The 111804-nt window shown below is 70.0% G+C and carries 116 protein-coding genes (1 of these 116 cut by a window edge); 59 read left to right on the plus strand and 57 right to left on the minus strand.

Annotated features, from left to right (window positions below; all coding sequences use genetic code 11):
- Nucleotides 1-490: 490 nt before the first annotated feature.
- Genes ACFWV3_RS05265 through ACFWV3_RS05275 form a run of 3 tightly spaced genes read right to left on the minus strand, consistent with a single transcriptional unit; the run spans nt 491 to nt 3233 of the window.
- Nucleotides 491-1315, minus strand: coding sequence for an alpha/beta fold hydrolase (locus ACFWV3_RS05265; protein WP_382408493.1), 825 nt, complete (start codon nt 1313-1315; stop codon nt 491-493).
- Between the two features lie 11 nt (nt 1316-1326).
- Entirely contained in the window at nt 1327-2658 is a 1332-nt protein-coding gene (locus ACFWV3_RS05270) for an FAD-binding oxidoreductase (protein WP_382408495.1), read from the minus strand.
- The gene (locus tag ACFWV3_RS05275; protein WP_382408497.1) at nt 2655-3233 is read right to left on the minus strand and encodes a TetR/AcrR family transcriptional regulator; all 579 of its coding nucleotides are present in this window, start codon (nt 3231-3233) and stop codon (nt 2655-2657) included. Before ACFWV3_RS05275 ends, ACFWV3_RS05270 begins: the two co-directional genes overlap by 4 nt.
- A 92-nt stretch (nt 3234-3325) precedes the next feature.
- Here ACFWV3_RS05275 and ACFWV3_RS05280 point away from each other — a divergent pair, with 92 nt between their 5' ends.
- Nucleotides 3326-4153: a glycosyltransferase family 2 protein gene (locus ACFWV3_RS05280; protein WP_382408499.1), complete on the plus strand. Its 828-nt coding sequence runs from the start codon at nt 3326-3328 to the stop codon at nt 4151-4153.
- Here ACFWV3_RS05280 and ACFWV3_RS05285 read toward each other — a convergent pair.
- From ACFWV3_RS05285 to ACFWV3_RS05310, 6 genes are all read right to left on the minus strand, one after another.
- On the minus strand, nt 4116-5195 hold the full coding sequence (locus ACFWV3_RS05285) for a PLP-dependent aminotransferase family protein (protein ID WP_382408500.1): 1080 nt from the start codon (nt 5193-5195) through the stop codon (nt 4116-4118). The genes ACFWV3_RS05280 and ACFWV3_RS05285 overlap by 38 nt on opposite strands.
- 30 nt (nt 5196-5225) lie before the next feature.
- A complete protein-coding gene (locus tag ACFWV3_RS05290; RefSeq protein WP_382408502.1) occupies nt 5226-6428 on the minus strand; it encodes a PI-PLC domain-containing protein in 1203 nt (400 codons plus the stop codon).
- A 305-nt stretch (nt 6429-6733) separates the two neighbouring features.
- Entirely contained in the window at nt 6734-6892 is a 159-nt protein-coding gene (locus ACFWV3_RS05295; RefSeq protein ID WP_382408504.1) for a hypothetical protein, read from the minus strand.
- Nucleotides 6893-6995: 103 nt separating this feature from the next.
- The gene (locus ACFWV3_RS05300) at nt 6996-7268 is read right to left on the minus strand and encodes a hypothetical protein (RefSeq protein ID WP_382408506.1); all 273 of its coding nucleotides are present in this window, start codon (nt 7266-7268) and stop codon (nt 6996-6998) included.
- Entirely contained in the window at nt 7246-7401 is a 156-nt protein-coding gene (locus tag ACFWV3_RS05305; protein ID WP_382408508.1) for a hypothetical protein, read from the minus strand. Before ACFWV3_RS05305 ends, ACFWV3_RS05300 begins: the two co-directional genes overlap by 23 nt.
- A 235-nt stretch (nt 7402-7636) precedes the next feature.
- Nucleotides 7637-7840 carry a cold-shock protein gene (locus ACFWV3_RS05310; RefSeq protein ID WP_330855385.1) on the minus strand — a complete coding sequence of 68 codons (204 nt, stop codon included), beginning with the start codon at nt 7838-7840 and terminating at the stop codon, nt 7637-7639.
- A 141-nt stretch (nt 7841-7981) separates the two neighbouring features.
- Between ACFWV3_RS05310 and ACFWV3_RS05315 the strand changes: the two genes are divergently transcribed.
- From ACFWV3_RS05315 to ACFWV3_RS05360, 10 genes are all read left to right on the plus strand, one after another.
- Nucleotides 7982-9082, plus strand: coding sequence for an acyl-CoA dehydrogenase family protein (locus ACFWV3_RS05315; RefSeq protein ID WP_382408511.1), 1101 nt, complete (start codon nt 7982-7984; stop codon nt 9080-9082).
- On the plus strand, nt 9082-10083 hold the full coding sequence (locus tag ACFWV3_RS05320; protein WP_382408513.1) for a s-methyl-5-thioribose-1-phosphate isomerase: 1002 nt from the start codon (nt 9082-9084) through the stop codon (nt 10081-10083). The genes ACFWV3_RS05315 and ACFWV3_RS05320 overlap by 1 nt, the downstream gene beginning before the upstream one ends.
- Nucleotides 10080-10736, plus strand: a complete 657-nt coding sequence (mtnC, locus tag ACFWV3_RS05325; protein ID WP_382408515.1) for an acireductone synthase — start codon at nt 10080-10082, stop codon at nt 10734-10736. Before ACFWV3_RS05320 ends, mtnC begins: the two co-directional genes overlap by 4 nt.
- Nucleotides 10733-11329 (plus strand): methylthioribulose 1-phosphate dehydratase, encoded by a 597-nt coding sequence (gene mtnB, locus ACFWV3_RS05330; protein WP_382408517.1) that lies wholly within the window; start codon nt 10733-10735, stop codon nt 11327-11329. Before mtnC ends, mtnB begins: the two co-directional genes overlap by 4 nt.
- Nucleotides 11326-11889 (plus strand): acireductone dioxygenase, encoded by a 564-nt coding sequence (locus tag ACFWV3_RS05335; RefSeq protein ID WP_382408519.1) that lies wholly within the window; start codon nt 11326-11328, stop codon nt 11887-11889. The genes mtnB and ACFWV3_RS05335 overlap by 4 nt, the downstream gene beginning before the upstream one ends.
- 64 nt (nt 11890-11953) lie before the next feature.
- The gene (locus ACFWV3_RS05340) at nt 11954-12517 is read left to right on the plus strand and encodes a dihydrofolate reductase family protein (RefSeq protein WP_382408521.1); all 564 of its coding nucleotides are present in this window, start codon (nt 11954-11956) and stop codon (nt 12515-12517) included.
- A gap of 139 nt (nt 12518-12656) precedes the next feature.
- Complete coding sequence (locus ACFWV3_RS05345) at nt 12657-13334, plus strand: polysaccharide lyase family 7 protein (protein ID WP_382408523.1); 678 nt, start codon at nt 12657-12659, stop codon at nt 13332-13334.
- 15 nt (nt 13335-13349) lie between these two features.
- Nucleotides 13350-14285, plus strand: coding sequence for an asparaginase (locus ACFWV3_RS05350; protein ID WP_382408525.1), 936 nt, complete (start codon nt 13350-13352; stop codon nt 14283-14285).
- 60 nt (nt 14286-14345) lie between these two features.
- The gene (locus tag ACFWV3_RS05355; protein ID WP_382408527.1) at nt 14346-15230 is read left to right on the plus strand and encodes a helix-turn-helix domain-containing protein; all 885 of its coding nucleotides are present in this window, start codon (nt 14346-14348) and stop codon (nt 15228-15230) included.
- A complete protein-coding gene (locus tag ACFWV3_RS05360) occupies nt 15172-15345 on the plus strand; it encodes a DUF397 domain-containing protein (protein ID WP_382408529.1) in 174 nt (57 codons plus the stop codon). The genes ACFWV3_RS05355 and ACFWV3_RS05360 overlap by 59 nt, the downstream gene beginning before the upstream one ends.
- Here the strand turns inward: ACFWV3_RS05360 and ACFWV3_RS05365 are convergent.
- The 16 genes from ACFWV3_RS05365 to ACFWV3_RS05440 form a co-directional block, all read right to left on the minus strand.
- Nucleotides 15332-15877 carry a hypothetical protein gene (locus ACFWV3_RS05365; protein WP_382408531.1) on the minus strand — a complete coding sequence of 182 codons (546 nt, stop codon included), beginning with the start codon at nt 15875-15877 and terminating at the stop codon, nt 15332-15334. The two genes, ACFWV3_RS05360 and ACFWV3_RS05365, sit on opposite strands and share 14 nt — an antisense overlap.
- Nucleotides 15878-15950: 73 nt before the next feature.
- Nucleotides 15951-16607, minus strand: a complete 657-nt coding sequence (locus ACFWV3_RS05370; protein ID WP_382408533.1) for a response regulator — start codon at nt 16605-16607, stop codon at nt 15951-15953.
- Nucleotides 16607-18481: a sensor histidine kinase gene (locus ACFWV3_RS05375; RefSeq protein ID WP_382408535.1), complete on the minus strand. Its 1875-nt coding sequence runs from the start codon at nt 18479-18481 to the stop codon at nt 16607-16609. Before ACFWV3_RS05375 ends, ACFWV3_RS05370 begins: the two co-directional genes overlap by 1 nt.
- Nucleotides 18460-18684, minus strand: a complete 225-nt coding sequence (locus tag ACFWV3_RS05380; protein ID WP_382408537.1) for a hypothetical protein — start codon at nt 18682-18684, stop codon at nt 18460-18462. Before ACFWV3_RS05380 ends, ACFWV3_RS05375 begins: the two co-directional genes overlap by 22 nt.
- A gap of 119 nt (nt 18685-18803) precedes the next feature.
- Nucleotides 18804-19793 carry a zinc-dependent alcohol dehydrogenase family protein gene (locus tag ACFWV3_RS05385; protein ID WP_382408539.1) on the minus strand — a complete coding sequence of 330 codons (990 nt, stop codon included), beginning with the start codon at nt 19791-19793 and terminating at the stop codon, nt 18804-18806.
- Nucleotides 19790-20605 carry a carbohydrate ABC transporter permease gene (locus tag ACFWV3_RS05390; protein ID WP_382408541.1) on the minus strand — a complete coding sequence of 272 codons (816 nt, stop codon included), beginning with the start codon at nt 20603-20605 and terminating at the stop codon, nt 19790-19792. The genes ACFWV3_RS05385 and ACFWV3_RS05390 overlap by 4 nt, the downstream gene beginning before the upstream one ends.
- Entirely contained in the window at nt 20602-21531 is a 930-nt protein-coding gene (locus ACFWV3_RS05395; protein WP_382408543.1) for a carbohydrate ABC transporter permease, read from the minus strand. Before ACFWV3_RS05395 ends, ACFWV3_RS05390 begins: the two co-directional genes overlap by 4 nt.
- A gap of 13 nt (nt 21532-21544) precedes the next feature.
- Entirely contained in the window at nt 21545-22783 is a 1239-nt protein-coding gene (locus tag ACFWV3_RS05400) for an ABC transporter substrate-binding protein (protein WP_382408545.1), read from the minus strand.
- 174 nt (nt 22784-22957) lie between these two features.
- Nucleotides 22958-23719, minus strand: coding sequence for a DeoR/GlpR family DNA-binding transcription regulator (locus ACFWV3_RS05405; RefSeq protein ID WP_382408547.1), 762 nt, complete (start codon nt 23717-23719; stop codon nt 22958-22960).
- Nucleotides 23720-24036: 317 nt separating this feature from the next.
- Nucleotides 24037-25515: a glycoside hydrolase family 13 protein gene (locus ACFWV3_RS05410; RefSeq protein WP_382408549.1), complete on the minus strand. Its 1479-nt coding sequence runs from the start codon at nt 25513-25515 to the stop codon at nt 24037-24039.
- Nucleotides 25516-25526: 11 nt separating this feature from the next.
- The gene (locus tag ACFWV3_RS05415) at nt 25527-26360 is read right to left on the minus strand and encodes a carbohydrate ABC transporter permease (protein WP_382408551.1); all 834 of its coding nucleotides are present in this window, start codon (nt 26358-26360) and stop codon (nt 25527-25529) included.
- The gene (locus ACFWV3_RS05420) at nt 26357-27214 is read right to left on the minus strand and encodes a carbohydrate ABC transporter permease (protein WP_382408554.1); all 858 of its coding nucleotides are present in this window, start codon (nt 27212-27214) and stop codon (nt 26357-26359) included. Before ACFWV3_RS05420 ends, ACFWV3_RS05415 begins: the two co-directional genes overlap by 4 nt.
- The gene (locus ACFWV3_RS05425; protein WP_382408556.1) at nt 27215-28552 is read right to left on the minus strand and encodes an ABC transporter substrate-binding protein; all 1338 of its coding nucleotides are present in this window, start codon (nt 28550-28552) and stop codon (nt 27215-27217) included.
- Nucleotides 28553-28660: 108 nt separating this feature from the next.
- Nucleotides 28661-29644 carry a LacI family DNA-binding transcriptional regulator gene (locus ACFWV3_RS05430; RefSeq protein WP_382408558.1) on the minus strand — a complete coding sequence of 328 codons (984 nt, stop codon included), beginning with the start codon at nt 29642-29644 and terminating at the stop codon, nt 28661-28663.
- Between the two features lie 222 nt (nt 29645-29866).
- On the minus strand, nt 29867-31000 hold the full coding sequence (locus tag ACFWV3_RS05435) for a hypothetical protein (protein WP_382408560.1): 1134 nt from the start codon (nt 30998-31000) through the stop codon (nt 29867-29869).
- A gap of 102 nt (nt 31001-31102) precedes the next feature.
- Nucleotides 31103-31900 carry a FadR/GntR family transcriptional regulator gene (locus tag ACFWV3_RS05440; protein ID WP_382408562.1) on the minus strand — a complete coding sequence of 266 codons (798 nt, stop codon included), beginning with the start codon at nt 31898-31900 and terminating at the stop codon, nt 31103-31105.
- Between the two features lie 158 nt (nt 31901-32058).
- Between ACFWV3_RS05440 and ACFWV3_RS05445 the strand changes: the two genes are divergently transcribed.
- The 4 genes from ACFWV3_RS05445 to ACFWV3_RS05460 all read left to right on the plus strand — a co-directional run bounded on the left by ACFWV3_RS05445 (nt 32059) and on the right by ACFWV3_RS05460 (nt 35160).
- Nucleotides 32059-32211: a hypothetical protein gene (locus tag ACFWV3_RS05445; protein WP_382408564.1), complete on the plus strand. Its 153-nt coding sequence runs from the start codon at nt 32059-32061 to the stop codon at nt 32209-32211.
- A gap of 154 nt (nt 32212-32365) precedes the next feature.
- A complete protein-coding gene (locus tag ACFWV3_RS05450) occupies nt 32366-33580 on the plus strand; it encodes an aKG-HExxH-type peptide beta-hydroxylase (RefSeq protein ID WP_382408566.1) in 1215 nt (404 codons plus the stop codon).
- A gap of 466 nt (nt 33581-34046) precedes the next feature.
- Nucleotides 34047-34238, plus strand: coding sequence for a hypothetical protein (locus tag ACFWV3_RS05455; protein ID WP_382408568.1), 192 nt, complete (start codon nt 34047-34049; stop codon nt 34236-34238).
- Nucleotides 34239-34437: 199 nt separating this feature from the next.
- Entirely contained in the window at nt 34438-35160 is a 723-nt protein-coding gene (locus ACFWV3_RS05460) for an LPXTG cell wall anchor domain-containing protein (protein WP_382408570.1), read from the plus strand.
- Here ACFWV3_RS05460 and ACFWV3_RS05465 read toward each other — a convergent pair.
- Nucleotides 35157-35948, minus strand: coding sequence for a phosphotransferase family protein (locus tag ACFWV3_RS05465; protein ID WP_382408572.1), 792 nt, complete (start codon nt 35946-35948; stop codon nt 35157-35159). The two genes, ACFWV3_RS05460 and ACFWV3_RS05465, sit on opposite strands and share 4 nt — an antisense overlap.
- A 16-nt stretch (nt 35949-35964) precedes the next feature.
- Nucleotides 35965-36480 (minus strand): DUF305 domain-containing protein, encoded by a 516-nt coding sequence (locus ACFWV3_RS05470; protein WP_382408574.1) that lies wholly within the window; start codon nt 36478-36480, stop codon nt 35965-35967.
- A gap of 134 nt (nt 36481-36614) precedes the next feature.
- Between ACFWV3_RS05470 and ctaD the strand changes: the two genes are divergently transcribed.
- The 8 genes from ctaD (at nt 36615) to ACFWV3_RS05510 (ending at nt 43650) form a co-directional block, all read left to right on the plus strand.
- Entirely contained in the window at nt 36615-38405 is a 1791-nt protein-coding gene (gene ctaD, locus ACFWV3_RS05475; RefSeq protein WP_382408576.1) for a cytochrome c oxidase subunit I, read from the plus strand.
- A 79-nt stretch (nt 38406-38484) separates the two neighbouring features.
- A complete protein-coding gene (gene serB, locus ACFWV3_RS05480) occupies nt 38485-39699 on the plus strand; it encodes a phosphoserine phosphatase SerB (RefSeq protein ID WP_382408578.1) in 1215 nt (404 codons plus the stop codon).
- Nucleotides 39699-40376 (plus strand): peptidyl-tRNA hydrolase, encoded by a 678-nt coding sequence (locus tag ACFWV3_RS05485; protein WP_382408580.1) that lies wholly within the window; start codon nt 39699-39701, stop codon nt 40374-40376. Before serB ends, ACFWV3_RS05485 begins: the two co-directional genes overlap by 1 nt.
- 30 nt (nt 40377-40406) lie before the next feature.
- Nucleotides 40407-41795 (plus strand): phosphatidylserine/phosphatidylglycerophosphate/cardiolipin synthase family protein, encoded by a 1389-nt coding sequence (locus tag ACFWV3_RS05490; RefSeq protein WP_382408582.1) that lies wholly within the window; start codon nt 40407-40409, stop codon nt 41793-41795.
- Between the two features lie 22 nt (nt 41796-41817).
- A complete protein-coding gene (locus tag ACFWV3_RS05495) occupies nt 41818-42390 on the plus strand; it encodes a hypothetical protein (protein ID WP_382408584.1) in 573 nt (190 codons plus the stop codon).
- 10 nt (nt 42391-42400) lie between these two features.
- The gene (locus ACFWV3_RS05500; RefSeq protein ID WP_382408586.1) at nt 42401-42709 is read left to right on the plus strand and encodes a PadR family transcriptional regulator; all 309 of its coding nucleotides are present in this window, start codon (nt 42401-42403) and stop codon (nt 42707-42709) included.
- Nucleotides 42706-43005: a hypothetical protein gene (locus ACFWV3_RS05505; RefSeq protein ID WP_382408588.1), complete on the plus strand. Its 300-nt coding sequence runs from the start codon at nt 42706-42708 to the stop codon at nt 43003-43005. Before ACFWV3_RS05500 ends, ACFWV3_RS05505 begins: the two co-directional genes overlap by 4 nt.
- Before the next feature lie 48 nt (nt 43006-43053).
- Nucleotides 43054-43650, plus strand: coding sequence for a hypothetical protein (locus ACFWV3_RS05510; RefSeq protein ID WP_382408590.1), 597 nt, complete (start codon nt 43054-43056; stop codon nt 43648-43650).
- Here ACFWV3_RS05510 and ACFWV3_RS05515 read toward each other — a convergent pair.
- From ACFWV3_RS05515 to xrtP, 6 genes are all read right to left on the minus strand, one after another.
- Nucleotides 43619-45538 carry an ATP-dependent DNA helicase gene (locus tag ACFWV3_RS05515; RefSeq protein WP_382409363.1) on the minus strand — a complete coding sequence of 640 codons (1920 nt, stop codon included), beginning with the start codon at nt 45536-45538 and terminating at the stop codon, nt 43619-43621. The two genes, ACFWV3_RS05510 and ACFWV3_RS05515, sit on opposite strands and share 32 nt — an antisense overlap.
- A 168-nt stretch (nt 45539-45706) precedes the next feature.
- A complete protein-coding gene (locus ACFWV3_RS05520; RefSeq protein WP_382408592.1) occupies nt 45707-46495 on the minus strand; it encodes a TIGR04222 domain-containing membrane protein in 789 nt (262 codons plus the stop codon).
- 23 nt (nt 46496-46518) lie between these two features.
- On the minus strand, nt 46519-47181 hold the full coding sequence (locus ACFWV3_RS05525; RefSeq protein ID WP_382408594.1) for a hypothetical protein: 663 nt from the start codon (nt 47179-47181) through the stop codon (nt 46519-46521).
- Nucleotides 47182-47191: 10 nt separating this feature from the next.
- Entirely contained in the window at nt 47192-47764 is a 573-nt protein-coding gene (locus ACFWV3_RS05530; protein WP_382408596.1) for a biotin transporter BioY, read from the minus strand.
- Between the two features lie 100 nt (nt 47765-47864).
- Nucleotides 47865-49187, minus strand: coding sequence for a glycosyltransferase (locus ACFWV3_RS05535; RefSeq protein WP_382409365.1), 1323 nt, complete (start codon nt 49185-49187; stop codon nt 47865-47867).
- A 44-nt stretch (nt 49188-49231) separates the two neighbouring features.
- Complete coding sequence (gene xrtP, locus ACFWV3_RS05540; protein WP_382408598.1) at nt 49232-49750, minus strand: exosortase P; 519 nt, start codon at nt 49748-49750, stop codon at nt 49232-49234.
- A 294-nt stretch (nt 49751-50044) separates the two neighbouring features.
- Between xrtP and ACFWV3_RS05545 the strand changes: the two genes are divergently transcribed.
- The 4 genes from ACFWV3_RS05545 (at nt 50045) to ACFWV3_RS05560 (ending at nt 53034) form a co-directional block, all read left to right on the plus strand.
- Nucleotides 50045-50809, plus strand: a complete 765-nt coding sequence (locus tag ACFWV3_RS05545; protein ID WP_382408600.1) for a choice-of-anchor P family protein — start codon at nt 50045-50047, stop codon at nt 50807-50809.
- 16 nt (nt 50810-50825) lie between these two features.
- Nucleotides 50826-51017 carry an LPXTG cell wall anchor domain-containing protein gene (locus ACFWV3_RS05550; protein ID WP_382408602.1) on the plus strand — a complete coding sequence of 64 codons (192 nt, stop codon included), beginning with the start codon at nt 50826-50828 and terminating at the stop codon, nt 51015-51017.
- Between the two features lie 68 nt (nt 51018-51085).
- Nucleotides 51086-52258, plus strand: a complete 1173-nt coding sequence (gene wecB / locus ACFWV3_RS05555) for a non-hydrolyzing UDP-N-acetylglucosamine 2-epimerase (RefSeq protein WP_382408604.1) — start codon at nt 51086-51088, stop codon at nt 52256-52258.
- A 119-nt stretch (nt 52259-52377) separates the two neighbouring features.
- A complete protein-coding gene (locus ACFWV3_RS05560; protein WP_382408606.1) occupies nt 52378-53034 on the plus strand; it encodes a hypothetical protein in 657 nt (218 codons plus the stop codon).
- Nucleotides 53035-53477: 443 nt separating this feature from the next.
- Here the strand turns inward: ACFWV3_RS05560 and ACFWV3_RS05565 are convergent, their stop codons facing one another.
- Both ACFWV3_RS05565 and ACFWV3_RS05570 read right to left on the minus strand, forming a co-directional pair.
- The gene (locus ACFWV3_RS05565) at nt 53478-54953 is read right to left on the minus strand and encodes a DUF1996 domain-containing protein (protein WP_382408608.1); all 1476 of its coding nucleotides are present in this window, start codon (nt 54951-54953) and stop codon (nt 53478-53480) included.
- A gap of 92 nt (nt 54954-55045) precedes the next feature.
- The gene (locus tag ACFWV3_RS05570) at nt 55046-55948 is read right to left on the minus strand and encodes a DUF4142 domain-containing protein (protein ID WP_382408610.1); all 903 of its coding nucleotides are present in this window, start codon (nt 55946-55948) and stop codon (nt 55046-55048) included.
- Nucleotides 55949-56063: 115 nt separating this feature from the next.
- On the opposite strand from ACFWV3_RS05570, the gene ACFWV3_RS05575 reads away from it, so the two are divergent.
- The 9 genes from ACFWV3_RS05575 (at nt 56064) to ACFWV3_RS05615 (ending at nt 65955) form a co-directional block, all read left to right on the plus strand.
- A complete protein-coding gene (locus ACFWV3_RS05575; RefSeq protein WP_382408612.1) occupies nt 56064-56822 on the plus strand; it encodes an SGNH/GDSL hydrolase family protein in 759 nt (252 codons plus the stop codon).
- Nucleotides 56823-56997: 175 nt separating this feature from the next.
- Nucleotides 56998-58401: an ABC transporter substrate-binding protein gene (locus ACFWV3_RS05580; RefSeq protein ID WP_382408614.1), complete on the plus strand. Its 1404-nt coding sequence runs from the start codon at nt 56998-57000 to the stop codon at nt 58399-58401.
- Nucleotides 58398-60215 (plus strand): ABC transporter permease, encoded by a 1818-nt coding sequence (locus tag ACFWV3_RS05585; RefSeq protein WP_382408616.1) that lies wholly within the window; start codon nt 58398-58400, stop codon nt 60213-60215. The genes ACFWV3_RS05580 and ACFWV3_RS05585 overlap by 4 nt, the downstream gene beginning before the upstream one ends.
- On the plus strand, nt 60212-60904 hold the full coding sequence (locus ACFWV3_RS05590; protein WP_382408618.1) for an ABC transporter ATP-binding protein: 693 nt from the start codon (nt 60212-60214) through the stop codon (nt 60902-60904). The genes ACFWV3_RS05585 and ACFWV3_RS05590 overlap by 4 nt, the downstream gene beginning before the upstream one ends.
- Entirely contained in the window at nt 60901-61554 is a 654-nt protein-coding gene (locus tag ACFWV3_RS05595) for an ABC transporter ATP-binding protein (protein WP_382408620.1), read from the plus strand. Before ACFWV3_RS05590 ends, ACFWV3_RS05595 begins: the two co-directional genes overlap by 4 nt.
- Nucleotides 61551-62810, plus strand: coding sequence for a choice-of-anchor P family protein (locus tag ACFWV3_RS05600; protein WP_382408622.1), 1260 nt, complete (start codon nt 61551-61553; stop codon nt 62808-62810). The genes ACFWV3_RS05595 and ACFWV3_RS05600 overlap by 4 nt, the downstream gene beginning before the upstream one ends.
- The gene (locus ACFWV3_RS05605; RefSeq protein WP_382408624.1) at nt 62807-63148 is read left to right on the plus strand and encodes a hypothetical protein; all 342 of its coding nucleotides are present in this window, start codon (nt 62807-62809) and stop codon (nt 63146-63148) included. Before ACFWV3_RS05600 ends, ACFWV3_RS05605 begins: the two co-directional genes overlap by 4 nt.
- Nucleotides 63149-63427: 279 nt before the next feature.
- Nucleotides 63428-64768: a cellulose binding domain-containing protein gene (locus ACFWV3_RS05610; protein WP_382408626.1), complete on the plus strand. Its 1341-nt coding sequence runs from the start codon at nt 63428-63430 to the stop codon at nt 64766-64768.
- A gap of 143 nt (nt 64769-64911) precedes the next feature.
- On the plus strand, nt 64912-65955 hold the full coding sequence (locus tag ACFWV3_RS05615) for an MFS transporter (RefSeq protein ID WP_382408628.1): 1044 nt from the start codon (nt 64912-64914) through the stop codon (nt 65953-65955).
- Here ACFWV3_RS05615 and ACFWV3_RS05620 read toward each other — a convergent pair.
- Nucleotides 65949-66731 carry an NmrA family NAD(P)-binding protein gene (locus tag ACFWV3_RS05620; protein WP_382408630.1) on the minus strand — a complete coding sequence of 261 codons (783 nt, stop codon included), beginning with the start codon at nt 66729-66731 and terminating at the stop codon, nt 65949-65951. The two genes, ACFWV3_RS05615 and ACFWV3_RS05620, sit on opposite strands and share 7 nt — an antisense overlap.
- A 158-nt stretch (nt 66732-66889) precedes the next feature.
- On the opposite strand from ACFWV3_RS05620, the gene ACFWV3_RS05625 reads away from it, so the two are divergent.
- Together ACFWV3_RS05625 and ACFWV3_RS05630 are read left to right on the plus strand one after the other, a co-directional pair.
- Complete coding sequence (locus ACFWV3_RS05625) at nt 66890-67744, plus strand: bile acid:sodium symporter family protein (protein ID WP_382408632.1); 855 nt, start codon at nt 66890-66892, stop codon at nt 67742-67744.
- Nucleotides 67745-67827: 83 nt separating this feature from the next.
- Nucleotides 67828-68568 carry a lipopolysaccharide kinase InaA family protein gene (locus tag ACFWV3_RS05630; RefSeq protein WP_382408634.1) on the plus strand — a complete coding sequence of 247 codons (741 nt, stop codon included), beginning with the start codon at nt 67828-67830 and terminating at the stop codon, nt 68566-68568.
- On the opposite strand, the gene ACFWV3_RS05635 is transcribed toward ACFWV3_RS05630, so the two are convergent.
- The gene (locus ACFWV3_RS05635) at nt 68485-69264 is read right to left on the minus strand and encodes an ABC transporter permease (RefSeq protein ID WP_382408636.1); all 780 of its coding nucleotides are present in this window, start codon (nt 69262-69264) and stop codon (nt 68485-68487) included. The genes ACFWV3_RS05630 and ACFWV3_RS05635 overlap by 84 nt on opposite strands.
- Nucleotides 69261-70199 carry an ATP-binding cassette domain-containing protein gene (locus ACFWV3_RS05640; protein WP_382408638.1) on the minus strand — a complete coding sequence of 313 codons (939 nt, stop codon included), beginning with the start codon at nt 70197-70199 and terminating at the stop codon, nt 69261-69263. Before ACFWV3_RS05640 ends, ACFWV3_RS05635 begins: the two co-directional genes overlap by 4 nt.
- Nucleotides 70200-70296: 97 nt before the next feature.
- On the opposite strand from ACFWV3_RS05640, the gene ACFWV3_RS05645 reads away from it, so the two are divergent.
- Together ACFWV3_RS05645 and ACFWV3_RS05650 are read left to right on the plus strand one after the other, a co-directional pair.
- Entirely contained in the window at nt 70297-71046 is a 750-nt protein-coding gene (locus tag ACFWV3_RS05645; RefSeq protein ID WP_382408640.1) for a TetR/AcrR family transcriptional regulator, read from the plus strand.
- A gap of 205 nt (nt 71047-71251) precedes the next feature.
- Complete coding sequence (locus ACFWV3_RS05650) at nt 71252-72010, plus strand: anti-sigma factor family protein (protein WP_382408642.1); 759 nt, start codon at nt 71252-71254, stop codon at nt 72008-72010.
- A gap of 70 nt (nt 72011-72080) precedes the next feature.
- On the opposite strand, the gene ACFWV3_RS05655 is transcribed toward ACFWV3_RS05650, so the two are convergent.
- From ACFWV3_RS05655 to ACFWV3_RS05670, 4 genes are read right to left on the minus strand one after another with little or no spacing between them, the layout of a single operon-like run.
- A complete protein-coding gene (locus ACFWV3_RS05655; protein ID WP_382408644.1) occupies nt 72081-73478 on the minus strand; it encodes a nickel/cobalt transporter in 1398 nt (465 codons plus the stop codon).
- Nucleotides 73475-74737, minus strand: a complete 1263-nt coding sequence (locus ACFWV3_RS05660) for a tetratricopeptide repeat protein (RefSeq protein ID WP_382408646.1) — start codon at nt 74735-74737, stop codon at nt 73475-73477. The genes ACFWV3_RS05655 and ACFWV3_RS05660 overlap by 4 nt, the downstream gene beginning before the upstream one ends.
- Nucleotides 74738-74763: 26 nt before the next feature.
- Nucleotides 74764-76368: a DUF4331 domain-containing protein gene (locus ACFWV3_RS05665; RefSeq protein ID WP_382408648.1), complete on the minus strand. Its 1605-nt coding sequence runs from the start codon at nt 76366-76368 to the stop codon at nt 74764-74766.
- 23 nt (nt 76369-76391) lie between these two features.
- Nucleotides 76392-77567, minus strand: a complete 1176-nt coding sequence (locus ACFWV3_RS05670; RefSeq protein WP_382408650.1) for a pyridoxal phosphate-dependent aminotransferase — start codon at nt 77565-77567, stop codon at nt 76392-76394.
- A 465-nt stretch (nt 77568-78032) separates the two neighbouring features.
- Here ACFWV3_RS05670 and ACFWV3_RS05675 point away from each other — a divergent pair, with 465 nt between their 5' ends.
- The 6 genes from ACFWV3_RS05675 to ACFWV3_RS05700 all read left to right on the plus strand — a co-directional run bounded on the left by ACFWV3_RS05675 (nt 78033) and on the right by ACFWV3_RS05700 (nt 86673).
- Nucleotides 78033-80084 carry a type IIA DNA topoisomerase subunit B gene (locus ACFWV3_RS05675; protein WP_382408652.1) on the plus strand — a complete coding sequence of 684 codons (2052 nt, stop codon included), beginning with the start codon at nt 78033-78035 and terminating at the stop codon, nt 80082-80084.
- Between the two features lie 30 nt (nt 80085-80114).
- A complete protein-coding gene (locus tag ACFWV3_RS05680) occupies nt 80115-82595 on the plus strand; it encodes a DNA topoisomerase (ATP-hydrolyzing) subunit A (protein WP_382408654.1) in 2481 nt (826 codons plus the stop codon).
- Nucleotides 82596-82599: 4 nt separating this feature from the next.
- Entirely contained in the window at nt 82600-83001 is a 402-nt protein-coding gene (locus tag ACFWV3_RS05685) for an MmcQ/YjbR family DNA-binding protein (RefSeq protein WP_382408656.1), read from the plus strand.
- A gap of 112 nt (nt 83002-83113) precedes the next feature.
- On the plus strand, nt 83114-83449 hold the full coding sequence (locus tag ACFWV3_RS05690; protein ID WP_382408658.1) for a hypothetical protein: 336 nt from the start codon (nt 83114-83116) through the stop codon (nt 83447-83449).
- A gap of 10 nt (nt 83450-83459) precedes the next feature.
- On the plus strand, nt 83460-83792 hold the full coding sequence (locus ACFWV3_RS05695; RefSeq protein ID WP_382408660.1) for a hypothetical protein: 333 nt from the start codon (nt 83460-83462) through the stop codon (nt 83790-83792).
- A gap of 118 nt (nt 83793-83910) precedes the next feature.
- Complete coding sequence (locus tag ACFWV3_RS05700; RefSeq protein ID WP_382408662.1) at nt 83911-86673, plus strand: BTAD domain-containing putative transcriptional regulator; 2763 nt, start codon at nt 83911-83913, stop codon at nt 86671-86673.
- Here the strand turns inward: ACFWV3_RS05700 and ACFWV3_RS05705 are convergent.
- Together ACFWV3_RS05705 and ACFWV3_RS05710 are read right to left on the minus strand one after the other, a co-directional pair.
- Nucleotides 86663-87499: an alpha/beta fold hydrolase gene (locus ACFWV3_RS05705; RefSeq protein WP_382408664.1), complete on the minus strand. Its 837-nt coding sequence runs from the start codon at nt 87497-87499 to the stop codon at nt 86663-86665. The genes ACFWV3_RS05700 and ACFWV3_RS05705 overlap by 11 nt on opposite strands.
- A 63-nt stretch (nt 87500-87562) precedes the next feature.
- On the minus strand, nt 87563-88582 hold the full coding sequence (locus ACFWV3_RS05710; RefSeq protein WP_382409367.1) for an NAD(P)-dependent alcohol dehydrogenase: 1020 nt from the start codon (nt 88580-88582) through the stop codon (nt 87563-87565).
- Between the two features lie 100 nt (nt 88583-88682).
- Here ACFWV3_RS05710 and ACFWV3_RS05715 point away from each other — a divergent pair, with 100 nt between their 5' ends.
- Nucleotides 88683-89249: a TetR family transcriptional regulator gene (locus tag ACFWV3_RS05715; RefSeq protein WP_382408666.1), complete on the plus strand. Its 567-nt coding sequence runs from the start codon at nt 88683-88685 to the stop codon at nt 89247-89249.
- Between the two features lie 14 nt (nt 89250-89263).
- Here ACFWV3_RS05715 and ACFWV3_RS05720 read toward each other — a convergent pair whose 3' ends face one another.
- On the minus strand, nt 89264-89674 hold the full coding sequence (locus ACFWV3_RS05720) for a MarR family winged helix-turn-helix transcriptional regulator (protein WP_382408668.1): 411 nt from the start codon (nt 89672-89674) through the stop codon (nt 89264-89266).
- A gap of 84 nt (nt 89675-89758) precedes the next feature.
- Here ACFWV3_RS05720 and ACFWV3_RS05725 point away from each other — a divergent pair, with 84 nt between their 5' ends.
- Together ACFWV3_RS05725 and ACFWV3_RS05730 are read left to right on the plus strand one after the other, a co-directional pair.
- Nucleotides 89759-90589 (plus strand): SDR family NAD(P)-dependent oxidoreductase, encoded by an 831-nt coding sequence (locus ACFWV3_RS05725; RefSeq protein ID WP_382408670.1) that lies wholly within the window; start codon nt 89759-89761, stop codon nt 90587-90589.
- Between the two features lie 132 nt (nt 90590-90721).
- Nucleotides 90722-91783 carry an FAD-dependent oxidoreductase gene (locus ACFWV3_RS05730; RefSeq protein WP_382408672.1) on the plus strand — a complete coding sequence of 354 codons (1062 nt, stop codon included), beginning with the start codon at nt 90722-90724 and terminating at the stop codon, nt 91781-91783.
- Between the two features lie 32 nt (nt 91784-91815).
- Here the strand turns inward: ACFWV3_RS05730 and ACFWV3_RS05735 are convergent, their stop codons facing one another.
- On the minus strand, nt 91816-92112 hold the full coding sequence (locus ACFWV3_RS05735; protein WP_382408674.1) for an ArsR/SmtB family transcription factor: 297 nt from the start codon (nt 92110-92112) through the stop codon (nt 91816-91818).
- 68 nt (nt 92113-92180) lie between these two features.
- Between ACFWV3_RS05735 and ACFWV3_RS05740 the strand changes: the two genes are divergently transcribed.
- The gene (locus tag ACFWV3_RS05740; RefSeq protein ID WP_382408676.1) at nt 92181-92570 is read left to right on the plus strand and encodes a nuclear transport factor 2 family protein; all 390 of its coding nucleotides are present in this window, start codon (nt 92181-92183) and stop codon (nt 92568-92570) included.
- Nucleotides 92571-92606: 36 nt separating this feature from the next.
- Here ACFWV3_RS05740 and ACFWV3_RS05745 read toward each other — a convergent pair whose 3' ends face one another.
- The gene (locus ACFWV3_RS05745) at nt 92607-93158 is read right to left on the minus strand and encodes a DivIVA domain-containing protein (protein WP_382408678.1); all 552 of its coding nucleotides are present in this window, start codon (nt 93156-93158) and stop codon (nt 92607-92609) included.
- Between the two features lie 95 nt (nt 93159-93253).
- Here ACFWV3_RS05745 and ACFWV3_RS05750 point away from each other — a divergent pair, with 95 nt between their 5' ends.
- From ACFWV3_RS05750 to ACFWV3_RS05760, 3 genes are all read left to right on the plus strand, one after another.
- Entirely contained in the window at nt 93254-93622 is a 369-nt protein-coding gene (locus tag ACFWV3_RS05750) for a YchJ family protein (RefSeq protein WP_382408680.1), read from the plus strand.
- Nucleotides 93619-94305 (plus strand): hypothetical protein, encoded by a 687-nt coding sequence (locus tag ACFWV3_RS05755; protein WP_382408682.1) that lies wholly within the window; start codon nt 93619-93621, stop codon nt 94303-94305. The genes ACFWV3_RS05750 and ACFWV3_RS05755 overlap by 4 nt, the downstream gene beginning before the upstream one ends.
- A 119-nt stretch (nt 94306-94424) precedes the next feature.
- Nucleotides 94425-96830, plus strand: a complete 2406-nt coding sequence (locus ACFWV3_RS05760; protein WP_382408684.1) for a hypothetical protein — start codon at nt 94425-94427, stop codon at nt 96828-96830.
- Between the two features lie 49 nt (nt 96831-96879).
- Here the strand turns inward: ACFWV3_RS05760 and ACFWV3_RS05765 are convergent, their stop codons facing one another.
- Complete coding sequence (locus tag ACFWV3_RS05765) at nt 96880-97854, minus strand: aldo/keto reductase (protein WP_382408686.1); 975 nt, start codon at nt 97852-97854, stop codon at nt 96880-96882.
- A gap of 127 nt (nt 97855-97981) precedes the next feature.
- Here ACFWV3_RS05765 and ACFWV3_RS05770 point away from each other — a divergent pair, with 127 nt between their 5' ends.
- Complete coding sequence (locus tag ACFWV3_RS05770) at nt 97982-98926, plus strand: AraC family transcriptional regulator (RefSeq protein WP_382408688.1); 945 nt, start codon at nt 97982-97984, stop codon at nt 98924-98926.
- A 4-nt stretch (nt 98927-98930) separates the two neighbouring features.
- On the opposite strand, the gene ACFWV3_RS05775 is transcribed toward ACFWV3_RS05770, so the two are convergent.
- Nucleotides 98931-99935: a GDSL-type esterase/lipase family protein gene (locus ACFWV3_RS05775; protein WP_382408690.1), complete on the minus strand. Its 1005-nt coding sequence runs from the start codon at nt 99933-99935 to the stop codon at nt 98931-98933.
- 105 nt (nt 99936-100040) lie between these two features.
- Here ACFWV3_RS05775 and ACFWV3_RS05780 point away from each other — a divergent pair, with 105 nt between their 5' ends.
- Together ACFWV3_RS05780 and ACFWV3_RS05785 are read left to right on the plus strand one after the other, a co-directional pair.
- Nucleotides 100041-100979 (plus strand): GlxA family transcriptional regulator, encoded by a 939-nt coding sequence (locus ACFWV3_RS05780; RefSeq protein ID WP_382408692.1) that lies wholly within the window; start codon nt 100041-100043, stop codon nt 100977-100979.
- The gene (locus tag ACFWV3_RS05785; protein WP_382408694.1) at nt 100979-101599 is read left to right on the plus strand and encodes a DJ-1/PfpI family protein; all 621 of its coding nucleotides are present in this window, start codon (nt 100979-100981) and stop codon (nt 101597-101599) included. The genes ACFWV3_RS05780 and ACFWV3_RS05785 overlap by 1 nt, the downstream gene beginning before the upstream one ends.
- A 2-nt stretch (nt 101600-101601) precedes the next feature.
- Here ACFWV3_RS05785 and ACFWV3_RS05790 read toward each other — a convergent pair whose 3' ends face one another.
- Together ACFWV3_RS05790 and ACFWV3_RS05795 are read right to left on the minus strand one after the other, a co-directional pair.
- A complete protein-coding gene (locus tag ACFWV3_RS05790) occupies nt 101602-102246 on the minus strand; it encodes a response regulator (protein WP_382408696.1) in 645 nt (214 codons plus the stop codon).
- Nucleotides 102243-103292, minus strand: a complete 1050-nt coding sequence (locus ACFWV3_RS05795) for a sensor histidine kinase (RefSeq protein WP_382408698.1) — start codon at nt 103290-103292, stop codon at nt 102243-102245. Before ACFWV3_RS05795 ends, ACFWV3_RS05790 begins: the two co-directional genes overlap by 4 nt.
- A gap of 98 nt (nt 103293-103390) precedes the next feature.
- Between ACFWV3_RS05795 and ACFWV3_RS05800 the strand changes: the two genes are divergently transcribed.
- Both ACFWV3_RS05800 and ACFWV3_RS05805 read left to right on the plus strand, forming a co-directional pair.
- Nucleotides 103391-104251, plus strand: a complete 861-nt coding sequence (locus ACFWV3_RS05800) for an ABC transporter ATP-binding protein (protein ID WP_382408700.1) — start codon at nt 103391-103393, stop codon at nt 104249-104251.
- Nucleotides 104251-105078, plus strand: coding sequence for an ABC transporter permease (locus tag ACFWV3_RS05805; RefSeq protein WP_382408702.1), 828 nt, complete (start codon nt 104251-104253; stop codon nt 105076-105078). Before ACFWV3_RS05800 ends, ACFWV3_RS05805 begins: the two co-directional genes overlap by 1 nt.
- A 344-nt stretch (nt 105079-105422) precedes the next feature.
- Here the strand turns inward: ACFWV3_RS05805 and ACFWV3_RS05810 are convergent, their stop codons facing one another.
- Genes ACFWV3_RS05810 through ACFWV3_RS05825 form a run of 4 tightly spaced genes read right to left on the minus strand, consistent with a single transcriptional unit; the run spans nt 105423 to nt 108356 of the window.
- Nucleotides 105423-106493: a molybdopterin-dependent oxidoreductase gene (locus ACFWV3_RS05810; protein WP_382408704.1), complete on the minus strand. Its 1071-nt coding sequence runs from the start codon at nt 106491-106493 to the stop codon at nt 105423-105425.
- Complete coding sequence (locus ACFWV3_RS05815; RefSeq protein WP_382408706.1) at nt 106490-107089, minus strand: methyltransferase domain-containing protein; 600 nt, start codon at nt 107087-107089, stop codon at nt 106490-106492. Before ACFWV3_RS05815 ends, ACFWV3_RS05810 begins: the two co-directional genes overlap by 4 nt.
- Nucleotides 107086-107721: a DUF2064 domain-containing protein gene (locus ACFWV3_RS05820; RefSeq protein WP_382408708.1), complete on the minus strand. Its 636-nt coding sequence runs from the start codon at nt 107719-107721 to the stop codon at nt 107086-107088. Before ACFWV3_RS05820 ends, ACFWV3_RS05815 begins: the two co-directional genes overlap by 4 nt.
- Nucleotides 107718-108356 (minus strand): glycosyltransferase family 2 protein, encoded by a 639-nt coding sequence (locus ACFWV3_RS05825; RefSeq protein WP_382408710.1) that lies wholly within the window; start codon nt 108354-108356, stop codon nt 107718-107720. Before ACFWV3_RS05825 ends, ACFWV3_RS05820 begins: the two co-directional genes overlap by 4 nt.
- A gap of 121 nt (nt 108357-108477) precedes the next feature.
- On the opposite strand from ACFWV3_RS05825, the gene ACFWV3_RS05830 reads away from it, so the two are divergent.
- Nucleotides 108478-109665, plus strand: a complete 1188-nt coding sequence (locus tag ACFWV3_RS05830) for a hypothetical protein (protein WP_382408712.1) — start codon at nt 108478-108480, stop codon at nt 109663-109665.
- Here the strand turns inward: ACFWV3_RS05830 and ACFWV3_RS05835 are convergent.
- Together ACFWV3_RS05835 and ACFWV3_RS05840 are read right to left on the minus strand one after the other, a co-directional pair.
- Nucleotides 109652-110692: an NAD-dependent epimerase/dehydratase family protein gene (locus ACFWV3_RS05835; protein WP_382408715.1), complete on the minus strand. Its 1041-nt coding sequence runs from the start codon at nt 110690-110692 to the stop codon at nt 109652-109654. The two genes, ACFWV3_RS05830 and ACFWV3_RS05835, sit on opposite strands and share 14 nt — an antisense overlap.
- A 45-nt stretch (nt 110693-110737) precedes the next feature.
- Nucleotides 110738-111804: the 3' portion of an ATP-binding protein gene (locus ACFWV3_RS05840; protein ID WP_382408717.1), read on the minus strand. Its footprint extends 250 nt past the window's final position; the window shows 1067 of its 1317 coding nt (coding positions 251-1317); its start codon lies beyond the right edge, outside the window — the gene reads right to left on this strand; its stop codon occupies nt 110738-110740.

Consider the following 111804-nt stretch of genomic DNA (forward strand, 5'->3'; position numbering starts at 1 on the left):
TCGATCGGGTGGTGAATGATCTGTGCCGGCGGGCTGTCAGGAACCTGCGCCGGCCGGGTTGTCAAGGATCCGTGCCGGCTGCCTGTGGACAGGTCGTGCTCCGGCCGTTGTTGTCCACAGATCGTTCGCGGGGCCCTTGACACGTCGGCGACGCCGCTAAGTTGAAGTGCGAATGGGTGGCGGCGGCCTGCCCCCTGGGTGGGCGGGGCCTCTCGTTCGCGGCGCCTCCCGCTCTCAGCGGCATCCCTCGTTCTCAGCCGCACCTTTCGCTCTCGGCTGAGCTTTTCGCTCTCAGCGGCATCCCTCTGTCTCGGCGGTGCCTCTCGTTCTCAGCGGCGCTTCCCGCTCTCGGTCGCGCTTTCCGCTCCCAGCCGCGCTTTCCGCTCCCAGCCGCGCTTTCCGCTCCCAGCCGCGCCTCTCGCTCCCAGCCGCGCCTCTCGCTCTCAGCCGCGCCTCTTGTTCGTGGCGGCGCCGGCCGGTGGGCGGTTGGTCACTTCAGGGCTTCGGCCAGCACCTCCGCCGTCACCGCTGCGCCTGCCGTGGTCATCACGGTGCCGCCGTGGTCGACCTCGTTGATCAGCACCGGCTCGTGCAGTGCGTCCAGCTCGGCGGCGAAGGCGGCGGCCTGTTCCACTGTGTAGGCCGGTGCCGAGTCCGGGCCGGTGCTCCACTCGGCGTGCACGAACCACGTCGGCACGGTCAGCTCCTGCCAGCGCGACTGGCCGAAGACGACGTCGCGGGTGTCGGCGGCCAGGGTTTCCGCGGACAGCCTGAGGTGGCCGTCGGGCGTCAGGTCGTGGGCGTAGTACTCGCGGGTCCGCGGGTCGGTGACGTCGGTCAACGGGTTCAGCGTCGCGTGCACGGCGAGGTACTCGTCGACGGTCCACGTGCGTTGGCGCGCTGCCAGTTGTGGGGCCAGTACGGCCGTGAGCATTTCCTCGGTCAGTTGGGCGTGTGCTGCCATCGGGAGGCCGCCGTCCACCAGCACGAGCGCGCGCACTCGGTCCGGATAGCGCACGGCCAGGTCTACGCCCACGTAGCCGCCCATGGACATGCCGGTGACGGTGGCCTTGTCCAGCTGCAACGCGTCGAGGACGCGGACCATGTCGTCGGCGTGCTGCTTGATGGTGGCGCCGGTGAGTTCGTGGCTGTCGCCGCGGCCGCGCAGGTCTGGGGTGACCAGGGTGAAGTTGTGGGCCGCGACCCAGTTCCACAGCTTGCGGCTGCCGCTGACGCCGTGGATGGCGAGCACGGGTGCGGTGTCGCCTTCGTGGACTTCGACGGCCAGGTCGCCGCCGTCTACTGGTACTCGCATGTGCGTGCTCCTCAGGCCTTACCGGGGTTGAACAGGTTGAGGGGGTCCAGGGTCTGCTTGATCGACTGCTGGACGGCGTGCGCGGCGGGGCCGAGCTCGCGGACCATGCCGTCGCGTTTGAGCAGGCCCACGCCGTGTTCGCCGGTGACGGTGCCGCCCAGTTCCAGAGCCTGGTCGATGATGTCGTCGAACGCCGATTGCGCCGCGACGCGCGCGGCGTCGTCGCCGGGTGGGGTGATCAGCAACGGGTGCAAGTTGCCGTCTCCTGCGTGGGCGATGGTGGCAATTTGCACGCCGTGACGTGCACTTATCTCCTCGATGCGGGTGAGCATCGCCGGGACCGCGGAGCGCGGGACGCACACGTCCTCGGTCAGCAGCGGGCCGAGGCGTTCGAGGGCGGGATAGGTGAGGCGGCGGGCCGCGAAGAGGGCTTCGGCCTCGGTCGAGTCGGTGGAGCGTTCGGTCCAGACGGCACCCGCGTCGGTGAAGGCGGCGGCGAGGCCGTCGGCGTCCTCCGGTGTCTCGGCGCGGGCCAGCAGCATGGCCTCGGTGTCCGGCTCGATGCCCAGGTGCTTCCAGTCCTCGACGGCCTGCAGGCACGCCCGGTCGATCAGCTCCAGCGCGGCGGGCTGCAGGGCGCGGCTGGTGCTCAGCGCGACCGCCTGACCCGCGGTGACGAGGCTCGGGAAGGCGCCGACGACGGTGATGGACGGCGGCGGGGCCGGCCGCAGGCGCAGGGTGATCTCGGTGACGACGCCGAGCGTGCCCTCGGAGCCGACGACCAGGCTGGTCAGGTCGTAGCCCGCGACGCCCTTCGTCGTGCGCCTGCCCAGCCTGACCGCGGTCCCGTACGCGACGGGGCCGCCCATCACGACCTCCAGGCCGAGCACGTAGTCGCGCGTCACGCCGTACTTCAGGCAGCAGAGCCCGCCCGCGTTGGTCGAGACGTTGCCGCCGATCGTCGACCACGGCGAGCTCGCGGGGTCCGGCGGGTACCAGAGTCCGAGCTCGGCGACGGCCTTCTTCAGGTCGTCGTTCACGACACCCGGCTGCACGACCGCGAGCAGGTTCTCCTGGTCGATCTCGAGGATGCGGTCCATCCTGCCGAGGTCGAGGACCAGACAGCCGTCGACGGCGTTGGCGCCGCCCGACAACCCGGTGCCCGCGCCACGCGGCACGATCGGGATGTCGTTCTCGGCGCAGGCTTTCACGGCCCGCTGAACGTCCTCAGTGGACTGTGGGCGCAGGGCGGCGAATGGGGTGCCCGCCGGTGCCCACTCCGCCTCGTCGTGGCTGAGGCCGGCCAGCGTGTTCGGGTCCGTGATGAGACCGGGGAGCTTCATGGCCGCTCCAATGCGCCGTGGGCGGCCTTGTGCGCCACCCGTTCCAGTTGGGCGCCCCACTCGGCGGGCGTGGTGTCCGTGTGGATCGGCACGACACCGAAGCCCGCGACCGCGAACCGCGCGAAGAGCACCAGGTCGAAGGCCTGCGCGGGGGAGGCGAGGGGCGGCGTGAGGATCGTGGCGATCTGCAACGCGCCGGTGTTCAGCTCCTGGGTGCCGGTGGCGATGAGGTCCGGCTCCTTGATGATCACCGCACGACGTCCCAGCTCCAATGCCCACTGCTCCGGCGTGATCGTGTCGATCGCCGTGCGCACGGCTTTCACCAGTGCCGCAACGGGATCCGGGCCGGGCACGAGTGCGCGGACGATCCGGCTGAGGAACGCGTCGTACCAGAAGATCGCGGCCTTGGTGCCGAACGTGCGGAACAGCGTGCGTTCGGAGACCCCCGCGCGGTCGGCGATCGCCTTGGTCGAGGTGGCGGCGAAGCCCTGGCCGAGGCACAGTGCGATGGCCGCCTCCTGGATCGCGAGGCGGGTGCGCAGGTCCTTCGCGGCACGTGTGGTGAGCGTTTCCACGCGGCCACGCTAGCGCAATCTGTCAGTTACTGCCAGATTTAGTGTCAGCAAGTGTCAGGTGTCGGCGGCGCCTGGTGGGGTAGACGACTGGCATGGCCCGGACCACGGTCGTCATCGCCACTCGCAACCGCGCCGACAGCCTGATGCGCACTCTCACGCGCCTCAGCGAGCTCGCGGTGCCGATGATCGTGGTCGACAACGCGTCCACCGACGACACGGTTTCCCGTGCGCGCAAGGAGTTTCCTCGCGTCTTGCTGCTGGGGTCGGCGGTGAACCGGGGTGCGACCGCGCGCAACCTCGGCGTGCAGGCGGCGCGGACACCGTTCGTGGCCTTCGCCGACGACGACTCGTGGTGGGCCTCCGACGCGTTCGAGCGGTCGGAGCCGATCTTCGACGCGCACCCGGACCTGGCGTTGATCGCCGCACGGACGCTGGTGGGACTCTCGGAGCAACCCGACCCGATCACGCCGCTGCTGCGCCACAGCCCGTTGGGCGAAGGCGTCGCCGGGCCGGCGGTCCTCGGGTTCATGGCCTGCTCGGCGATCGTGCGGCGGCAGGCTTTTCTCGACGTAGGTGGCTTCAGCCCGGTGTTGTTCTTCCGCGGCGAGGAGACGTTGCTGTCGTGGGACCTCGCGGCGGCGGGGTGGGCGCTCTGCTACGTCGAGGACATCGTGGCGCACCACCACCCGGCGGCCGAGCGGGCGCCGGACGGGGAGATCGTCGAGCGGCGCAACGCCGTGCTCGCGTCGTGGATGCGACGGCCGGTGGGCAGCGCTCTCGCGGCGTCGCTGAAGGACCCGCGGGCGTTCCGCGCGGCACTACCCCTGCTGCGCGAGGCGCTCCGGCAGCGTCGTGAGCTGCCGGAACACCTGGAAGCGCAGATCAGGAAAGTGAGCGCACGGCAGCCGCGAGGCGGGTGATGCCCTCGTCGATCTGCTCCGGCGTGACACCCGAGAACGCGAGGCGGATCTCGTTGTCGCCGCCCTCCAGCAGGAAGTCGGAGCCCTTCACGAACTCGACGCCGTGCTCCTTGGCGACCGGCGCGAGCTTCTCGATCGACACGCCGGGCAGCTCGACCCACATGAAGTAACCGCCCTGCGGCGCCGTGAAGACGGCCTCCGGCAGCTCACGCTGCAGCGCCGCGACGAGAGCGTCCCTGCGCGCGCGCAGCGCGGTGCGGACGTTCACGACCGACTCGTCGAGACGGCCCGAGCGGCAGTACGAGTTCACGATCGACTGCGCGACCATGTTCGGCGAGATGTACGTGGTGGTGGCGATGTCCTGGACCGCCTTGATGACGGCCTTCGGGCCCACCAGGTACCCGCAGCGGATGCCGGGCGCCATGGTCTTCGAGAACGACGACGCGTAGACGACCTTGTCGTTCTTGTCCTGCGACAGCATCGTCGGCAGCGGCTCGCCCTCGAACCGCACCTTCACGTACGGGTCGTCCTCGAACAGCACGAAGTCGTACTCGGCCGAGAGCTCCAGCAGCCGCGCGCGCTTCGCCTCCGACAGCGTGTAGCCGGCCGGGTTGTGGAAGTTGGGGATGATGTGCGCGAGCTTCGGCCGCACACCGCTCTCCAGCAGCTTCGCGAGCGCGTCGACGTCGATGCCGTCGGTCTCCAGCTCGATGGCGTGGATCTTCGCGCCGCGCTGGCGCAGGTTCAGCAGCGTGCGGTCGTAGGTCGGCGCCTCGACCACCACGTCGTCGCCCTCCTGCACGAGCAGCTCGAACAGGAACGCGTCGGCCTGCATCGACCCGTTGGTGACGAGCACCTGCTCCGGCTCGACGTCGTGCTGCTCCGCGAGCCACGTGCGCAGGGGCACGTAACCGACGCTCGTGCCGTACGCGAACGTGCCGCCGGGGTCGTCCGTGAAGGCTTTCTGCGCCGCTTCGCGCAGACCCTCCTGGTCGATGATGTCGAGAGAGGGCGCTCCGCGCGTGAACAGGATCGAGGCCATGCGCGGAGCGTACAACTCCCACGATTTGGGCTACGGCCTATATACGTATGAGTTCAGCGCACTGACCGCCCCGGCCGCGTTCCCGAGGTGGTAGAGATCGACGGCCAGGAAGTTCGGCTTCTTCCGCGCCGCCGGCTGGCAGAACTGCTGGGCCCTGTTCGCGAGCTTGCCGTTGTCGGTCGTCGCCGTGCCCGAGATCGGAACGTCCCGGAAGTGGTTCATCACGAACAACGGCTGGAAGCTCCCCGTCGCCGTGAGCGGTTTTTCATCCCATCGGCTGTAACAGGACCAGTCGGAGCTGCCCAGGCCGGACCCCATCGACCAGTAGTTCTCGACGGTCCAGTCGCGCTGGTAGAGGACTCCCGAGTCCTCGCGCCCGTCCTTTCCGTGATCGGTGAAGATGATGAGCCGCTTGCCGCTGTTCTGCAGCTGGCTGCGCGTCGGCCACCCGTTCTGCTGCACTCCTTCGGCGCGGTACAGCACGTCGTTCAGGCCCTGCACCTTGCGCAGTTCCGCACGCAACGTGGTCGCGTCGACGTAGTCCTCCAAGAACACCGTGACGATCTCGCCGCGGTTGTTCTTCAGGAAGTCGACCATTCGCTGGAGATCGACGTTGAGCGCCACCGGCTTGCTCACCAGCGTGCAGCTGTTGTGGCAGAGAATCGCGCCGTCCGCGGTCTGGTGGATGTCCAGCATGAACCCGCGCACGCCATCGCTCAGCTGCTGCACGATGCCGCGCGTCTGGTTCTTGGCGAGGTCGACGAACGGCGGCGCGAACCCGCCGTCCACCCCGTTCGCGTAGGCGTTGTGGGCGGTCAGGAACGTCATCTGGTCGAGCCGCGGATCGGCCGGCATCGACTCGGTCTGGCCGGTGACCGGCGTCAGGTACCAGCGCGACTGCCCGCCGAGCGTGAAGAACTCCCATTGATCACCGAACTGAACCGGGCTGTGAACCGTATCCCCTTGTGAACACGAACCCATGGTGAGCTGGCGGGTGATGCACTGACCCGGCGAGTCGGTGTTCTCGAACCTCCCGTCGCTCACCCGCCACTGCTGGTGGTCCTCGTTGCCTTTGGGCCAGTGCAGCTCGACTCCACCGCCGTTCTGGGCGACGTTGAGTCCGGTGCCGACACTGGTGACGTAGTACGTGCCCGACGGAGCCGCGTTCGCGGTGGCGGGCACCTGGAGCAGGGGAAGGAGCAGCAGGGCTGCGATGGCAGGGAAGCGTCGCATGACCTCCAGCGTCATCCATCAGGGTGAAACATGAAACCGCTTCAGGCGTGTGGACGTTTAACACTTCGGGTATCCCACGCACAAGGGGCTGCTCTACCTACCCAGAACAACTCCACGGCAGCCGTCGCCCAACCGAAGGGTTAGGGCCGGTACCTCGGGCGCCGCCTTCACAAGCCGCGCAGGGTTCGACTCCCTCGGTTGCCACTTCTCTCCGGGCCTCGTGCGCCCGTGAGTCTCGCTCCGTCGATCCCGCGGCGGGAAGCGGAGGCGTCGTGGCCGATGGGCCGCGACGCCCGCTTCGTCTCCTACAGCCGCTGGTTCGGTGGACGCAGGCGAACCTCGGTGCTTCCCGCGCCCGGCCGGTCGTTGCCGGCGAACGGGCTGCGCGCCCCGCCGAACGAGCTCCGCACCGCGCTGACGGAGCGGGTGGAGCGTTCGCCGTGGAACGAGGCGACGACGCGCATGTCAGTCCCTGCCTTTCGAGCACCGTGGTCCGATCAAGATCACCATGGCAGACGGGTCTGACAATTTCCGGAAAGCCCAGTTCAGGGCACGAGCAAGGCCGCGTCAGAACGGCGGATCACCTCCCGAGGAGAAGTCGGCGTCCTGACCGGCCTCCCGCGACGACCTCCGTGCCCCGCCCAGCGCCCGCAACCGCTCGCCCACGTACCGCAGCGCCTCCCGCAGCTGCTCCTTGGACGCCTCGGCCCGGCGGTCGATCCCCATCACCCCGTTCAGCTCCCGGTTCACCGAACCGGGATGCCTGCTCGTCGCGCGGGCCAGCACGAACGCCGCCTTGTTGAGCGAGCTCCGCAGCTCACGCGGGCTCGCCGGCGTCACCACCGCGTCCCCTGGCAGCGGACACGGCTGCGACCAGCCTCTCCTGCGCGAACTGCAGCGCGGCCAGCAGCAGGGCCTCGGACGCGGTCCGGCGGGTGCGGACGCCGACCTGGCGGTTCACCTCGAGACTCACGACCCGCTCCGACCGCCACGTCCATCGGGCGAGTTGCGCGACGCGAGCGTTCACCGCGGAGCGAAGAGAGAGGGTGCACGGCAGTCCCAGCCTTTCGATCATGGCTCTCCGAACGAACGTGTGAGACCACGATGACAGACGGGTCTGACAATTCCGGAAGCCCAGGTCAGCGCCTGTTCAGGGCACAAAAGAAGCCCGCCCGGCACGAACACCGGACGGGCTCCGCGAAGCGGACTCAGACGGCGCGGACGGCCTGCGCCTGCGGTCCCTTCTGACCCTGGCCGATCTCGAACTCCACGCGCTGCTTCTCTTCGAGCGACTTGAAGCCGTTGCCCTGGATCTGCGAGTAGTGCACGAACACGTCCGGACCACCGCCGTCCTGCTCGATGAATCCGAAGCCCTTCTCGCCGTTGAACCACTTCACGGTGCCCTGCGCCATACGAATTGCTCCCTAGATGTCGGTCCCCCGCCACAGCGGGGTGCGCGGCGCAGTCTGCCAGCGGACGACCTCTCTCACATCGTGGTTAGCCCGGTGGTGTGAAGAAGTAAGTTGAACCGGGTACCACCGAGAGGAGCAGGCATGACGAACTGGCTGGACGTCGCGCACGACGTGGCGGCGACGCTCAGGTCCGACGCGGCCGACAGGGACCGGGCGAACCAGCCACCCGCCAAAGAGGTGGAACTGCTCCGCCAGAGCGGCCTGCTCGACGTCGACGACTGGGCGGTCCAGCAACGGGTCGGGCGCGTCATCGGTGCCGCCGACGCCAACATCGGCCACCTCCTCGGGTACCACTACCTGCAGATCTGGCGCAGCGGCCTGTTCGACGTCCCGTTCGGCAAGGCCCCAGGCCAGTTCTGGGCCGGCGTCAGCAACCCGCTCGACGCGGCACTCGAACTGACCCCCGCCGAGACCGGCTTCACGCTCAACGGCCGCAAGACCTTCGCCACCGGTGCCGCCGTGGCTGACCGGCTCGTCGTCAGCGCCACCCGCACCGACAACGGCGAGAAGCTCACGTTCCTGCTCGACGGCAAGGCCGGCGGAATCACCTACCTGGACGACTGGGACAACATCGGCCAGCGCCTCACCGCGTCCGGTGGCGTCAGCTTCGAGAACGTCGCGGTCACCGAGATCCTCGGCGTCCAGCCGGCCAACGAGGACCCGCGCCTCAGCCTCGCCGCCATCGGCTTCCAGCTCGTGCTCTCCCAGCTCTACGTCGCTCTTGCCGAGGGGGCCCTCGCGGAAGCGGCCGACTACACGCGCACGAAGACCCGTCCGTGGTTCGTGAGCGGTGTCGAGGCGGCCACCGAAGACCCGTACATCGTCGCCGCGTACGGCGAGATGGTGTCCCAGACCAGGGCCGCCGGGCTGCTCGCGGACGAGGCGGCACGGCAGCTGCACGAGGCCTCCGAGCTCGGCCGCCACCTCACCCCCGCCAAGCGCGGCGAGGTCGCGGTGACGATCTCCGAGGCCAAGGTCGTGAGCACCAAGCTCGTCAACGACGTCACCAGCCGCATCTTCGAGCAGGTCGGCGCACGCGGCACGGCCGCCAAGTACGGCGTGGACCGCTTCTGGCGCAACGCCCGCACGCTCACGCTGCACGACCCGGTCGTCTACAAGGCACGCGAGGTCGGCGAGAACTTCCTGACCGGCGCCCGCCCCGCCCACACCGGGTACAGCTGATGCAGCCGGTCCTCGCCGACTCGGTGCGGCTCACCGACGACGGTGTGCTGATCCTCGACCGCCGCCGGTTCCCGTTCGAACGCGAGTGGGTGCTCTGCCGGACGGCCGAGGACGTCGCGCGGGCCATCGAGGACATGGTCACCCAGTCCTCGGGCCCGTACTTCGCGGTCCTCTACGGCATGGTTCTGAAGGCCCGCACCCTCGAAGCGACATCGTTCGAGACGGCACGCGCGCAGCTCGCGGACACCGCGCGGATGCTGGAGAACACCAGGCGCACCAACAACGCCCTGCGCAAGGCCACCAAGGTCGTCCTCGACCACGTCGACGCGGCGCAGGACGTCTCGCAGGCACTCGAAGGCGCGCTGGAAGGCGACCGCCGGTACCGGGCGAAGAGCCAGGCGCTGGGCGAGCACACGGCGAACCTGTTGCCCGACAACGCGACCGTCATGACCCACTGCTGGGCCGACCTGTACCTGACCGAAACGGTCCGAGCGGCCCAGAAGCAGAACAAGACGCTGCGGTTCTTCTGCACGGAGACCCGTCCTTACCTGCAAGGAGCCCGGCTCACCGCCGAGACGTTGATCGAGATGGGCGTCGACACCACGCTCATCACGGACGGCATGGGCGCGGCCGTTCTGCAGAGCGGGGCGGTCGACGCTTTGGTCACGGCGGCCGATCGCGTCACCATGGACGGGCACGTCGTCAACAAGGTCGGCACACTGGGACTGGCCGTGGCAGCGCACGCGTTCGGCGTGCCGTTCCACGCCCAGGTCCAGGCACCCGACCACGCGGCACCCACGACCGAGCACGTCGAGATCGAGTACCGCGACGGCGCCGAGGTGCTGCAGGTCCTCGGCCGGCCCAGTGCCACGCCGAGGGTGAAAGGGCTGTACCCCGCGTTCGACGTGACGCCGCCGCGGTTCGTGACGGACGTCGTCACCGACCGAGGGGTGTTCCACGCCGCGGAGCTGGACAAGTACTACGAGGGAGAACAGCGGTGAGCAAGTGGGTCGTGCTCGACATCGAGGGCACGCTGAGCGCGACGGACCAGGTGCTGGTCGTGCTCTACGACTACGCGCGCCCGCGGCTCGGGCCGTGGATCGAGCAGCACGGTGACGACCCGGTGGTCGCCGACGCCGTGGCGCAGATCAAGGAGCTGTCCGGCCACGGCGACGTCGTCAAGGCGCTGCACGACTGGATGGACGCCGACCAGAAGGTCACGCCGCTCAAGACGTTGCAGGGCCTCATCTGGCAGCAGGGCTACGCGCAGGGCGACCTGGTGGCGGAGTTCTTCCCGGACGTCGTCCCCGCGATCCGCAAGTGGCACGACGACGGTGTGAAGCTCGCGATCTTCTCGTCCGGCTCCGTCGCCGGCCAGGTCGCGTTCTTCCAGCACACCACGGACGGCGACCTGACCCCGTTGCTGGAGCACCACTTCGACACGGTCAACGCCGGTCCGAAGCGTGAAGCCGCGTCGTACCACAAGATCGCGGAGACGCTCCAGTCCGACGACATCACCTTCTACAGCGACGTCCCCGCCGAGCTGCACGCGGCGCAGGAAGCCGGCTGGAAGACGGTCGGCGTCGCGCGCGCCGGTGAGCCGTACGGCAACGCCGACTTCACGCCCCACCCGACGGTCTGGGAGCTCTCGTGACGGCGGAGCTCGCCCGCGAGTGCGTCCGCTACGCCGGGATGGGCTGGATGCGCGGCACGTCGGGCAACCTTTCGGTGGTCCTGCAACGCGATCCGCTCCGGCTCGCGGTCACGGTCAGCGGCGTCGACAAGGGCGAGATCACCGCCGAGGACAGCGTGGTGATCGACGAGAACGGGCTCGCGGTCGACAGCGACAAGGTCCCGTCCGCCGAGGCAGGTCTGCACGCCAGGATCGCGCGCGTCGCCGGAGCCGGTGCCGTCGTGCACGTCCACGCGCTGGCGCCGGTCGTCGCGGCCGAGCATTGGCCAAGCGGCGTGGTGTTGCAGGACCTGGAGATGCTCAAGGGGTTCGGCCGGTACGACCACGAAGAGGTCGTGATCCCGGTCGTCCGCAACTCGCAGGACATGGCCGAGCTGGGCGACGCCTTCGAGAAGGGCTTCGACCCCGGCGTTCCGGCGTTGATCGTCGCACGGCACGGCGTGTACGTGTGGGGCGACGACCTGATGCAGGCCAGGCACCGGCTGGAATGCCTGGAGTGGTTGCTGCGCTTCAAGGTGGAGACGCGAGACATCTTTACGGGGAGGCACGCATGACGCTGCTGACGGTGTGGCCGGACTCCGGCCCCGACGAGGTCCTCGTCCGCACGACGGACCCGGACGAGATCGCCACCGAGCTCAAGGAGCACGGCGTGCGCTTCCACCGGTGGTCCGTTGTGGACGGTGTGACCGCCGAGAACGCCCTGCAGGCCTACGAGTCCGACATCGCCCGCGTCAGCGAGACGGAGGGTTACTCCTACGTCGACGCGATGGAGATGACCCCGGCCGACACCGACGAGTACCGCGCGAAGGCCGTCGAGTTCCGCAACAAGTTCCTCGCCGAGCACACGCACGACGACGACGAGGACCGCTACTTCGCCCGTGGCGCAGGGGTTTTCTACCTGCACATCGGCGACAAGGTGTACGCGGTGTACTGCACGGCCGGCGACCTGCTGAGCGTGCCGGCGAACACGACCCACTGGTTCGACATGGGCACCGAACCCGACTACGTGTCGGTCCGGTTCTTCCACGACGACGACGGCTGGATCGGCAACTTCACCGGCAGCGACATCGCCACGAAGTTCCCGACCTTCGACGAGCTGCGCGCGGGCATCTGACCGATGATTCTCCCGTGTCGCGCGGGTCTGCACGCCGACACCGACGACACGGGAGAATGACGCGATGCGGACACTGTCCTACGCCATGAACACGAGCCTGGACGGCTACGTCGCCGCGCCGGGCGACGACCTCGGCTGGAGCGTGCCGAGCGACGAGCTGTTCCAGTGGTGGTCCGACCGGGTCGGGGCGACGAGCCTCGCGCTGTACGGGAGCGGCGTGTGGGAGGGGATGAGCTCCCACTGGCCGACCGCCGACCAGCAGCCCGGCGTCACCCCGGCGCACGCCGAGTACGCCCGGCGCTGGCGGGCCATGCCGAAGGTGCTGTTCTCGTCGAAGGACAGGCCGGTCGACTGGAACACCCGCCTGGTCACCGGTGACGCCGTCGCCGAGATCGCCCGGCTCAAGGCCGAGGACGGCGGCCCCATGGACGTCGTCGGCGCCACGCTCGCCGCGTCGGCCATGCGGGCAGGCCTGATCGACGAGTACGTGCTGCTCACCGCTCCCGTCCTGGTGGGCGGCGGCAAGCCGTTCTTCACGGCCCTGGACAACTGGGTGAACCTGACCCTCGTGGAGACCAGGACGTTTTCCGGCGGAATCGTCCTGAGCAGGTACGAGACCAGGCGCTGAGTCGTTGTCGCGCGGGTTCAGAAATGTGAAAAGTTCGCCCTTCTGAACATCGTCCCGGAATTTCCCGCAGCTGTTGATCCCTCCGCCTTCCAGCCCTCAAAGTGGTACAGACCACTTACGGAAGTCGGAGGGATTCACCGTGGAAACCCCTGCACTCCACACGCGACGCTCCGTGCTCGCCCTCGCGTTGACCGCACCACTCGTCGTGGCCCCGGTAGCTCAGGCCCTCGCTCAGCCGCCGTCCGCGCAGTGGGCCCCGGAGTCGTACACCTACACCGTCCAGAAGCCCTACAACCTCGCCCTGAGCAGCCGCTACAAGTTCGAAGGCGGCGTGCACACGATGTGGGTCTACGACTACGACCAGCCCCACACCCAAGGCAGCCCAACGGATCCACGCACCGAGATGCGCTTCAACCAGGAGTACTCCAGCGGCCAGCGCGCCTGGGAGGGCGAGATCTACATCCCCTCCGGCGTGAGCGGCCCGACCGTCGTGCAGATCCTGCGCGGCAGCCGTCCCGACGGCACGCGCGCCACCGACGTCATGCTCAACGTCGCCAACATCAACGGCGGCTCGTTGCGCAAGGACAGCAACCAGGTCATCGCCACCGGCATTTACAACAAATGGTTCAAGGTCCGCGTCGAACATACGGCGGTCGCGGGCGGAACGGGCACCGTGAAGGTCTACTACAACGGCGCCCTGAAACTCACCCACCCCGACGAAGGCCCCGCGACGCGCTATTTCAAGAACGGCGTCTACCACCACGGCAGCGGCCGCGCAGAAGCCCGCTTCCGGAACATCACGTACTGGCGCCAGTAGCTCTAGGGTGAGTCCATGGACTCTCGGGTGGCGGTGGCATCGCTCGGCGGCACGATCACGATGACGGGTTCCGGCGCGGTGTCACCGACCCTGGGCGCGCAAGACCTCGTCCAGGGCCTGGACGTCGGCGAGATCGCCACCCTCGCCACGATCCCCGGCGCCTCCCTGACGTTCACCACCCTGCTGGAGACCTTCGACTGGGCCTCCGAACAGGTCTCGCTCGGCGCAGCCGGTGTCGTGATCATCCAGGGCACCGACACCCTCGAAGAGACCGCCTACTTCTTCGACTGCCTGTGGCCGCACGAGGAACCTCTCGTCGTCACCGGCGCCATGCGCCACCCCGGCCTGGCCGGCCCCGACGGCCCCGCCAACCTCGCCGCCGCCGTCTCCGTGGCCGGCGCCCCGAACTCCCGCGGCCGCGGCGCGCTGCTGGTGCTCAACGACTCCATCCACGCCGCCCGCTGGGTCCGCAAGACGCACAGCAGCCTCCCGAACGCCTTCGAGTCGTTCCCCGGCCCGCTCGGTCTGGTGGTGGAGGGGACACCGCGGTACTTCCACCCGGCCCACCAGCTCCCCGCTCTGCCACGACCCCTCGACGCACCGGCGGTTCCGCTCGTAGAGGCCACTGTGGACGATGACGGCTCACTGCTCGACTGGCTCGACGTCCGCGGGGTGGTGGTCGCCGCGTCCGGGGTCGGGCACGTGTCCGTCGGGATGGCCGAGGCGATCTCGCGGGCCCGCTTCCCGGTGGTGATCGCCAACCGGACCGGCGCCGGGACCACCTTCCGCAACACCTACGGGTTCGTCGGGTCCGAGTCCGACCTGATCGGTCGTGGGGTGGTGATGGCCGGGTGGTTGTGCCCGCGGAAGGCCCGTGTGCTGCTGCGGCTGGCTCTCGGCTCCATGCAACCTATCGGAGACGTTTTCGCAGCTAGGGGCTCTGTTTTTTAGCGGCGTTTTCACCCGAACGAGCCGGTGCATGGGGCGTCCCCAAGGCTTAGCTTCGCAGGAATGACCACGATCGCATCCACCGCGTACAGCCGGGACCTCGGCGACGAGCTGCGCCGGTTGAGGGAGACGTCGACGTCGTTCACCGGCCGGGCGATGGCGGCCCATCTCGGCTGGGACCCGAGCAAGGTGTCGAACATCGAGCACGGCAAGGTGCGGGCCACCGAGGTCGACCTCGTGCAGTGGGTGGCGACGTGTGGCAAGAACCTCGAGTACCTGGAGGAGTTCCGCGATCGCTACCAGCACGCCTTCGACGCGTACTGCGTGCAGCTCCCCGACAACCTGCGCACGCTCGCGATGACCGAGGCGATGGCGCACACGATCACCTCGTACGAGGTCATGGTGCTGCCGGGCCTGCTCCAGACGCCGGAGTACGCCCGAGCCCTGCTCCGGGAGGGCGGGATCGAGGCACCGGAGGACGTCGACGCCTTCGTCGAGGCCCGCGTCGGACGGCAGTCGGTCCTGCAACGGGTGTACCGGCCGGAGTGCCTGTTCTACGTGCACGAGCTCGCGCTGCAGACGCTGGTGGGGGATACGCGGGTGATGAAGGAGCAATACCTGCGGCTGCTCTTCAGGACACACACCCTTCGCATCGTGCCCTCGAAGGTCAGAAGTTCCGTCCCGCAGTCGAAGCTCACGCTGTACGAGTTCGACAAGGCGCGGCCGGTGGTGTTCAGCGAGACCGACATGGCGCAGGTGTTCGCGCAGGACGACCTCGCCGTCAAGCGGGCCAGGAGGATGTTCGAGCGGTTGGATGCGGTGGCCTTGGATCCTGAACAATCTCGGAGCAAGCTGGCGGAGTACGTCAGCGGACTGCGAGAGGACTTCCATGGCCGCCCAACGGATCTGGCGCAAGAGCAGCTACAGCACGGCCAACGGCTCCGGTGACTGCGTCGAGGTGTCGCTCGCCCACAACGCCCTCGTCCGCGACACGAAGAACGCGAGCGGCGACGCACTCGCGTTCTCCACCTCTGCCTGGCGCGCCCTGCTCAACTGGCTCTGACCACCGAGGTGTTCGCGGTCTCCACCGTCACCCGCACCGACTGCGGCGCGAGCGACTGCAGGTACTGAGCGTGGTCCGAGCCGATCGACTCGCTGAACGCGATGAACGCCAGCCGCGGCAGCTCGAAGGCCGTGGTGGCGCAGAACTCCTCCAGGCGGTCGAAGCCGCGCCGGATGCCGGTGGCGTCCAGGCCGAAGACGGCGTGGGAGTCGAGCTTCGACGCGCCGATGTCGAGCAGGTGCAGGGCGTGCATGGCGTGGGTGAACGCCATCGCGCACACCTCGATGCGGGCGCACGTCCGCAGCAGCGTGCGCACCATGGACGGGTGCATCGACTTGCCGGACGTGCGCAGGACGACGTCGATGCCCGCCAGGCGGAACAGGTCGATGATCTCGAACAGGCCGGGCACGTCGAGCGGGTCCCCGCCGCCGAGCGTGACGGTCTCGGGTCGCATGGAGATGAGTGCTCGGGCGATGTGCAGCATTCGGTCGTGGCTGAGCCGCGCGTGTGCGACGTCCCAGGTGATGTCCATCGGGCCCCCTTCGGCGGATACCGCCGATCCAACTCGGGGACCTGTCCCGCCGTCAGGTGACCGCTGTCCCGAACTAGCGGGGACTTCCCAGACCGGCTTCGCGGGCGCGCACTATCGCCTGGGCGCGGTCGGCCACCTGGAGCTTGGCGAAGATCGCGGACACGCGGTTGCGCACGGTCTTGCCCGACAGGCTCAGCCGCAGGGCGATCGACGCGTTGTCGAGGCCGGACGCCATCAGCTCCAGCACGTCGCGTTCGCGGTCGGTGAGCTGCGGGAACACCACGGCCTTGGACGACGAGATCGCGGTGAAGTAGCCCATCATGCGCTGGGCGATGGTGGCGCTGAAGATCGCCTCGCCGGCTCCTATGGCCTGCACGGCGCGCACGATCTCGTCGTCGTCGGTCGTCTTGACCAGGTAGCCGCGGGCGCCGGCCTTCATCGCGGCGAAGACCAGCTCGTCGTCCTCGTGCATGGTCAGCACGAGGACCCCGACCCGCGGCAGCACCTCGAGGATCCGCTTCGCCGCGTCGACACCGCCGAGACCGGGCATGTGCAGGTCCATCACGACGACGTCGGGTTCCGAGTCCAAAGCCACCGACACGGCCGACAGTCCGTCGGCCGCCTCGCCCACGACGGAGAGGCCGTCCTCGCCGTCCAGCAACGCCTTCAGCCCGCGCCGGAACACCGGGTGGTCGTCCGCGATCACGACCCGCGTCACTGTGCCGTCCACTACTGGGCCTCCAACGGGATGCGCGCCACCACCCGAGTGCCGTGTGGTTCCGCGGGTCCCACTGTGCACGATCCACCCAGTTCCGCGCAGCGTTCTCGCATCGAGTCCAACCCGACACCCGGCTTGGAATCGACGGCCACGCCACACCCGTCGTCCACGATCTCGACGACCAGGTCACCGTCGGTGCGCACGGTGATCGCGCACGTCGTGGCGCCGGAATGCCGTGCGGTGTTGGTCAACGCCTCCGCGACGATCCGGTAGGCCGCGACCTCGACGGCGGCGGAGAGCCCGTCGATCTGTTCGGCGTTCACCTCGACCCGTAGCTCGCCGTTGAACCGTGCGGCTTCATCGCGCACGGCCAAAGCCAAGCCCTGGTCGAGGATCGGTGGCCGTAGACCGTCAACGAGCCGACGCACTTCCACGGCCGTGGTGTCGACGTCGCCCAGTACGGGGTCGAGCACGTCACCCAACGATCGGCGCAAAGCCCTGAGCTGCAAGCGAATGCCGACCAACGCCGGTCCGACGCCGTCGTGCAGGTCGCGTCGCAACCGCAGGCGTTCTTCTTCGCGCGCACGCACGAGCCGTTCGCGCGCAAGTTGGAGGTCAGCCGTGAGCTTGATGGACTGCGCGGCCGGAGCAGTAGAACGTGCGAGGTCCACGAGCAGACTCAGCTCACGGTCGCTCAACCGCTCATCAGGCGCCCGAGGCTCGACGACGAGGTCACCGACCGAAGAACCCCTGTACGTCATGGGAAAACGCAGCTGCGGCCATCCACGACTGCGCCCGTGCTCGGCGAGCACCGACCCACCGCGGATCGCCACGTACGGCAGCTTCAACGACTCGGCGACGGTCTGGGCGACCGTCGGCAGCACGTCCTGGGAGCGTTCGAGCTTCTCGCTCAGTGTCGACAAAGCGCTATAGGGATCGGCGCGCTCGCCGTACAACCACCGGTCGAGCCGGCGCTGCACCCACGTGCGGATCGGCGCGAACGCCAACCCCGCCGCCACAACACCGATGACCTCGGCGTCGTTGGTGAACAGCTCACCCGCACCGACCATCACGCCCAAGTACACGAGCAGCAGTACGACCGTGAGCGAGCCGTAGAGCAACGACCGGTGGATGAGCAGGCTGATGTCGTACAGCCCGTACCGCACGATGGCGATCACAGCAGCAGTGGGAAACGCCAGCACACCGATGATCCACGCAACGTGCCCGTCCGTCGTCTCCACGACAGTCGCCACGACGGCCAACGCCAGCAACGCGAACGCCCACACGAGCAGACGGCGTTCGTCGCCCTCAGCGCGTCGCCACCGCAGGAACAACGACACGACAGCCGCGATCACGGCGACCCCGGCCGACAGCACGGCGATCAACGTCAGCGTCTTGGCGAGCCCGCCACCACTGGACTGCCAGTAGTCGGCCGGATCAGCCCACGACGCCCATGCGATCCCCACGGCTCCGAGGACAGCGCTGAACAACGACGCACCGATAGCGACCCACCAGCGGCTGCTCAACGGCTTGCCGTTGGGGAAGACGAGTGCCACGGCGGGCAACAAAGCGTAGGTGGGCCACCAGACCCACGCCTCGATCCACCGGGCGGGGTTGTCCTCCGGCTGGCCGGCGACCGCGACGGCGATGCCGCCGAACAGGCCCATGACCAGCAGCAGCCACCCGACGGCCGACCTGCGGACGTGACCGATCACCCGCACCCCGAGCAGGGTGCAGGCGAACGCGACCAGCCAGTTCCGCGGATGCGAGACCACGCCGGTGGCCGCGGTGTGCACGACGGCGAAGAGCACACACGCGGCCACCAGCGCACCCACGACACGGGCGAGGACGACCTCGGGCCGCGTCAGTCGCTGAGCCAGTGCCACAGGTTGTGGAACGGCGAACCGTCGTCGAGGGTGGAGATGCCGCCCGGCCAGCCCTGGAACGTCATGATGCGCTGACGCAGCTGGTCGACGGACACCGGTTCGGCTGCCTTGTGGACGTGGTCGAAATCGACGTCCCCAGGCTGCGGGTTCATCGCCCGCGCCTGAAGCTCCGCGTACCAGGCGAGGAGCTCTTCGTCGGACATGTGCGAAAAGTACGGCGGTACCACTTTCTGCCCGGACTTCGACATGCCCGAAAAGAGTCGTGGGCACTCGTCTGGATACACGAGTGCCCACGAACGTCCGAGAACTTTCTCGGATCAGGTCACGGCAGGACCTGGATCTTGCGACCCTTACCGGCCTTGAACTGGTCCAACGCCCCTGCGTAGTCGTCCAGGGGCACCCTGTCGCTGATGAAGATCTCGGGGTCCAGCACTCCGGTCGCGAAGAGGTCCGCCGCCCGTTCGAACGAGTGCAGCACCGCCATCGAGCCGGTGATGGTGATCTCCTGGTTGTAGATCTTGTACGGCTCGATGGTCACGCGAGCCGAGTAGTCCGAGACGCCGAACTGGAGGAACGTGCCGCCCTTCGCGACCCGGTTCAGCCCGTCCTGGATGGCCTTCTCGTTGCCGGTGGCGTCGATGACGACGTCCCAGCCCTGCGGCCGGTCGAGCTCGTCCGGCGTCGCCGCCACGGCCGTGACGCCGAGCTGCTTCGCCGTCTCCAGCCGCTCCGGGTTCAGGTCGACGACCTCGATCGACGACGCGCCGGTGAGCTTGCCGAGCTGCAGCATCATCAGGCCCATCGTGCCCGAGCCGTAGATCAGCACTCGCGACGCCATCTGCGACCGCAGCACGTCGTAGCCGCGCACCGCGCACGACAGCGGCTCGATGAGCGCCGCGTCCTCGGTCCGCACGTGGTCCGGCAGCTTCACGCAGTTGGCCACGGGGGCCTTCGCGAACTCCGCCGCGCCGCCGGACGTCGTGACGCCGATGGCGGCCCAGCGCTCGCACAGGTTGTTCTTGCCGGACCGGCACATCCGGCACTCGTAGCAGTAGAGCGACGGGTCGACGGCCACGCGGTCGCCGACCGCGACCTCGTTCACCTGCGAGCCGATCTCGACGACCGTGCCGGCGAACTCGTGACCGGGAACGACCGGCAGGGTGGGCGCGAACTCGCCCTGCAGGATGTGGAGGTCCGTGCCGCACAGACCGCAGGCCGCCACCTTCACGACCACTTCGCGGGGACCGCACGTGGGGTCGTCCACAGTGGTCACTTCGACGGAACCGACGCCGGTGATCACTGCTGCTTTCACTTGACTGCTCCCAACGAGAGGCCCTGGACGAGCTTGTCCTGGGCGGCGAACCCGGCGATCAGCACCGGCAGAGACACCACGACCGCCGCGGCGCAGACCTTGGCCAGGAAGAGGCCCTGCGACGTGACGAACCCGGTCAGGTACACGGGCGCGGTGCCGGCGACGACACCGGTGAGCACCCGTGCGAAGAGCAGCTCGTTCCAGCTGAAGATGAAGCAGATCAACGCCGTCGCCGCGATGCCGGGCATCGCGATCGGCGCCACCACCCTGCGCAGGATCGTGAGCAGACCCGCGCCGTCGATCGACGCCGCCTCGAGGATCTCCTTGGGGACCTCGGACAGGAACGACCGCATGAGCCACACCGCGATCGGCAGGTTCATCGAGCAGTACAGCAGCGTGAGGAACGAGATGTTGTCGAGCATCCCGGCGAACTGCGCGATCAGGTAGATCGGCAGCAGCGCCGCGACGACCGGCATCATCTTGGTGGAGAGGAAGAAGAACAGGACGTCCGTCCACTTCTCCACCGGCTTGATCGACAACGCGTACGCGGCCGGGATCGCCAGCAGCAGCACGATGATCGTCGACCCGATCGAGGCGCTGAACGAGTTGATCAGCGGAGGCCACGCGCCCGCGTCGAAGAACTCCGCGTAGCCGTCGAGCGTCAGCGGCGCGGTGAGCGACGGCGGGTTCGTCGCCGCGTCCGACTCGCTGTGCAGCGACGTCAGGACCATCCACGCCACCGGCGCGAAGAACACGAGACCGGCGAGCCAGGCGAGCACACCCCAGGCGTGCTTGACCCATTGGGTGCTCATCGCTTCTCCTCCTTGAACAGCGAGGACACCGTGCGCAACGCGAACGTGGCGATGACCATCGAGCCCGCCACCACGATCACGCCGGCCGCGGACGCCTCGCCGTACTCGTGCGCCTGGTAGAAGGTCTGGTAGATCATGTACGGCAGGTTCGCCGTGCCCAGGCCACCGGACGTGATCGTGAAGACCGCGTCGAAGTTCTGCACGATGTAGATCGAGCCGAGCAGGCCGCCGAGCTCCAGGTACTGGCGCAGGTGCGGGAACGTCAGGTACCGGAAGATCTGGAACGGCGACGCGCCGTCGATCGTCGCCGCCTCGACGGGTTCGATCGGCTTCGACTGCAACCCCGCCAGCAGGATCAGCATCATGAACGGCGTCCACTGCCACACCAGCGACAGCACCACGGCGCTCATCGGCATGTTGCTGATCCAGTCCGGCTGGGCGTCGAAGCCCAGCCAGTTCAGGATGCCGTTGAACAGGCCGTACTCCGGGTTGTAGAGCACGTGCTTCCAGATCAGCGCCGCCGCGACCGGGACCACGAGGAACGGCGCGATCAGCAGCGTGCGCACGAACCCGCGCCCCGCGAACTTCTTGTCGAGCAGCAACGCGAGCCCCAGCCCGAGCACCAGGCTGATGATCACGACCGAGGCCGTGAGCACGATCGTGTTGACGACCGAGGAGCGCAGGTCGGGGTCGGTGAACACGTTCACGTAGTTGTCGATCCCGGCGAACCCGCGGTTGGTCGGGTCCAGCGAGTTCCACTTCATGAACGAGATGACGAGCGTCGCGACGAACGGCAGCTGCGTCACGATGATCAGGAAGATCAACGCGGGCAGGAGCGGCGCCCGCGTCGACCACTTCTTGTACTGCTTGCGGGGGACGGGGGGCGGGCGGTCCACTGCCGCCCGCTCCCGCTCTATGACAGCCATGTCCAGGCTCCCGTCACTGGCCCTTGTACTTCGCGGCGACCTTCTCTGCGAGTCCCTGGCCGTTGTTCAGCGCGTCGTCGACCGTCACAGCGCCGGCGATGGCGGAGCTGATCTGCTGCGACACCTGGGTGCCCAGGTCGGTGAACTCGGGGATGCCGACGAACTGGATGCCGGGGGCCGGACGCTCCTGCACACCGGGGTTGAGCGGCTTCGCGCCCTTGATCGCGGCCTCGGCCATCGCGGAGAACGAGCCGGACGACTGCTTGTACTCGGCGCGCTGGTAGGTCGACGAACGCTTGCCGTCCGGCACCTTCGACCAGCCGAGGTTCTTGCCGACGAGCTCCTCGTAGCCCTTGCCCGACGCCCACGAGACGAACTTCCAGGCGTTCTCCTGCTTCTTGGAGGCCTTCTGGATGCCGAACGCCCACGTGTAGAGCCAGCCGGAGCTGTCGGTCTTCACGACCGGCGCCTGGGTGAAGCCGAGCTTGCCCTTGACCGGGGAGTCGCTGGCCTCGAGCAGGCCGGCGGCGACAGTCGCGTCGTACCACATCGCGACCTTGCCCTGCGTCATGTTGTTCAGGCACTCGGCGAACCCGGCCTGCGGAGCGCCCGCCTCGCCGTAGTTGCGGACGAGGTCGACGTAGAACTTGGTGGCCTCCTTGAACTCCGGCGCGTTGACCTGCGCCTGCCAGTCCTTGGTGAACCACGTGCCGCCGAAGGTGTTGACGACCGTCGTGAGCGGCGCCATGACCTGGCCCCAGCCCGGCTGGCCGCGCAGGCAGATGCCGCGGACCTCGGGCGTCGCGACCTTCTGAGCGGCCTCGGCGACCTGCTGCCAGGTCGGCTTCTCGGGCAGCGTGACGCCCTTGGCCTCGAAGATGTCCTTGCGGTACATGAGGAACGACGACTCGCCGTAGAACGGCTGCGCGTACACCTTGCCGTCGGCGGCGGTCAGCGACTGCTTGATCGGCTCCAGGATGTCGGCCTGGTCGAACCCGCTGTCCTTGGACACGAAGTCGTCCATCGGCGCGAGCCAGCCGTTCTTGGCGTACATGGGCGTCTCGTAGTTGGAGATCGTCGCCACGTCGTACTGCCCGGCCTGGCTGGAGAAGTCCTGGCTGATCTTGTCGCGGACGTCGTTCTCCGGCAGCACGGTGAAGTTCACCTTGATGCCCGTGTCCTTGGTGAAGTTGTCCGCGGTGAGCTTCTGCAGGTCCTGCATCTGCGGGTTGTTCACCATCAGCACGTTCACCGAGTTCTCACCACCACCCCCGCCGCCGGCGCCCGAACAAGCGGATGCGAGCAGCAACACGGCGGTGGCGGCCCCGAATGCGCGGAGAGGTGTGCGAATCGACGACATCGTCGGTTCCTTTCAAGGGTTTTCGGGCGCGGTGAAGTGGGGGATCGTGCCCGAAGGGGAGGGATCTCAGGCTCTGATGACCTTGGGGCCCAGAAGGGTGTAGCGGTGAGCCTCATGGGCAGTGAGGCCGCTGTCGGTGACTACCGCCTCCAGATCGGAGACCTCGGCGAACCGGTGGAAGCTGGACACGCCGAACTTCGTGTGCGTGCCGACGAAGATCTTTCGCCGGGACGCGCTGAGCGCCCTGGACTTCACCGCGCCGACCGCCGGGTCGGGTGTGGTGAGCCCGTGCTCGCGGGAGATGCCGTTGGCACCGATGTAGGCGAGGTCGATCACCATCTCGCCCAGCATCCTCGTGGTCCAGTGGTCCACCGTGGCCAGCGTGTGTCCGCGGACCCGGCCGCCCAGCAGCAGGACGGTGCACGACGGGTGCTCGGACATCGCCGCCGCGGTCGGCAGCGACGCGGTGATGATCGTGAGCGGGTTGGTCGTGGGCAACGCCTCCGCGACGAGCTGCGGGGTGTAGCCCTCGTCGATGAACACGGTCTCGGCGTCGTCGAGCCGTTCGGCGGCGGCCTTGGCGATCCGCCGCTTCTCCGGCACGTGCGACCCGGCCCGGAACCTCAGACCGGTCTCGAAGCCGGCGCTCTCGACCGGGATCGCGCCGCCGTGCGTGCGGCGGACCAGGCCGTGCTCGTCGAGGACGCGCAGGTCGCGCCTGACCGTTTCGGGCGCGACGCGCAGTTCCTGCGCCATCTCCACCACGTCGACGCGGCCGTCGGCGCGGGCCCTGGCCAGGATGCGGCGTTTGCGTTCTTCGGCTCGCATGTCACCTGCCCACTCGGCTCTCGGGTTGCCCGTTCGGGCCGTGCATAGATGAAACACCTTGGAAACAATGTGGTCGGCACCACAACCAGCTGGAATCCTGCCCGATTTTCGCCCGCTTCGCAGTGCGTGACGGGTCGTTCACGCAGGTCGCCCGGACCGGGCATGCCCGATTTGCGCCGTCCCGGTGCCCGGATGGCCGCCAGACCGGTGCTGAATTCGGTGGAACGGGCGAATTGAGACGTACACCCGCGGGAACAGGCGGGCACGAAAAAGCTCTTGGGGGCGGCTGCGGCCACCCCCGAGAGCTTTTCCGACACCTACAGCCAGGCCGCGGCGTCCGGCGGCAGCTTGCCGTCGGTCAGCGGGATGCTTGACAACGTTGGCGTGGCGGGCAGGTCGATCGCCTCCTCCGACAGGTTGACGACGCACGTGCGGTCGTTCCGCTTGAACGCCAGCACGTCCTCGCCGAGGTCGAGCCACTCCAGGTCACCGCTGATCCCGCGCCGCTGGGCGAACACCTCGCGGTACAGGGCGAGCATCGACGCGGGGTCGTCGGTCTGGGCGGCGACCGAGAACCGCTGCCAGCTCTCCGGCTGCGGCAGCCAGCTCGGGCCGTCCTCCGCGGACCAGGGGAGCGGCACGCGGCAGCCGTCGCGGCCCCGGTCGGTGAAGCCCGAGCGGTGCCACACCGGGTCCTCGCGCAGCTCGTCCGGCAGGTCCTCGACCTCCCAGAGGCCCAGCTCCTCGCCCTGGTAGACGTAGACGCCACCGGGCAGCGCGGCCGTGAGCATGATCGCGGCGCGGGCCCGGCGCGTGCCCAGCTCGAAGTCGGTCGGGGCGCCGTGCTGCCGGTCCGCGAACGAGAACCCGGTCTTCTCGCGGCCGTAGCGGGTCACGTGCCTCGTGACGTCGTGGTTGGACAGCACCCAGGTGGGCGGCGCGCCGACCGGTTCGTGCGCGGCCAGCGTGCTGTCGACGACCTTCCTGAGCTCCCCGGCGTTCCAGGGGCAGCAGAGGAAGTCGAAGTTGAACGCGCTGTGCATCTCGTCCTGGCGCAGGTACCGGGCGAACCGCTCCGGGTCCGGCAGCCACATCTCGCCGACGAGGATGCGGTCGCCGTCGTACTCGTCGACGATCTGGCGCCACCGCCGGTAGATGTCGTGCACGCCGTCCTGGTCGGAGTAGGGGAGGTCGGCGTCGGGCTTGGCGAAGTCCTTGACCAGCCCGTCCGCGACGTCGATGCGGAACCCGTCCACCCCGCGGTCGAGCCAGAACCGCAGGATGTCCTCGAACTCGTCGTGGACGACCGGGTTCTCCCAGTTGAAGTCCGGCTGCTCGGCGGCGTAGAGGTGCAGGTACCAGCGGCCGTCGTCGAGCTTGCTCCACGCGGGGCCGCCGAAGCGCGACTGCCAGTCGTTGGGGATCTCCTCGGTGTCGCGGATGTGGAAGCGGTCCCAGAGACCGTCCTTGAACCACGGGTGCTGGTCGCTGCAGTGGTTCGGGACGAGGTCGATGATGATCCGGATGCCCAGGCCGTGCGCGTCCGCGATGAGCTTCTCGGCGTCGGCGAGCGACCCGAACACCGGCTCGATGTCGCGGTAGTCCGCCACGTCGTAGCCGCCGTCGGCGAGCGGGCTCGGGTACCACGGGTTCAGCCAGATCGCGTCGAAGCCGAGGCTCGCGATGTGCTGGAGCCTGGCGCGCAGGCCGGCGATGTCGCCGATGCCGTCGCCGTTGCCGTCCGCGAAGCTGCGCAGGTAGACCTGGTAGATGGATGCGTTGCGCCACCAACTCATCGGGTGTCCTTTCAGCCTTTCACGCCGCCCGCGGTGAGCCCCGCGAGGATGTGCCGCTGGAACGCCAGGAACAGCGCCACCATCGGCAGGCTCGCCAGCACGAGGCCCGCGAGCAGGAGGTTGATCGGGGTGTCGGGGGCGAAGCGTTGCAGCGCGACGCTGAGCGTCTGCTTCGCCGGGTCGGGGAACACGAGCAACGGCCAGATGAAGTCCTTCCACGCCGCCACGACCGCGAAGATCGACACGACGGCGAGGATGGGCCGGGAGATCGGCAGGACCACTCTGACCAGGGTCGTCCACGTGCTCGCGCCGTCGATCCTGGCCGCCTCCAGCAGTTCCTCGGGGATCTGGTCGAAGAACCGCTTGAGCAGGTAGACGTTGAGCGCGTTCGCCGCGGCGGGCAGCCAGATGCCCGCCGGGTTGTTGAGCAGGCCGAGGTCGGTGAGCGTGAGGTACACCGGCACCAGCACCGCCGTCGACGGCAGCATCAGCGTGGCCAGCATCAGGCCCATGACGACGTTGCCGCCCCACGGCCGCAGCTTGGACAACGCGTAGGCCGCCGGGACGATCACCGCCATCTGCACGGCCCACGCGCCGATCGCGACGACGAACGTGTTGAGGAAGAACCGGCCGAGGTCCATGTAGTTCCAGGCGTCGGCGTACGCGCCCGGTTCCCACGTCTCCGGCAGGATCGTCGGCGGCTGCTGGGCCAGTTCCGCCGGCGGTTTGAACGCGCCGAGCAGCACCCAGACCAGCGGGAGCAGGAACGCCGCCGTGAACGCGACGAGCGTGACCGTCAGGACGACCCAGTAGAGCGGGCCGGTGCCCTTCGTCAGCGTCCTCATGCATCGGCCTTCCTGGTGAGCTTGAGGTAGAGGAAGGAGAAGACGCCGAGCACCGCGAAGAGGATCAGGCTCAGCGCGCTCGCGGTGCCGAAGTCGTTGTAGTAGAAGGCGTACCGGTAGAGCAGGAGCAGCACGGTGACCGTGGACTCCTCCGGTCCGCCGCCGGTCATGATGAACGGCTCGGTGAAGATCTGCATGGTCGCGACGACCTGCAGCAGCAACAGCATCAGGATCACGAACTTGGTCTGCGGGATCGTGACGTGCCAGACCTTCCTGACGATCCCGGCGCCGTCCAGGTCCGCCGCCTCGTAGAGCTCACCGGGGATGGTCTGCAGCGCCGCCAGGTAGATCAGCGTCGCCGCGCCCATGTTCGCCCAGGTGATCACGAGCACGAGGCTGATCATGCTGGTGCCGCTGGAGTCGAGCCACTGGGACGTCGGCAGCCCGAGTCCTCGCAGGACGGAGTTGAACAGACCGGGTCCCGGGTCGTAGAACCACTTCCACAGCAACGCGGTCACCACCGGCGGCAGCATCACCGGCAGGTAGACCAGCAGGCGGAAGTAGCCCTTCGCGTGCCGCAGCTCGTTGAGCACCACGGCGGTGAGGAACGGGACGCCGAACCCGATCAGCATCGCCAGGACCGTGAAGTAGAACGTGTTGCGCCACGCCACCCCGAACAGCGGGTCCGCGAAGAGCCGCTCGAAGTTCTCCCAGCCCACCCAGTCGGGGCTCGTGACGAAGTTGACCTGCTGGAAGCTCAGGACCACCCCGCGCACGATCGGGTACCAGGAGAACACCGCGAAGACGACCAGCGCGGCACTCAGGAAGCCGTACGCGGTGACGTGGCGCCGCACTCACTTCACCTGCGCCAGGACGGCGTTGACCTTGGTCTCCGCGTCCTTGAGCAGGGTCGCGTGGTCCGCGTCCTTGTTCGTCAGCGTCGCCTGCACCACGCTGTCGAGGATCGCGTAGACCTGCTGGGCCTGCGGCGGTTCGAGCGAGCCCTTGGTCTTCTCGGAACCGTCCACGTAGGCCTGGAAGTTCTGCACCGGCATGGTGGCGTACTTGCCCTTGAGCTCTTCCTGCTTCTGGCGCGGCTCACCGGTCCAGACGTCGGCGATCGGCGGGATCGGCAGGCCGACGGGCTGGCCGCGGTCCTTGTAGGTCTGCAGGTTCTTCTCGAGGCGGTCCGGGTTCAGGTACTTCCACTGGATCCACTTGAGGCCGGCCTTGATCTTGTCGGGCGAGGCCTTGGGGTTGACCATGTAACCCTCGCCGCCGAGCAGGGTGCCCTTCTGCTCCGGGATCGCGGCCAGTCCGTAGTCGTCGTACTTGCCCTTGAACTGGTTGACGATCGCGGCGACGTTGTCGGGCGCGGCGAGGTACATGCCGAGCTGGCCCGCGCCCATCATGTTCTGCACGTCGCCGATCTCCAGGAGCTGCTTCTCGCCCATGGAGCCGTCGTCCCAGCGCATCTCCTTGAGCCTGCGGAGGACTTCCCTGCCCTTGTCGTTGTTGAAGTCGGCGACGAACTTGTCGCCGTCCTTCCTCGCGATGTCCCCGCCGACGGACTTCATCCACGTGGTGAAGTGCCAGCCGCCCTGGTTGCTCTTGCTGTACTCGGCGAACCCGGTGACGCCGGCGTCCTTGAGCTTCTTGGCGGCTGCGCGCACCTCGTCCCACGTCTTCGGCGGCGAGTTCGGGTCGAGGCCGGCCTTGGTGAAGTTGGTGCGGCTGTAGAGCAGGCCCATCGTGTAGTTGGCGGTGGGCAGGCCGTAGACCTTGCCGTCGACCGTGAAGACGTCCTTGAGCTCCTGCTTGATGTCCCCGTAGTGCGGGACGTCCTTCACGTAGTCGGTGAGGTCGGCGGCCTGCTTGCGGGCGATGAGGGCCGCGGGGTCGGTGAAGTAGACGTAGAAGACGTCCTCCAGCTGGCCACCGGCGAGCTTGGCGCTGAACGTCTTCGGGTCCATGAACCCCTCGTGGGGCACGAGGTCGATGTCCGGGTTCGCCGCCTCGAACTCGGCGACGTCCTCGTCGAACACCTTGCGGTCGAACGCCTGGGTCTGCGGCGGCTGGCCGTTGACGTTGATCTGGACCTTGCCGCCCGGCTCGGTCGTGGAACCGCTCCCACAGCCGACGGTGCTTAGCGCCAGGACACCGCCAATCAGCACGGCAGCGGACTTCTTCATGGTGGGGCCGCCCTTCTCGCGAGCGCGTCGATGTGACGGCGACCATAAGTCCCCGTTACATCTGAGCGCAATATCCAGACGAAAACTCGCAAGAAAGCGACTATGTGGCTACCTCACCGGCGCGCTGGAGGCCCTCACCACCAGTTCGGGCTCGAACAGCAGCTCGTCGGGCGCCACGGCGTTGCCCGAGATCTGGTTGGCCAGCAGCTCGACGGCCGCCCGGCCCATGGCCTCGATCGGCTGCCGCACCGTCGTGAGAGGCGGATCGGTGCAGGTCATGAACGCGGAATCGTCGTACCCGATGATCGACACGTCCTTGGGCACGTCCAGTCCGGCCCTGCGCACGGCCCTTATCGCACCGAGCGCCAACGGGTCGCTGGCGCAGATGATCGCCGTGACGCCGCGCTGCACGAGCTTGGTCGCCGCCGCCTGCCCGCCTTCGAGGCTGAACATGGCGTGCTCGACGTCCGCCCCGCCGCACCGGTTGATCGCCTCCAGCTTGCGCTGGCTGGGCACGTGGTCCGGTGGCCCGAGCACGGCCCCGATCCGCTTGTGCCCCAGCGACGTGAGGTGGCCGTACGCCTGCTCGACCGCCACCGCGTCGTCACACGACACCCGCGGGAACGCGAGATCGTCTATGGCGGCGTTGACCAGCACCGCAGGCAGTTTGCGGGCCATCATCTGCTGGTAGTGCCCGTGGCTCGCGTCCTTCTGGGCGTACAGCCCGCCGGCGAACACGATGCCGCTGACGTGCTGTTCGAGCAGCAGCTCCAGGTACTCCGCCTCCGTCACGCCGCCGGCCGTCCTGGTGCACAGCACGGGCGTGAAACCGCGTTGCGCCAGCGCGTTGCCCACGACGTCGGCGAACGCGGGGAAGATCGGGTTCTGCAGCTCGGGCAGCACCAGGCCCACGAGCCTCGCGCGTTCGCCCCGCAGCTGCGTCGGCCGTTCGTATCCCAGCACGTCAAGTGCGGTGAGCACGGCACTTCTCGTGGCGTCCGAGACGCCTGGCTTCCCGTTCAGCACCCGGCTGACGGTGGCCTCGCTGACCCCGACCTTGGCCGCGACCTCGGCCAGCCTCCGTTGCGTCATGGCGCAAGTGTACGCAATTTCTTGCGTCCGTTTGCAAGCAGCGCTCACCCTGTCGGCAGGCGCCCCGCGGAGGGGGTCGTGGTTACGCTCGTACGCCACTCGTCGAAGAGGGAGGCGCGATGGAGACCGAAGCCGGGCCGTCCGTTCCCGCACCGCCGCGCTCGCCGGCGACTCCGGTGACCGGGGTCGACTGGTTCCGGCGGGCCCCGACCGGCGGGACCGTCAGAGTTGGGCCTCCCGCCACATCAGAGCCACCCCGTGACCGGGGAGCAGCCACGACCGGACCGTGAGGTCGTCGAGGTCCTCCGCCTTCTGCCACTGCGCCGTGATCGTGTTGGAGCGGAACAGGAACGGCATGATCGAGAACTCGTGCTCCGGCGACTCGTCCACGCCGAGACCGCGGGCGTCGAAGATGATCTGTTCGACGTAGGACGGGTACGGCGGCTGCCAGTAGCAGAAGCCCTCGTTGGTGCGCTGGAGCGTCCGCGACCGCACGCTCAGCCCGCGGATCGCGCTGACGAGGTGGTCGTCCGCGATGGCGCTCAGGTCGCACTCGAAGATCCGCAGGTCGCTCAGGTGGTCGTGGGGGCTGAGCTTCGGCAACGGCCACATCGGCTCGCGGAAGAACGTCAGGTAGTTCGACCACTGGTCGAACCGCACCTCCACCGGCGGGATCTGGCTGGGCGCGGCGGACCGGCGGTTGCCGTCGTGGTCCACGTAGTCGACCGCGATCTGCGTCGAGCCGAGCAGGTCGTCCACGGACTCGAGGAACAGCGACGGGTCGGTGATGTAGTAGAGCTCGAACAGGGGATAGCGGCAGGCGGCCGCGATCGTGTCGCGCAGCAGCACGTTGCTCGTGGCGAGGATGACGAACCGGTCCACCGGGACGTTGTGCCGGAACTGGTAGGTCTGCGTGATCACCAGGTGGTAGGTCTTGGTGTCGATGCCCTGCAGCTGCATCCGCACCGACGTGCTGGTGCTGATCGTGAGGTCCTTGCCGTGCGGGCGCAGGCCCGTGCCGCCCAGGACGCCGGAGATCACGTCCTGGTTGGCGTCGTTGGTGCCGTAGATCGCGGTCAGGAACGCCTTCAGCACGTCACCGGGCGGCAGGTGCTCGACGATGCCGGGGCCCGAGATGCGGCCGAACTCGGCGACGAGCCGGCGGTGCAGGAAGAGCTCGTAGGCGCCGACCAGGATGCCGACGAGGGCCGGCAACGGCCAGAGCACCACCAGCACGTCGTGCAGCACGCTTCGCGACGTCGGCTGCCAGAGCAGCACCACGGTCAGGTCCGCTGCCGCGACCAGGACCAACGACAACGCGACGGCCAGCGCCAGGTTGTGCTTGCGCGCCGCCACCACTCGTCGCCCGCCCCCTCACTCCACCAGCCGTCCCTACATGGTGGGAGTGACGGCGCAGCAGCGCCAGACCCTTTCGGCTCCTGCCGTACCAGCGGCCGGTCAGCGCGGGCGGTTCCAGATGGGGGTGTCCGACACGCCGACGTACGTGCTGAGAGTCGCCCGCGGCTGCGTGTCGTCCGCGGCCACGTCGTTGTACAGCCCGAGCAGGTGCGTGGTCATCGCGCTCTTCGCGCCGACCTCGTCGTGCCTGCGCAGGAACCAGATGACCTGCTCGTGCTCGTTCGCCGACCGGTTGTGGACGCCGGGCGTCGGGTGCGCGTGCCGTTTGCAGTCCTGCAGGCCGGGCACGAGCGTCTGGTACATCTGCTCCAGCAGCTCGTTGTGCGACGCGCGGATCAGCGCCGAGTGGAACTCCTCGTCCGACTCGATCACCTCCTGCACGTCGTCGAGCGCCGCTCGCTGGTAGCGCTGGTTCAGCTTGGCCAGCTCGTCCAGCTCGCCGTCGCCCGCGCGGACCGCCGCCAGGCTCGCCGCGGTGGTCTCCAGCGCGATCCGCACCTCGAGCAGGTCGGTCTGGGAGAACTGCCGGGAGGCGAGCCTGCCCTCCAGGTTCTCCTCGACGGCGGCCAGGTCGGTGCGCCGCACGTACCAGCCGAGGCCGCGCCGCACCTCGACGATGCCCTGCAGCTGCAGCCGCTGGAGTGCGGTGCGCAGCGAGGACCGGGCGACGTCCAGCTTGCGCGCCAGCTCGGGCTCGGTGGGGAGGCGGTCGCCCGCCTTGAGGGTGCCGCCGATGATCTGCTCCCGGAGCTTCTGCTCGATCAGCTCCGGCAGAGGGCGTCGCGAATCCGGCGAGAGCGACCAGCTCTCGCCGAGATGGGACTCGTCGGCGGGCATTGGTCCAGCTTAGGCCTCACGCGGTCTGGTTGCAACTTGTCTGGCAACCCGTCGACCGTTGACAGACAACCTACAACAGGTGATCCTGGTGGCAGGGCGAGACGCCCGGGACCGCCCACACCCGGGAGATCGAGCTCGCCCAGTCGGGAGGAAACGAGATGTCCGCAGGGAGTTCGCTCGGAATAGCAGCCGCCGTCGCAGTCGCCGTCACCGCCATCGGATGGCGCACCGTGCTCACGATGGTCGCCGTCTCGGTCGTCGCGCTCGCCGTGGTCGGCTTCGTGAACGTCACCAGCATCCTGTTCGGCTGACCACCGAAACCGCTGATGAACACGAACACCGGTGCCCCGGCAACGAAATCGTGGCCGGGGCACCGGCCTGTCCGGCCCCGCGGCGGCCGTCACGTCAGTAGAGTTCTCGGGCATCAGAGCGTCGGGGGACGTCAACACGAGGTCAATTTCGGTGATGAGTTCACCCACGGCGAGCGCGCACGTGCTGCATGCCGCGATCGCGCCCGCGTCAGTGCTGGTCGACGAGCGGCGGGCGTTGTACCGCCTCGCGGCCGGCCTGCTCGCGCCCGGCACTGAGTTGTCGGACAACCTGCTCGACCACCCCATCACCCGCTACGAGATCGGCAGAGCCCTCGCCGGCGGGGGAGAGCTCGACCTGGAGCGGGTGCACCGCGCCGCGGCCGTGCGCGTGCGGGACGCCGGACTGCCGGTCGTCGCGGACCCGCAGGCGGCCGGCCTGATCGAAGCACCGCTGCGGATCGTCGCGCCGCCGGGAGCGTCTCCGGAACCGTTGACCGAGGCGGACGGCGAACGGTTCGAGGCCGCGTTGCGCATCGTGGCCGACGGCGTCCGGTTGCTGCGGCGGCTGGCGCCGGAGACGGCGGACGACCTGCTCGCGCACGTGTCGATGCTCGCCGTGCTCAGCAAGGAGACCTCCGGAGGCGTCGTCTCGGCGTCGTCGAGGTACGTGCCGGGCATCGTGCTGATCGACGAGCCCTCCACACCTCTGGAGGTCGCCGAGGCGCTGGTCCACGAGGGCGCGCACGAGAAGTTCTTCGACCTGGCCATCACCAAGGAGTTCCTCGACGCCCGCGCCGAGGACGTCGAGGAGTTCGAGAACTCCTGGTCGCACGCGCGCTGGCCGCTGGAGCAGACGTTCGCCGCCTGGCACGCGTACAGCCTCCTCGCCCAGTTCGCGCGGTCGTGCGGTGATGAGCGGCCCGGCCCGTTCTCGTTGCTGCCCAAGGCACGGGAACGCGCCGACGAGATCGGCCGGTGGCTGACCGACCACGAGGACGACCTGCGGCCGGACGCGCGCTGGCTGCTGGGCGCCCTCACCGGCCGCGAGACCGCCGCCGAGCCCACCGGGTTCGACCGGGGCACGCCGATCGGCCACCACGTGAGCTTCCGCGTGCTGCCCGACGTGCGGTCCGAGCGGTCGGTCACGGGCCGCACGGTCGTGGGCAGGCCGGTGTCGCCGCCGGAGATCTTCTGGCTCGACGCGGACGCGAGCCGGGTCCTGGACCTGCTCGCCGACGGTCAGTCGCTCTGCTTCCGCGACCTGCTGGGCGCCGCGGGGTGGAACGAGGGGCCCGGCTCCGCCGCGCACCGCCTCACCGTCGCCCTCCGCCTGCTGATGGCGGCCTCGATCATCGAGCCGGTGTCGTGAGAACGGCTCCGCGCCGGGCGGCGGCCGTCCCACCATCGGGTGGACCGCTGCCCCGGCCGGAGCACTGCCGGTACGGCCGAACCGCTGTTTCGTCCACATGCGACATTCCGGAACGCGAAAGTTCTGGTGGTCACTGCCGTGCGGGGTTGAAAATCCGCGCGCAAATGCCTTTTCCGCGGTGGCGTTTCCAGAACGCTTGTACTGCGCGACAAGGTCTTTTGCTCGGCGTCGTCCGATGTAGACTGCCGCATCCCGGCCTGCTGGGATGCGGCGTCGCACCGGTTGGTCGAGGGTGGGGAGTCACCACCCGCGCTCGAGGCCTCTCCGAGCCGCATCTCGTGAGCTGGGCTGAGTTGAAATCAGTCCAAGTCGTATCCGCACGAAACCGGGAAGCGTGGCCGGCCAGCCACGGTCCCGGCTCTTCTGCGTTCTCCAGCCGCGTCTCGAGAAGGAACCCACAGAGCTGATGACCACCCCCAACCAGCCTCTCCACCGGCCCGCGCCGACCCAGGTCCCCGGCGTCAGCCTTCCCCACCTCCCGGCGGGGGCCGGTCCGGTGGTGGGCCAGCCGGTGACCTCCGTCGACTGGTTCCGGCGCATGCCCAACGGTGGCGGCACTGTGTTCCTGCGACCCGCCGAGGTCGAGAAGAACGACTGAGCGTCGCTCTTCCAGGGTGTGAGCTTCGAAGGGGTCGGCCCGCTGTGGCCGGCCCCTTCGGCGTTCGGTCGTTTGGGCATGCCACTTCACGGTGGAATAACAACTCGGCCACAAGGGCGAAGTTGATCGTCATGTAGCCCGTTCGGGGGACGTCGATCGTCTTGAATCGCGGCATCCGCCGACCCCCGGAGTGCCCCCGATGCGTGTGACGCCCCTGAGAAGACCCGGCCTGCTCGCCGCCGCCGCACTGGCGGCCGTGGCCTCGCTCGTGATGGTGACCAGCGCGGTCGCCGACGCGCCGACCACGGACGACACGCGCGCGCAGCCGTTCCTCCAGTTCGTCGACTTCAACCACCCCGACGCCTGCAAGGTCGGCGGGTTGACCGGGACGCCGATCCACCCGAGCAAGTTCACGTACACCGGTGGTGACAACGAGCAGTACCTCGACATCACCGCGCTGCCGCAGGACGTGGCCGTCACGGGGATGCTCGTGCGGGCCGGGGACGTCTTCAACGTCTACCTGGCCGACAAGCTCGGCGACGAGCTGCCGTGGAAGGGGCTGCGTGCTCCGGTCGTCGGTGACGGGGACCTGCCGCAGATCGGCGAGTGGTTCGGGTGCGGCACCGCCGTCGAGCAGCCGCCCACCACGACGACGACCACGACGACCACCACGACGACGACCACCACCACGGAGTCGACCGTGACCGAGTCGTCGACGCCGACGTCGAGCACCACGTCGTCGTCTTCCGAGGTCGCGCCGCCGGTCGCCACGACCACCACCACTGCCGCGCCGGTGCCCGTCGCCGAGGTGGACCAGCTCGCGTCGACCGGGTTCGGCGGCACGTGGCTGCTCGGCCTCGGTGCCGCGCTCGTGGCCGCCGGTGCCGCCCTGGTGCTCGTGATGCGCAGGCGCCGCGCCTAACCGTTCTCCATCAGCACGCCCCACAGCGTGCCGAAGAGGATGCGCACCTCCAGCCAGTACTCGACGTCCGAAGAAGCCGTCCCGCCGCCGTAGAGCTCCACGGCGCGCCGGGCGGCTTCTTCGCCGCGCGCACCCGCCAGGCAGGCCAGGTCCCAGCCGATCGGGCCGCGCCAGGTGTCCTCGAAGTCGTTCCACACCGGGCCGGACGACGTCATCAGCACGTTTCCGTAGTGCGAGTCGCCGTGCAGCGGCTGCACCTCGTTGTAGTGCGCGTCCCAACGCTCGACGAGCTCGGCCCGTCGCGCCCGGAAGGGCTCCAGGTCGGGCACGCCCACGCCCTCCAGATAGGACAACGTGTTGTCGACGTCGTCCAGAGGGCCGCGAGAAGGCAGCGGGCCGTCGTAGAGCCGCAGCTCCGCGTGCAGGTCGGGCAGCAACTTCAGCACGTCGGGACGGGACAGCTCGACGTCCGGGAAGTGCGGGACGTACGTGCTGAACGAGAACACGAACCCGTCGACCGCGTGAGGGCCGGCGGGCAGCTCGGCAGAAGGCGTCACGACCGGCACCCCGCGGGAGGCCAGGAACGCCGACACCGCCAGGTCACGGCCGAGGTGGTCGGCTACCGAGGGCCTGACCAGGGCTGTGCGGGCGGCCACCCGTGCCACGACCGGGGCCGGGCGCAGGTGCACGATCACGTTGCTGCCGTCCTGCAGCACGTCCGGGTCGTCGCACACCACGCCGTGACCGGCGGCGAAGGACACGACGGTGCGCACAGCGGCAGGAGTCATGCGGACGAGGCTGACATCAGCCCTGGGGGAGGAGCGACTCCATTTCCGCGATCTCCTTCTCCTGGTGCGCGACGACGTCCTGGGCCAGCTTGCGGGCCTCCGGGTCGGTGCCGGCGGAGAGGTGCGTGCGCGCCATGTCCACGGCGCCGCGGTGGTGCTGGATCATCAGCGACAGCCACTGGCGGTCGAACTCGGTGTCGTCGAGGTTCGCGAGGTCGCCCAGGTCGACCATGCCGTGCGAGTCCGAATGACCGTGCGAGGTGTGCGACGACGCCTCGACCGGCGCGTTCCACGTCCGCAGCCACCCGTTCATGCGGTCGATCTCCGGCCTCTGCACGTCCGCGATGCGCTTGGCGATCTCGATCACGCGGGGGTTCTCCGTGCGGGCCGTGACGAGGCCGCTCATGTCCAGCGCCTGCTCGTGGTGGGGGACCATCCCCCGCACGAACGCGACGTCCGCCGAGTTGTGCGTGGCGGGACCACCACAGGCGGCCAGCAACAGGACAAAGGCGACGGCGAACGATCGGAGCACGGCGGCAGGATACGTGTGACCTGCGCTACGCCGCTGGCCACCGGCCGTGGCCCACCCGAATGGAGCTGATCGGCTCCGTCTAATATCCCGGGGAGTTTCCCGAACGACTGGTCCCACCAAGGCCTGGAGGCACCGTGACGGCCGTAGCCCCGCAGCCGATCGCAACGCGTCCTTATCCGACGCGCACTGCGGTCAAGGGGTCCTTCCTGCTGCGGATGTTCCGCACCACGGACCACAAGCAAATCGGCATCATGTACCTGGTCACCTCGTTCGCCTTCTTCATGGTCGGCGGCGCGATGGCCATGCTGATGCGGACCGAGCTGGCCCGGCCCGGCATGCAGTTCCTGAGCCAGGAGCAGTTCAACCAGCTGTTCACGATGCACGGCACCGTGATGCTGCTGCTGTACGCGACGCCGATCGTCTTCGGCTTCGCGAACTTCGTGCTCCCGCTGCAGATCGGCTCGCCCGACGTGGCGTTCCCGCGGCTCAACGCCTTCTCGTACTGGCTGTACCTCTTCGGCGGCCTGATCGTGATGGCGGGCTTCGTCACCCCCGGTGGCGCCGCCGACTTCGGCTGGTTCGCCTACACGCCGCTGTCGAGCGCCATCCACTCGCCCGGCGCGGGTGCCGACCTGTGGATCTCCGGCCTGGTGGTCGGTGGTCTCGGCACCATCCTCGGCGCGGTCAACATGATCACCACCGTGGTCTGCCTGCGCGCGCCCGGCATGACGATGTTCCGCATGCCGATCTTCACCTGGAACATCCTGGTGACGTCGGTGCTCGTGCTGCTCGCGTTCCCGATCCTGACCGCGGCCCTGCTGGGCCTGCTGGCGGACCGGCACCTCGGAGCGCACGTGTTCGACCCCGCCAACGGCGGCGTGATCCTGTGGCAGCACCTCTTCTGGTTCTTCGGGCACCCGGAGGTCTACATCGTCGCCTTGCCGTTCTTCGGCATCGTGTCGGAGATCTTCCCGGTGTTCAGCCGCAAGCCGATCTTCGGTTACAACGGCCTGGTCTACGCGACGCTCGGCATCGCGGCCCTGTCCGTCGCCGTGTGGGCGCACCACATGTACGCGACCGGCGCCGTGCTGCTGCCGTTCTTCGCCTTCATGACGTTCCTCATCGCGGTCCCGACCGGTGTGAAGTTCTTCAACTGGATCGGCACGATGTGGAAGGGCCAGCTGACGTTCGAGACGCCGATGCTCTTCTCGATCGGCTTCATCGTCACGTTCCTCTTCGGTGGCCTCTCCGGCATCCTGCTGGCCGCGCCCGCGATCGACTTCCACGTGTCGGACACGTACTTCGTCGTCGCGCACTTCCACTACGTGCTCTACGGCACGATCGTGTTCGCGACCTTCGCCGGCATCTACTTCTGGTTCCCGAAGATCACCGGCCGGTTCCTCAACGAGCCGCTCGGCAAGCTGCACTTCTGGACGACGTTCCTCGGCTTCCACGCGACCTTCCTCGTCCAGCACTGGCTGGGCAACGAGGGCATGCCGCGCCGGTACGCCGACTACCTCGCGTCCGACGGCTTCACGACGCTGAACATGATCTCGACGATCGGCGCCTACATCCTGGGCGCGTCGACGCTGCCGTTCATCTGGAACGTCTTCCGCTCGTACCGCTTCGGCGAGGTCGTCACGGTCGACGACCCGTGGGGCTACGGCAACTCGCTCGAGTGGGCGACGTCGTCCCCGCCGCCGCGGCACAACTTCACCGAGCTGCCCCGGATCCGTTCGGAGCGCCCGGCGTTCGAGCTGCACTACCCGCACATGATCGAGCGGATCCGCAACGAGGGTCACGTGTCGTTCACCGGCAAGACGATCGCCCACAAGGACGCGAAGCCCGCTCCGTCGGAGCTCGCTGCAGCGGCGATCAAGTCCGGCACCGCCTCCGAGAAGGAAGATGCGGAGCACGACAAGTAACCTGCGAGTAACAGGTTCAACGATGAGCCCCGGTCGCTTGTGCGGTCGGGGCTCATTGCGTATTCGAGGAGACGACGACGTGAAAACGCCCGTGCTCATCACCGTGACCGGCCCCGACAAGCCCGGCGTCTCCTCGGTGCTGTTCGCCGTGCTGACACGCCACGGCGTCGAGGTGCTCGACGTGGAGCAGGTCGTGATCCGCGGACGGCTGGTGCTCGGCGCGCTGGTCTCGACCGAGCAGGACCCCGAGGGCCTGCAGGAGTCGGTCGAGCAGGCCATGGCCACCGTCTCGATGCAGGTGGAGATCGAGATCGGCGCCGACTCGAAGCGCACCGCGCGCCTGGAGTCGTCGCACGTGCTGATCGTGCTGGGCCGCCCGGTGACGGCGAAGGCGTTCACCGAGGTGGCGCGCAGGCTCGCGTCGCTGGGCGTGAACATCGACGCGATCCGCGGCGTCGCCGACTACCCCGTCACCGGCCTCGAGCTGCGCGTCTCGGTCGCGGACGACACGATGGAGAGCGATGCGGCGCTGCGGTCCGCGCTCGCCGAGGTGTCGGTGCGGGTGGGCCTCGACGTCGCGGTGGAGCGGGCCGGCCTGACCCGCCGGGCCAAGCGCCTGGTCGTGTTCGACGTCGACTCCACGCTGATCCAGGGCGAGGTGATCGAGATGCTGGCCGCGCACGTCGGGTGCGAGGAGCAGGTGCGCGAGATCACCGAGGCCGCGATGCGCGGCGAGCTCGACTTCGCCGAGTCGCTGCGGCGCCGGGTGGCGTTGCTGGAGGGCCTCGACGAGAAGGTGCTGGACGAGGTCGGTTCCTCGCTGGAACTGACGGCCGGTGCGCGCACGACGATCCGCACGCTGAAGCGTCTCGGGTTCTACTGCGGCGTCGTGTCCGGCGGGTTCACGTCGGTGATCGAGGGCCTGGCCGACGAGCTGCACCTCGACTTCTGCGCGGCCAACACGCTGGAGGTCGTCGACGGCAAGCTGACCGGCAAGGTCGTGGGCGAGATCGTCGACCGACCGGGCAAGGCCGTGGCGCTGCGCCGGTTCGCCGAGGAGGTCGGCGTGTCGCTCGCGCAGTGCGTGGCGGTCGGCGACGGCGCGAACGACATCGACATGCTCAACGCGGCCGGGCTGGGCATCGCGTTCAACGCCAAGCCGGCGTTGCGCGAGGTCGCGGACACCGCGCTGTCGCACCCGTTCCTCGACGCGGTGCTGTTCATCCTGGGCGTCACGCGCGCCGAGGTGGAGGCCGCGGACGCCGCTGACGGCCTGGAGCTGACCCGCCTGTGATGATTCTCGACCTGATCGCTTCGCGGAACTACGCGGAGGAGTCCGAAGTCCGCGCGATGCCGATGGTGTTGCGCATCGAACGCGTCGACCCGCCGTCCCGCACGGCGTTGCTGGAGGCCGCGGCCGCTTCGGCGGTCGCGGTGTGCCTCGACCCGCGTGCCGACGTGGGCGGGGAGTGGCACGAGTCCGTGCGGGCGTGGGTGGCCGGGCGGATCCGCAAGGTGGCGCGACGGGCTCGTGGCGCGCAGTGGGAGGCCGTGCAGGGCCTGCCGGGCGTGACGATCACCGTGGCCGGCGCGTCCGTGCGGTCGCTGCTGCCCGTGCTGGTGACCGAGACGCCCCGCGAGGTCGCGAAGCTGCAGATCTCCGGGTCCGACCTGCCGGTGGACGAACCGGGACCGGTGCCAGAGGGCGCGCGGCTGCTGTACGTGAACCCGCGCGTCGAGATGTCCGCGGGCAAGCTCGCGGCGCAGGTCGGGCACGCGTCGATGTTGCTGGCGCCGCGGCTGTCGGAGACGGAGCTCAAGGCGTGGGCGGCGCTGGACTACCGGTGTGCCGTGCGGATGCCGTCGGTCGAGGAGTGGGACTCGCTGATGGGCGCCCCCGATGTCGTGGCGGTGCGGGACGCCGGGTTCACGGAGGTCGAACCCGGGACGACGACGGTGCTCGCCGTTTAGAACCTCGCCAAACGGGTAAATCCGCGTCTCGTGGGCTTACTCGACCTTCTCGACGCACGGCTCGGCGACGGGCTGGAGAACCTGCTCTGCTCCCACCACACGCGAAGGCTGCGGCGGTTGGGCTGGGGCGAGGTCCTCGAAGGTGACGGCACGGGGTGGTTCACCCCGCGCCGGCCGGTGCAACACGGCAACAGCATCGAGATCCTGGTCGACGGAGCCAACGCGTTCCCTCTCGTGGCGAAGGCGATCGAGGGTGCGCAGAAGTACGTGCACATCGCCAACTGGCACGCGTCGCCCGACTTCCGGCTGACCCGTGAGCCGGGCGCGCCCCAGTTGCGCGAGCTGCTGTCCGCGGCGGCGGAACGGGTTCCGGTGCGCGTGCTGTTGTGGGCGGGTCCGCCCGTGCCGTTCTTCGAACCCACGCGGAAACGGGCCACCGCCGCGCAGAAGGCCTTCCAGGAGGCCGGCGCGATCCGGTGCGAGCTCGACGCGCGCGAGCGGACCCTGCACTGCCACCACGAGAAGGTGGTGATCGTCGACGACGTGGCGTTCGTCGGCGGCCTCGACATGACCGCGGTGGAGGGCGACCGGCACGACTCGCCGGAGCACCCGCCGCGCGACCTGGGCTGGCACGACCACATCGCGCGGCTGGAGGGCCCGGTCGTCGCGGAGGTCGCCGCCCACTTCGCCGCGCGCTGGCTGGAGATCGCGGGGGAGACCCTGCCGCCGCCGGAGGTGCCGCCCGAGGCCGGGTCGTCGTCCGTGCAGCTGGTGCGCACGGTCCCGGAGAAGACCTACGACTTCGCGCCGCACGGCGACTTCAGCCTGCTCGACTCGTACCTGCGGGCGCTGCGGGCCGCCGAGTCGTTCGTGTACGTGGAGAACCAGTTCCTGTGGTCGCCGGAGATCACCGAGGTGCTGCTGGAGAAGGTGAGCAACCCGCCGTCGCCGGAGTTCCGGCTGGTGCTGGTGCTGCCGCAGAAGCCCAGCAACGGCGCCGACACCACGCGCGGCCAGCTCGGCAGGCTTCTCGACGCCGACCAGGGCGGTCGCGTGCTGGCGGCGACGCTCATCAACCACGGTGACGCCCCCGTCTACGTGCACGCGAAGCTGTCCATTGTGGACGACAAGTGGCTGTCCGTCGGCTCGGCGAACCTGAACGAGCACTCGTTGTTCAACGACACCGAGGTCAACGTCGTGACCGACGACGCCGAGGTCGTGCGCGCGACGAGGCTGAAGCTGTGGGCGGAGCACCTGGAGGGCGTGGAGGGAGACGTCTCCGGGCCCGTGCACGAGGTCGTCGACAAGATGTGGCGCCCCGCCCTGGACCGTCCGGCGCGCGTGACGTCGCTGCCGGGTGTGTCGCGTCGTGCCGGAAGATTGCAAGGACCGTTACGCGGATTGCTGGTCGACGGCTGAGCTGCGGGTCTAGCGTGGCGGCGTGGCCAACGAGGTGACGATCCCGCTGCTGCCGTGCGCCTCCATCGACGAGGTGGCCGAGTTCTACGTGATGCTCGGTTTCACGGTCACGTACCGGCAGTACCGCCCGAACGCGTACCTGTCGGTGCGGCGGGAGGAGATCAACCTCCACTTCTTCGGCATACCGGGCTACGAACCGTCGGAGTCGTACAGCTCGTGCCTGATCCAGGCCGAGGACCCGCGCTCGCTGTACGAGGCGTTCGCCTCCGGCATGCGCGCGGTCTACGGTCAGGTGCTGGTCACGGGGATCCCGCGGATGACCAGGCCCCGTCGCGACGGGTTTCTCTTCGTCGACCCCGGCGGCAACTGGATCCGGGTCGTGCCGGCCGTGCGGGAACGGGAGGTCACGCGGAACGGGCTGTCGCGGGCGTTGAGCAACGCCGTGACGCTGGCCGGGTCGCACGGGGCGGAGCGGCAGGCGTTGAAGATCCTCGAAGGGGCGCTGGTGCGGGAGACGCACGCTTCGGAGGAGGAACGGGCGTCGGCGCTGGAGTTCCGCGAAGAGCTGCTTGAACGTCTTAATCTACATAGGTAGTCTTAGTGGCGTGGAGCCACTGCAGCGCATCGGCAAGGCCACGGTGGACGTTCTCCAGGTGCTGCTCGGCGCCGAGGAGCCGCGCTGGGGTCTGGAGATCATCAAGCTGACCGGCAGGCCGTCGGGCAGCGTCTACCCGTTGCTGGACCGGCTGGAACGGGCCGGCTGGGTCTCGTCGTTGTGGGAGGACGACACCGAACGTCGCGGACCTCGGCGGCGGATGTACCTGCTGACCGCGGACGGAGCTGCCGAGGCGCGTCGGGTGGTCGCTGCGCGGACGTCGGTCGAGCCTCGTTTCGTGCCGAGGACGGCGCAATGAGAGTCGCGTTGTTGTTGGTGCGGTTCGCGGCGGCTGTGGTGGGTGATGAGCGGCATCGCGAGCAGTGGGAAGCAGATGTCGTCGGTGCGCACGAGCTCGGCATGTCGCCGTTGGCGGTGGCGTTCGGGGCGTTGCGGGCTGGGTTTGTCATGCCGTCGAAAGGGGTTGCCATGGCTGGGATCGGTCCGTTGGGGATCGCGTTGAAGCACGCCGGTACGCCGCGTGGGCGGGTGATCGCGATCGCCGTGGTGTCGGCGTTGTTCTTGCTGGGCGGGGTCGTCCTGCTGTTCGCTTGAGCAAATAGCTCCGTGTCGTTTTCGCTGTGCCGGGCTTAGCTTCGGGCGGTGGTCAACGAACTGACAATCCCGCTCCTTCCCTGTGCCGACATCGACGAGATGGCGGCCTTCTACGAGATGCTCGGCTTCTCGGTCACCTATCGGCAGACGCGGCCGAACCCCTACGTCGCCTTGCAGCGTGAGGACTTCAACCTGCACTTCTACGGGCTGGAGGGTCACGTGCCCGAGAACTCGCACAGCTCGTGCGTCGTCATCGTCGAGGACACCGGGCCGCTGTACGAGGCCTTCGCGGCGGGGATGCGGGCCGTGCACGGGAAGGTGCTCATCTCGGGGATCCCGCGGATGACCCGGCCGCGGCTGCGCAACGACCGGTACACCGGGTTCGCCGTCGTCGACCCCGGCGGCAACTGGATCCGCATCAGCAAAGGCGTGCAGGAACCCGAGTCCACGACTCCGCTGGCCCGTGCCATGGAGAACGCGGCCCGGCAGGCCGACGCGCGCGGCGACGAGCGGCAGGCGTTGAAGATCCTCGAAGGCGCGTTGACGAAGGCCGACGGGACCGAGCCGGAGCTCGCCGAAGCCCAGGCCTACCGCGACGAACTGGTCGAGCGGATCACTTCGTCTGAGCCGCGTCCAGCCTCTTGAGCGCCGCGCGGACGACCTCAGGGTCGTAGGTCGTCCAGAACGGAGGGAGTGAGGCCCTGATGAAACCGCCGTAGCGCGCGGTGGCGATGCGCGGGTCGAGGACGGCCACCACGCCCTTGTCCGACATCGAACGCAGCAACCGGCCGGCGCCCTGGGCCATCAGCAGGGCGGCGTGCGTGGCGGCGACGGTCAGGAAGCCGTTGCCGCCACGGGTGTTCACGGCCTTCTGGCGCGCCGAGGCCAGCGGGTCGTCCGGCCTCGGGAACGGGATGCGGTCCATGATCACGAGCTGCAGGCTGGGGCCCGGCACGTCGACGCCCTGCCACAGCGACAGCGTGCCGAACAGGCACGTGCGCTCGTCCTCGGCGAACTTCTTGACCAGCAGGCCCGTCGCGTCGTCGCCCTGGCACAGCACGGGGTACTCGAGCTTGTTCCTGAGCGCCTCGGCCGCGGCCTTGGCGGCGCGGGTCGACGAGAACAGACCCAGTGCGCGGCCGCCCGCCGCGTTCACCAGGCCCTCGATCTCGTCGAGGTACTCCGGCGGCAGCCCGTCGCGGCCCGGCTGCGGCAGATGCCTTGCCACGTAGAGGATGCCGCTCGACGAGTGCTGGAACGGCGAGCCGACGTCGAGACCGGTCCACTTCGGACCGTCGATGTCCTTGTCGGTGGCCGCGCCCTCGATCTTGCGGACCTTCTCCGACGGCGGCAGCCCCCACTGGCGCGCCATGGCGTCGAAGGCACCGCCGAGCGTGAGCGTCGCGGACGTCAGCACCGTGGTGCGCTTGCCGAAGAGGCGTTCGCGGAGCAACCCGCCCACGCCGAGCGGCGCGACCCGCAGCGTCGGCGTCTTCTGCTGGAAGTCGCCCGACACCCACACGACGTCGTGCTCCTCGTCGAACGCCTCGAGGATCCGCACCGCGCAGTCGTGGACCTCCTCCAGCAACGCCAGCGCGAGCTTGCGCGCCGTCGCCCCGTCCGGGTCCTCCTTGCGCTCGGGGCCCATCGCCGACACGCAGTTGTGCGCGGCGTCGCGGGTGGCGGCGAGCGCGCCCGCCAGCGCGCGGGGCAGTGCGTCCAGCCGGCCGGCCGGCATGTCCTCGAGGATCATCGCGAGCCCGTCGCTCGCCTCGGCCAGCCGGTCCGCGACGTCCTGGTCGATGAGCCGGCCGCACCTGCGCGCGGCCATCGAGACGGACGCGCCGCTCAGCTCCTCCGTGGCCACCGACGTCACGCGGTCGACCAGGTCGTGCGCCTCGTCGATCACCACCACGTCGTGGTCGGGCAGAACCTGGTAGCCCTCCAGCGCGTCGATGGCGAGCATCGCGTGGTTGGTGACCACGACGTCGGCCTTGCCCGCCTCGGCCCGCGCCCGCTCCGCGAAGCAGTCGGCCCCGATCGGGCACTTGCTGACGCCCAGGCACTCCCGCGCCGTGACGCTGACCTGCCGCCACGCCTGCTCGCTGACGCCGGGCACCAGCTCGTCGCGGTCGCCGGTCTCGGTGTCCGACGACCACTCGTGCAACCGCTTGACCTCACGCCCCAGCTTCGAGACGGCGAACGGGTCGAACAGCGCCGCGTCGTCCGGCTCCTCGGGCGCGCCGTTGTGGACCCGGTGCATGCACAGGTAGTTGCGCCGTCCCTTGAGGATGGCGAACGTGGGCTCGCGCCCGAGCTCCTTCTTGAGCGCCTTGGACAGCCGCGGCAGGTCGCGGTCGACCAGCTGGCGCTGCAGGGCGATCGTGGCCGTGGAGACGACCACCGTCTCGTCCTCGGCCACCGCGTGCCGGATCGACGGCACCAGGTACGCGAGCGACTTGCCCGTGCCCGTCCCGGCCTGGACGGCGAGGTGCTCGCCCGTGCGGATCGAGTGGTCGACGGCCTCGGCCATCTCCACCTGACCAGGACGCTCCGCACCGCCGACGGCGTGGACGGCGGTTTCGAGGAGGCTCAGGGTGGGGGGAACTTCAGGCACGGGACAGACCGTACCCGGCAGGTCCGACAGTCCCTGCCAGGAGTGGGAAACCCGGTGGGAACGCCGGGTGGGACAGCGCCGGGCTCAGTCACCTCCGCCGCCGCCACACCCTCCGCCGCAGCCGCCTCCGCCGTCCCCGCCGCCGTCGCTGCCCCCGCACGAGCTCGACGAGCACCCACCGCCGCACGAGCTGCTGGACGACGTGTCACGTCCCGGCAGCGTCGCGACCGCGGCGGCGGACAGGCCGAACATGCCGGCCACCGCGACACCGCCGACCCGGCCGCGCAGGCCGCGCACCGCCACCGCGCCCAACCGGTCCTGCGCGCTCACCCGGCGCCGTGCCCGCTTCGCCGCCAGGTAGCCCTCCCTGGTGCGCAGCCGGCCGGGGTCGCGGGCCGAGAGCACCGTGGACCACAGCAGCAGGACCACACCGGCCCCGAAGAAGACCCAGTTCGGCACGTCACCGCCGACCACCGACCTCACCGGGGCGACCAGCCCCGGCGCCACCGAGTCGAGGACGCCCACGACGACCAGGGCGAAGCCGGCCAGCCTCAGCCACGGGGACAGCCTCGGCCGGTACGAGCGGCGGTGGCGCAGCAGTCCCCGGTCCGCCAGGTGCGAGCGCAGGCCCTCCGCCTCGGCCGAAGCGGCGGCGGCGCGCAGGACGTCGGGCAGCGCGCGGCCGGTGCGCAGGCCCGCCAGGATCTGGCCCTCCAGCGGCGAGACGCGGCCCTGCGCGTGCACGGCGGTCACCACGCCCTCGCGGGAGATCCGGACCAGGCCGGCGTCGACCAGTCTCGCCAGGGCGACCTCGGCGGCGCGGGCCGGGCCGCCGACCAGGCAGCCCAGCTCTTCCGGGGTATGCGTCGTCACGGGGGAATCCTCGGTTCGGGAGGTCACGACGTTACGTCGGCGAGGATACGGTCGAACAGGTCGAGCGAGGCCTTGGCGTGGGCGACGGTCAGCGGCACGTCCGCGCCCCGCCGGGACGCCACCAGGTCGAGGATCGGCAGGTCGGGCCACCGGGCGGCGGCGAGCTCACCGGCGCGCGACTTGCTGATGATCTCGCCGGTGCGGATGGTGTGCCACAGCCGGGCGGGGCCGAGGCCGACCCACAGCAGCGACTCGCGCGGGATCGGCGCCGCGAGGTCCAGCGAGGGCAGCACCTCGCGAAAGCGGTCGAAGTCCAGCTTCCAGTAGCTGACGAGGTTGTCACGGCAGTACGCCTCGACATCGGCCGCGGTGCCAGGACATGTGGGCCGTGCACCGCGCACGGTCTGACCGACGGTCCGCAGCTGCTGCCACAGCACGGGAGTGATCTCACCGGCCAACGGAGTCACGTCGAACACCGGCTTCTCCAACGAACCGGCCGGCACGACCGCGACATCGGCGCCGTCGACGGACGGCAGCTCGGCGGCAGCGGAAAGCTCGATCACGACGTCCAGGTCCGACCCGTCGACGACGTCGTCGAGCACCCGCGACCCGTAGACGTGCGCGCCCACCACGAGACCGGGCAGGCGCGCGTCCAAGACGTCCAAGTACTCCCCAGGCGTGATCACCCGGTCCAAGCTACCGACGCCGCAGCAGCGCCCAGGCTCCCGGCAGCAGGCCCGCGGCCAGCGCGATCTTCAGCGCGTCCCCGACGAGGAACGGCAGCACGCCGACGGCCAGCGCCTTCGGGAACGACATCCCGGTCATCGCCATCAGCCAGGGCACGCCGACGGAGTAGATCGCCAGGTTGCCCAGCGCCATCGTGCCCACCACGCGCAACGGCGTGCGGTCGCCACCCCGTCCGGCCAGGTAGCCCACCAGGGCACCGGCGAACACGAACCCGACCACGTAGCCGAGCGACACGGGGACACCGGACGACCCGCCCTGGAACCACGGCACGCCCGCGACCCCGGCGATCAGGTACAGCAGCATCGACGTGGCGCCGCGCTGCCAGCCCAGCGAGGCACCGACGAGCAGCGCCGCGAACGTCTGACCGGTCAGCGGCACCGGGCTGCCCGGGATCGGCAGCGCCACCTGGGCGGCCAGCCCGGTGAGCGCGGCGCCGGCGACGACCAGGGTCAGGTCGCGGACGAGCGCGCCCGGCACGAAGTCGGCGAGCACGGTGCGACGAGGCGCGAGTGCGAGAGTCACGGTCCCTCCCAGGCGGAATCGAGTGAACCGAGGTTAACCAGGCCGACTCGAGAACGTCTTTGTCCGATGTCCACAAAGTGACCGGTCACACACGCCCGTCTCACACGTCGAGAGCGACCTTGCCCACCACGCGTTCCTCGTTGCGCCGCGTCTTCGTCCAGCCGTTGTTGCCGCGCACCAACCGGATCAGCGCACGCCACGACGTGATGTAGAAGGTGTAGATGTACAACGCGTAACCGAGCCCGTACGCGATCGACTTCCAGAAGCCGACGGGCATGCAACGCGCGCGGTACACCGGCCCCCACAGGACGAACGGGAGCAAACCGAACGCGCCGTAGACGGTGAACAGGATCCAGGCGCCGTCGAAGAACCACGCCACCACCTCGCCGGGCGACACCGCGAACCGGTACGCCATCATCGCCATCGGGATCGGGTAGATCAGCGTGCCGAGCAGCTGCATCCACGGCTGGGCGAGGTAGTACATCATCTCGGCGGCGCCGAGAGTGGTCAGGTGGTCGGAGTCCCAGATGCGCCGCAGATAACGCATGCACTGCATGGTTCCCTGACCCCACCGGGTCCGCTGCGCGAGGAACCGGCGCAACGAGTACAGCGCCTCCTGGTTCACGTGCGTGTCCAACGAGAACCCGGTGTGCCAGCCTGCTGTCAGCAGGTGCACGCCGAGCTCGAAGTCCTCCAGCAGCGAGCCGCGCCACGGCGACCCGGTCGGCCCGGCGATGGAGTCCAAAGCGGACAGCCGGGTGAACTGACCGTTGCCGCCCATGGAGATCGTGCCGGTCGCGCCGCGTGACATCTGGATCGCCGCGATGGCCGTGCGGAACTCCAGGTCCTGCATCCGCACCAGGTAGGCGCCGAACGCGCGTGCCCACCGCGAGACGCCGGGCTGCGGCGTTCCGGCGTTGATCATCCGCACGTCGACCTGCACGGCGCCGATGCGCGGGTTGCCGAAGAGATGAGTCGCCGCACAGACTTCCAGGCAGTTCGGAGCGGGGCGCCCGTCCGCGTCCACCACCACGACGATCGCACGGTCGGTGTCCGCACGTCGGCCCATCCACAGCTTCAGCATGCGGTAGGCGTCGTTCAACGCGTTGCCCTTGCCGGTGCGCGCGTACGGGCGTTGGCGTTGCACGAGGTGGAGCTGCGGGTCGCGCACGCCGCCGTTGCGCTTCAACATCCGCACCACACCGGCGGTCTTGTCGTCGGAGTCGTCGTCGATGACCCACACGTGCGCGATGGGAAACGTCCCGCGCAGGTACCGCACCGTGTCGCCGATGACCGCCTCCTCGTCGCGGCACGGCACGAAGAAGTGCCACTCCAACGACTCCGGCTCGCCGACGGGAGCGGGCTCGCGCCGCAGGTACGGCACCACGATGAAGAACACGTACGTCACGAAGGCGACGCTCATCGTCAGAGCGAGCGCCTGGGTGAACCCGAGGACGAGGTCGAGGCTCACTTGCGCGTCGCCAGCCAGACGAACGCGACCAGCGCCGCCGCGCCACCGAACACGCTCACCATCGACCCCAGCAGCGTGTGCCCCCAGTAGTACCCGGTGTCGACGCCCAGCCACTGCACCAGGCCGACGAGCGTGAGCACGCGGAACTGGTTGACGACGACGACCGCGAGCGCCGCGATCCCCAGCGCGAACAGCACGCGCGACTGGATCCGCGGGCGCAACGCGATCATCACCGCGCCCACGACGATCAGCGGCAGCACCAGGAACGCGGAGGTGCACTCCGGCGTCATCCGCAGTCCCAGCGGGGTGTCCGAGCCGAGTCCGAAGTAGACGGTCTGGCGGTCGGGCACGACGTGCACGCCGTACGAGCTGATGACGCTCAGCACCGCGCCGGACAGCGAGATCTCCGCCGTGCGGTAGAGGCGGTGCGCGAACACGAGGCCCGCGGCGAGAGCGATCAGGATGATCACCGTCACCCGGCTCGGGAATGCGGCGCGGCGCACTGTGAGCGTCACCCGAAGATCCTTTTCCGCCGTTGAGGGAGCGCCCAGACGGGCTACATACCGTTCCATCGGTTGACGGAACGTCAGGCTGCACTCCCTGATCGGGTGACTTGAGGTCTGAAATTGATCAAAAAGATCCACGATCCGTGGTTCTGATTGAGCAAGTCGAGTGGTTTATCGCTCGATACGGGGAGTGACCATCAGGTCCCTCGAAAGTGCGCCGATGTAAGTAATCACCCCCGGAAAGCGTGAACCAGATTGGTATCAACCTGCCCTGGGGGCGGAGGAAACAAAGGAGGGAGTTTCATGCGTGTCCGAATGACGGGACTGGCTGGAGTCATCGCGGTTGCCGCGCTCCTGGCCGTCGCCTCACCTGCTTCGGCCGCTCCGGGGGACGCCTCGGCATACGGCGCGAAGGTCGACGTGACGCTGCTCGGCAGACCCGCGGTCAACGTGGGGCCGTTCGCCGCCGCCGACGCGAACGGGCCGACGCAGAACACGTTCGCCGGCGTCGACCTCACCGGGATCCTGAAGACCGGTGTGATCAACACTTCCGCGACGCGGGACGAGAGCTCCGGCGCCGTGTCCTCGCGGGCGAGCACCGCGGACGCCACGGCCGACCTGCTGGCGGCGGCCACCGGCAGGATCTCCGCCGGACTGGTGGAGGCGGAGTGCACGGCGACCCAGCAGGGTGTCGTGGGGAAGTCCACGCTCGCGGACGTGAGCCTGGGCAGCATCGGCCAGGTCGGCGCCACCCCGGCGCCGAACACGAAGCTCGACGCGCGCCTCGTCGGGATCAAGATCGCCGAGGTGACCTTCAACGAGCAGATCCAGAACGGCGACGGCAGCCTCACGGTCAACGCCATCCACATCAGGCTGCTGCCGGGCGTGCTCGGTTCCGTCGGCTCGGGCGACGTGATCATCTCGTCCGCCACCTGCGGCCCCGCCGCCTTGCCCATCCCGATGGCGTCGGGCGCGGGCCTGTGGATCGGCCTCGGCCTGCTCGGTGTCGTCGCCGCTCCGGTCGCCTTCGTGGCGGTGCGCCGTCGCTCGTCGCTCAGCGCGGCCTGACCGAGGAGAGCGGCGGATGTACAAGGTCCCGGGCACCGGCGTCGGTGTCGGTACGGGCGTGGGTGCCCTCGCGGTCACCGGCGCCGACATCACCTGGTGGATCGTCGCCGGAGTCGTGCTCCTCGTCGTGGGCGCGTTCGTCGTCCACGCGACCAGGAAGCGCCGTCGGGCGGTCGTCGTGAAGAGCCGGCCGAACAGAGCCGGCTGACAAGGGTCCGCCCGGGAACTCCCCACTCCCGGGCGGACCTCCCCTGCTCGTGCAAGGAGAGGACAACGGTGAGCAAAGAGGTTCTGCTGGTGGCCGGGACCCGGCCGGAAGCAGTGAAGATCGCTCCGGTCGCCATCGCGTTGCGGGGGCACCCCGGCCTCCGCCCGACGATCGTCCACAGCGGACAGCACGCCGGCATGGTCGAGCAGGCGCTGGCCGCCTTCGACCTGGAGCCGGACCTGCGGCTGGACGTGCCCCGCGACACCGGCACGCAGGCCGAGCTGGTCTCCCGGCTGCTGCCCGAGTTCGACGCCGTGCTGGCCGACCGCGACCCCGCGGTCACGCTCGTGCAGGGCGACACCACGACGACCCTGGCCGCGGCGCTCGCCTCGTTCTGGCGCGGCATCCCCGTGGCGCACCTGGAAGCCGGTCTGCGCACGGGCGACCTGTACGGCCCGTTCCCCGAGGAGGGGAACCGGCAGATGATCTCCCGCATCACGTCGCTGCACCTCGCGCCGACCGACGACGCGGCCAATGCCCTCAACGACGAACGCCTGCCCGACAGCCACATCGTCGTCACCGGCAACACCGTCGTGGACGCCGTGCAGCGCGTCGCCTCCGCCGACGCCCCCGCCGCCAGCCAGGACGTCATCGCCCTGGAACGCAGCCTCGACGCCACCGGCGGCCGGCTCATGCTCGTCACCGTGCACCGCCGCGAGTCGTGGGGCCGCCCGCTCATGCGCGTGCTCAACGCCGTGCGCGCCATCGCCGACCGCCACCCCGACCTGCACGTCCTGATCCCCGCGCACCCGAACCCCGGTGTGCGCGAACAGGTCGTGGCCTCGCTCGGCGGCCACGAGCGCGTCGTCGTCACCGACCCGCTCGACTACCCGGACCTGGTGCGGGTGCTGCGCCGGGCCGCCCTGGTGCTGACCGACTCCGGCGGCATCCAGGAGGAGGCGCCCACGTTCGGCGTGCCCGTGCTGGTGCTGCGGGAGACCACCGAACGCATGCTCGCCGTCGACGCCGGGTGCGCCTGGCTCGTCGGCACCGACACCACCCGCATCCTCGCCGAGGCGGGCTGGGTGCTCGGCTCCCGGCTGCGGCTGCCCCTGGGGCGCAACCCGTTCGGCGACGGGCGTGCCGCGGTCCGGGTCTGCTCCGCACTGGAACGGCTGGCAGGCCTGCCGACCGCCCTGCCGCGCCGGGAGCCGTTCGCCACCCTGGTGGGAGTTCGATGATTGTCACTCGGTCAGGTAATCGCGATTTCCCGAACGGGTGACATGAGCGCTCAGTCGTCAGCGATGCCATTCCGCACAACCATTATCGGGACGTGGGAATTCGAGCAACAGGGACACCAGTGCGCAAGAGTCTGATCGCAGGCGCTGTGGCCGCGGTGGCGTTCGCGACCGCGGCCCCCGCGCTCGCCGCCAACCCGGCCGGCACCGCCTCCGCGGGATCGGCCGACTTCGCGAAGGCCGACCAGACCTTCCAGGTCGAGCCGCTCGCCGTGTGCAACGTCAACCCGGACGCCGCGGGCACCGTCACCGGCTCCAGCCCGGCGGTGACCACGACCGGTCTGAAGATCGGCGAGACGAGCTCGACCTGCACGACCCAGGTCGTGAACCCGGACGAGTTCCTGACGAAGACGAAGTCCGTGGCCAGGGGAACCGGGTTCGAGCTGTCCGCGCTCACCGCGGCGAGGGGCCCGCGCCTCAAGATCTCGGAGTGGACGATCACCTGCGACGCCGACGACAAGGGCACGCAGGCGGGCTGGGAGCTCAAGGGCATGTCGGGCTGGTCGGGTCTGCCGCAACAGATCCCGGCCGGCTACGTGCACGACGTCAAGGCCAGCAACGGAACCGTGCTCGCCAAGGTCAAGTTCACCGACACGGTGTTCCCGGAGCCGAACGACGGCAGCCTGAGCATGACCCTGCTGAGGATCACGTTCGAACCGGCGTCCGGCTACACGGGCACCATCACGGTGGGCAGCGCGGCCTGCTCGCCAACCCCGTAGCGGGCCGAAGGCGAGCACACGCGAAGCCAAAGGCGAGCAGTCTTGAAAGCTTGAAACGCCAGGTTCCGGTGGGGTGGTCCCGTCACGAGCCGTGCCCAGCACTCGCTGCAAGCAGGAAGGGGTGTCAAACCGCCACGCTTTTCGGCGGTTTGACACCCCTTCCTGCTTGTGGCTCGCTCGGACTCGGCTCGTGACGGGACCACCCCACCCGAACCGCACCACCTACGCAGCAGCAAGCCGCCCAACACAAACAGGCGTGCCATCAACCCGCCCACGGCGCTGGGGGGTCTTTGATCAGTTGGCGGGGTCCGGGGCAGAGCCCCGCGCTTGAAACAGGAACCCGCCCACCCGAAGCAACCCAACCCAAACCACAAACGAAAATCCCCCGGTGCGCGGGAGGTGCACCGGGGGACTCCGCCTACCTGACCAACAAGGTCAAACCATCACTCACGGCACTTCTTACCGGAGTTAACACAGCTGACCAGCCGGTTCATGATCTTCTGCGACATCACGTTCGCGAAGTCGTCGTGGTCGGTGAGCGGGTTGTGCTCCTCCTCCGGGAAGGAGTCGACCAGGTAGCGGCCGTCCTTCTGGACGTCCAGCGGGATCTTGTAGGTCAGCGAGATGCGCAGCTGGGGAACGGCCTTGAAGCCGTTCTGGCACTTGCCGTTGGCGTCCGGGAAGACGATGTGCTCGCGGTGCTTCTCGGAGTCGATGTTCTTGCCGTCCCAGCAGCTCGGGAAGTCGTGGATGCGCTTGACGTTCGAGCCCTGCGGGCAGATCGGGTACTTGTCGATCAGGACCTTGTCCTCGAAGCCGGTGCAGGTCCAGGAGGCCTTGGCGTTCTTCGGGCCGTTCTGGCCGGCCTTGGCGTCGCCGTAGAGGATGCGGAGGAACTTCGGCATCGCGACGACCTTGCCGGTCGGGCTGCCGCGGAACTGCAGGTCGACGACGGCCGGGCGCTGGATCTCGCCCTCGTTGCCCTCGAGCTCGTTCTCGTTGTTCTCCTCGGCGTTGTTCTGGTTCTTCTTGTTCTCGGTGCCCTCGGCCTGCGCGGCGTCGCTGTTCTCGCCGCCGTTGTCGAGGCCCTGCTGGCCCGCGGCCGCGTCCTTCACGGCGCACGCGGCGGCCGGGTTCAGGTCGGGGGCCTGCTTGCCCTGGCGGCTGAACGCCAGCATCATCCGGTTCAGGATGGCCGCGCGCTTCTCGCGCGTCGGGCCGATGATGACGTTGTCACGGTCCTGGGCCTTGGTGGTCGCGACCTTCTTCTCGGCCTCCGCGGTCACGTTCTCGATGTTCTCGAGTTCCTTGTCGATCTCCGGCTGGGCGGCGTCCGGCACGTCCTCGGGAAGCAGGGAGGCGACGTCGGGGCACTCGAGCCTGGCCGCGGCCTTGTCGGCCTTGTCCTTGTCCTGCTGCGCCTTGTCGTCCTTCTTCGGGGGCGTCTGCTCCTCCTGGCCCGCGCCGGCCTCCTCGCCCTCCTCCTCGTCGATGATGCGCACGACGGGCCAGAAGTAGGCGGACTTGTCACCGTTGCGGCACGTGGTGCCGGCGGCGGCGAGCGACTTGTTGTTGGAGTCCGCGTTCGTGGAGAGGTTGCCGACGTAGTCGTGCAGGTGCTGGGCACCGTTGCGGACGCCGGGCTGCGCGATGAAGTTGTCCGGGTTGAAGTGCCCGTTCTCGTTGCGCCCGCAGTTCACCGTGAACGTTCCGGTGGTGGCGTCGTTCTCGGGTTTTGGCTTTTTGACGTTCGGCTTCACCTTGGTGATGTCGACGAACAAGCTCTTGTCCGCTCCGTCGGCGAGCGCGGCGCCATCAGAAGAACTGATGGCCACCACCGCGGCACCGCCAGCGACCACGGCCATCGCGGCCGCGGCGGCCGTCAGCCAGATCGTGGATTTCCTCCGGTGAATAGCCATTTGCCACCTCGTAGTAGTCCGATAAAACGGCATGGTGAAGCTGACGGCCGTGAGCCGCTATTTCTCGGTTGGAGCTTGTTTTTAGGGTTTTCTCAGTACGAACGAGATTTCCGCCGCGTCTTCTGCTTCTGCCGGGAGATCAGTCTCATCCCCACGAGCGCGAGTGCGAGCACCGCGATCGCGCCGAAGAAGACACCGTTGTTGTCCCCGAACACGCCCTTTTCCGCGGTGCGGGTGAACCGGGTGCCTTCCGGCACGGTCGGGACCACGCCGTCGGTCGGGTTGGTCGACGCGTCCGCAGCCTGGTCGGCGGCCGCCGTGTCGTTCGTGGTCGTCGGCGGCGCCAGCGGCTGCGGTGACTCGAGGCTCGAGAAGTCGACCTTGCCGGTGTCCTCGAGCACCTTCATGTGGTCGAAGACGGTGATCATCGCTTGGGTGGAGAGGATGCGGATGAGCTCGTTCTTGGTGCCGGCCCTGATCTGCGAGGCGAAGGCGTAGACCTTGCCGTGGGCCGCGCGGAGCCGGTTGGCGAACACGACGTCGAACGCGTCGCCGTCCGCCGCGTCCATCTCGGCGAGCCAGCCCTTCTGCTCGTCGGACGCTTCCGTGGGCAACGTGTGGCCGAGCAGGACGCCCGCGCGGTTCACGACGTTGTCCAGCAGCGTGTGCCCCTCGATGAGGTGCTTGCACGCCTCCTGGATCTTGGGCTGGTCCGCCCGCTTGGCCTTGCCCTTCTCCCCGGCTGGTTTCTCCCACAGCCCGGCCTGCTTGACCCGGTTCATGAAGTCCCGGTCCGCGGGCCCGAGCGGACCCCACTGCGTCTGCACGACCTCGTCGCCCGTTCCGGCACTTCCGGGCGGCGGCGTCGAGACGGGGGCCGAGGGAGTGCTCGGCTGGCCGATCGCGTCCCCGGTGTTGAGCAGCACGGCCAGCGCACAGCCGGCCAGCGCGACCATCAGTCGCGTCGGCTTCGCCAAGTCCATGGGGAGTCGCACGAACGGGAGTACGGCCCGCAATGGGACCCTGCCTCAGTTCGAGACGCTGCCGTTATCGAACCGTTATCAAACCCCGCGCAACCCGCGGTCGATTGCGAGACATAGGGTCGCGGGCATGAGCAAGCGTTTTGTGGCGTTGGGGGACTCGTTCACCGAGGGAGTGGGCGACGACGACGCCGGCCGTCCGAACGGCGTGCGCGGCTGGGCGGATCGCGTGGCCGACGTGCTGGGTGCCGCCGATCCCGAGTTCGCCTACGCCAACCTCGCCGTGCGGGGCCGGTTGCTGCCGCAGGTCCTGCGCGACCAGCTGGAGCTCGGCCTGGCGATGAAGCCCGACCTCGTCTCGCTCTACGCGGGCGGGAACGACCTCATGCGGCCGAAGGTGGACATCGACGCTCTCATGCGCGCGTACCGCGCGGCCGTGGCCCTGCTGGTGAGCTCGGGCGCGCGGGTCGTCCTCTTCACGGGTGTCGACGGCGGCGACGACCCGGTGTTCCGCAAGATGCGCGGCCGGGTGGCCATCTACAACGAACACGTGCGCGCGATCGCGGCCGAGTTCTCGTGCGTGCTGGTCGACATGTGGAACATGCGGCAGCTGCGCGACCGTCGCATGTGGTCGGAGGACCGGCTGCACCTCAACTCCCTCGGGCACACCGAGGTCGCCATCTCGGTGCTGGAGGGGCTCGGCGTCGCGCACGAGCTGGCCAGGACGGTGCTCGAGGCCGCCCCGCCGGTCGACCGCCGCGTCCGCAGGGCCGAGGACTGGAAGTGGGCCCGCGAGCACGTCGTGCCGTGGGTGATGAGGCGGGTGCGGGGCGAGTCGTCCGGCGACGTGATCCGGCCGCGCCGGCCGGAGCTGCTGCCGCCCTTCTGAGTAGAACGTGTTCCTCAGGGCGGCCTCCTTCAACGAGCCAACTGCGGTTTGGTGACGGTTTTTCTCGCGATTCTTTGCAGATAGAACGTGTTCTAGAAATCGGGTCGGCCACCTGGGTGAAAACGCAGGTCGGCGGCCCGGCCTGGATTGATGCAGTGGCCTAGCGTCCGGATGCATGCGTCGCTGGACCGCGTTGATCCCGATGGTGGTGATCTGCGCGTTGCTCGCGGGCTGCGGAAGCAGGCTCACCGACGAGCAACGCGCCGCACTGGTCGTGCCCAGAGGTGGCGGAACGGGCACCGACCAGGGCGTCGTGCAGGAGGAGGACGGCGCGACGCCCGGCACGGACGGCACCGCCGACCAGGCCGGCGCGAACAACCCGCAGCAGCCGGACAAGCAGCCCAACCCGCCCGGCAGCCTCGCGGGCGCGTGCCAGGGAACCGGTGGTGCCACGGACAAGGGCGTCACCGCCGGCGAGATCACGATCGCCAACATCTCCGACATCAGCGGCCCCGTGCCCGGCATCTTCCAGTCGGCGCAGCAGGCCACCAAGGCGTTCGTCGAGTACTTCAACGCCACCCAGGGCTCGATCTGCGGGCGCAAGCTCAAGCTCGTCTCGTTCGACTCGCGCACCGACAGCGGCGGCGACCAGCAGGCCACCTCGCAGGCCTGCGAGCAGGCGTTCGCGCTCGTCGGGTCGATGTCGGCGTTCGACCAGGGCGGTGGACCCGCGGCGGCGGGGTGCGGGATCCCCGACCTGCGCGCCTCGACGGTCACCGCGCAACGGCAGCGCACCGCCAACAGCTTCGGCGTCGCGTCCAACGTCGTGAACCTGGTGTCGTCGGCCGGTCCCGACCTCGTCAAGCAGAGCTTCCCCGGTGCCGTCGGCGCGGCGGCGTACCTCTACCTCAACGCCGACGCGAGCGCCCAGAACGCCAAGAGCATGCAGAAGGCGGCGGAGGCGCGCGGGATCAAGTTCGTGTACTCGCAGGCCATCGACATCACCGACGTCAACTACGCGCCGTACGTGGCGAAGCTGAAGGAGACCGGCACCAAGATCGTCTACTGGATCGGGTCGGCCCAGTACGCGGTGCGGTTGCAGCAGGCCATGCGGCAGCAGGGGTTCACGCCGGAGGCGTTCATCACCGACCCGAGCGCCTACGACCCGCAGTACCTCAAACAGGGCGGCGCGGCGGTCGACGGCACCGTGGTCTACACGAACGGCGCGCTGTTCGAGGAGAACAACGCGCAGGTGGCGTTGTACAAGCAGTGGCTGGGCCGGGTGGCGCCGGGTGCCGCGCCCTCCTACTTCGGGATGTTCGCCTGGGCGGCGGCGCGGTTGTTCGTGCAGACCGCGGCGAAGATCGGGCCGCAGCTCACCCGCAAGGCGATGATCGACGCCGTGCGGAGCGTGCACGACTTCACCGCGGAGGGCATGGTCGCGCCGCAGGACGTCGGCGGGAAGCGGACCTCGGCCTGCATGACGCTCGTGCGGCTGAAGGGAGGTGCCTGGTCGCGGCTCGCACCCGCGTCCGGGTACTCCTGCGGGTCGTTGATCGACACGGGGGTCGGCGGATGACCGCACTCCTCGCCTACACCATCTTCGGCCTGGTCACCGGCGGCGCGTACGCGGTCGTCGCCGGTGGGCTCGTGCTGACCTACAGCACCTCCAAGGTGTTCAACGTCGGCCACGGCGCGATCGGCATGGTCATGGCGTTCCTCTACTGGGAGCTCGCCGAGAACCGCGGCCTGCCCCAGTGGCTCGCGCTGCTGCTGGTGGTCGGCGTGGCCGCGCCGCTGTTCGGGCTGCTGGTCGAGCGGTTCGTCATGCGCCGGCTCGCGGGCGCGCCCGTCGGCATCACGCTCGTCGCCGGGGTCGGCGTGCTGGTCGGCCTGATCGGGGTGGCGCAGGTGATCTGGCCGCCGCAGGCCCGTCCGGTGCGGCCGTTCCTCGACGAGCTCGGCATCCACATCGGACAGTCGTACGTCAGCGGGCACGACCTGGTCACGCTGGCCTGCGCCGTGCTGGTGGCGGCGGGCCTCTACGTGCTGCTGAACCGGACGCGCACCGGGCTCGCGATGCGGGCCTGCGTCGACGCGCCGGAACTGGCGTCGCTGTACGGGACGCGCCCGCACCGGTTGTCCGCGCTGAGCTGGGCGATCGGGTCGGCGCTGGCGGCACTGGGCGGCATCCTGCTGACGCCGGTGGTGCAGCTCGACTACGTGACGATGACGTTGCTGGTGATCACCGCGTACACGGCGGCACTGGTCGGGCAGCTGAAGAGTCTGCCGTGGACGTTCGCGGGCGCGCTCGGGCTCGGGCTGGTGCAGTCCTACGCCGTCGCGTACCTGCCGTCGTCGCCGGGCTGGATCGCGTTCCGCGCGGCGATCCCGGCGTTGCTGCTGTTCGTCGTGCTGCTCGCGATGCCGCAGTCGCCGTTGCGGATCGGCGGTGTGCGGGGCGCGCGCGGGGTGGCGGTGCCGAACGCGCTGACCACCGGGGTCGGCGCGGGGTTGTTCGCCGGCGTGGTCGTGGTGCTCGCGCTGCTGGTCGACTCGGTGGTGGCCGGACAGCTCGCGCTGGGGCTGGTGTTCGGGATCGTGCTGCTGTCGATGGTGCTGCTCACCGGGTACGGCGGGGTGGTGTCGCTCGGGCAGTTCACGTTCGTCGGCGTGGGAGCGGTGACGGTGGCACGGCTGGGGTCCGCCTCGCCGCTGACGTTGCTCGCCGGTGCGCTCGTGGCCGCGGTGATCGGCGCGCTGATCGCGTTGACCGTGCTGCGGGTCAGCGGGCTGTACCTGGCGCTGGCGACGCTCGGGTTCGCGCAGCTGATGGACAAGCTGGTGCTGCAGTCGCCCATCGCGTTCGGCGTGCGCGGCAGCCTGCAGGTGCCGAAGCTGGTCGGGTCGGCGACCGGGCAGCTGCTGCTGGTCGCCGGGGTGTTCGTGGCGGTCGGCATCGGCGTGCTGGCGATCCGCCGAGGCCGGTTGGGGCGCAGGATGATCGCGGTCAAGGACAGCTCCGCGGCGTGCGCGACCCTCGGCGTGAACGTGCGTTGGATCCGGGTCGGCGTGTTCGCGTTGTCGGCCGGGATCGCCGGGCTCGCGGGCGGTCTCTTCGCGCAGCTGCGGGAAACCGTCGCGGCGAGCGACTTCCAGCTGTTCAACAACCTGCCGCTGCTGCTGTTCGCGGTGATCGCCGGGGTGACGTCGGTGTCCGGCGCGCTGCTCGGCGGCATGCTGCTGATGCTGCTCCCCGTGCTGCAGAGCGGTTTCCCGGTGTTCGCGGGCGTGGCGGTGGTGCTGCTCGGCGTCGCCGCGGCCGGCCTGTCCCGCGACCCCAACGGCCTGGTCAGCTGGTTCTTCCGGGCCTGGTCCTGGCGGCGCGCATGAGCACGTTGCGGGTGGAGGGCGTGACGGTCCGCTTCGGCGAGGTGACCGCGGTGAACGACGTGACGCTGAAGGTCGAACCCGGCGTCACCGGGCTGATCGGGCCGAACGGCGCGGGCAAGACGACGTTGTTCGACGTGATCAGCGGGCTGCGCAAGCCGTCGGCGGGCCGGGTGCTGCTCGACGACGAGGACATCACCTCCAAGGGCCCGCACCAGCGGTCCAGGATGGGTGTGGCGCGCACGTTCCAGCGCCTGGAGGTCTTCGGGTCGCTCACGGTCTGGGAGAACGTCGTGGTGGCGCTGGAAAGCCGCCGCCGGTCTCCTCGGCTGGCCGCGGACCTGCTGGAGCGCGTCGGCATCGCGGAGTTCTCCGGCAACCAGGCCGACACCGTTCCCACCGGTGCCGCCCGGCTGCTCGAACTGGCCCGCGCGCTCGCCACCGAGCCGAGCCTGCTGCTGCTCGACGAGCCGTCGTCGGGGCTCGACCGCGCCGAGACGGACGCGTTCGGCGAGCTGTTGCGGGAGCTGAGCTCCGAGGGCCGGTCGGTCGTCCTGGTCGAGCACGACATGGACCTGGTGATGGGCTACTGCGACACCGTGCACGTGCTGAACCTCGGTCAGCTGCTGGTCTCCGGCACGCCCGACGTCGTGCGCGCGCACGAGGGAGTCCGGGAGGCGTACCTCGGATGATCGACCTGATGGACGTCCACGCCGGCTACGGCCGCATCGAGGTGCTGCGCGGCGTCTCGCTGAACGTGCCGCGCGGCACCGTCACCGCGTTGCTCGGCCCCAACGGAGCGGGCAAGTCGACGCTGGTCAAAGTCCTGAGTGGACAGTTGCGCGCGTCGAGCGGCCACGTCCACCTCGGCGGCGTGCACGTCAACGACGCGGCGCCCGACGAGCTGGCGCGCGCCGGGCTGTGCACGATCCCGGAGGGCCGCGCGATCTTCCCGAACCTGACCGTGGCGGAGAACCTGCGGCTGATGCGCGGCGACCCGTCCGTCGTCTACGAGCGGTTCCCCAAGCTCAAGGCCCGGCACCGGCAGCTCGCGGGGTCGATGTCCGGCGGCGAGCAGCAGATGCTCGCGTTCTCCCGCGCGCTGATCACCGACCCGGCCGTGCTGGTGATCGACGAGCTGTCCATGGGACTCGCGCCGGTGATCGTCGCCGAGCTGTACGAGGTGGTGGCGGAGCTGGCGACGTCCGGCGTCACGATGCTGATCGTCGAGCAGTTCGCCGAGACCGCCTCCGCCGTGGCCGACCAGGTCGTCGTGATGGCGCACGGCGAGATCTCCGCGGACTCCGACCTCGCCACCGTCTACTTCGGAGGGGCGTCATGAGGTACGCGCTCGTTCTCCTGTTGCTGCTGCTGTCGCCGGCACCGGCGCGTGCCGCCTCCGACATCGGGGGCTTCACGCTGTCGGCCCGCGCGACACCCGTCTCGGTGCTGCTGACGACCGACCTGCTGCCGGTGCCGGCCGAACCGCAGGGCGAGGTGCACCTGTCCTACACGCAGACCGAGCTGGGCTCCGGCCCGATCGGACGGTCGGTCGCGAGCTCGGTCTGGCCGGGCGCCGCCGTGGGAACGGGCCTGCCGCAGCTGCTCGGCTTCGCCTACCCGGTCCAGGTCAACGCCGCTCACCCCGGCGGCCCCGCCGACGAGTCGAAGTCGGGCATGAAGGCCTCCGCCGGCGCCTCCCGCGCCGAGTCGTTCGCGGGCGCCAGGCAGGAGGTGCCGTTCCTGCTGACCGCGGAGGGTTTGGCTTCGTCCAGCGTGAGCACGGTGTCGGCGTCGGAAGCGCGGTCCACCGCCGTGTCGTCCGCCCAGACGATCTCACTGCTGTCCGGCCTGGTCGTGCTCTCGGGCGTCAAGTTCGAGTCGGTCGCCGTGAGCGACGGCGGCAAGGGCACCGGCACGAGCACGTTCGCGGTGGCCGAGGTGGTGGTGCTGGGCCAGAAGTTCCCCGTGCCGTCTCCCGCCGCGCCGCCGGAGGGGTTGCTGAAGGCCTTGGAACCGCTGGGCGTCACGCTGACCTGGCCCTCGGCCGGCACGAAGCAGGAGGGCACCTCGGCGACCTCGTCGAGCCGCGGCCTGAAGCTGACCGTCGACGTGGCCGTGCTGCGCACCAAGCTGGGCCTCGGCACGATCCTCGACGGCGTGCTGGCACCGCTGCTGCCGAAGGAACTGGCGCCGCTGCTCAACCCGTTGCGCAAGCTCGAGGTGATCGTGGGCGACACCGAGGCCGTGGCCAACGCCTCGGTCTTCTCCGCTTTGCCGCCTGTCGATGCTCCCGCGCCGGTCGCGCCCCTCGTGCCGCCTGATGCCTCGGCGCCCGGTTCGTCGGACATCCCCGGCTCGGCACCGGTGGTGGGCAACTCGCCGCCCAAGTCCGTGACGCCGGTGGCGAACGCGCGGTCCCGCTCCGGCTCGCTGCTCGACTTCCCGGGGGTGCCGGCGTTGCTGGTGGTCGGCGGGCTCGGGGTCGCCGCGGCCTGTGCGTTCGGGATGAAGTCGTTCGGTTCCTTCCTGCTCGGCGGTGCGCCGTGTCCCTCCGGACACCCGACCGGTGTCCCCGACCTGCGGGTGAAGCCATGACCATTCAGGACCGTCGGCGGGCGCGGATGCGCAGTGGGCTCGGGCTCGTCGGGACGTTGCTCATGACGGCAGGGGTCGCGGCGATCCTGTTCGCCTGGTGGGGCGTCGCGCACACCGGGTACGTGTGGGAGCAGATGCCGTACGTCGTGTCGGGTGGGGTGCTGGGGCTCGGGCTGATCGGGATCGGGGGGTTCTTGTACTTCGGGTCCTGGTTGGTGAAGCTGGTGGAGGAGCAGCGGCAGACGACCTACGCGTTGTTGCAGTTGCTTGAGGATCGGGACGCGGAGCGCGGGGCGCGTGGTGAGGCCGAGAAGACCCAGCAGCTGACCGGTCTCTAGCCGTCTGGCCCGAACCGATACAGTTCTTCGTGCACGGCGGCGGACGCGGTGCCTTCGGACGCCGGTCGGGCGGGCCGAAACGCGTAACCGGTTCCATGCACCTCAGCGACTTTCGTCGGTTGCAACTCAGCCACCATTCCAAGTGGACCGAGCATGAGAGCGTTCTCTCGCAACGCCGTGACGAGCCACGACGATGTCCGGTTCATCCCCTTGAAACAGGTGGTTTAGACCAGTTAACGTGCACTCCGTCACGTACCCCCTGCACGTGAACGGAGTGCAATGAAGAAGTTCCGCTGGCAGTTCCTGGCCGCGGCTGTCGCGATGGCGACCGTGGTCGGAGGTGTTCTCGCCGCTCCCGCGAGCGGCGCGACCGGTGTGACGGCGGCGTTCACCAAGACGTCGGACTGGGGCAGCGGCTACGAGGCCAAGTACACCATCTCCAACAGCGGTGGGTCCGCTCTCTCGTCGTGGACCGTCGAGTTCACGCTTCCGAGCGGGCAGTCCATCGCGTCGTTGTGGGACGGCAGCTACGCCGCGAACGGGCAGAACATCACTGTCCGCAACACCTGGAACGGCAGTGTCCCCGTGGGCGGCTCGGCGAGCTTCGGCTTCACCGTGCGCGGCTCGGGTGGCAGCCCGTCCAACTGCAAGATCAACGGTGGGTCGTGCGACGGCGGCTCCGGGCCGACGACCACCACGACGACGACCACCACCACGACCACCACGACGTCCAACCCGCCGTTGCCCGGCAACGGTCGCGGCGCGCCCTACCTGTACCTGGGCTGGGGCAACCCGCAGAGCGCGACTCAGGTCATGAGCGCCACGGGCGTCAAGTGGTTCACGCTGGCGTTCGTCCTCTCCGGCGGCGGCTGCTCTCCCTCCTGGGACAGCTCGCGTCCGCTGACCGGGGGCGTCGACCAGCAGACGATCAACGCCATTCGTTCGGCCGGTGGTGACATCGTGCCGTCGTTCGGCGGCTGGAGCGGCAACAAGCTGGGCCCGAACTGCTCGACCCCCGAGGCCCTGGCCGACGCCTACCAGCAGGTCATCAACGCCTACGGGCTGAAGGCGATCGACATCGACATCGAGAACTCCGACGAGTTCGAGAACACCACGGTCCAGGACCGGATCCTGACCGCGTTGAAGATCGTCAAGCAGAAGAACCCCGGCATCCAGACGATCGTCACGTTCGGCACCGGCACCACCGGCCCGAACTTCTACGGCGCCCGTCTGATCGACCAGTCCAAGGCCCTGAACGCGAACATCGACGTGTTCACGATCATGCCGTTCGACTTCGGCAGCTCCAACGTCCGCAACGACACCATCGGTGCGGCCACGGGGCTCAAGAACAAGCTGAAGTCGACCTTCGGCTGGAGTGACGCCGACGCGTTCAAGCACGTGGGCATCTCCGGCATGAACGGCCTGTCGGACCAGCGCGAGCTGACCACCGTCGACGACTGGACCGCGATCCGCGACTGGTCGAAGTCGAACGGCCTCGGGCGACTGGCCTTCTGGTCGGTCAACCGCGACCGCGGCGGCTGTGACGGTCAGGTCTCGGCCGGGTGCTCCGGCATCGGCCAGGCCGAGCTGGCGTTCACGAAGATCACCGCCGGGTTCTGATCCGGCACACCGCACGACCCCGAGCCGTCAGCGCCATTTATTCGGTGGCGCTGACGGCTTACCCTTGTGCCATGCGCCGACGACATTGATCTTCACCTGATCTCTCCCGGACCGCGACGGCGTGGGCGTGGTGTTCGCACCTCGTGCCCATCTACGCGCTGTACGCGTTGCTCTTCGCCGACAGCGGGCTGTCGGACGCCCAGATCTCGGTGCTGCTCGCCGTCTGGTCGCTGACCGCGGTCGTCTTCGAGGTGCCCTCCGGCGCCATCGCCGACCGCTTCTCGCGGCGGAGCTCCCTGGTCGCCTCCGGTGTGCTGCAGGCGTTCGGGTACGCGGCGTGGGTCGTCTTCCCGTCGTTCTGGGGTTTCGCCGCGGGTTTCGTCCTGTGGGGACTGGGCGGCACGTTGCAGTCCGGCGCGTTCGAGGCGCTGCTCTACGACGGGCTGGCGGCCAACGGCGACGAGGAGCGGTACGGCAAGCTCAACGCCCGCGTCGACACGATCGAGCTGATCGCCCAGGTGCCGGTCGCCGTCATCGCCACGGCGCTGTTCTCGCTGGGCGGGTACCAGCTGGCCGGCTGGATCTCCGTCGCGATGTGCCTGGCGTCGTCCGTGGTCGCCCTGCGGTTCCCCGAACCGCCGCGCGGGTCCGACGAGGACGGTGAAGCCGGGTACCTGGAGACCCTCAAGACCGGCCTGCGCGAGACCGTGCCGGTCAAACGCGCCGTGCTCGCCGTGGCGCTGGTGTACGCGATCGACGCGTTCGAGGAGTACTTCACGCTGCTCGCGCAGGACTGGCACGTGCCCACGGTGTGGGTGCCGCTGGCGACGATCGGCGTTCCGCTGATGGGGGCGGCCGGTGCCTCGGCGGCCGGTCGGCTGCCGTTGCGCGGCTGGGTGCTGTTCGCGTCCGGGCTGGTGCTGATCGCGGCGGCGGCACTGGCCGTGCCGGTCGCGATCGTCCTGCTGGGACTGTTCTACGGCCTCTACCGCTTTGTGCTCGTGCACGTGGAGACCGAGCTGCAGCACCGGATCGAGTCCGACGCGCGGGCGACGGTCACGTCCGTCGCCGCGATCGGGTCGGAGTTCGTGGCGTTCGCGATCTACGGGCTGTGGGTGTTCGGGGCCGCCTTCGCGATCGGTGTGCTGGTCCTGGTGGTGGCGGTGGTGATCTGGCGCCGTCAGTGATCGGGCGAGCGGTGCTCCGCCAGGAACTCGGCGAACGAGCGCAGCCCGGGATGCAGGGTGCGCAGCGCCTCGATGTCCACCGCCGGTTCGGGGTGGGTGGAGAACACCTTGCGCAGCTCCGGGTCGTCCACCTGGACCTGTGCGTACTCGAGGCCCATCAGGCCGGCGATCTCCACCGGGGTGAGCAGGTCGCCGGCCAGCGTCAGCGACGAGCCGGCGAACCGCGCGGGGTCGGCGAGCACGGCGGCGGTGATCGCGCCGATGTCGTCCACGGCGATCAGGTGGTAGCGGACCTCCGGGTGCAGCAGGTGGGTCAGCTTCGGCAGGCCGGGCGCGTGCAGGCCGTCCATGAACGTCGTCGGGCGCAGCACGGTCGTGGGCACGCCGATGGCCGCGATGTGCTGCTCGACCTCCCACTTGCTGTCGAACGACGCTACGCCGCTCTCGTCCCGCGCGTTCACCAGCGACGCGTACACGAGGTGCCCGACGCCCGAGGCCAGGGCGGCGTCGGCGACGTTGCGGCCCCAGCGGGTCTCGACGGCGGGGGAGTAGCCCTGCGGAGCGCGCGGGTCGTGCGGGGCGGGTTGCACGCTGAACACCGCGTCGGCGCCGGAGAACGCGCTGGTCAGCGACTCCGGCGAGGCCTGGTCGGCGACGACGACGGTCGCGCCGGGCACGACCGCGCCGGCGTTGCGGCTCACCGCGCGGACGTCCCACCCCGCCGCGACGAGGTGCCGTGCCACGGCACCGCCCTGCTTGCCGGTCGCTCCGGTCACCACGGCCGTTTTCATTCCGCCCCCAGAAGGTTTTCCACAGAACTATCACACCCGGGAGGGCTCGTGCCGCCACCTGGCCGATTCCACCGGGGCGGGCGTAACGCCAGGATCTTCCGAACAGATCAAACTGCACAAGCCGGACATCCGCGGAGGCCGCCGTGCTCGTCGTCCAGATCTTCCTGCCCCTGGCACTGGGCCTGGTGATGTTCGGGCTCGGCCTGACCCTCACCGCCGCCGACTTCGCCAGGGTCGCGAAGTACCCGAAGGCGGCCGTGATCGCCCTGGTGTGCCAGGTGGTCGTGCTGCCGGCGATCTGCCTCGGGCTGGTGCTCGCGTTCGGGCTGAAGGGCGTGCTGGCGGTCGGCATGATGCTGCTCGTCGCCTCGCCGGGCGGCACGTCGGCGAACCTCTTCAGCCACCTCGCCGGCGGGGACGTGGCGCTCAACATCACGCTCACGGCGATCAACTCGGTGCTCGCGGTGTTCACGCTGCCGCTGGTGGTCGGGCTGAGCATGGCGCACTTCATGGCCGACGACGCCGAGGTCGGGCTGCAGCCGGCGAAGTTCGTGCAGGTGTTCGCGATCGTGCTCGTGCCGGTGGCGCTCGGCATGCTGGTGCGCCGCAGGTTCGAGGCGTGGGCGCTGAGGATGAACGACCCGGTGCGCGTCGCGTCGGTCGTCGTGCTGGTGCTCGTGATCCTGGCCGCGATCGCGCAGGCCTACCAGCAGCTGATCGACAACATCGCGACGCTCGGGCCGGTGGCGTTGCTGCTGAGCACCATCAGCCTGCTGATCGGCTACTACGTGCCGAAGGCGTTCAAGGTCGAGCGCGGCCAGGCGATCGCGAGCGCGATGGAGATCGGCATCCACAACGCGACGATCGCGATCACGCTGGCGTTGACGGTGCTCGACGACGAGACGATGGCGATCCCGCCGGCGGTGTACGGCGTGCTGATGTACCTGCCCGCGGCGATCGCGGCACGGCTGTTGTCCCGCACCAGGACGGCGGTCTGACGAGCGGTCTCGCGAGTGGACCGCCGGTGCGCGCCCCTGCCGTTCACCGCGGCCTGACCTGTCCGCTGCTACACAGTGGGTCCATGTTCCCGTTGTTGCGGACCGCGGTCCGCGTCGAACCGCTGGCGGGGGAGGGGCTCACCAACGTCCTGCACCTCGTCACGCTGGCCGACGGGCGCAAAGCCGTGCTGCGCCAGCCGAAGATCGCCCGCGACCTGCCGAAGTTCGTCGTGCCCGGCGCGCCGGAGGTCCTCGCCCACAACGGACGCGGCGACGTGCTGGTCGAGTACGTGGAGGGCACGACGCTCGCGGACGCGCTGCCCGTGTCCGAAGAGGTCTGGCGCGCGATCGGCCTGGCGTTCCGCAGGATCCACCGCGTCGGCCTGCTGCACAACGACGTCAACCTCCACAACATCATCGTGGGCGACGGGAAGGCGACGCTGATCGACTGGGACAACCCCGGCCAGGGCAACCCGCTCGACGAGCTCGCCGCCTTCGAGGAGCACCTCTACCTGCACGGAACCGTGCTGCCGCAAGCGTTCTGGACCGGGTACGGCCACACGCCGGACCTGACCCTGTTGCGGGTGCACCGGATCGCGGGCTGCATCGGGTGGCTCGCGAGCGAGGACTGGCAGGAGTGGGAGGACGACCGGACGTTGCGGCCGGAGCAGCTGACCAGGGTCCGGAACTGGCGGCGGCTGCTCGGGAGGTGGCTCGCCGACCAGTTCCGGACCGACTACCTAGCGGCTGAGGTCGCGGTACCGCAGCACGGACAACGGCCAGAAGACCGCCACGAACACCGCGGGCCACAGCACGGCCAGTAGCAGCGAGTGCTGCGCGGCCCACGAGTCGCCGCCCACACCGGGGTTGCCGAACAGCTCCCGCGCCGCCGCGACGGTCGACGACAGCGGGTTCCACTCCGCGACGACCCGCAGCCAGCCCGGCATCAGCTCCGGCGAGACGAACGTGTTCGCGAACATGGTCAACGGGAACAGGAACATCCACGACGCCTGCGCGGCCTCCGGCTTCACCAGCAGGCCCAGGTAGATGCCGACCCACACCAGCGCGAACCGCAGCCACAGCAACAGCGCGAACGCCACCAGCGCGTCGAGCAGCCCGTCGTGGAACGACCAGCCGATCACCAGCCCGCACAGCGCGAGCACCAGCAGCTCCAGCGACGAGTTCACCAGGTCCGCGACGCTGCGCCCGGCCACCACGCCGGTCTGCGACATCGGCGAGGCGCGGAACCGGTCCGTGACGCCCCGGTCGGCGTCCATCGACACCATCAGCAGCGTGGTGCCGACGCCGAACGCGATGGTCTGGCCGAACATGCCCGGCAGCAGGAACTCGATGTAGTCGCCGCCGCCGAAGACGTTCATGGCGCTGCCGAAGACCAGCCCGAAGATCAGCACCGAGATGACCGGGTAGGCGAGGTTCGCGAAGACCCGCACCGGTTCGCGCACCCAGTGGATCAGGTCCCTCTTCGCGACGACCCACGAGTCGACGACCGCGTACCTCATGCGCGCACCCCCGCCCGGTGTCCCGTGATCGCCAGGAAGACCTCGTCGAGGGTCGGCCGCCGCAGGGCGATGTCCTCGGCTTCGACACCGCGGGAGGCCAGTGCCGACGTGATCCGCGTCAGCGCGGCGACCCGGTCGGCCACCGCGGCGCTCACCCGGAACCCGTCCGGGTCCACCTCGGCGTCCTGCCCGAGAACGTCCCGGACGACCGGCAGCTCCTCGGCGGTGCGGACGACGACCTCGATCCGGTCGCCGCCGAGCCGGGACTTGAGCCCCTCCGGTGTGCCCTGCGCCGCCACCCGGCCGGCGTCCAGCACGACGATCTGGTCCGCCAGCTGGTCGGCCTCGTCGAGGTACTGCGTCGTCAGCAGCACCGTCGTGCCCTCCGCGACGACCCGCCGCACCTCGCGCCAGACCTCACCGCGGTTGCGCGGGTCGAGCCCGGTCGTCGGCTCGTCCAGGAACAGCACCGACGGCCGCGTGATGAAGCTCGACGCCAGGTCCAGCCGGCGCCGCATGCCGCCCGAGTACTGCTTGACGCGCTTGTCCGCCGCGTCCGCCAGCCCGAACTGCGCCAGCAGCTCGTCGGCGCGCGCGGCCGCCTCGCGCTGCGACAGGTGGTAGAGCCGGCCCCACATCACCAGGTTCTCCCGGCCGGTCAGCACGTCGTCGACCGTGGACTGCTGGCCGTTCAACGCGACCTGGCGGCGCACGGCCGGAGCCTCGCGCGCCACGTCGTGGCCCGCGACCTCCGCCCTGCCGCCGTCCAGGCGCAGCAACGTGGCCAGTATCCGGACCGCCGTCGTCTTCCCGGCGCCGTTCGGGCCGAGCAGCCCGCACACCGTTCCCGCCGGTACGGCGAGGTCGAACCCGTCGAGCGCCCAGGTGTCCCCGAACCTCTTGCGCAGGCCTTCCGCGAGCACCGCGTCTCCCACGACATCACCCCCAAGACCTAACTGCGTACGAAGTAAACAGAGTGTACGTTGTACACGGTTCTAGGATTCACAGCAAGGATGTTGTGAAGGGGGCTGGGTGAAGAGCGATCGGGACCGCAGTGTGCGCCTCTTGTGGGAGCCGCCGGCCGAGCCGACCAGGGGGCCGAAGGCCTCGCTGAGCCAGTCGCGGGTGGTCGAGGCGGCCATCAAGGTGGCCGACGCCGAGGGCGTGGACGCGCTCACCATGCGCCGGGTCGCCGAGACGCTGGGCACGACCGCCATGTCGCTCTACCGGCACGTCCCCGGCAAGTCGGAGCTGCTCGACCTGATGGTCGACGCGGTGTGGGGCGAGACCGAGCCCGCTCCGGCCGGCCCGTGGCGCGACGGCCTGGAGTTCTTCGCGCGGCAGGTGTGGGGGATGTACCGCGCGCACCCGTGGATGCTGCAGCTGACGACCTCGCGCCGGATGCCGGGCCCGCGGGCGATGACGCGGCAGGACGCCGCGTACGCCGTCGTGTCCGAGCTGGGGCTGGCGCCGGAGGAGATCGTCTCCGTCGTGACGACGGTCAGCCACTTCGTCGACGGCGTCGGCCGCACGATGGCCGACCGCGTGCAGGCCGAGCGCGACACCGGGGTCTCCGAGGAGGACTGGTGGAGCGGCCGCGAGGAGCTGTGGGAGCACTTCACCCCGGAGCGGCTGCCGATGACGACGCACATCTGGAGCTCCGGCGGCTTCCACCGGCCGCTGGACGAGTTCGAGTTCGGTCTGGCGCGGGTCCTGGACGGCCTGGAGGCGTTCCTCGAATCCGCCGAACGGCCTCCAGTTCGTCGATCTACGTGCCTGTAGCCATTCAAGACACCTTGAGTCGTCCGATCGAGTGAAAAGCGCTGCTCAGGCGAGGCCGGAACCGTAGTCGGGCGGTCACGTAATGCCATTGTTATGCGATATCAGAATGAACTCGTTCGCGGGCTGAACCAACCACTCCTATCTGCCCGTTTTCCTTGTGACACCGTTTCGCCGCGGGGGCAAATCGGGACGACGAGGAGGTCGTATGACAGCTGGCGCGCACGACGCGGTCACCCTTGGCTGCTACGCGCTCGGCGTTCTGGACGCGCACGAGAGTTTTGGTGTGGAGCAGCACCTGATGGGCTGTCCGTCCTGCCGTGCGCAGGTCGCCGACTTCCGTCTGATCCGCACAGCGCTCGACGAGGTGCCACGCGAGGCATTCCTGCACGAGCTCGAGGACGACCTGCCCAAGCCGTCGGACCTGGTGCTGCAGCGCACGCTGCGGCAGATCAGGCAGGAGTCGGCCATCCCGCAGCCGCGGGTGGCCGATCCTCCGAGCCGGAGAGCCAGTCCGCGGCCGGTGGAGGAGCTTCCCGAGCCGCAGCACGCCAAGCCCCGGCGCTGGCCGGGTTATCTCGCCGCCGCTGCAGTCGCAGCGGTGGTCGCGTTCGGGGGCGCCGCGGTGCTGATGAACAACGAGGCACCGGGCTCGAACATCGCCGCGACTCGCACGGGCGAGGCCACGGCGGGTGGGATCAAGATGGTGGCGGAGATCGCGCCTTCATCGCAGGACCGCTACCTCGTGACGGCGAACATCGACGGGCTGCCGGCCGCGCAGAAGTGCAGGCTGCTCGTCGTCGGGACGGACGGCACCAAGACCGAGGCGTTCGCCTGGACCACGACCGAGAAGCAGCGGCTCGAGGGTTCCAAGGTGCGGGGCATGGTCAGCGTGGCGCCGGACCAGGTGAAGTCGATCTCGGTCGAGACCGCGGACGGCAAGACGTTCGTGGTGGCGAACCTGTAGGGGACGGAAAAACACTCGAAGGGCCCGGATTCCGACGGAATCCGGGCCCTTCGAGTTGCATTGATGTGATTTACACGGCCTGCAAAGCGAGCCACGCGCCGACGACGATCACCATGGCGGCTGTCGCGACGGGTGCGTAATGCGTGAGAGCACGGGTGGCACGGCCGTCCAGGATTTTCTCGACGCGTTCCCGTGCCTTCACGAGCAGCAGTCCGACAGCCGTGAGCGTGCCCGCCATGCCGATTCCGTAGCCGAGCACCAGCAGCACGCCGAACCAGGTCCTGCCGAGCGCCATCGCGCCCAGGAGGACGACAAGGGCGGACGGCGAGGGGACCAGCCCGTTGGCGGCGCCCATGCCGACCAGGCTCGCGCGGCTGTACCCGTGGCCGTGCCCATGACCGTGCCCGTGGCCATGACCGTGCCCATGTCCGTGGCCGTGCCCGTGTCCGGCACCCACGAGCACGGGTTCGCGGGTCGTCGAGAGCGCCGACCGCAGCAGCATCACGCCGATCACCGTGATCAGCACACCGCTGACCAGCCCGAGCCAGCGCAGCACCTGCTCGCCGGCCAGCGCGGACGACGCGCTGATCACCAGGCCGAGCACCAGCACGCCACCGGTGTGCGTGGCCGTGACCGACGCGCCGACGATGACCGCGTCTCTCGGCGTGCCCTGACGGCCGGCGAGGTAGGCGGCGATGAGCGTCTTGCCGTGGCCGGGCAGCGCCGCGTGCGACGCGCCGAGCAGCAGGGACAGCAGCAGGGCCAGGAAGCCGAGCCAAGGCGTGAGGTCGTCGCTGCCCAGGATGTCGTTGAGCTCCGCGGCCATGACGCTGAACGACTGGACGGGGGAGCCGGACGCCTTCTTCGGCTCGGACCCGCTGCCCGGTTCGGCGTTGAACGCGACCGAGCGGACGTCCATCGGGTTGCTGAGCAGGTCCTCCGGGTAGGAGCGCAGCTCGTCGCTGATGCTCTCGGTGGGGACCTGCGAGCCCGTCAGCCTGACCCCGGTGCCGGCGGCGGTGATCTCGCGCCAGCCGACCCGGTCGGCGTTGGACTCGTCGCGGAACTCGAGGTGGGTCGGGCGGTCGAGGTCGACCCTGGCGGTGAACTCGCAGACCAGCCGGGTGGTGCTGAGCTCGGCCTGGCCCCGCGGGTGCTCCTTGGCGGAGCTGGCGAGCGTCCAGGTGATCTGCCGCCCGTCCGCGGTGGACCGGTCGGTGCGCGACACCTCCTCGCACCACTCCCGCGCGTCCCGGTTCGCCAGGTTCTCCTGCAGCGTCGGGATCTCCGCCACGTCGACCACCGACCGCAGGTCCACGCGGTCCGGGTGCAGGTGCAGCCCGTGGTAGTGGTTGACGCTGAAGTTGCCCAGCGGGTGGGCGGACGCTTCGCCGCGGATGAGGAAGATGCCGGCGAGCAGCAACGCGAGCACCAGGACGGGCCGCACCACCCAGCTGGACAGGCTCACCTGTCGCCTCGGAGCTCCGCGAGCTTGCGACCCGCCTTCAGCGCCTGCAAGGGGGAGAAGTTGGCGTTGAGCCGCAGCGCCTGCACGAGCGCCTCCTGCGCCTCGCCGACCCGGCCGAGCGCCGCGAGGATCATGCCGCGGTGGTAGGAGAACGTCGCGTTCTGCCACCCCAGCGCCATCGCGCGGTCGGAGTAGCCCAGCGCCTCGGCGTCGCGGCCGCTCGTGTGCAGCGCCCATGCCATCGCGTCGGCGACGAACACGCTCTGGCGGCGGCTCCACTCCGTCTCGGCGCGGCGCAGCGCCTGCGCGCCGTCACCGCGGTCGGCGGCGAACAGGGCCGCGGCGAGGTCGTCGAAGGCGCCCTGCGACTCCATCAGCCGCTGCTGCTCGGTGAGCACCTCGTACTGCTTCGCGGCCTCGTCGGCCTTCCCGCTCGCCTCCAGCAGCTCCGCGTACTCCTGCAGGTACTGCGGCAGGGGAGCGCGGGCGGTCAGCCTGCGGTAGTCCTCCAGGGCGGCCGGGACGTCACCCCGTGCCGCCGCGACCTTCGCCATGCCCTGGGTGAGCGTCATGTCGTCTCCTCTCGCCGCCAGTCCCTGCTCGTAGTGCTGCGCGGCTTCGTCGAGCCGGTTGTGGTCGAAAGCGAGCTCGCCCAGCCGGTAGCGGCAGAACGCGATGTCCTCCGGCGTCGAGGACGCGGTCAGCGCGCGCTTCATCGCGTCGCGGGCGCCGTCGACGTCGCCGTGCAGCTCCAGGTGGAAGGAGGCACGGGCGAAGGACGCCGTGTTGGGCTTGAGGTCAAGCATCTTCTGCACCGCGGCCTCGGCACCGGCGTCGTCGCCGAGCTGGGTCAGCGCGTCCGCCAGCACGCCGTACGCCTCCGCGGAGGACGGCAGCGCCGTGACCGCCTTCTGCCCCCAGTCGCGGGCGGCGGAGAAGTCGTGGCGGGCGTTGGCCAGCGTGCCGAACCCGACGGCGGCCAGTCCGGTGTCGCCGGCGTTCTTCAGCGCGCCCTCGGCCTTGGCGTAGTACGCGGGGTCCGCCGTGACGCGCGCCAGCTCCACGTAGGACGCGCCGAGCTGCGCCCAGGACGCGGTGTCCTGGGGCACGGTGTGCAGCCGCTGCTGGAGCTGGTGCACGACCCGGTGCATCTGGTTCTGCCGCGCCACGGCCGGAACAGGGGGCTCGCCCCCGGCCCTGCTGTCGGCAGGACCGGAGGCGGCGAGGTAGGCAAGCGCCGCGGTGACCAGGAGACCCACCGCGACGGCTTGCCGTTGTTGGTACTTCACTTCGAGTGCGACCCGTACTTGCGGATCGAGGCCTGGCGCTTGCGCCACAGGAAGAAGCCGATGCCGAACACGGCGGCCGAACCGACCGCGGTGGTCATCGCCATCGGGTCCAGGTTGCCGATCTTGCCGACCGGGTTGACCGCGACCTCGGCCGTGGTGCCCGACGCGTTCACGGCCGTGCCGTTGCGGGGCAGGCCCACGTACGGGAAGTTCGGCTCGAACGGCTGGTCGTTCGCGTCGACCTTGTCGCCGGTGGCGAGGGCGTCGACGATCTTGCCGGACGCCGCGGCACCCTCCATCGCCTGCACGGCGATGTCCACCACGTCGTCGGTGAGGCGCCGGCCGTTCGGGAAGCCCTGGGTGTCCCCCGCGAGCAGGCCGAGGCGGTTCGGGCTGGCGTTCGGGTCGATCATCATGTTCAGCCGCAGCATCTCCGCCGGGCGGAACCTGTTCTTGTCGGCGTCGGCGTTGTTGATCTGCGAGTTCAGGTCGGCGTCGATCTGCGCGCCGAGCTTCTTCGTGATGCCGGTCAGGAAGATCTCGGCCAGGTCGTCGCGCTGGCCCTGCGGCGCCGGGATCTTGTAGATCTGCTCGACGAGCTTCGGCAGCTCCGGGTTCACGACCCGGTCGACGAGCTCCTTGACGCCGGCGTCCTGGTCGGGGCGCAGGCCGTTGAACGCGTCCTTCAGACCCGCGGGCGCCACGACCTCGTTGACCAGCGGGTTGCCCAGGCGCGAGACCTGCACGAAGTCGCCGACCGCCTCGGCCTTGCCGGGCGAGAGCTTCATCGAGCGGCGCTGCGTGGTGCTCCAGATGCCGATGTTCGGGTTGCGGTGCATGTCGTTCTTCAACGCGAGCGCGTGCTTGGGCAGCTGGATCGCGATCGTGTTGACGTTGTAGCCGCGCAGCGTGTCCTGGCCGACCTCGCTCAGGTTGCCGCCGTAGAGGAGGTCGAACACCCGCAGGTCCGCGAAGAACGAGTCCTCGGACGGGCCCACGTAGACCTTGCCGCCGCCGGGGATCTGCACGGTGGCCTGGTCGCGCAGCTTCTTGAAGTCCGGCATCGACGCGGCGCCGTTCGGGGACGGCGCGACCTTGCCGGCGTACTTGTCGACGAGCTTGACCTTCTGGCCGTTCTCGTAGATGGCTTCCAGCTCGTAGCGCTGGCGGAACAACAGGTTCTCGTCGTCGAGCGAGTCCACGACGCCGTTGGTGTAGAGGAACGTGTTGTTCTTGCGCAGGTCGTCGGTGCGGAAGGTGAACCGCAGCGTGATGTCGGGCTTCGCGTCGCCGTCGTTGTCGATGTTGAAGTCGTACTGCGCGTCCTCGGCCCACGGGAAGAAGTTCGGGCCGCCGTTGGGCTCCTGGAAACCCGACCAGTTGCCGACCAGCGTGACGGTGTCCTTGTGGTCGGGGCTGACGAACGCGTACAGGTCCGTGTTGTCCACGGCCGGGTCACCCGCGACGAGGGGTGCCTCGCGGTGAGACGAGGCGGTGGCGTTGGTGCCACCGAACATCGCCGCGTTGAGCAGGGTTGCGCCCACCAGCGCGGCCGCGGCCACCTGGCCGCGCCGACCGCTGAGGACGTGCGGTGATGACATCTCTGGTCTGCCTTTCGAGGGGTTCAGGCGCTGTGCATGAGGAGCGACGGTTCGCTGGAATGACTGGAATGGCTTGCGTGGTCTGTCGTCCACCTCGCTTGGGTGAAGTCGCGGATGCCCTCGACCAGCCGGTCGACGTCGTGCTCAGGCCGCACCACCAGGCGCGCGAAGCGGCTGCTCATGCCGAGCTTGTTGCCGCACTCGCGGATGAAGACCTGGTGCCGCGACAGCAGGTGGTCGCGCAGCTCGCGGCCGTCCATGCCGTTGCCGAGCTTGACCAGCAGGAAGTTGGCCTGCGACGAGTACACGGTCAGGTCGGGGATTCGGGAGAGCTCCATGCCCATGCGGTAGCGGTCGCGGGAGAGCAGCCGCAGGCTCTCGGCGTACTCCGCCTCGTGCTCCGCCAGCATGAACACGACGGTCTCGGCCAGGGAGTTGAGGTTCCACTTCGGCAGCGTCTGGCGCATCTTCCCGGCCAGGCCGGGGTTCGCGACCAGGTAGCCGAACCGGATGCCGTGCAGGCCGAAGTTCTTGCCGAGGCTCTTCAGCACGACCACGTTGGGCCGGATGGACGCCTCCGCCGCGACCGACGGCACCCGCTCGACCTCGACGAAGTCGATGAACGACTCGTCGATCACGATCAGGTCGAGGTCGGCGAGCTCGTCCATGAACCGGATGATCTCCCTGCGCGGCAGGTACCCGCCGTCGGGGTTGTTCGGGTTGCAGATGACCGCGACCTTGCTGCCGCGGGCCCGGATGAACTTGATGTACTCGTCGACGTCGAGCTCGAAGCCGGTGCTCTCCTGGAGCAGGAACATGTCGACGCGCTTGTTGCTCTCCATCGGCTGGTCGGTCCAGCGCCCGAAGGTCGGAATCGGGACCGCGACGCTCTCGTGGATCCACATGTGGTCCATCCACGTGATGAGCTCGGTGCTGCCGTTCGACATCGCGATCGTCGCCGGGTTGAGCCCGAGGACCGCGCTGAGCTGCGCGGCGATCTTGGACGAGTCACTCGGGTAGAACTTCAGCACCGCCTCGAGGTTCTTCGAGAGCTCCTCGAACATCTGCGGGGTCGGGAAGTACGGGTTGCACGGGATGCAGAAGTCGACGAGCTCGCCGGCGCCGGTCCTCGACAGCTCGAAATAGGACGGGCTGTGCGCGGTCTGCTGGAAAAGACCCGAGTCCACACCATGGCGCACGCGATCACTCCGTCCCTCGGTCCGATTCCGACACCGGGGCATACGTGCCGATGTTCATCCCGGTTCACGGGTCAGTGTCGGCGAGGTCTCGGAACGGTCTCGGGCGCAACCTCGGCCGCCGTCGCTGCTCGGAGGGGTCCCCGCGGTGCCTTCGAGTCCACTGTGGACGGATCAAACCGCCTGATCCGGAGGTTCGGTTGGCGGCGCACGTGCTCGGGTACCCGGCTCGGAGCGCACTCGGGTGCGTGACGTTCGCCAACCGGCGCCCTCGGCGTTGTCGTTTGGGTCGGATCCGGGTTCTTCGCAGGTCAGCGGGTTGCGGGGGAGCCGGTCCCGGATGCCGGGAGGCGTGGTCGCGCGCGGCCCGGCGCGGTTTCCACTCCCGTGACGGGCGTCCTGCGAAAAATTGTCGGTCGGTGCGGATACCCTGCTGGCAGTCCGCACACAATCCAGGGAGCAGTACCCGTGACCGCAGAGACCCTGTACGGGGCCGACGACCTTACGCACCTCGAGGGTCTGGAGGCCGTCCGCAAGCGGCCCGGCATGTACATCGGGTCGACCGACAGCCGCGGCATCAACCACCTCTTCAGCGAGATCGTCGACAACTCGACCGACGAGGGCGTGGCCGGCCACGCCTCGAAGATCGTCGTCACGCTGCACGCCGACGGCAGCGTCCAGGTCGACGACGACGGCCGGGGCATCCCGACCGACGTGCACGCGAAGTCCGGTCTGTCCGGTGTGGAACTGGTCCTCACCAAGCTGCACGCCGGCGGCAAGTTCGGCGGCTCCGGCTACAAGACCTCCGGCGGCCTGCACGGCGTCGGCGCCTCCGCCGTCAACGCCCTGTCCCACCGCTTCGACGTCACGGTCCGCCGCGGCGGCAAGGTCCACGAGATGTCGTTCGCCCACGGCGTTCCCGGCGTCTTCGAGGGCCCCGGTCCCAAGGCCAAGTTCACCCGTGCCGCGGGCTTGAACGTCGTCGGCAAGATGAAGCGCAACGAGTCCACCGGCACCTCGATCCGCTACTGGTACGACGCCCGCTACTTCGAGAACAACGCCGCCCTCGACGTCGACGTCGTGCGCATGAAGCTGCGCAACACGGCGTTCCTCGTCCCCGGCGTGACGTACGTGCTGCGCTCGGCCCTGGAAGACGCGATCTCCGAGGAGGTCTTCCACTACCCCCACGGCCTCACCGACATGGTCGAGTTCCTGGCCCCGTCCGGCGACCGCGCCGTCTCCGGCACCCTGGTCATCACCGGCACCGGCACCTACTTCGAGAACGCCGCCGACGAGAACGGCGTGATGCGGTCCAAAGTGGAGCGTCAGGCCGAGGTCGAGGTGGCCCTGCGCTGGGGCACCGGCTACGAGCGCACCGTCGAGTGCTTCACCAACACCATCCGCAACATGCACGGCGGCACCCACCGCCGCGGCTTCGACCGCGCCGTGCTGAAGTCCGTGCAGGACGCCATCTCCAAGACCCGCGGGCTCCTCAAGCCCAAGGAGGAGATGCCCACGCTGGACGACGTGCTGGAGGGCATGACCGCCGTCATCCACGTCCGCATCCCCGAACCGCAGTTCACCTCGCAGACCAAGGACGAGCTGTCCACCGCGGGCATCACCAAGGTGCTGCAGGGCGTCGTCGACGCCCAGGTGCGCGCGTGGACCGAGGACCGCAAGACCAAGGTCGAGGCGAAGACCGTGCTGCAGAAGGTCGTCGACGCCTCCCGCGTCCGGCTGACCCAGAAGCAGCAGAAGGACGCGGCGCGGCGGAAGACGGCGCTGGAGGGCGCGGCGATGCCGGCCAAGCTGGTGGACTGCCGGACCACGGGTGTTTCACGCAGTGAACTTTTTCTCGTGGAGGGTGACAGCGCCCTCGGCTCGGCCAGGATGGCGCGCGTCTCCGAGTACCAGGCGCTGCTCCCGTTGCGCGGCAAGATCCTCAACGTCCAGAAGGCCTCCCTGGCCGACACCCTGCGCAACGCCGAGATCGCCTCCATCGTCCAGGTCCTCGGCGCCGGCACCGGCCGCACGTTCGACCTCCCGCAGATGCGGTACGGCCGCGTGATCCTGATGGCCGACGCGGACGTCGACGGCAGCCACATCCGGACGTTGCTGATCACGTTGTTCGCCAAGTACATGCGGCCCGTGATCGAGGACGGCCGCCTCTACGCGGCCATGCCGCCGTTGCACAAGGTCATGACGCGCGGGCGCAACGCGGAGACGCACTTCACGTTCACCCAGCGGCAGATGGAGCAGACGGTCGCGCGGCTGGAGAAGGCGGGCAAGTCGGTCGTCACGCCGGTGCCGCGGTTCAAGGGACTGGGCGAGATGGACGCGGACGAGCTGTGGGAGACCACGATGAACCCGTCCACGCGGTCGGTCCGGCGCATCACCATGGACGACGCCGAGGCCGCCGAGGAAGCCCTCGAGCTGCTGATGGGCGAGAAGGTCGAGCCGCGCCGCAACTGGCTCGTCGAGTCCGCCGCACGGGTCGACCAGTCGGCCATCGACCTCTAAGCCCTAGAGACAGACCGGAGTTACGAAGTCATGGCACGCCGCAAGGGACCCACGACCAAGGTCGACCCCGCCGCCTTCGACCGGGCCGGCGCCCGAGTGCTCGACAACTCGCTGAAGACGGAGATCGAGGACTCGTACCTGGAGTACGCGTACTCGGTCATCCACTCGCGGGCGCTGCCGGACGCGCGGGACGGCCTCAAGCCGGTCCACCGCCGCATCCTGTACTCGATGCACGACAACGGTCAGCGGCCGACGTCGCCGTACGTGAAGTCGTCCCGCGTGGTCGGCGACACGATGGGCCGCTACCACCCGCACGGCGACACGGCGATCTACGACGCGTTGGTGCGTCTCGCGCAGGACTTCAGCCTGAACGAGCCGTTGATCGACGGGCACGGGAACTTCGGTTCCCCAGACGACGGACCGGCCGCGAGCCGATACACGGAAGCGCGCATGTCGCACGCCGCCATGCAGCTGGTCGGCGAGCTCAACGAGGACACGGTCGACTTCCGGCCCAACTACGACGGCTCGCTGGAGGAGCCGAGCGTCCTGCCGGCGGCGTTCCCGAACCTGCTGGTCAACGGCACGTCCGGCATCGCGGTCGGCATGGCCACGAACATGATCCCGCACAACCTGCGGGAGGTCGTCGGCGCGGCGCGGTGGCTCATCACGCACCCGGACGCGAGCCTCGACAAGCTGATGGAGTTCGTACCGGGGCCCGACCTGCCGACCGGCGGCATCCTGCTGGGGCTCGACGAGGTCCGCAAGGCCTACGAGACCGGGCGCGGCGTCGTGCGGATGCGCGCGAAGGTCGAGATCGGTCCGCTGGAGGGCAGCCGCGGCCGGCAGGCCATCACGGTCACCGAGCTGCCGTACGGCGTGGGCGCGGAGCGGATCGTCGAGAAGATCACCGACGAGGTCAACAAGTCCAAGCGCCTCACCGGGATCGCGGACGTCAAGGACCTCACCGACCGCGAGAACGGCATCCGGCTCGTCATCGAGTGCAAGGTCGGCGTGAACCCGCAGGCGTTGCTGGCCGACCTCTACCGGCTGACGCCGATGGAGCAGTCGTTCGGCATCAACAACCTGGTGCTGGTCGACGGGCAGCCGCAGACGCTCGGCCTCAAGGAGCTGCTGGAGGTCTTCCTGCGGCACCGGTACGAGGTGGTCACGCGCCGCACGAAGTTCCGCCGCCGCAAGCGCGAGGAGCGGTTGCACCTGGTCGAGGGTCTGCTCAAGGCCCTGCTGGACATCGACAAGGTCATCAAGCTGATCCGGGGCAGCGAGAACGCGGCCGCCGCCAAGGACGGCCTGATGAAGCAGTTCAGGCTGTCGGAGATCCAGTCGTCCTACATCCTCGACACGCCGCTGCGCCGCCTCACCAAGTACGACAAGCTCGAGCTCGAGGGTGAGCAGGACAAGCTCACCCAGGAGATCGCCGAGCTGTCCGCGATCCTCGACGACGAGAACGTCCTCAAGAAGCTCGTGTCGACGGAGCTGGCCGCCGTCGCCAAGGACCTGGGTGGCGAGCGCAGGACGAGCCTGATCGACGGTGACCTCAAGGAGGTGCTGGCGGCCTCCAAGCCTGCCGGGCCGCTGGAGGTCGCGGACGACCCGTGCCAGGTGATCCTGAGCGCCACCGGGCTCGTCGCGCGCACCGCGGCGGAGTCGGAGGAGGCGTCGGAGGGCAAGCGCCGGGCGGGGCGGGTGAAGCACGACGCGGTGTCCGCGGTGGTGCACTCGACCGCGCGCGGGCAGGTCGTGATCATCACGAACCGCGGGCGGGCGTTCAAGACGGACGTGCTGCCGCTGCCGGTGCTGCCGGAGCAGACCGGGACGGTGTCGCTGCGCGGCGGCATGGCGGCGAGCGAGCTGGTGCCGTTGGAGAAGGGCGAGAAGGTCGTCGGCATCGCGCCGCTCGACCCGAAGGACTCGCCCGGCATCGCGCTCGGCACGAAGCTGGGCACGGTGAAGGTCTGCGTGCCGGAGTGGCCGGTGCGGTCGGACGAGTTCGAGGTCATCTCGCTGAAGGACGGCGACGAGGTCGTCGGCTGCACGTGGCTGACCGACGGCAGTGAGACGCTGGCGTTCGTCAGCTCCGACTCGTCGCTGCTGCGCTACGACGCGAAGCTGGTGCGGCCGCAGGGGCTCAAGGGTGGCGGCATGGCCGGCATCAACCTCAGCGGTGACGCGCACGTGGTGTTCTTCGCCGCGATCCGCACGGACGACGACGAGCACGGCGAGCCGATGGTCGTGACGTCGTCCGGGCAGAGCGTGAAGGTGACGCCGTTCAGCGAGTACCCGGCGAAGGGCCGCGCCACGGGTGGCGTGCGGTCGCAGCGGTTCCTCAAGGGCGAGACGCACCTGGTGCTGGCGTGGATCGGATCGCGCCCGGCCGGTGCGGACGACAAGGGCGCGCCGGTGGAGCTGCCGGACGTCGACCCGCGCCGCGACGGCTCCGGGCACGCGCACCCCGGCCCGGACGTGGTCGGTCACCTGGTCGAACGGGACTGACGCCGTGGGTGACCGCGCGGACGTGCCGGCCGACGTGCTCGCCGAGCTGCGCGGCATCTGCGCTCGGCTCCCGGAGAGCCGCGAGGAGGCGGCGTGGGTGGGGACGCGGTGGCGCGTCCGCGCCCGCACGTTCGTGCACGTCTTCACGGCGCACCCCGGCCAGGACGGCGCGTACAGCCGGGCGTCGGAGCTGACCGAGCCGACGGTCGTCATGACGTTCCGCGCCCAGCCGGAGGAGCTCGCCGCGCTGGTGGAAGGCGGTGAGCCGTTCTTCCGCGCGGCGTGGGGGCACGACGTCGTGGGGATGACGGTGGGGCCGGACGTGGACTGGGCGGAGGTGGGGGAGCTGCTGGCCGAGAGCTACCGCAAGCTCGCCCCGAAGAAGCTGGCCCGGCTCGTCGACTGACGGCGGGCGGGACGTCACCAGGCCCGGCTCCTCGACTGACAGCCAAGTCGGAGTTCCCTCAAGGAACCCGGAGTGCTACTGTCCTCCCCGACGACCTGGGGAGGACAGTCCGATGGCGTTCGTCCAGCGGTTCGACCGCGTCGGCACGACCGGCGCTCGCACCGAGATCGTCATGCTGCACGTGCCCGGCGGTGGCGCGACGCTGGAGCTGTCGAGCTTCACCCGGCCCGATCACCTGCCGGGATCGCCCGCCGCGCCCGCGAACGAGCTCGGGCTGCGCACCGTCGCGTTCGAGGTGCGGAACCTGCGGGCCGCCGGCGCCCGCATCGCTGCCGCCGGGTGCGGACCGGTGGGCGGGATCGGGGAGTGCGAGGGCGTCCGGCGGATGGCATGCGTTCGCGCGCCGGAGGGAATCAACGTCTCGTTGGCCGAACGCGTGGACCAGTGAGGGGTATCTCATGACCGTGACCGACGAGCAGATCCAGGCGCTGGCCGCCACCGCGAAGCCGTTCAGCCTCGTGACGCTGCGGTGGACGCCCGAGCGGGCCATGGACGGCGCGGCCGCCATCGAGCTCGAGCACCAGCGGCGCATGGTGACGTTGCGCGAGGACGGGGTGATCGCGGTCCTGTGTCCGGTGCTGTCCGACACGACGGCAGGAGTCGCGATCCTGACCGTGCCGGTCGAGGAGGCCGCGGAGGTCATGGCCGCGGACCCGTGCGTGCGGGCCGGGATGATGACCTGCGAGACGCTGCCGTGCCTCGGCTTCCCCGGAGACGCGCTGCCCGCCTGAAAAGCCCGGTTTTCGTTGCGCTGTCCGGTTTTTCGACGACGAGAACAGAATGGTTGAAAACCGGACCGATCGGGTCGGCCGCCGTATCCCGCTGGGCCGACCCACCTCCTTTCCTTGCGTGGAAACGGACTTCGCCGCACCGCAGCCGCAGTTCCAGGTGCTGGGACCGTTCGAGGTGCGCGTGCGCGACTCGGTGCTCGACCTGGGCGGGCCGCGGATCCGGACGTTGCTCGCGGTGCTGACGGCCAACGCGGGCAGGGTCACGACCGTCGGCACGATGGTGGAGGCGTTGTGGGGACCGGAGTCCCCGCCCGACGCGCACCGGACCGTGCGCAGCTACATCTCCCGGCTGCGGCGCGCGCTCGCGGTCGACCAGCTGATCGTGACGCACCCGGCGGGGTACGTGCTGCGGCTCGACCCGCACGTCGTCGACGCCCGGCGGTTCGAACGGCTCGTCGAGGCGGGGCGGGACGCGTTGTCGGCCGGCAGGGCCGCGAACGCCGCCGAGCAGCTGTCGCTCGCGCTGACGTTGTGGCGGGGTGAGGCGTACGGCGAGTTCGCCGCGACTCCGGTGCTGCGGGCGGAGGCCGCCCGGCTGGAGGGCCTGCGGCTCGGCGCCGTCGAGGACCGCGTCGACGCCGAGCTCGCGACCGGGGCCGGGGTGGCGCTGGTCGAGGAGCTCACCGCGCTGACGGACCGGCATCCTGGCAGGGAACGCCTGTGGGGCCAGCTGATGACCGCGCTGTACCGCTCCGGCAGGCAGGTCGAGGCGCTCGACGCGTTCCTGCGCGCCCGCACGGTGCTCGTCGAACGGTTCGGGCTTGACCCGTCACCGCGGCTGTCCGAGATCCACCAGCAGGTGCTCGACAACGACGCCCGGCTGTTCGGCGTGCCCGCGGGGGACGAGCCGGCGCGTGACGACCTGCCCGGTGACGTTCCGGACTTCGCGGGCCGCGACGCCGAGCTGGCGTTGCTGGCGGCCGCGCGGGACACGGGTGGGCACGCCGTGGTGATCGAGGCGATCGACGGCATGGCGGGGGTCGGCAAGACGACGCTGGTGGTCCACGCGGCGCACCGGTTCGCCGAGCACTACCGCGACCGGTTGTTCATCGACCTGCACGGCCACGCGTCGAGCCAGCGGCCCCTGTCCCCGATGGCGGCGCTGGACACGTTGCTGCGGGCGCTGGGCGTGCCGGGGGACCGGATCCCGCAGGACGCGGACGCGCGGGCGGCGCTGTGGCGGGCGGAGCTGGCCACGCGGTCGGTGCTCGTGGTGCTGGACAACGCCGCCGACGCCGCGCAGGTGCGTCCGCTGCTGCCCGGCACGTCGCGCAGCCTGACGCTGATCACGAGCCGCCGCCGGCTGGTCGACCTCGACGCCACCCAGGTCGTGTCACTGGACGTGCTGCCGCGGCAGGACGCGGTCGCCCTGTTCACGAGCGTCGCGGGCGGGGACGGCGAGGAGTGCTCGGTGCACGAGGTCGTGGCGCTGTGCGGGCACCTGCCGCTGGCGATCCGGATCGCCGCCGCCCGGTTGCGCGCGCGTCCGGCGTGGACGGTCGGCTACCTGGCGGACCGCCTGCGGCAGGCGCATTCCCCGCTCACCGAGCTGGAGGCGGGGGACCGGAGCGTGGCGGCGGCGTTCGCCCTGTCCTACGAGCACCTCGACGCACCGCGCCGGCGGGTGTTCCGCTTGCTCGGCCTGCACCCCGGCCCGGACTTCGACGCCCACGCCGCCGCGGCGCTCGCGGCCGTGGACCTGCCGGAGGCCGAACGCCTGCTGGAGAGCCTGGTCGACGACCACCTGCTCCAGGAACCCGCTCCCGGTCGCTACCGCTTCCACGACCTGGTCCGCCAGCACGCCCACGCCGTCGCGCTGACCGACGAGCCGGAACCGTTGCGGCACAACGCGTTGCGTCGCGTCGTCGAGTACTACCTGCACACCGCGCACAACGGCAGCAGGCTGCTCGACCGGCAACACCCGCCGATCGCCGTCGAGCCGGCCGACTGCGTCCCGCACCCGTTGCCCGACAGCGCCGCCGCGATGGCGTGGTTCGACGCCAACCACAGCTGCGTGCTGGCGGCGCGGACCGCGGCCGAGGACGCGGGCTGGGACACGGTGGTGTGGCAGCTCGCGTGGTCGCTGGACAACTACCACTACCGGCGCGGGCACCTGCACGACAACATCGCCTCCTGGCGGGTGGGGCTGGCCGCGGCGGAACGGCTGGGCGACCTCGCCGTGCAGGCCCGCGCCCACCGCAGGCTCGGCCTGGTCTACGCGCCGCTGGGCCGCGACGCGGAGGCGTTGCTCCACCTGCGGCAGTCGCTGGCGCTGAGCGAGCAGGTCGGCGACCGGCTGGGGCAGGCGGGCGCCCACATCGTGCTGGCGCTGGCGTTGACGTGGTGGCGCGAGGACGAGCACGACGTGCTGGCCCACCTCGCCGAGGCGATGACGCTGTACCGGCTCACCGGCACCATCCAGTGGGAGATCCGCGCGCTGAGCATGATGGGCGCGGCCTACACCCGGCTGGGCCACCACGTCCGCGCCCGCCGCTTCTGCGAGTCCGCGCTGGAGCTGTGCGTGCGGCACGACGACGTGTACGGCCAGGCGGACAGTCTCGAGAGCCTCGGCGCGATCGCGGGCAACACCGGTGACCACGGCCAGGCGCTCGCGCACCACACGCGCGCCCTGGAGCTGTGGCGCGACCTCGACAACACCTACCGGCAGGCGGGCACGCTGGCCGTGCTCGGCGACACGCACCGCGACCTGGGCGACCACGAGGCCGCCGAACGGTGCTGGCAGGAGGCGGTCGACCTGTACCGCGGGCAGGACCTGCACCAGGCGGCCGACCGCATCGCGCACCGGATGGTCAGGACCTGACCGGCGTCCTCTGCAGGAACGGCAGCGCGAGCGCGAGCACCTCGTCCGGCGTCTGGACGTGCGGGTAGTGCCCGGCGCCCTCGATCACCGCGAGCTCGCCCAGCCCGCGCGGCAGGTCGGCGACGATCTTCTCGCCCTCCGCGCGCGGGTCGGCCCAGTCGGGGTCGGCGCTGCCCTCGACGACCAGCACCGGGCACCGCACGTTCGCGAGCTGCGCGCCCGCGTCGCCGGGGCTGGACTTGCACATGGCCTGCAGGGCCTTCATCCGTCCCGGCTCGGCCATCTTGGCCTCGATCCGGCCGAGCTCGGCGGACCAGTCGGCGGGCTTCACCGGCATCGCGACGTCCAGGTACCGCTTCCAGTTCTCCACCCGTCCGCGGACGAGGACCTGGGCCAGCTGCACGTAGCCGGTGCGGAACCGCTTGACCTTCAGCATCCCGCCGAGGTCGAACGACTGCGCGCGGGTGAACGGCGCCAGCTCGACGACACCGGCGATCACGTCCGGCGCCTGGGCGGCCGCGATGGTGGCGGCACCGCCGCTGATCGACTGGCCGATGATCACGGCGGGGCCGCCGAGGTGGCGCACCAGCGCGACCAGGTCGCCCGCGATGTCGGTGCGGCTGTAGGAGTCCCAGCCGAGGCTCGAGTCACCGCAGCCGCGGATGTCGACGTTGGCCACCCGGTACCCGTTGCGCACCAGGGCCGGCGCGACGAACCGGTAGGAGTGGCGGCTGTCGCCGATGCCGTGCGCGAGCACGACGAGCGGGCCCTGCCCGGTCAGCTCGTAGGCGATCGTCTTGCCGTCGATGGTCATGTGCTCGGTCATGCGGTCCTCCGGCTAATGTCGTTAGCTAAAAGCTAATGGCATTAGCCGGAGTTGTCAAACGGCTCACTCGAACTCGACCACGGCCCGGTAGCGGGCGCTGCCCTCTCGGACGCGGCCGAGCGCCTTGTCGAAGTCCGCGACCGGGAACGTCTCGACGACGGGCCGGATGTCGTGGCGGGCGGCGAAGTCCAGCATCTGCCGGGTGTGCGCGGCGGAGCCCACGATGCCGCCCATGACCTGCTTGGCGGCGGGCAGCAGGCTCATCGGCGAGACGGCGATGGGCTGGTCCGGCACGCCCACGACGCACAGCTTCCCCTCCGGGCGCAGCAGGTTCACGTAGTCGTCCCACGGCAGGTTCGCCGAGACAGTGGACAGGATGAAGTCGAACGACCCGGCGGCCTCCCGCAGCGCGCCCTCGTCGCCCGAGGCGAGGAAGCCGGTGGCGCCGAAGCGTTCGGCGTCGGCGCGCTTGTCGTCCGTCCGCGAGACGGCGGTGACCGCGCAGCCCCAGCGGGACAGGAACTGGATCGCCAGGTGGCCCAGGCCGCCGACGCCGACCACGGCGACGCGGTGGGTGGACAGGACGCCGTTGACCAGCAGGGGGGAGAAGACCGTCGTGCCGGCGCAGAGCAGCGGGGCGGCCTGCGCGGACGGGATCGCGTCGGGGATCGGGTGCACGTGCCGCCAGTCGCTCGCGCGGACGTGGCTCGCGAACCCGCCGCGGTCGCCGCGCATGACGGTGTCGTCCCTGGCGGGGCAGAGGTTCGTCCGGCCGCTCAGGCACCACTCGCAGTGGAAGCACGAACCGGCGATGGCGCCGACGCCCACGCGTTGCCCCACCTTCAGGGCCGACTGGTCGACCTCGTCGCCGACGGCGTGCACGACCCCGACGGCCTCGTGGCCCGCGACCACGGGGTAGCGGGAGATGCCGAACTCGTCGTCGATCACGCCGATGTCGGTGTGGCAGATGCCGCCGTGGGTGACCCGCACGTCGACCTCGGTCGCGCCCAGCGGCCCGCTGTCGTACTCGTAGGGCTCCAACGGTCCGCCGGCTTCCCGTGCCGCATAGGCGTGGACCTGCATGTTCTTCACTCCTCACGGTAAAACAAACTAGTTGGTTACTCCTCCAGGTAAGCACACGACGACTCTCCGGGCAAACCAACAGGTTGGTTAGGATGAGGGCGTGAACGATGGCAAAGCGACGCGGCGCAGGCTCCTGGACGCGGCTATCGAGGAGTTCGCCACGTACGGCATCGCGGGCGCCAGGGTCGACCGGATCTCGGCGAACGCCAAGGCGAACAAGGCGCAGCTCTACGCCTACTTCGGCGACAAGGACCGCCTGTTCGACACGGTGTTCCAGGAGCAGGCCGACGAGCTCGTCAACATCGTGCCGTTCACCGCGGACGACCTGCCCGGCTACGCCCTCGGGCTCTACGACGCGTGCCTGACCAGGCCGCACCTGGTGCGGCTGGCCACCTGGGCGCGGTTGGAGCGGATCCCGGCGGGCGTGCTCGTCACCTCGATGCCCGAGCAGACCGAGGAGAAGCTCGGGGCCATCGCCGCCGTGCAGCGCTCCGGCGGCATCAACCCGGAGCTCGAACCGGGCGACGTCCTCGCGATGGTGTCCATGCTCGCGCTCACCTGGTCGCCGGCCAGCTTGTTCTTCACGGCCACGCCGGGCGATCCGGACGCCGACCACGAACGGCGGCGGCAGGCGCTGGCCGAGACGGTCCGGCGCGCCTTCGGCTGAGGCCGGGACGGGCTCTAGCGGCGCAGGGCGCGGTTCAGCAGGCCCGCCAGCTGGTGCAGCTCGTCCGGGGACAGCGTGCCCAGCGGCGTGTTCGCCAGCGCTGCCGTGACCACGGCCTCGCGGACCTCGCGGCCCTTCGTCGTCAGGACCAGCACGCGCGAGCGGCGGTCCGACGGGTCCACGACGCGTTCGACCAGGCCGCGGTCGACCAGCTGGTTCGTCATGAAGGTCAGGTTCGGCGCGTTGCAGTAGAGGCGTTCGGCGAGCGTCTTCATCGACGGCGGCTCCTCGTCGGGGGAGATCGCCCACAGCGCCTGGAACGTCGCCGTCGTCAGCCGGTGCTCGGCCAGCGCCGGCTCGACGTGGTCGAGCGTCCGCATCCACGTGTCGTAGACCGCGGCGACCGCCGCGACGAGGTCGGACATGACCCCATCCTACCGGTAGTTCGAGACTTGAAGTATCGTGGCAGGCGTCCAATACTTCGAGACTCGAACTAGTAGGAGGATCCTGTGGGGTACGAGGGGCAGACCGCGCTCGTCACCGGCGCGTCGAAGGGGATCGGACGCGCGCTCGCGGTGGAACTGGCCCGGCGGGGAGCGCGGGTCGTCCTGCTGGCCCGGTCCGAGGAGGGCTTGCGCGGGCTCGCCGCGGAGATCCGCGACCAGGGCGGCAGCGCGGAGGTGGTCGTGGGCGACCTCGCCGCCGCGGACGGGCCGGACCGGGTCGTCCGCGAGCTGCGGGAGCGCGGCCTGGCCGTCGACGTGCTGGTCAACAACGCGGGCGCGGGCAGCGCCGGGCCGTTCCTGACGCGGCCGCTGGACGCGCAGCTGAGCTCGGTGGCGCTCAACGTCGACGGCCTGCTCGCGCTGACGCACGCGCTCGGCGCCGACCTGGTCGCCCGCGGATCCGGCGGCATCATCAACGTGTCGTCGACCGCCGGCTTCCAGCCCATGCCGTACCAGGCGACCTACGCCGCCACCAAGGCGTTCGTGCTGTCGTTCACGGAGGCGCTCGCCGAGGAGCTGCGCGGCACCGGCGTCCACGTCATGGCCGCGCACCCCGGCCCGGTCGCGACGAGCTTCTTCGACGGCACGTCGGCCACGATCCACCCGATCGCCGACACCCCGGAGGCCGTGGCGGTCCGCACGCTCGACGACTTCGCGCGGCGGCGGTCCACGTCCTACCCCGGCCGGGTCGTGACGAGGACCCTGAACCGGACCTTCGCGTGGGTGCCGAGGCTGTTGCCGCGCACGGTGACCGCGCGGGCGACCGGCGCGCTGAACCGCCGGCTCGGCCTGCACGAGGTGGTCGACACCGACTTGCCGCGCGGCTCGCGCTGAGCCTAGAGTCGGTGCCGACGTGCGAAAGTCACTGCCCGGTGGGTAGTCCGGGTGACGCGTGAGCGTTCGTGCAAGCACCTGAGGATCAGGTCACCAGTGCGTCCTTTGTCGACCAACGACCAAAGGACGACCATGAAGGTTCTCGTCATCGGCGCCGGGCTCGGCGGCCTCACCCTCGCGCAGTCGTTGCGGCGCAACAGCATCGACGTCGCCGTCTTCGAACGCGACGCGAGCCCGTGGGAACGGCCCCAGGGCTACCGCCTGCACCTTGACGCCGACGCGATCGACGCCGCCCACGAGGTGCTGCCGGCCGAGCTGAGGGAGTCGTTCGCCAGGGCGGCCGTGCGCACGGAGCCGTTCACGACCATCCTCGCGACCGACCTGTCGGTGGTGAAACGGCTGCCGGAGCACGGCGAGCACGCCAACGTCGACCGGGCGGAACTGCGGCGGATCCTGTTGTCCGGCATGGAGAACGTGGTCCACTTCGGACGGAAGCTCACGCGCTACGAGAGCACTGGCGTTGGTGTCACCGCGTTCTTCGCCGACGGCGGCACCGAACGCGGTGACGTGCTCGTCGGCGCGGACGGCGTCAACTCGCCCGTGCGGCAGCAGCGGGCACCGCACTGCCGGACCGTCGACGCCGGGATCACCGCGTTCTACGGTCGTGTGCCGATGGACGTCGCCGAGCCGTTCGTGCCCGCGGAGACGCTCACGGACATCTTCACCATCGCCTCGGACGAGCGGAAGGTGTTCCTGGGGCTGGGGTCCGTGCGCTATCCGGAGAACTACGTCGTGTGCGTCGTCGGCGGCCGGCACGAGCACTTCGCCGGACTGGGCGGGGTCGGCGAGGCGGTGCGGGACTGGCCCGGCCGCGCCGCGGAACTGGTCCGGCACGCCTCCTTCTTCCCGGTCGAGATGCGCACCAGCGTTCCGGCGGAACTCGGCGCGCCGACCAACGTGACGGTGCTCGGCGACGCGATCCACGCCATGACACCGACTCTCGGGCGCGGGGCCAACGTCGCGATGCGCGATGGCGTGGTGCTCGGCCGCGCGGTGAAGGCGGTCGCGGACGGTGCGGACCTGGCGGAGCAGCTGGCGGTCTACGAACGCGACGAGCTCGTCGGCTACGGCTTCGAGGTCGTCAGGGAGTCCGCCAGGGTCGGCGTGCACCGCATGGCGCAGAACCCCCTGTAGCCAGAACCCCTGGTGGCCGGAACCCTGGTGGCTCAGCCGAGCACCACCGCGTCCACCACTCCGGGGAACCGGCTGTCCAGGTCGTCGCGCCGCAGTCGCAGGTACAGGTACCGCCCCTCGCGCCGCTGCTCGACGACCCCGGCCTCCCGCAACACCTTCCAGTGGTGGCTCGCGGTGCTCTTGGTGATCTCGGGGAGGATCTCCTGGCAGGTCATCTCCGCCGTCGCGGCCAGCGCCCTGACCACCCGCAACCGCAGCGGGTGGTCGAGTGCCGCGAGCACCGCCTCGATGGTGATCTCGGACCTGGCCGGACCCTCTTCGCTCTCCACGGGTTCGATTGTACGACTTGGATCGAACTGTTACGGTTCGAATCAAGTCGAACAGTGAGGAGTGCGTGATGACGGCCGAAGAGGTCAAGCGGGACGTGGCCGCGACGTTCGTGAAAGCCCTGGGCAGCAAGGACTGGGCGCTGTTGCGCGGCATCCTGACCGACGACGTGACCTGGACGCTGCCGGGGGACAACCGGATCTCCGGCACGGTCGCCGGGCCGGACGGCGTGGCCGAGCGGGTCGAGCTGATCTCGTCGTACGGCGTGGACTTCGCGCTGCTGCACGTGCTGGTCAGCCGCGACAACGTGGCGCTGAACCTGCACAACACCGCCACCAGGGGCGACCTGGTGCTGGACGAGCACCTGGCGACCGTGTTCACGTTGCGCGGCGGCCAGGTGGCGCGGATCGAGACGTTCCTGTCCGATGTGGACGGCATGGACCGGTTCTTCGCCGCGTAGCAGCGCGAGAACCGGTCCGCTCAGCCCGTCGGGGCACTAGTCGATGTGCAGGCTCTGCACCCTGGCCTCGGCGATGATGCGTTCGGCCTCGTCACGGGCCACGTTGCGCAGCTCGGCCAGCGCGCGCATCGCCTCGGCGCGGCGGGCCGACATCGCCAGGCGGAAGTCCTCGCGGACGTCCTCGCGCTTCGCGGCGGCCTCCTCGTCGAGCTGCCGGGCGCGCTGCTCGGCCTCGCCCACGATCATCAGGGCCTTGAGCTGGGCGTCCCTGATGACGTCGCGGCGTTCCTCCTCGGCCAGGGCGACCATGCGGGCGAGCCGTTCCGGCAGGCCCCTGGGGTCGATCGGGGTCAGGCAGATGCGGTGCAGGCCGTCCTGCAGGGCGGTGTTCTCCTCCTGGACCGCCATCAACCGGCTGGCCAGGGCGTCCGCGCGGGCCTCCGACGCGTCGCGGTCGGCTGTGACCAGGCGAAGCTCGGCCTCCAGCTCGGCGACGTAGTCGTCCACCTCGTCGCGGTCGTAGCCGCGCCACCGCAGCCCGAACCACGTGCGCAGGGGTACGAGCTCAGTCCTGCTGTCGACGCTCACGCCGGCCTCCTCTGCCACCCACGAGTCAGTCTTGACAAGGGGTACGTATGAGGTGCGTCATCGGTTCTAACGGGTTCACCAGGCATGATGTCCACGTGAACACGAAACTGTGCCCCTGCGGGACCGGTCAGTCCTATGTGGACTGCTGTGGAGCGCTGCACTCGGGTGCCCGCACCGCGGCCACCGCGGAGCAGCTGATGCGCTCGCGTTACAGCGCTTTCGCCGTGTCCGACGAGGACTACCTGCTGCGCACGTGGGCCGCGCGGAACCGCCCCGCGAGCGCCGGGATCGAGTCGACCGACCGCTGGCTGAAGCTCGAGATCGTGTCGACCGAGAACGGCGGTCTGCTGCAGAGCGAGGGCGTCGTGGAGTTCCGGGCGCACTACGTCGGAGGGATCGTGCACGAGCGGAGCCGGTTCGTCCGCGAGAACGGCCAGTGGGTGTACGCGGAGGCGCTGTCATGACTGTCGTGAGCACCGTGCGGGTCGCGGCCCGGTTCAACGGACCGCCCGGGATGGGCAACGGCGGCTACTCGGCGGGCCTGTTCGCCGCGCGGGTCGACGCGGGCACGGTCAGCGTCCGCCTGCGCAGACCCGTGCCGCTGGATCGCGACCTGGAGGTGCGCGACGGTGGCCTGTACGACGGCGACGACCTGATCGCGTCGGCCGAGCCGGCGACGCTGGACCTGGAGGTTCCCCCGGCGCCGACGCTGGAGGAGGCGCGGAAGGCGAACGGCAAGCTGCCGTGGCGCGACCGGCACCCGTTCCCGACCTGCTTCGGGTGCGGCCCCGGCCGGGAGGACGGGATCGCGGCGCTGCTCGGCCCGCTCGACGGGCGCCAGGAGTGGGCGGGGGTCTGGCGGCCCTCCGGCGTGCTGCCGAACGACGGCGCGCACGTCCTGCCCGAGATCGTCTGGGCCGCTCTCGACTGCCCGTCGGCGCAGCCCGTCGCCCCGGACGGGGGTCCCGCGTTCGTGCTGGGCACTTTCGTCGCGCAGGTGGAGCAACCGGTCGAGCTGGGTGTGGACCACGTGCTCCTGGCGTGGGAGCTTGGCCGGGAGGGGCGCAAGGCCTACTCGGCGTCAGCCATCATCGGACCTCACGGAGTGTGTGGACGAGCACGCGCGGTGTGGGTATCGATCGGATGAGGTCAAACCACCCGACTGGGTGACAAGAGTGCTTCGCGTCTTGATAGCGTGCACCACCGTTGCCCGGTTAAGCCGAAAGGGCGAGTGAACGGGATGGCACGGAGGTGATCAGGCGCTTGATGGGCCGACGTGCCGCCGCCCATGGCGACCAGCAAACACAGACCCCGACTTCGAGCGAGCTCACGAACTCGGATCTGTACCCCGTCGAGCCGGCCCCCGCGGTGGTGACACCGCCGGAACCGGTGGCGCCCCGCAGGGAGCCGTACGCGGCGAACTTCGTCGGGGCCACGCTCGTGGTGTCCGCGACCGAAGGTCCGGGTCAGGCCGCCAGCGGCCTCGCGCGGACCCTGCCCGTCGACCGCGGCAGGACCGTGGTCGTCGTCGACTTCCCGAGCGGTGACCAGAGCACCTTCTGGCCGCACGTCGTGACCGCGCTGAACGGTCGCGGGCCCATCCGGCTCGCGGTCTCGCACGCGGGCTCGATGCGGCCGACCGCGCCGGCGCAGTGGCTGTCCGAGCAGCTGCAGACCGAGGTCGTGGCGCCCGACGGCGTCCTGACCACGGTGCCGGGCGCCGCGTTCGTCGTCGGCACCCAGGGCTACGGCAGCTGGGTGCGGTTCCAGCCGAACGCGTCGCCGATGCCGTTCGGCCGCCGCTTCCCGGTGCCGCAGTGGGAGGCGATGGACCCGAACTCCCCGTGGCCCACGGGCGAGATCGGCATCTCCGAGCCCATCCCGTCCGGGCTGTGGCTGCGCGCGCAGCAGCCGCCGTTCGACCCGTCCGCGCAGGACTCGCGGCCGGTCGTGGCGCTGCCGTGCCGGGAGAACGTGCTGACGGTCGTCGTCGGCGGTCCCGGCCAGTCCGCGATCCCGACCGACGAGGTGTGCCGCCTGCTGACGGCGCTGCCCCAGGCGGCGCGCTCGCGGGTGCGGCTCGTCCCGTACGGCGTCGACGCCGCGCTGGGCCGCCTGGTGGCCGACGAGCTCGGCGAGCCGATCGCGATGTTCACCGGCCTGCCGGTCGGCAACCTGCGCACCGGCGGTCCCGCGGTGATCGCCGTCGACCCGCGCGGGCAGCAGACGTGGCGGCCGTTCGTCACCGAGGTGACGTTCCTGCCGAACGAGACCTTCCCGACCGTGTCCGGCTACCGCGCGCCGGTGCCGGGCCTCGCCGAGGTCTCGCCCGGGGTGTTCTCCCTGGGTGACGGCGTGGTGCTGGAGGTCGTGCCGTCGGGCCTGTGGGTCCGCGAGCACGACGAGCCGTACAACGCGGCCGAGGTGCGCTCTCAGCCCGTCGACCCGGAGTGGGCACGTCTGACCGTGGGCACGCCTGGGCGCACGACGCCTGGTGCGGTCGCGGTGCACGGCGCCGCGCTCGTGGAACGCCTCGAACCCGAGGTGCGCAAGCTGCTGCGTCTCGTGTTCTGCGACTCCAAGGTGTCGGCACCGCCGCCACCACCTCCTCCGCCACCGCCGCCCGCTCCCGCGCCGACGAGCAGCCCCGGCCAGCTCGCGTCCGCGTTGAGCGCGGCGAAGCAGGCGTTGTCGGCCCGCGAGTCGGACAACGGCACCGGCCTGTTCGCCGCCGTCACCCCGGCCGAACCCGAACCGGACCGCCCCGCCTACGCGTCGATGGAGGCCGGTCCCGCGATGGCGGCCGTGACCTCGCACGCGCTGGACGACCCGGACGAGGCCGCGTTCCCGTCCGACGACCCCGACTCCGCCCCCATCCGGTTCCGCGTGGACGGCCCGCTGCCGATCCAGCCGCTGGCCATGTGGGAGCTCCCGTCGGACGGCAGCGGCGAACGCGAGACCGTCCTGCCCGATCACAGCAGTTCGGACACGGACCGCGATACGGTCCGACGGGCGCTCGGCGAGCGTTACGGCGTGCACGCGGCGACGGTCTGCCGTCTGCTGGCGCAACGTCCCGACGCCGAGGAGGACCCGGCGGCGTTCGAGGCCATGGTCACCGACCTGACGGCACTGCTCGCGTGCGTGTCGCAGGACGAGGAGATGGTCGTCGACCAGCTGCGCATGGGCCGCCTCGGCCGCCTGCGCCCGTACGTCGCGTGCATCGTCTCCGGCCTGAACCGGCTGCCCGTGCACAACGGCGTCGCGGCGGTGTGGGGCGTCACGGGCCCGACCGGCCCGCGGCGCTACCGCAGCGGTGACGTCCTGGTCGAGCACGGCCTGCTGGACGCCATCGCGAACCCGGTGGGCCGCATCGAGGGCGCCACCGAGTACCTGCTGTGGTCGGTCACCGGCCGCCGCGTCGAGGTGGCGGACCGCGTCACCGTGGCCACCGAGGAGCGCGTGCTCTTCGCCCCCGGCACGCCGTTCCGGGTGCTGGCCGTGGCCGAGGCCGAGGGCGACCACCCGCAGCAGGTGCTGCTGCAGGAGATGGCGGGCGCGCTGGCCGACCAGGAGATCGCGAACCTGCGGCCGAGCGTGCTCTCGCAGCTCGAACGGGCGGCGGCGAACCTGCGGGTGCTGCCGGTCTCGCACTCGGTGACCGTGGAGGCCTGAGCCCCTGGACGTGCACCGTCCGTTGTGGACGGACGGTGCACGCGCGGCTTCAGGGCCGGGCCAACCGGGCCTTGTCCACCAGCTCGTGCTCCGGCCACAACCCGTGCGGGTGGCCCAGCTCCGGCGCGCTGACCTCGTCGAGCCGGGCGAGCAGCCGCGGCGGGACGTCCAGCTCGGCGGCCGCGAGGTTGGTCGTGAGCTGCTCCACCGTCCTCGGTCCGACGACGGGGAGCACCCCCTTGGACATCGACCACCGGATCGCCACCTGGTCCGCGGTCGTGCCGAGCTCCGCGGCGGCGCTTTCGAGGGCGTCCAGGACCTTCACCTTGGCGGGGTCGTCCTCGGTGTGGAGGAACTGGCTGATCGCGCTCTGCGCGCGGCCCGTCTCGCCACGGCGGTACTTGCCGGTCAGCAGGCCACCGCCGAGCGGCGTGTACCCGAGGACGCCCAGGCCGAACGCGTCCGCCATCGGGACCAGCTCCCGTTCGGCTTCGCGCTGGACCAGGCTGTACTCGACCTGGATCCCCACGAGGGGCGCCCAGCCCTGCTGCTGCGCCAGGGTGGCCCCCGCCGACACCCGCCACGCGGGGAAGTTGGAGAGACCGGCGTAGAGGATCTTGCCGGCGCGCGTCAGGTCGTCGAAGGCGCGCATCACCTCCTCGACGGGCGTGGACCCGTCGGCCACGTGCGCCCAGAACACGTCCACCCGGTCCGTGCCCAGCCTCCGCAGGCTCTGCTCCAGGGACTGGACCATCGCCTTGCGGCCGTTCCCGGTCAGCTGGAGGCCGCTGCTCGCCGACGTGCCCATCGTGTACTTCGTCGCCAGCACGACGTCGTCCCGGTCCGCGGCGAGGAAGTCGGAGAGGTGCTCCTCGGCTTCTCCCGCCTGGTAGTTGGAACCGGTGTCGACGAAGTTGCCTCCCGCTTCCCGGTAGAGGTCGTACATGGCGCGGGCTTCGTCCTTGTCGGCCCCGTGTCCCCACCGGGTGCCGAAGTTCCCCGTCCCGAGCGACAGTTCCGACACCCGCAGTCCTGATCGTCCGAGAAATCGGTAACGCATAACGCTTCTTGGCTCCTCGTGTCGGTTCACGCGAGTGGGTTCCTCGCGCCTGACTCCCACGATTCCGGCGCATCGGCGTACAGTCCATAACGTGGAGTCCAGGGATGTTTACCGATCGTCCAACGCGGTGCTCCTCGACGCCCACGACCCCTTCCGGGACGTCCTGTCGCTGGCGCGGCCCCGGACCGTCGCCCGTGCCCCGCTGCGCGCCACGACGCCGTGGGGAGCGCGGTTCGTGCCGTTCCCGCACATCAAGCTCGGCGTGGTGGTGGAAGGCGAGTGCTGGCTGTGCGTCGACGGAATGGAACCCCTGCTCCTGAAGGCGGGGGATTTCTACCTCCTCGGAAATCCGCCCCCTTACGGCCTGGGCAGTTCGGTCGAGGAGGCTCGTGACGCCGATGGAGCTCCGCGCGAGGACGTTCGGGAAGGCGGTTCCACGTACACCTGCAGCGTCGACTTCGAGTTCGACGGCTCCGACGCGTCGACCCTGTTCTCGGTGCTCCCGCCGGCGTTGCTCGTCAAGGCGGACGACGGCGCGGGAAAGCCGCTCTGGAACATCGCGATGATGCTCGTCCACGAGATGGAGGAACGGCACGCCGGCCGGTCGCTCGTCCTCGAGCACGTGGCCCAGATCCTGCTGGTGCACATGCTCAGGGCGCACGCCGCGTCGTCCCACGAGCCCGTGGGCTGGCTCGCCTCGGTCACCGACGACGGGATCGGGGCCGCGTTGCGCGCCGTGCACGCCGAACCGGGCCACCGCTGGACGCTCGACGAGCTCGCCGGGACCGCGACGATGTCGAGGTCGGCGTTCGCCGCGAGCTTCCGGGCCAGGGTGGGACGGCCGCCACTCGACTACGTCATCGAGTGGCGGATGCAGCTCGCACGGGCCGCGCTGCGCACCGAAAAGTCCCTGACGACCATCGCGGGGTCGATCGGGTACCAGTCCGAAAGCGCGTTCAGCACCGCTTTCCGGCGCGTGGTGGGGATGTCGCCACGCGAGTTCCGCGTCTCGGTGCGCGCACGGCCGGAGGCTTGACGGGTCAGCCCTCCGTCGTCAGCCCCAGCGTGCCGTCCAGCCTCGGCACGCACGCCCCGTCGCGCTTGTCCGAGGCGAGGAACTCCGACAGGCACCGGCCGATCTGCTCGTGCCCGCTCGCGTTGGGGTGGAACGACTCCTGCAACGCGTGCGAGGAACGCGCCTGGTCCCGCAACCCGTCCCAGTCGACCGACAGCCGCGTGAACCACTCGGTGGACGGGTCGTCACCGCCCACGCAGGCCTCGTGGCCCTCGCCGGCGCGCGCCAGGTCGAGGAACCGCGCGTTCACCCTGCCCGCGGCGGTGCGCAGGCCGTTCGACAGCTCCGGCACCGCGTCCTCGACGACCCACTGCAGGTCCGTCGTGCGCAGCGGGCAGCCGGAGAGGTTCTGCAGCGAGCGCGGCATCTTCGGCGACACCGGGGCCGCGTACGACTGCACGACCAGCTGGTAGGACGAGTCGAGGTAGCCGGAGTCGCGCATGGTCTGGCGGATGGCGCTCAGCGTGTTCTCGACCTTGGGGACCATCTTCCGCACGCGCTTGGACCACTCCGGTGCCACCGCGGACGTGCAGTCGCTGCGCTTGCCCCAGGCCTCGAAGCACTTGTTGAGGATCTCGGAGAACCGCGGGTCGTCGTTCGCGCCGATGGCCACGACGAGCGCCACGACCCGATGTGAGCCCGCGATCTCGCGCAGCCGCGGGAGCTGCTCGTTGCGCAGCTTGTCGGAGTTGGCGCCGGAGCAGGCCAGGTTGAACTTCCGGTCGGCCGCGACCGCGGTCCTGAACACTTCGGCGTCGCGCGAGCGGTGGCACCAGTTGCCGCCCTGCTCGCCGTCGGTGCCGGTCTCGTAGTTGCCGGCGCCCTCGCCGGACATCGTGCTGTCGCCCAGCGCGACGACCGCGGTCCTGGACTCGCGGTCGGGGTCGGAGGGCGGCGGGAACGGGTGGTCGCTCACGACCAGGAGGATCGCGAGCAGGCCGGTCACCAGGAGGGGAAGGGCTCTGCGCATCGATGGTCAGTTTACGGGGGTGGCCGAATGCGAGGGGACCTTGGCGTTGCCGCCCCCGCGCGCGCTGAGGACAGTGGAGGGGTGGGGACTACGAGGGAGATTGTCGTGGTGGGGTACGACCGCACCGCGTTGCTGGACCTGGCGGGGCCGGTGGAGGTGTTCCAGTCCGCGAACCACGGCGAACCGCGGTACGAGGTCACGATCGCCACGATCGGGGGAGAGCCGTTCACCGCGACGGCCGGGGTGCGGATCGAGGCCGGCGCGGACCTGCGGACGCTGGACCGTCCGATCGACACGCTGCTCGTCGTCGGCGGCTGGGGCTACGACGACGCCGCGGCGGACCCGGTGCTCATGACGAACCTGCGGCGGCTGGCGTCGAAGGCGCGCCGGGTCGCGGGCATCTGCACCGGCTCCGTGGTGCTGGCGAGCGCGGGCCTGCTCGACGGCAAGAAGGCGACCACGCACTGGGCGTTCACCGGCGAGCTCGAGAACCGCGGTGTCGACGTCGAGCCGGACGCGATCTTCGTCTGCGACGGGAAGGTGTCCACGTCCGCCGGTGTCACGGCGGGCATCGACCTCTCGCTGGCGATGGTCGAGCAGGACCACGGACCGGCGCTCGCCCGCAGGATCGCGCAGTACCTGGTCGTGTTCCTGCAGCGCTCCGGCGGGCAGTCGCAGTTCAGCGTGCACACCAGGGCGAAGCCGGTGCGCGACAGGTCGCTGCGCGCGTTGCTCGACGACATCCACGCCGACCCGACCGGCGAGTGGACGGTGCCGGTCATGGCGCGCAAGGCGATGATGAGCGTGCGGCACTTCGCCCGCGTCTTCTCGCGCAACGTGGGCGTCTCACCCGCCCAGTACGTCGAACGGGCCCGCGTGGAGGCCGCCGCCGACCGGCTGGCGAGCACCGCCGACCCGCTGGACCTCGTCGCCCGCCAGTCGGGGTTCGGCTCCGCCGAGACCCTGCGCCGCGCCTTCCTGCGCGTGCTCGGCGTGTCGCCGGGCAGCTATCGCGCCCGGTTCCGGACAACGGGGGTTGCCTGATGGAAGCCACTTTCGTGCTCTACCCGAACATGACGTCGCTCGACCTGATCGGGCCGTTCGAGGTGCTCGCCTGCGTGCCGGTCGTGACGACGAAGTTCGTCGCCGCCACGCTCGACGCCGTCAGGTCCGACAACGGCCTGGTCGTCCAGCCCACGCACACGTTCGCCGACGTCCAGTCCACCGACGTCGTCGTCGTGCCCGGCTCCGGGAAGTGGAAGCAGGTGCTGCGGGAGTCCGCCGACCTGGTCGCCTGGCTGCGCGCGGTCCACCCGGCCACGAAGTGGACGACGTCGGTCTGCACCGGGTCGACGCTGCTCGCCGAGGCCGGTCTCGTCTCCAGGGCGACCACGCACTGGGCCGCGCGCGAGGACCTGGAGGTGCGCGGCGTCGAGGTCAGCACCGACCGGGTCGTGTTCGACGGCAAGGTCGTCACCGGCGCGGGCGTGTCGGCGGGCATCGACATGGCGCTGCGGCTGGTCGAGGCGGAGTTCGGCGAGATGGTCGCGCAGGCGGTGCAGGTCGGCATCGAGTACGACCCGCAGCCGCCGCGTTCCTACGACTCGATCCCGCCGGAGATCGCGCTTGGGCTGAAAGCGGCTTTCGCGGCTTCCCAGGCGTGACGTCAGGTCAGTCCTGACTGGACGGCGAACACCACGAGCTGGGCGCGGTCACGTGCGCCCAGCTTCACCATCGCCCGCGACACGTGCGTGCGCACGGTCGCGGGCGAGATCACCAGGCGGTCCGCGATCTCGTCGTTGGACGCGCCGGACGCGACGTGCCGCATGATCTCCCGCTCGCGCTCGGTCAGCTTGTCCAGGTGCGGTACCGGACGAGCCGACGCGCCGGACGCGAACCGGTCGATCACCCGGCGCGTGACGGACGGCGAGAGCAGCGACCCGCCGTCGGCCACCACGTGCACGGCGCGCAGCAGGTCGGTCGGGTCGGAGTCCTTCACCAGGAACCCGGACGCGCCGGTGCGCAGCGCCTCGAACACGTACTCGTCGAGGTCGAACGTCGTGAGCACGACGATCCTCACCTCGGCGCAGGCCGGATCGGCGGAGACGCGGCGCAGCACCTCCAGGCCGTCCATCACCGGCATGCGGATGTCGAGGAACACCACGTCCGGCCTCACCGACTGGATGAGCGCCAGTGCCTCGCGGCCGTCGGCGGCCTCGCCGGCGAACTGGACGCCGTCCTCGGTCTCGATCAACGTTCGCAGTCCCATCCGGACCAGCGGCTGGTCGTCCGCCACCACCACGCGAATCATGACGGCAACGGTATCCGGGCGATCACCGCGAACCCGTGCGATCCGTCCACCTGGAGCGTGCCGCCGAGCGCCTCGGCCCGTGAGCGCATGCCGGTGATGCCGTGGCCCTCGGTGAACGTGCCCGGTGTGCCGGTGTCGGTCACGTGCACCACGAGCTCTCCGCGCACGGTGTACACGCGCACCGACGCGGTGACGCCGGGGGAGGAGTGCCGCAGCACGTTGGTCAGCGACTCCTGCACGATCCGGTACACGGCCGGCTGGTAGGTGTCCGGGAGCTCGACCTGGTCCACCTCGACCGCGACTTCCAGCCCCGCCTCGCGCATCCGGGAGGCGAGCGCGGGGAGGTCGGCGAGGGTGATCGTCGGGGTCAGCGGAGCCGAGCCGCGCAGGGTGTCCAGTTCGGACCGCAGACCGTCCAGGGCCTCCTTGGACGTGTCGCGGATCGCCTCCAGGGACGCGCGCGCCTTCGCGGGGTCCTTGTCCAGCACGTAGAGCGCGACGCCGGCCTGCATGGCGATCACGCTCAGCCCGTGCCCGACGACGTCGTGGACCTCCTGGGCGAGCCGCAGCCGTTCGGAGATCACCGCGCGCTCGCGAACGTCCACAGCGGACTTGCGCCGCAGCCGCACCAGCACGCCCGCCGCGCCCGGCAACAGGATCCAGCCCGCCGACCAGGTGATCCACGAGGTGACGGAGTCGTTCCACCACGGCAGGATCGCCAGCGCGTAGACCAGGGCGGACGCGGCCGCCACCTCGATGCGCGCGTACACGGCCACCGCGTACATCGCCGCGACACCGCTCATCAGGATCGGCCCGAACGGGTAGCCGAGGGCCAGGTAGGCGGTGATCGAGACCGTGGTGACGCCCACCGTCCACAGCGGACGGGCCGAGCGGAACAGCAGACCGGCGGCCGCGACGACGATGAGCAGGTAGCCGAAGGCGTCGAGGGCCTCCGCGCCCTGCAGCCGGGCGGCGAACCGCGTCCCGCCGAGGCCGAACACGAGCAGGGCCGCGGTCAGGGCGATGTCCTGCCATTTGATCCGCATGGTGCCGACCATACGACCGGCGGCGTACGCAGATGTGCGTATCTTCATGACGCTCCGGAGCGGACGCCCCCACCCCGCCGCGCGACCACAGTTGAGCCATGATCGTGACGACGGAGAAGCTGACGAAGCGCTACGGCGACCGCGCCGTGGTGGACGAGGTCAGTCTGTCCGTGCGGCGGGGCGAGGTCTACGGGTTCCTCGGTCCGAACGGCGCGGGCAAGACGACCACGATCCGCATGCTGCTGGGGCTCGTGAAGCCGACCAGCGGCTCGGCCCGCGTGCTGGGCGAGGCACCGGGCACCCCGAAGGCGTTGCTGAAGGTCGGGTCGCTCATCGAGGGGCCGGGCTTCTACCCGTACCTGTCCGGCCGCGACAACCTGCGCGTGCACGCTGCTCGCCGGGGTGTCGACGAGAAGCACGTCGAGGCGGTGCTGGAGCAGGTCGACCTGGTCGGCGCCGCCGGTGAGAAGTTCCGCCGGTACTCGCTCGGCATGAAGCAACGGCTCGGCGTCGCGGCCGCGTTGCTCGGCCAGCCGGAGCTGCTGATCCTCGACGAGCCCACCAACGGCCTCGACCCCGCGGGCATGGCCGACATGCGCGACCTGGTGCGGGCGCTCGCGGCGCAGGGGCAGACGGTGCTGCTGTCGAGCCACCTGCTCGGCGAGGTCGAGGAGATCTGCGACCGGGTCGGCGTGATCGCGAACGGCAAGCTCGTCGCCGAGAGCACGGTCGAGCAGCTGCGCGGCGACAGCAGGCTGCTGATCAAGGCGGACCCGATCGAGAAGGCGCACGTCCTGATCGAGGGCAGCGAGCTGCACGGCGACGTGCTGCACGTGCGGGAGGCGGACGCGGGGGCGCTGGTGCGCACGCTGGTGGCCGCCGACGTGGACGTGCAGGAGGTCCGGCCGCTGCGCCGGACGTTGGAAGAGGTCTTCTTCGAGATGACGGGAGCAGCGTGATGAGCGGCGTGATCGGCAGCGTGAAGGCGGAGCTCCTGCGGCTGTGGAAGTGGCCGGCGACGTGGGTGCTGATCGGCGTGTGGCTGGTGATGACGCTGACGTTCGGCTACGTGTTCAACTACCTCGCGCTCGACGGCGACATGAACTCGCGCGGCCTGTCCCAGCAGCAGATGATCAGCGCGATGCAGCCGGAGAACGTCGGCGCGGCGGTCGTGCGCGGCCTGCCCATGTTCGGCGGCGCGATCATCCTGGTGCTCGCGGCGCTGGCGGTCGGCAGCGGGTACGGCTGGGGCACCTGGAAGACCACGCTGACCGCCGGCCCGCGCCGCGTGTCGGCGATGGCGGGCACGCTCGGGGCGCTGGCGGTCCTCGTGGTCGTCCTGGTGGCGCTCACGTTCGTGGTCGACCTGGGCGCCGCGGTCACCGTGGCGTGGCTGGAGGGCTGGGACTGGAGCCTGCCCGGCTGGTCCGCGGTGGAGGCGCTGGGCGCGTCACTGCTGATCGCCGCGATGTGGACGGGGTTCGGCGTGTTCCTCGGCGTCGTCACCAAGGGGCCCGCGCTGGCCGTCGGCCTCGGGCTGATGTGGGCGATCGTCACCGAGAACCTGCTGCGCGGGGTCGGCGCGCTGCTCGGGCCGGTCGAGTCGCTGACCGAGGTCCTGCCCGGTGGCTCCGCGGGCAACCTGGCCGGTGCCGTCGGCGGGTCCGGTGCTCCCGGCGTGCTGACCGGTGTGAGCGGGACGACCGCCGCCCTGTTCCTCGTCGGGTACGTCGTGGTCTTCGTGGGCGCGGCGACGCTGCTGAAGGTGCGCCGCGACCTCGTATAGCACCACCGCGGCCCAGGTCAGGCCCAGCACGACCGCGACTCCGGTGGGGTAGTCGCGGTCGTGCAGGCCGGGGTTGACCGGGCCGCCGAACTGACGCCACAACAACGGGACCGCGAGCACGAGGATGATCGCCGAGACCGTGAGCCCGACGCCGACCGACGTGCGCTTGACGACGAGTCCGGAGGCTCCGACGAGCGGCGCGACCAGGAAGTCGTGCAGCACCACCCCGCCGCCCAGCCAGAGCAGGAGCTCGAGGGTGACCTGGGGGAGCAGGAGCCAGCCGCCCCACGCTCCCAGCCCCACCCCGAGCGCTCCGAGCGCGACCCTCGACCCGAGTGCGGCGTTCATGCCTGGACCTCCAACGACGTGACCCACTTCGTCTGCAGCACGCCCGGCCGGTTCGGTGCGATGAGCCGGCACGGGTAGCCGTGGTCCGGGCTCAGCTCCTCGCCGTCGAGCTGCAGTGCCAGCACCGTCAACGGGTCCCGCGCGAACGCCTCGGGCAGCGTGGTCGCCCGGTACAGCCCGTCCTTCTCCAGCGACTCGACCCGCACGTCGCCGCCGCTCACGAGATCGGCGACCCGCACACCCGTCCAGGTCGCGTTCTGGCTCCACCCCTCGACGCACGCGATCGGCAGCTCGACCGTCGTCTGGGGCATCGCCCGCAGCTCGGCCAGCGAGTAGCTCCTGGTGCCCGCCCTGAGCTTCCAGTCCGGCGGCACGACGACCTGCGCGGCCTTCGCGGTCCGGTTCACCGGCAGGGCGCCGTCCGACCGCCAGGCCAGCACCGACACCTTGCGCAGCCACGGCACCGTCACGCCGGCCGTGGCGACGACGGCGACACCCGCCGTGAGGGCGGTGGTGCGCAGGAAAGCCCTGCGGGACAGGATGGTCTTCTCTTCGGACGCCGGTTCGAGGCTGCGCCTGATCACGGGGATCTTCACCGCGATGTGCACGAGCAGCGCGCCGATCACGATCCACGCCACGGCGTAGTGGGCGGTGGGGAAGTAGAACGACCACGGGTAGTTCTGCGCGGCGTTGAACAAGCCGGTCGCCAGCTCGAAGAACGACGCCGCGATGAGCACGAAGATCGAGCCCCGCTCCAGCGCGTGCGGCACGTTCCTGACCAGTGGCCGCTCGAACAGCTTCGGGTAGACGCTCCACAACTTGGCCAGCAGCAACGGGATCGACGCCACGCCGGAGACCACGTGCACGCCCTGGGTGACGCGGTAGAGGTCGACCGGGCGCGTCGGCCACGGCCAGTCGTGCTGCACGCCGTGGCTGATCAGCCCGGTGACGAAGCACAGCCCGAACGCGATCCCGAGCCACGTGCCCACCCGGCTGGTCACGCCCGTGTGGTGCGCCGGGGCCTTGAACTCCGGTTCCTTGACCGTCTTGAATGCAGGTGTCCTCACAGCTTCTCCCAGCACGCGAACCAGCGGCCGGCGCGTTCCCGCTGCCACAGCAGGAAGAACCCGTCGGCGGTGAGGGAGTCCGCGTCGCTCCAGGCCCACTCGAACCAGCTGCTGTTGGCACCTCCGGTCCGCACGCGGACCCGCCCGGTGGTGAGCCCCGACCCCGGCTGCTCGACCTCGACGACCACGGTGCCGCTGGGGAGCAGCAGCTGGCGGACCCGGCGCAGGAGTGCCTCGGGGTCGCCGCCGATGCCGATGTTGCCGTCGGCGAGCAGGACGTGCTGCCAGCGGCCTTCGCCGGGCAGCTGGTCGAAGACGCTGCGGCGCACCGCGATGCCACCCCGCGCGGTGGTGCGGCGGACGGCCTCCTTCGACACGTCGACGCCCAGCGCCCGGACTCCGCGCGACAGCAGCGCCGTGACGAGCCGGCCGGGGCCGCAGCCGACGTCGAGGGTGGGGCCGGCGCAGGCGTCGAGGAGGACGGAGTCGCCGTCGTCGGCGTCGGCCTGCCAGCGGTCGACGCTGAGCTCGCGCGGGGTGGTGCCGGGGAGGTCGAGCCAGCTGGGGCGGCCCATGAGGGCCTGGTCGAACATCATCGGGGCACCGCCGCGATCTCGTCCAGCGTGGCGGCGAACCGGCTGTCCGGCGTCAAGGCCGCCACCGCGCGGGCGTCGTCCATCGTGTCCACATCGGACAGGATCGGCAGTGACCGCACTCGCAGCCCCTCCAACGCCTTCCACGTCCGCACGCCCGTGTCGTCGCGCGACATCGGCACGTCCCGCAGCACCGAGGCCCGCAGCGGGTCGCGCAGGCCGAGCGCCCACCAGCCGCCGTCCGCCGCGAAGCCCAGCGCCGCCTCGTCGAACTCCGCGCACGACGCCAGCAGCGACGGCGTGACCTGCGGCGTGTCCATCCCGATCTGCAGCACCGGCATCGCGAACCGCGCGACGTCGGCGTGCGCGTGCACCAGTCGTTCGGCGAACGTCTCGCCGCGCTGCGGGATCACCACGCACTCCGCCAGGGCGTCGCGCACGTCGTCGCGCCGCACCACCCCGGCCAGTGCCACCACGGGCACCGCGCCCGGCGTCTCCAGGACGGCGGAGATCGTGTCCAGCAACGAAGCCGCGGCCACCTCGGCGGCCTCCGCGGGGGACAGCGGCGGGCACAGGCGCGTCTTCACCTGGCCGGGGATCGGCGACTTGGCCATGACCAGCAGGCAGAACCTCACCGCAGCACCCCCGCCATGTCGCGCGCCGCCCGCAGCGTGCCGCGCACCGAACCCGAGACCTTCGACCGCGTGCCGGCGGCGCGCGGCCGGTACGCCACGTCGACCTCCCGCACCCGCCAGCCCGCGGCGGCGGCGCGCACCAGCAGTTCCAGCGGATAGCCGAACGCGCGGTCCTGGACGTCCAGTGCCAGCAACGCTTCCCGCCGGCACACGCGCAACGGCGCGATGTCGTGCACGTCCAGGCCACGGCGGCGCAGCAGCCCCGAGATGACGGCGTTGCCGGCCCGCGCGTGCCACGGCCACACGCCCGCGTGCACGGGCCTTCGCCGGCCCACCACCAGGTCCGCGTCCGCCAGCAGCGACGCCATGCCGGTCAGTTCGGCGAGGTCGAGCGAACCGTCCGCGTCGGCGAACGCCACCACGTCCGAGGTGGCGGCCAGCAGACCGGTGTGCACGGCGGCGCCGTACCCGCGCAGTGGCTCGTGCACGACGAGGGCACCGCAGGCCGCGGCGATCTCGGGGGAGCCGTCCGCGGAACCGTTGTCCACGACGATCGCGCGGTCTCCGGGAGGCAGGGTGGCGAGGACCGCGGGCAGTGCGGCGGCCTCGTCCAGGCAGGGCAACACGACATCCATGGATCCACCCTGGACCATCGGAAAGTGTTGTGGTGCTTACGGAATTGTGACGCACGAAAGAGTTCTTACGGTTGTCTTGCGCAGCGCGCGGAGACCTCTGCGACCCCCTAGGTTGGGCGCGGTGCGTCTAGTCATCGCCGGTTCGCTCGTTGCCGCAGCCATCATCGTGGGTCTCCTCGTCAACGCCCACGACCCGGACATCCTCTACGCCGCCGCGGCACCGCTCTTCGGCAACTGGCACCCGCACCTCGGTCCCGGCACGCCCGCCGCCGTCCTCATCGCATTCCTGGTCATCGCGAAAGGTCCCGAGCTCGCCCAGCACCCCAGGGCACTGCCCATCGCCTACGCGACGGCGGTGGCGTGGACGTTCTCGCTGGCGATGGTCGACGGCTGGGACAGGTTCGTCACCAGGCTCACCACCGAGGACGAGTACCTGCACGAGGTTCCGGGCGTCACCGACATCCCGGCGATGCTGCGCGGGTTCGCCGGCCGCATCCCCGACTTCCTGCCCGGCTCGTGGACCACGCACGTCTCCGGCCACCCGCCGGGTGCGCTGCTCACGTTCACCTGGCTCGACCGGATCGGGCTGGGCGGGGGAGCCGCGGCGTCGCTCTTCTGCGTCCTCGTCGGCGCACTCGCCGTCGTGGCGGTTCCCCAGGCGCTCAACGACAACGCGGTGCTGCCGTTCCTCGTGCTCTTCCCCGGCGCGGTGTGGGTGGGGGCGTCGGCGGACGGCATGTTCATGGGCGTCGCGGCCGTCGGCATCTACCTGCTCACCCGGTGGCCGTTGCTCGGCGGCGTGGTGCTGGGGTGGTGCCTGTTCCTGTCCTACGGCCTGGTGCTGCTCGCTCCACTGGCGCTGGCGGCGGTCTGGCAGCGCGACGACCTGCGTGCCACCGCGCGCAAAGCGGGCCTGGCGGCTGCCGGTGCGCTCGCGGTCGTCGCGGCGTTCGCGGTGGCCGGGTTCTGGTGGTTCGAGGGCTACGAGCTCGTGAAACTCCGCTATTACCAGGGGATCGGCGACACCCGGCCGTACTGGTACTGGGTGTGGGCGAACCTGGCGGCGCTCGCGCTGGTCATCGGCCCGGCGGGAATCAGGGGGCTGCGTAAGGACAAGTGGGTCGTGGGGGCGGGCACCGCGATTCTCGCCGCGGACCTCTCCGGGCTGAGCAAGGCCGAGACCGAACGGATCTGGCTGCCGTTCGCGGTCTGGCTGCTCGCCGGCGCCGCGAAGCTCGACCGGAGGTGGCTCACCGCCCAGGCGCTGACCGCCCTGGCGGTGAACCACCTGGTGCTCACGAACTGGTGACGGACTCCCGCTGCGAGGCGAACGCGAAGTCCCGCACGCCCTCCTCGAACCCGACCCGGGCCTCGAACCCCAGCACGTCCAACGCCTTCGCGGGCGACGCGACCACGTGCCGCACGTCGCCGGGACGCGCGCCGCCGACGATCTCGGGCGTCGGGCCGTCGCACGCGTCGGCGAGGGCGAACGCCAGGTCGCCGATCGTGTGCGGGGTGCCGGAGCAGACGTTGACCGCCTCGAAACCGGGGCGCGGCGACGACAACGCGAGCACGTTGGCCCGCGCCACGTCGGTGACGTGCACGAAGTCGCGCCGCTGCCGGCCGTCCTCCATCACGCGCGGCGCGAGACCGCTCTGCAACGCCGACCGGAAGATCGACGCCACCCCGGCGTACGGGGTGTCACGCGGCATCCGCGGGCCGTAGACGTTGTGGTAGCGCAACGCCCACACGCTTCCGCCGGTCTGCCGTGCCCACGCCACGGCGAGGTGCTCCTGAGCCAGCTTCGTCGCCGCGTAGGTGCTGCGCGGTTCCAACGGCGCGTCCTCCGGCACCAGTTCGGACACCACGAAGTCACCGCAGAAGCACCGCGGCTCGTACACGCCACGGGCGAGGTCGTCGGCGGACCGCTCGGCGCGGACGATCCCGTGCGACAGGCACCGATACCGCCCCTCGCCGTAGACGACCATCGACGACGCCAGCACCAACCGCGACACACCCGCCCGGTGCATCTCGGCCAGCAGCACCGCGGTGCCGAGGTCGTTGTGCCGCGCGTAGGAAGGCGCGTCGGACGGGTCGACGCCGTGGCCGACCATCGCCGCCTGGTGGCACACGGCGTCCACTGTGGACAGCAACGGGCGCAGCACGCCGGGGGAGGTGACGTCGCCGACCACCAGTTCGTGGTCCAGCACGGGGACCGCGCCGTGGGCCTCGGGCAGCAACGCGTCGAGAAGCACGCAGTCGTGTCCCTGTGCGGTCAGCTCGTCCGCGACGTGCGACCCGATGAACCCGGCTCCGCCGGTGATCAGTACTCGCATGCACCGACCGTAGGACCGCCCGGCACGTCGGGCGCCCCCGAACGACTAGCCGTCAGAACTCCGTAAGACCATCTCCACGACGAACCGCGCCCCCACCGGCAGCCGGTCCTCCACCCACACCTGCCCGCCCAGCCGGCGCACGTGCTCGCGGACCAGCGCGAGGCCGAGCCCGCTGCCCGTGTCGTCGCCCCGGCTGCCCGCCATGACGCCGCGCGCGAACCGTTCGAAGATCTGCTCCCGCAGGTCCTCCGGCACACCGGGGCCCGCGTCCTCCACGGTCAGCCTGACCCGGTCCCCGCACGCCCGCACGCGCACCAGCACCGCCCCGCCCGCGTGCCGGTCGGCGTTGTCCAGCAGGTTGGTCAGCACCCGGTCGAGTCTGCGCCGGTCGCCCGGCACGACGGCGGGCTCCAGGTCCAGCGGCACCGGTTCGCGGGTCGCGACCACGTTGCGCACCAACGCGTCCAGTGCGATCTCCTCCGGCGGCGGGTCGTCGGTCTGGTCGGCCCGCGAGATCTCCAGCAGGTCGACGACCATCCGCGCGAACCGGTCGACCTCCGACGTCAGCAGCTCCAGCGCGGTCCCCGCGGTGCCGGGCAGGTGCTCACGGCGGCGGCGCAGCACCGCGCCCGCGTTCACCATCGTCGTCAACGGCGACCGCAGCTCGTGCGACACGTCCGAGGCGAACCGCGCGTCCCGCAACGCCCGTTGCTCCAGCGCCTGGGCCGTCGAGTTGAACTTCGCCGCCAGCGCGGCGAGATCGGGGTCGTCCTGCGCGGGCAGCCGGGCGCGCAGGTCACCCCCGGCGATCCGGCCGGCCGCGGAGCTCAGCTCCGCCAGCGGTCTCAGCGCCCGCTTCGACGCCCACGACCCCAGCGCCGCACCGAGCAGCGCGGACCCGATCGTGCCGAGCACCAGCATCGCGGCCAGCAGCGCGAACGTCCGGTCCAGCTGTTGCAACCCGGACAGTTCGACGTAGACGGCACCTCCCGCGAGCGGCCGCGCCACGGCGAGCATCGGCACGCCGTCGACGATGGTTCTCGCGATGCCCGGCGGCTGCTCCACGAGCGCGGCCGGGAGCAGACCGGGATCGACGGCCCGGCCCGCGGTGA

The sequence above is a fragment of the Lentzea sp. NPDC059081 genome (genome assembly GCF_042738015.1).
Lineage (GTDB): Bacteria > Actinomycetota > Actinomycetes > Mycobacteriales > Pseudonocardiaceae > Lentzea.

Bases quoted from the DNA above. Each gene is read 5' to 3' on its own strand.
- ACFWV3_RS05265 (WP_382408493.1), bottom strand. From the start codon at position 1,315: ATGCGAGTACCAGTAGACGGCGGCGACCTGGCCGTCGAAGTCCACGAA.
- ACFWV3_RS05270 (WP_382408495.1), bottom strand. From the start codon at position 2,658: ATGAAGCTCCCCGGTCTCATCACGGACCCGAACACGCTGGCCGGCCTC.
- ACFWV3_RS05280 (WP_382408499.1), top strand. From the start codon at position 3,326: ATGGCCCGGACCACGGTCGTCATCGCCACTCGCAACCGCGCCGACAGC.
- ACFWV3_RS05285 (WP_382408500.1), bottom strand. From the start codon at position 5,195: ATGGCCTCGATCCTGTTCACGCGCGGAGCGCCCTCTCTCGACATCATC.
- ACFWV3_RS05290 (WP_382408502.1), bottom strand. From the start codon at position 6,428: ATGCGACGCTTCCCTGCCATCGCAGCCCTGCTGCTCCTTCCCCTGCTC.
- ACFWV3_RS05295 (WP_382408504.1), bottom strand. From the start codon at position 6,892: ATGCGCGTCGTCGCCTCGTTCCACGGCGAACGCTCCACCCGCTCCGTC.
- ACFWV3_RS05310 (WP_330855385.1), bottom strand. From the start codon at position 7,840: ATGGCGCAGGGCACCGTGAAGTGGTTCAACGGCGAGAAGGGCTTCGGA.
- ACFWV3_RS05315 (WP_382408511.1), top strand. From the start codon at position 7,982: ATGACGAACTGGCTGGACGTCGCGCACGACGTGGCGGCGACGCTCAGG.
- ACFWV3_RS05320 (WP_382408513.1), top strand. From the start codon at position 9,082: ATGCAGCCGGTCCTCGCCGACTCGGTGCGGCTCACCGACGACGGTGTG.
- ACFWV3_RS05335 (WP_382408519.1), top strand. From the start codon at position 11,326: ATGACGCTGCTGACGGTGTGGCCGGACTCCGGCCCCGACGAGGTCCTC.
- ACFWV3_RS05340 (WP_382408521.1), top strand. From the start codon at position 11,954: ATGCGGACACTGTCCTACGCCATGAACACGAGCCTGGACGGCTACGTC.
- ACFWV3_RS05350 (WP_382408525.1), top strand. From the start codon at position 13,350: ATGGACTCTCGGGTGGCGGTGGCATCGCTCGGCGGCACGATCACGATG.
- ACFWV3_RS05355 (WP_382408527.1), top strand. From the start codon at position 14,346: ATGACCACGATCGCATCCACCGCGTACAGCCGGGACCTCGGCGACGAG.
- ACFWV3_RS05360 (WP_382408529.1), top strand. From the start codon at position 15,172: ATGGCCGCCCAACGGATCTGGCGCAAGAGCAGCTACAGCACGGCCAAC.
- ACFWV3_RS05365 (WP_382408531.1), bottom strand. From the start codon at position 15,877: ATGGACATCACCTGGGACGTCGCACACGCGCGGCTCAGCCACGACCGA.
- ACFWV3_RS05380 (WP_382408537.1), bottom strand. From the start codon at position 18,684: ATGTCCGACGAAGAGCTCCTCGCCTGGTACGCGGAGCTTCAGGCGCGG.
- ACFWV3_RS05390 (WP_382408541.1), bottom strand. From the start codon at position 20,605: ATGAGCACCCAATGGGTCAAGCACGCCTGGGGTGTGCTCGCCTGGCTC.
- ACFWV3_RS05395 (WP_382408543.1), bottom strand. From the start codon at position 21,531: ATGGCTGTCATAGAGCGGGAGCGGGCGGCAGTGGACCGCCCGCCCCCC.
- ACFWV3_RS05405 (WP_382408547.1), bottom strand. From the start codon at position 23,719: ATGCGAGCCGAAGAACGCAAACGCCGCATCCTGGCCAGGGCCCGCGCC.
- ACFWV3_RS05410 (WP_382408549.1), bottom strand. From the start codon at position 25,515: ATGAGTTGGTGGCGCAACGCATCCATCTACCAGGTCTACCTGCGCAGC.
- ACFWV3_RS05415 (WP_382408551.1), bottom strand. From the start codon at position 26,360: ATGAGGACGCTGACGAAGGGCACCGGCCCGCTCTACTGGGTCGTCCTG.
- ACFWV3_RS05425 (WP_382408556.1), bottom strand. From the start codon at position 28,552: ATGAAGAAGTCCGCTGCCGTGCTGATTGGCGGTGTCCTGGCGCTAAGC.
- ACFWV3_RS05430 (WP_382408558.1), bottom strand. From the start codon at position 29,644: ATGACGCAACGGAGGCTGGCCGAGGTCGCGGCCAAGGTCGGGGTCAGC.
- ACFWV3_RS05440 (WP_382408562.1), bottom strand. From the start codon at position 31,900: ATGCCCGCCGACGAGTCCCATCTCGGCGAGAGCTGGTCGCTCTCGCCG.
- ACFWV3_RS05445 (WP_382408564.1), top strand. From the start codon at position 32,059: ATGTCCGCAGGGAGTTCGCTCGGAATAGCAGCCGCCGTCGCAGTCGCC.
- ACFWV3_RS05450 (WP_382408566.1), top strand. From the start codon at position 32,366: ATGAGTTCACCCACGGCGAGCGCGCACGTGCTGCATGCCGCGATCGCG.
- ACFWV3_RS05455 (WP_382408568.1), top strand. From the start codon at position 34,047: ATGACCACCCCCAACCAGCCTCTCCACCGGCCCGCGCCGACCCAGGTC.
- ACFWV3_RS05460 (WP_382408570.1), top strand. From the start codon at position 34,438: ATGCGTGTGACGCCCCTGAGAAGACCCGGCCTGCTCGCCGCCGCCGCA.
- ACFWV3_RS05465 (WP_382408572.1), bottom strand. From the start codon at position 35,948: ATGACTCCTGCCGCTGTGCGCACCGTCGTGTCCTTCGCCGCCGGTCAC.
- ACFWV3_RS05485 (WP_382408580.1), top strand. From the start codon at position 39,699: ATGATTCTCGACCTGATCGCTTCGCGGAACTACGCGGAGGAGTCCGAA.
- ACFWV3_RS05505 (WP_382408588.1), top strand. From the start codon at position 42,706: ATGAGAGTCGCGTTGTTGTTGGTGCGGTTCGCGGCGGCTGTGGTGGGT.
- ACFWV3_RS05515 (WP_382409363.1), bottom strand. From the start codon at position 45,538: ATGGCCGAGGCCGTCGACCACTCGATCCGCACGGGCGAGCACCTCGCC.
- ACFWV3_RS05535 (WP_382409365.1), bottom strand. From the start codon at position 49,187: ATGAGCGTCGCCTTCGTGACGTACGTGTTCTTCATCGTGGTGCCGTAC.
- ACFWV3_RS05545 (WP_382408600.1), top strand. From the start codon at position 50,045: ATGCGTGTCCGAATGACGGGACTGGCTGGAGTCATCGCGGTTGCCGCG.
- ACFWV3_RS05550 (WP_382408602.1), top strand. From the start codon at position 50,826: ATGTACAAGGTCCCGGGCACCGGCGTCGGTGTCGGTACGGGCGTGGGT.
- ACFWV3_RS05565 (WP_382408608.1), bottom strand. From the start codon at position 54,953: ATGGCTATTCACCGGAGGAAATCCACGATCTGGCTGACGGCCGCCGCG.
- ACFWV3_RS05575 (WP_382408612.1), top strand. From the start codon at position 56,064: ATGAGCAAGCGTTTTGTGGCGTTGGGGGACTCGTTCACCGAGGGAGTG.
- ACFWV3_RS05580 (WP_382408614.1), top strand. From the start codon at position 56,998: ATGCGTCGCTGGACCGCGTTGATCCCGATGGTGGTGATCTGCGCGTTG.
- ACFWV3_RS05585 (WP_382408616.1), top strand. From the start codon at position 58,398: ATGACCGCACTCCTCGCCTACACCATCTTCGGCCTGGTCACCGGCGGC.
- ACFWV3_RS05590 (WP_382408618.1), top strand. From the start codon at position 60,212: ATGAGCACGTTGCGGGTGGAGGGCGTGACGGTCCGCTTCGGCGAGGTG.
- ACFWV3_RS05595 (WP_382408620.1), top strand. From the start codon at position 60,901: ATGATCGACCTGATGGACGTCCACGCCGGCTACGGCCGCATCGAGGTG.
- ACFWV3_RS05600 (WP_382408622.1), top strand. From the start codon at position 61,551: ATGAGGTACGCGCTCGTTCTCCTGTTGCTGCTGCTGTCGCCGGCACCG.
- ACFWV3_RS05605 (WP_382408624.1), top strand. From the start codon at position 62,807: ATGACCATTCAGGACCGTCGGCGGGCGCGGATGCGCAGTGGGCTCGGG.
- ACFWV3_RS05610 (WP_382408626.1), top strand. From the start codon at position 63,428: ATGAAGAAGTTCCGCTGGCAGTTCCTGGCCGCGGCTGTCGCGATGGCG.
- ACFWV3_RS05630 (WP_382408634.1), top strand. From the start codon at position 67,828: ATGTTCCCGTTGTTGCGGACCGCGGTCCGCGTCGAACCGCTGGCGGGG.
- ACFWV3_RS05635 (WP_382408636.1), bottom strand. From the start codon at position 69,264: ATGAGGTACGCGGTCGTCGACTCGTGGGTCGTCGCGAAGAGGGACCTG.
- ACFWV3_RS05650 (WP_382408642.1), top strand. From the start codon at position 71,252: ATGACAGCTGGCGCGCACGACGCGGTCACCCTTGGCTGCTACGCGCTC.
- ACFWV3_RS05665 (WP_382408648.1), bottom strand. From the start codon at position 76,368: ATGTCATCACCGCACGTCCTCAGCGGTCGGCGCGGCCAGGTGGCCGCG.
- ACFWV3_RS05680 (WP_382408654.1), top strand. From the start codon at position 80,115: ATGGCACGCCGCAAGGGACCCACGACCAAGGTCGACCCCGCCGCCTTC.
- ACFWV3_RS05690 (WP_382408658.1), top strand. From the start codon at position 83,114: ATGGCGTTCGTCCAGCGGTTCGACCGCGTCGGCACGACCGGCGCTCGC.
- ACFWV3_RS05695 (WP_382408660.1), top strand. From the start codon at position 83,460: ATGACCGTGACCGACGAGCAGATCCAGGCGCTGGCCGCCACCGCGAAG.
- ACFWV3_RS05705 (WP_382408664.1), bottom strand. From the start codon at position 87,499: ATGACCGAGCACATGACCATCGACGGCAAGACGATCGCCTACGAGCTG.
- ACFWV3_RS05710 (WP_382409367.1), bottom strand. From the start codon at position 88,582: ATGCAGGTCCACGCCTATGCGGCACGGGAAGCCGGCGGACCGTTGGAG.
- ACFWV3_RS05720 (WP_382408668.1), bottom strand. From the start codon at position 89,674: ATGTCCGACCTCGTCGCGGCGGTCGCCGCGGTCTACGACACGTGGATG.
- ACFWV3_RS05730 (WP_382408672.1), top strand. From the start codon at position 90,722: ATGAAGGTTCTCGTCATCGGCGCCGGGCTCGGCGGCCTCACCCTCGCG.
- ACFWV3_RS05740 (WP_382408676.1), top strand. From the start codon at position 92,181: ATGACGGCCGAAGAGGTCAAGCGGGACGTGGCCGCGACGTTCGTGAAA.
- ACFWV3_RS05755 (WP_382408682.1), top strand. From the start codon at position 93,619: ATGACTGTCGTGAGCACCGTGCGGGTCGCGGCCCGGTTCAACGGACCG.
- ACFWV3_RS05760 (WP_382408684.1), top strand. From the start codon at position 94,425: ATGGGCCGACGTGCCGCCGCCCATGGCGACCAGCAAACACAGACCCCG.
- ACFWV3_RS05775 (WP_382408690.1), bottom strand. From the start codon at position 99,935: ATGCGCAGAGCCCTTCCCCTCCTGGTGACCGGCCTGCTCGCGATCCTC.
- ACFWV3_RS05785 (WP_382408694.1), top strand. From the start codon at position 100,979: ATGGAAGCCACTTTCGTGCTCTACCCGAACATGACGTCGCTCGACCTG.
- ACFWV3_RS05790 (WP_382408696.1), bottom strand. From the start codon at position 102,246: ATGATTCGCGTGGTGGTGGCGGACGACCAGCCGCTGGTCCGGATGGGA.
- ACFWV3_RS05795 (WP_382408698.1), bottom strand. From the start codon at position 103,292: ATGCGGATCAAATGGCAGGACATCGCCCTGACCGCGGCCCTGCTCGTG.
- ACFWV3_RS05800 (WP_382408700.1), top strand. From the start codon at position 103,391: ATGATCGTGACGACGGAGAAGCTGACGAAGCGCTACGGCGACCGCGCC.
- ACFWV3_RS05805 (WP_382408702.1), top strand. From the start codon at position 104,251: ATGAGCGGCGTGATCGGCAGCGTGAAGGCGGAGCTCCTGCGGCTGTGG.
- ACFWV3_RS05815 (WP_382408706.1), bottom strand. From the start codon at position 107,089: ATGATGTTCGACCAGGCCCTCATGGGCCGCCCCAGCTGGCTCGACCTC.
- ACFWV3_RS05825 (WP_382408710.1), bottom strand. From the start codon at position 108,356: ATGGATGTCGTGTTGCCCTGCCTGGACGAGGCCGCCGCACTGCCCGCG.
- ACFWV3_RS05835 (WP_382408715.1), bottom strand. From the start codon at position 110,692: ATGCGAGTACTGATCACCGGCGGAGCCGGGTTCATCGGGTCGCACGTC.